Consider the following 114,866-nt stretch of genomic DNA (forward strand, 5'->3'; position numbering starts at 1 on the left):
ATTGGTCGCAGGTTCGAATCCTGCACGACCCACCAATGTAAAAAAGCGCCCTAAAGGCGCTTTTTTGCTATCTGCCCCGGTTGAAGATTCGACAAAATTGTCGGGAACAATTTTGAACAACGCGCAGCGTTGGCCCGCAGGGCGAGTCTCAGGATGAGACGAGTAACTCTGCAGCAGGTTCGGGTCGAACGTAGTGAGACAACGGAGCCGCTTGCGGCGACGGCCCGAAGGGCGAGCAAAGCGAGTCATCCTGCACGATCCACAAATGTAAAAACGGCGCTGGCGGCGCTTTTTTGCTTTCTGCTATTCCACAAAAATTCCCCACGACATTTTTTGTCCAATCAGCTATCTTGTTTAGTATATAAAACACCGGTGCGCTAATGACGTCACGCATTTGCGTTGTTCTGGTAATTAAGTTAAGCAAGCAAAACGAGTAAGCATGATGAGCGTAATGTTTGATCCTGAAACCGCAATCTATCCGTTCCCGCCCAAACCCACACCGCTAAACCTGCATGAGAAGCAGTTTTACCGCGAGAAAATCAAGCGCTTGCTCAAAGAGCGAGATGCGGTGATGGTTGCGCACTACTATACCGACCCGGAAATTCAGCAACTGGCGGAAGAGACGGGCGGTTGTATCTCTGATTCGCTGGAGATGGCGCGTTTTGGTGCCAGACATTCCGCCTCAACGCTGCTGGTAGCAGGCGTTCGTTTTATGGGGGAAACCGCCAAAATCCTCAGCCCGGAAAAAACCATCCTGATGCCGACATTGCATGCGGAATGCTCGCTTGATCTCGGCTGTCCGATCGAGGAGTTCAGCGCCTTTTGTGATGCGCACCCGGATCGTACCGTGGTGGTTTACGCCAACACCTCAGCGGCCGTGAAAGCGCGTGCCGACTGGGTTGTGACCTCAAGTATCGCGGTAGAGTTAATTGAGCATCTCGACAGCCTTGGCGAGAAAATTATCTGGGCTCCGGATCGCCATCTCGGTAACTATGTACAAAAACAGACCGGCGCGGATGTGCTGTGCTGGCAGGGCGCGTGCATCGTGCATGATGAATTCAAAACGCAAGCACTGACGCGCATGAAAGCACTCTATCCTGATGCTGCCATCCTCGTGCATCCTGAATCGCCGCAGGCAGTCGTGAATCTGGCCGATGCTGTCGGCTCAACCAGCCAGCTTATCGCAGCAGCAAAAACACTGCCAAATAAGCAGCTTATCGTCGCGACCGATCGCGGTATCTTTTATAAAATGCAGCAGGCCGTGCCGGAAAAAAAGTTGCTGGAAGCGCCTACCGCAGGTGAGGGGGCGACGTGTCGCAGCTGCGCGCACTGCCCGTGGATGGCGATGAACGGTCTGAAAGCGATCGCTGAAAGCCTGGAAAACGGTGGCGCGGAGCATGAAATCCACGTTGATGCCGCGCTGCGTGAAGGCGCGCTGCTGCCGCTTAACCGTATGCTCGATTTTGCGGCTACACTACGTTCTTAGTGAATAATCAATGCGTAGCAATACGCTGTGGGGAAAGAATGGATTTTTTTAGTACACAGAACATCCTGGTGCATATCCCGATTGGCACCGGTGGGTACGATCTTTCATGGATTGAAGCCACAGGCACACTGGCAGGCTTATTGTGCATCTGGCTCGCCAGCCTTGAGAAAATCAGCAATTACGCGTTTGGTTTGGTCAACGTGACGCTGTTTGCGATTATTTTCTTCCAGATCCAGCTGTATGCCAGCTTACTGTTGCAGCTGTTTTTCTTTGTCGCCAACATTTACGGCTGGTATGCCTGGTCGCGGCAAACCTCACAGAATGAAGCCGAATTGCAAATTCGCTGGCTGCCGTTACCCAAAGCGATGAGCTGGCTGGCGGTATGTGTGGTGGCGATTGGCTTGATGACCTTCTTTATCGATCCGGTCTTCGCCTTTCTGACGAAAATCGCCGTTGCCGTCATGCAAGCGTTGGGGCTGAACGTGGTCATGCCGCAATTACAGCCCGATGCGTTCCCGTTCTGGGACTCCAGCATGATGGTGCTCTCCATCGTGGCGATGATCCTGATGACGCGCAAATACGTTGAGAACTGGCTGCTGTGGGTGGTGATTAATGTGATAAGCGTGGTGATCTTTGCACTGCAGGGTGTCTGGGCGATGTCGCTGGAGTATCTGATCCTGACCTTTATCGCCCTTAACGGCAGCAGGATGTGGATTAACAGTGCGCGTGAGCGGGGTTCTCACGCGCTTTCGCATTAATGCGAGTGTGAATGGTGATGGTCAGGCTGCGTCTCGCCCAGATGGCAGTCTGGCCCGCTACAGGGCTGGTACTCCATCTGCACCGTCGCATGTTCAATCTCATAATGATGTGACAGAAAGTGGTGGATCTCGCCCAGTAGCTTGTCATGGTCGCGCGGAGGGATCACCTGCACATGCAACGTCATGAGCGGTTTTTCACCAACCAGCCAGACATGCACGTGGTGAACATCCCGCACCTCCGGGATAGCGCGTCGCAGATGGCGTTGCAACGCGCCAATATCCATCGAGCCCGGCGCGCCTTCCAGCAGCTCGTTAACGCTCTCTTTCATTAGCCGCCAGGCGCTGCGTAACACCAGCGCGGAAACCAGCACCGAGAGTATCGGGTCAATCGGCGTCCAGCCGGTGAATAAAATCACCAGTGCCGCAGCGATGGCACCGACAGAACCGAGTAAGTCACCCAGCACATGCAGTGCGGCGGCACGGACATTCAGGTTTTTCTCTTCGCTCCCCCGGTGCAGTAACCAGAACGCGAGCACATTGGCCACAAGCCCGGCAATCGCAATTACCATCATGGTTAAGCCTGCAACGGGCTGTGGATGGGTGAAACGCTGAATAGCTTCCCAGACAATCCACACGGTAATCAGTACCAGCGCCAGCGCATTGATGAATGCTGCAAGTGTAGTCAAACGCAGCCAGCCAAACGTACGGTGAGCGCTGGGGGGCTGGCGCGCAAAGTAAACCGCTAATAACGCAAAAAGCAGCGCGGCGGCGTCCGTCAGCATATGGCCGGCATCGGCAAGCAGCGCCAGAGAGCCGGAAATTAGGCCGCCGACCACTTCGATAACCATAAACACAGCGGTAACGATAAACGCCAGCAGCAGGCGCCGGGCGTTGGCATCAGCGGGAGTGTGCGAGTGTGAATGCGCCATGGGCGGGTTCTTCCTTGTAATTATTTTAACGCCTTACATCATTGCAGATTTTTCAGTTTGCGGGGGAGACTGGAGAGAAAAAAGTAAGGAGAGCCGAAGCTCTCCCTGATGATTAATGCACCGGATTTTACTGGGTTGTGCCGTCGGTTTTCTTATCGACGCTATGGTTGTTACCGCTTTCGGTTTCAACCTTTTTGTTCACATCCGGGCAGCGGCCATCTTTACACATGGTGTTTTTATGCACCTGATCTTTGCTCATATGCTGCTTGGAGTTGTGCTGAGTGGTCGAGTTGGTATTCATGCTACCGTTGTTGATCTGGCTGTTATCCACATTGTTTGGCGCAACATTCTGTTTTGCGTCCGGTGCCGGTTGACCAGCAGCTGCTGCGGCATTGGCATCGCCGTTACTGTCGCTGGAAGATGCTGCGTCGGCCGCGTAGGCTGCGCCACCTGCGAAAGTCAGCGTCGTCGTCAGTAAAAGAGTCGCTAATTTATTCATTTTCATCATGATGCTCCTGTTCCGGTCGTTTTACCGCCGCTGAGGCCGGTAAAAGCAGCGCGAACGAATTATCACGCTCAGTGGTTTAAGATGCCATTCTTGTGCAATATGGCAGCATGGAATAGCGATAAAACTAAAAATAAAAGTGTTAACAGTTAAAAAGTGTAGTGCTGATATCGCCACCCGCTACTTTTTAACGCGATTTGGCCCTATTCCAGGAATTATCCGGGTAAAGTGTAAAATCGCGTTTACACTTCGCCGCCGACGAGATAGATTGGAAAGATTGCATTCATCAAAAAAAGTATGGCCAGACTGGAACGAACATGAATTATCAGAACGACGATTTACGTATTAAAGAGATCAATGAGTTATTACCTCCTGTAGCACTCCTTGAAAAATTCCCCGCCACTGAAACCGCCGCCAATACGGTCTCGCATGCCCGCAAAGCGATTCATAAGATCCTGCGCGGTAATGATGATCGTCTGCTGGTGGTTATCGGTCCGTGTTCCATTCACGATCCTGCGGCGGCAAAAGAGTACGCTGCGCGTCTGCTGGCATTGCGTGAAGCGTTAAAAGACGATTTAGAAATCGTTATGCGCGTTTACTTTGAAAAACCGCGTACCACAGTGGGCTGGAAAGGGCTGATTAACGATCCGCACATGGATAACAGCTTCCAGATTAACGACGGATTGCGTATTGCGCGTAAGCTGCTGCTGGAAATCAATGACAGCGGTTTACCGGCAGCGGGGGAATTCCTCGATATGATCACCCCACAATACATGGCCGATCTGATGAGCTGGGGAGCGATTGGCGCGCGTACGACGGAATCTCAGGTGCATCGTGAGCTGGCTTCCGGCCTCTCATGCCCGGTGGGGTTCAAAAACGGCACCGATGGCACCATTAAAGTCGCTATTGACGCGATTAACGCCGCAGGTGCGCCGCACTGCTTCTTGTCCGTCACCAAATGGGGCCACTCCGCCATTGTGAACACCGCTGGTAACGGTGATTGCCACATCATCCTGCGCGGCGGTAAAGAGCCAAACTACAGCGCGAAGCATGTCGCAGAAGTAAAAGTCGGCCTGCAGAAAGCTGGCCTGGAGCCGCAGGTGATGATCGACTTCAGTCATGCTAACTCCAGCAAACAGTTCAAGAAACAGATGGAAGTGGGCGCGGATGTGTGCCAGCAGATCGCCGGGGGTGAAAAAGCCATTATCGGTGTGATGATTGAAAGCCATCTGGTGGAAGGCAACCAGAGCCTGGAGAGCGGTGAACCGCTGGTGTACGGTAAAAGCGTTACCGACGCCTGCATCGGTTGGGACGATACCGAAACGCTTTTACGCCAGCTCGCGGCGGCAGTAAAAGCACGACGCAGTTAACTGGTTGCACAAATAAAAAAGCGTGGAAAGTTCCACGCTTTTTTTATGGGCGAAAACTTACTTCGCTTTACCCTGGTTTGCTACCGCAGCAGCTTTCGCGGCGATCTCGTCCGCGTTACCCAGGTAGTAGTGTTTCAGCGGTTTGAAGTTTTCGTCGAACTCATAGACCAGCGGTACGCCAGTCGGGATGTTCAGCTCGAGGATCTCTTCTTCGCTCATGTTATCAAGGTATTTCACCAGCGCGCGCAGGGAGTTACCGTGAGCGGCGATGATCACGCGCTCCCCGCTTTTCAGGCGCGGCAGAATGGTGTCGTTCCAGTAAGGAATGACGCGATCGATGGTCAGCGCCAGGCTTTCAGTCTGCGGCAGCTCGGCATCGGTCAGTTTCGCGTAGCGCGGATCGTGGCCCGGGAAACGTTCGTCATCTTTGGTCAGCGCTGGCGGAGTGACAGCAAAGCCGCGACGCCACTGTTTAACCTGCTCGTCACCGTATTTTTCAGCGGTTTCAGCTTTGTTCAGACCCTGCAGCGCCCCGTAATGACGCTCGTTGAGTTTCCAGCTTTTCTCTACCGGCAACCACGCCTGATCCAGCTCGTCCAGCACGTTCCACAGCGTATGGATGGCACGTTTCAGCACAGAGGTATAAGCAAAATCGAAGGTGTAGCCTTCCTCTTTCAGCAGTTTGCCTGCCGCTTTTGCTTCGCCAACGCCTTTTTCGGACAGATCAACATCGTACCAACCGGTAAAGCGGTTTTCGTTGTTCCACTGGCTTTCGCCATGACGAACCAGAACCAGCTTAGTAACAGCCATACACTTACTCCTGTGAGCCTGATTGAATGATAACAATTCTCATTATATTGCCGTGAAGGTGCTCCCGGCAACGGTTACCCATAACCATAGCGAAAATAGCCGCTGAGTGTAAGGTGCTTGTGAATCAGGGGTTATGGTTTTGTCGATAAGTGGCGCATATTTCAGCAAAACGGGTAAAAAAAGCCCTCCATAAGGAGGGCGGGGGGATTTACTGCGCAATAAAGTGGTATTCCGTCAGGCTGACATAAACGTCGCCAGGCAGTAAGAAGCAGTCCGGCTGCGGGAAATCCGGGCGGTTCGGGCTGTCGGGCAAAAACTCGCTCTCCAGCGCCAGTCCTTGCCACGCGTTATAGGTTTTACCGCCGCGTGCTGGCGTTCCTTCCAGATAATTACCGGAATAGAACTGGAGCGCAGGCGCGCTGGTATACACCGTCATTTGCAGCTGTTTGTCCGCAGACCACAACTGCGCGGCGGGCTGACTGACGTCGCCTTTTGCCTGCAATAAAAACGCATGGTCGTAACCTTTCACCACGCGCTGATCGTCCTCAGCCAGAAAATCCTGCGCTACGGTTTTCGGGGTGCGGAAATCAAAACTGGTCCGCTCGACATCTTTCAACCCGTCCGTCGGAATGCCCATCTCATCCACCGGCAGGTAAGCATCCGCCAGCAGTTGCAACGTGTGGTTGCGAACATCCGACTGATCACCATCCAGGTTAAAATAAGCGTGGTTAGTCAGGTTGACCGGGCACGGTTTATCGGTAGTTGCACGATATTCAATGGCAAGTCGGTTATCGTCGCCGAGGCGGAAATGCGCGCGGGTATGAACGTTTCCGGGGAATCCCTGATCGCCATCCGCTGAATTCAGGACGAAGACCACTTCGTTATCATTCTGCCGCTCTATCAACCAGCGCCGTTTGTCGAACCCTTCCGGGCCGCCATGCAGCTGGTTTTCACCCTGGCTTGGCGTCAACGTATAGGTGTGGCCATCCAGCGTGAAACGGCTTTTGGCGATACGGTTGGCGTAACGGCCCACCGACGCGCCCAGATACGCCGTCTGTTGCAGGTAGTGTTCCGGCGTGGCGCAGCCCAGCAGCGCTTCACGCACGGAACCATCTTTTAACGGCACACGCGCGGATAACAGCGTCGCGCCCCAGTCCATCAATGTCACCACCATCCCGGCGCTATTGCGCAGGGTGATCAGGCGAAAGGGCAGCCCATCCGGGGCTGCTGCAGAAGCTTCGTTTAGCACTGTCCTGCTCCCTGTGAAGGTTTGCAAACATAGAAGGTTTCTTTGATACCGGTTTTAGCTTCGTACTGGCTTTCTACAGCTTGTTTCACCGCCGGTACCAGTGCTTCCGGCACCAGTGCGACGATGCAGCCACCGAAACCGCCGCCGGTCATGCGCACACCGCCCTGGTCACCGATTGTCGCTTTGACAATCTCGACCAGCATATCAATCTGCGGGACGGTAATTTCAAAATCATCACGCATAGACGCATGGGATTCAGCCATCAGCACGCCCATGCGTTGCAGATCGCCTTTCTCCAGCGCAGCCGCGGCTTCCACGGTACGGGTGTTTTCGGTCAGCACGTGGCGTACGCGTTTGGCGACCAGCGGATCCAGCTCATGCGCCACGGCATTGAACTGGTCGATGCTGACATCGCGCAGCGCTTTTTGCTGGAAGAAGCGCGCGCCAGTTTCACACTGCTCGCGGCGCGTGTTGTACTCACTGCCAACCAGGGTGCGTTTAAAGTTACTGTTGATGATGACGATCGCCACGCCTTCCGGCATCGATACCGCTTTGGTGCCCAGTGAGCGGCAATCGATCAGCAGCGCGCTGCCTTTTTTGCCCAGCGCCGAAATAAGCTGATCCATGATGCCGCAGTTACAGCCGACAAACTGGTTTTCCGCTTCCTGGCCATTGAGAGCAATTTGCGCACCGTCCAGCGGCAGATGATAAAGCTGCTGGAACACGGTTCCGACAGCCACTTCCAGCGAAGCAGAAGAGCTCAGGCCCGCGCCCTGCGGCACATTGCCGCTGATGACCAGATCCGCGCCGCCAAAACTGGCATCGCGTTTTTGCAGATGTTTCACCACGCCGCGCACGTAGTTCGACCACTGCTGGCTGTCGTGAGTCACAATTGGCGCATCCAGCGAGAACTCATCGCTCTGGTTGTCATAATCGGCAGCGATCACCCTAACGATGCGATCAGTACGCGGAGCGCAACTGATCACCGTCTGGTAATCAATGGCGCACGGCAGAACAAAACCGTCGTTATAGTCGGTGTGTTCGCCAATCAGGTTCACGCGACCAGGTGCCTGGATTGTGTGGGTGGCAGGGTAGCCGAATTTTTCAGCAAACAAGGATTGTGTGTTCTCTTTCAGACTCATTGTTATTCTCCGGATTCGCGAAAATGGATATCACTGACCGCGCGCAGGCGTTCGGCGGCTTGCTCTGCCGTCAGGTCACGCTGGGTTTCGGCAAGCATTTCATAGCCGACCATAAATTTACGCACCGTGGCGGAACGCAGCAGCGGCGGGTAGAAATGCGCGTGCAGTTGCCAGTGGTCATTCTCTTCGCCGTTAAACGGTGCGCCATGCCAGCCCATCGAGTAGGGGAACGAGCACTGGAACAGGTTGTCATAACGGCTGGTCAGTTTTTTCAATGCCAGCGCTAAATCACGGCGCTGTTCATCACTTAAATCGGTGATGCGCTGCACATGCGCTTTCGGCAGCAGCAAGGTTTCAAACGGCCACGCAGCCCAGTAGGGAACCACCGCCAGCCAGTGTTCTGTTTCCACCACGGTACGGCTGCCATCATTCAGCTCGCGCGTTGCGTAGTCCAGCAACATGGGGGACTGATACTGAGCGAAATAGTCGCGTTGCAGGCGATCTTCACGATCCACTTCATTTGGCAGGAAGCTGTTAGCCCAGACTTGCCCGTGCGGGTGCGGGTTGGAACAACCCATCGCCGCACCTTTGTTTTCAAACACCTGTACCCACGGGTACTGCTGACCCAGCTCAGCGGTTTGCTGTTGCCAGGTTTTTACAACTGATTCCAGTGCATCGACGCTCAGTTCAGGCAGCGTTTTGCTGTGATCCGGCGAGAAACAGATCACCCGGCTGGTGCCGCGCGCACTCTGGCTGCGCATCAGCGGATCGTCGCTCACCGGCGCGTCCGGCGTGTCGGTCATCAACGCGGCGAAGTCGTTGGTGAACACATAAGTGCTGGTGTAATCCGGATTTTTATCCCCGGTTACGCGGGTATTGCCCGGGCAGAGGAAACAGTCCGGATCGTGCGCCGGCAGGGTTTGTTTCGCAGGCGTCTCTTGCGCCCCTTGCCAGGGGCGTTTTGCGCGGTGCGGTGAAACCAGTATCCACTGGCCGGTCAGCGGGTTGTAACGGCGATGCGGGTGATCGACCGGATTAAATTGCGTCATTACCATTCCTTTAATCGGGATAGCCTTGCGGGTGGCGTGACTGCCAGCGCCAGGTATCTTCTGCCATTTCGTCAAGCGTACGGGTTACGCGCCAGTTCAGCTCTTTATCCGCTTTGCTGGCATCAGCCCAGTAGGCCGGGAGATCGCCATCGCGGCGCGGCGCGTAGTGCCAGGCCACCGGTTTGCCACAGGCTTTACTGAAGGCATTCACCACATCCAGCACGCTGCTGCCGACGCCCGCGCCGAGGTTATAGATATGCACACCTGGTTTACCGGCCAGTTGTTGCATGGCCGCGACATGACCGTCCGCCAGATCCATCACGTGGATGTAATCACGCACGCCGGTGCCGTCTGGTGTCGGATAATCACTGCCGAAAATCGCCAGCGAATCGCGGCGACCAACGGCAACCTGGGCAATATACGGCATCAGGTTGTTCGGGATGCCCTGCGGATCTTCGCCCATATCGCCTGACGGATGCGCGCCAACCGGGTTGAAGTAGCGCAGCAGCGCAATGCTCCACTCCGGCTGCGCTTTTTGCAGGTCGGTGAGGATCTGTTCCACCATCAGTTTGCTTTTGCCATAGGGGCTTTGCGGTGTGCCGGTTGGGAAGCTTTCCACATAAGGGATTTTCGGCTGGTCGCCGTAAACGGTGGCAGATGAGCTGAAAATGAAGTTTTTAACGTTCGCGGCGCGCATCGCGTTAATCAGGCGCAGCGTGCCGTTGACGTTGTTGTCGTAATACTCCAGCGGCTTCGCGACGGATTCGCCAACGGCTTTCAGTCCGGCGAAGTGGATCACCGCTTCAATGGCGTGATCGTGCAGGATCTCTGCCAGCAGCGCTTCATCGCGAATGTCGCCTTCGACGAACAGCGCGCTTTTTCCGCCAAAACGCTCGATCTCATTGAGCACGCTGCGCTTACTGTTACAGAGATTGTCGAGGATGATAACGTCGTGGCCGTTTTGCAGCAGTTGCACGCAGGTATGACTTCCAATGTAACCGCTACCACCTGTAACCAGAACTCGCATATTTCCCTCCATAAAGCATTTGATATGAACAAACCTTAGCATAACAGAGAGGTGAAAACTGTGACATGGGATAAATTAGTGGAATCGTTTACACTCAATTTTCTGCCAGCCGGTTTGTGGGGTAAACGCCAGAAAAACCCCGCAATAGCGGGGTTCGTCTGACGCAAGTAAAAAGTCTTAAAAATGCTGTCACTGCGGTGCAGCAACGCAGGCGGCATCAGCGAAAGCCGGATAACGCCTCGTGGAGGTTATAAGTCATCAGGGAGAGCCAGGCAATCAGCCCGAAGTACAAAAGCGTATATTCCAGACGTTTGCCAGGGGTCAGCGTGTCGAGATTCGGTTGATCATGGCGCCGCGCCCAGATTTGTGATGCCGCGAGAAAGCACACCAGCAGTAACAGCGGGCTTGGGTGAAGGTAAAAGAAACCCAGCAGTACGGGAATGCCCAGGTACCAGATCTTGCGCGAGATGGCGACCGTAATGCGCCCGCCATCCAGCGGCGGCACGGGGATCAGATTAAACAGATTAAGCACAAAACCTGAATAGGCTACCGCCATCAGTAGTGAACTGTGGACATACTCCGCCAGATAGTAACAACCGAGGGCGGCAAGCGAGCCGAGCAGCGGGCCGGCAATGCCGACCCAGGCTTCGGTTTCTGCATCTGGCAGCTCATCTTTCAACGCGATCCAGGCACCCACGAAGGGGATAAACATCGGTAATCCCGTCGCTAACCCGCGTTGACGCGCCGCCAGATAGTGCCCCAGCTCATGGCAAAACAGCAGCACCACAAGCCCCGTCGCATACGGCCAGCCGAAGGCGAGCGCGTAGGTGGCGATCGACAGCAGCATGGTGGCCCCGGAAAGGAAAAACTTCCCGAGGCTTGCCCCTTTAAGCAGCAGCAAGAGCATGCTCATGGTTTACTCGGCTTTTTTGCGAAACAGCATTTTTTTCACACCCATGCCGAATGCCGCCACGGCGATCAGGCCAAGTTTCCAGAACTTCAGCAACGTCACACCGATAAGTGCCAGTAGACCCAGTTTTTTCGCCGCCAGACCGCCAATCAGCGCCGCCAGCCCATATTCGGCAATCTTGTCGGTAGAGGCATTAAAGTCGCTGTATTTTTTGCCGTCATTAAAGGTCACGGCGTTGAGTAACGTCTTGGCGAGCGGTTTTTCTTGCTCAACGGTGCCGCGATCGGTCACCAGGTTTAACGACAGATAACCTTCCCGACCCAGCAGGTAGGTGTTGTAGTTAACACCCTGTTCTTTTTCCGGCACGTTGCTGCCAATATCGCGGATAGCCGCAGACCAAATCAGGCGATGAGTGGCCGCCTCGTAGGTGGGTTTTTCTACCCAACCCAATACTTCAATTGGCGGGATGCCTTTTTCGCTACGCTCTTTATTGCCCGCTTTGGTGCCTTCCTGCAAATTGCTCAGCAGTTCGTCGGCGTCCCAGTCTTTGGCATCGTCATCTTTGATATAACCGGCGTCGGCATATTCAATCGAAACAAAGCCGGAAATATCATTACTGAATACCAGACCATAAAAAGAGTTGTTATCAACATGGTTACCCAGTGCGCGCATAAATACTGCTGCCTGCTGCGAGGGAATATAAGCAAAACCTTCAGGCAGGTTCAGAATCGCCTGATTACCGAGATCAATTTTATGCGGGCCGTGAATACTGGCACGCTGCATATTTTCAACGGCTTGCTTTAATTGTGCGTCCTGCCCGGAAGCTGGTGTTTGCGCACTCTCATCGGCGAAAGCGACACTGCAGAAACCCAGTAACAGCGCCGCAGCCAGAGAAACGGCGCGGGTGATGCGGAGGAATTGATTCATCATAGTCCCGTAATTTTTTACCCGGCGTCCATCGACGGGCTTTTTTCTTGCCATAACAAAAACTGGCCGCTGACAATTTTATGTTGCCAACTGACCAGTCAGAGATCGTTATTATGTTGCTTATTTAAAACGGGGCTATTACATCATATCCGGCGAAATGGAACCATCCCCCTAATTATTGTGGTGTAAGTTGATAACGATATCCGTCACCTTCGGGCACAAATTCAAGCTTGTGGGTAATACAAGCGGGTGCGTCTCCGGCATGGTGCGAAACAAATAACAGTTGGGTTTCGCCTTCGCTAATTAATACATCAACAAAGCGGCGAATAAGCTGGCGGTTTAAAGGATCAAGACCTTGTAACGGTTCATCAAGAATGAGCAGCGTCGGGTGCTTGACCAGCGCACGCACAATCAACGCCAGCCGCTGCTGACCCCAGGAGAGGCTGCTAAACGGTGCGTCGGCGCTACGTGCATCGAAACCTAGAATATCCAGCCAGCGCTGTGCCAGTTTGTGTTGTTTGTCCGATACCGCCTGGTAAATACCAATCGAGTCGAAATAACCAGAGAGGATGACATTGCGCAAGTTGGTGCTGACGCGGTAATCCAGATGCAGGCTGCTGCTGACATAGCCAATATGCTTTTTGATATCCCAGATGGTTTCACCGCTGCCGCGGCGCCGGCCAAACAGCGTCAAATCGTTGCTGTAGCCCTGCGGATGATCGCCGGTTATCAGGCTGAGCAGCGTGGATTTGCCCGCACCGTTCGGGCCGACGATCTGCCAGTGCTCGCCAGGATTTACCGTCCATGAAAGGTGGTCGATGATTGGCCGGTCGTTATAAGAGACGACGCCATCGTTCAGCACGATAAGCGGCGCGTCTGCGTTCAATGTTTCACGTGCGGGCGGCGCATCCGGTTCTGGTAATGCAATACCGGATAATTTTTCGCTGTGGGCTAACTGGGCGATCAGCGCTTGTTGCAACAGGGCTGCTTTTTCTCCGGTCTTTGTAAGCGAGCAATCCACCAGAACCCCGGCGTGTTGCACAAAGTCAGGTATTTCATCAAAGCGGTTCAGCACCAGCACCAGCGTAAAGCCGTCGGCATTGAGGCGCGCGAGCAGCTCCGCCAGTTGCTGTCGTGAGTGAACGTCAAGCCCATCGAAAGGCTCATCAAGGATCAGTAAATCCGGTTCGGCCATCAGGGCCTGGCAAAGCAGCGTTTTACGGGTTTCGCCGGTCGAGAGGTATTTAAAGCGTCTCTCCAGCAGATGCGAGATGCCAAACTGCGCCGCCAGTTGCGCACAGCGCTGCGCGTCTTGCACCTCATCCTGAATAATCTCTGCGGTGGTACGCCCGGTATCCTCTTCATCGGGGCTGAGCATATCGGTGTTATTGCGCTGCCACTCGTCGATGACCAGCTTTTGCAACTGCTCGAAAGAGAGGCGGGTGAGGCGGGTAAACTGGCACTGGCGTTCACCTTTCAGTAAGGTCAGCTCCTCCGCCAGCGCGCGAGCCAGCGCTGACTTGCCGCTGCCATTCGCGCCGACAAAAGCCCAGCTTTCGCCAGCGCGTAGCGCTAAGTGTTCAATGTGCAGCGTGCGGGTGTCGCTAAGACGAAACGTACCTTGCGAAATTTGCAATGATGACATTATGTATCCCATTTTTTGCAGCGTAGAAACTCAGGGATACGTGCAATGGGCTAGCTTGTCAATGCGATTAGCATAACGTGGCGATAATCACGCGATCGGCATTAAAATATGCGGTCACTTCGCTCTGTTCCTGCAAATTATCCATCTCTTGCGTCGGCACGGTGGCGCACAGCACCTGACCATCTGGCAGCGTCATCAGCACCTCAGTTTGCTGCTCGCCGCGCTCAATATGGCTGATGCGCCCGGTAAGCTGGTTATCCGCCTGCGCGGCGCGTTTGGCATCCTGTGTGATGCTCACCCACGGCGCTTTTAGCAGCACCAGCACCTCTTTGCCTTCGTCGAGACCCAGGCGTTCGCCGCTTTGCGCGGTAATGGCGACTTTGAGACGGGTTTCGCCGTCCGCCAGCAGCACGTCGACATGTTGCTGTACGTGGTTGTGGTCGCGCGCTGTGATGGTGCCAAACCACTGATTGCGTGCGCTGGTCTGCAACGAGAAACGCGAAATCGCCGCCAGCAGGCTGTTTAACGGCAGGGCGTCATCATCACTTAACACGTCAAACGCTTTTTGCTGGATTTGCGCCAACAGATCGTAAAGCTGGATTAAGCGCTGCCCGTAACGCGTCACCACCGCACCGCCGCCGCCTTTACCGCCGGTCGCGCGGTCAACCAGCGTTTGTTCACTGAGTTGATTCATCTCATTAATGGCGTCCCAGGCGCTTTTATAACTGATGCCTGCGTTCTTCGCGCCCTGGCTGATAGAGCCGGTTTCAACAATCTGCTTGAGCAGGGAGATGCGGCGCGGATCGGCAAATAGGCGCTGCTGGAGTTTGAGTGTGAGAAGAATTTCAGCCTGCATTACGCAATGTCCTGGCAAAAGAACTATTGTGAAGGAAAACCGTCACTAAGCCTAGCCTGATGCGGGTGAATGCGCGTAAAGCTGCGAGGCGAATCGCACAAAAGGCGAGTGTTTTTCACCTAAATCAGGCTAGAATGCCCCGTTCACATTTTCTGGAGACGACTATGTTTGAGTTGTTGAAAAGCTTGGTGTTTGCCGTCGTCATGGTGCCTGTCGTGATGGCGATTATCCTGGGGCTTATTTATGGCCTGGGTGAAGTGTTTAACGTCTTTTCCGGCGTCGGTCGCCGCGACCAAAGCCGTCAGCAACGCTGATCCTCTCTTGCAAACGCCCGCTTTCGCGGGCGTTTATCTTTCAGATATTCAAGATCTCCTCACTTCCTGCCGATATATTTAAATAGGTTGCTAATTCTTGATGGGTATTACCTAACCGCCGGGAAACTCTGGTAATATCGTTATGTTTTTACGTATATAACGACACTCACAGGAGTTCCTAATGACACGTACAGGGTTACGCCTTTTTGCCGGGGTGACATTAACGCTCTCCGTTGCCGGGCAAGTTCTGGCGGATGAAGGTAAAATTACCGTTTTTGCTGCAGCATCACTGACCAACGCAATGCAGGATATCGCGGCGGCCTATAAAAAAGAGAAAAACGTTGAGGTGGTCTCCTCATTTGCTTCTTCTTCTACTCTGGCGCGCCAGATTGAAGCGGGGGCCCCGGTGGATCTGTTTATTTCTGCCGATCAGAAATGGATGGATTACGCGGTAGAGAAAAAATCTATCGATACCGCAACCCGCGCAACACTGCTCGGTAACAGCCTGGTGGTTGTGGCTCCCAAAAGCAGTGCGCAGGGCGATATCGTCATTAATGCTAAAACCGACTGGAACAGTCTGCTGAAAGGCGGACGTCTGGCCGTTGGCGACCCGGAACATGTTCCGGCGGGGATTTATGCCAAAGAAGCATTGACCAAACTGGGCGCATGGGAAACCCTGTCGCCGAAGCTGGCTCCGGCGGAAGACGTGCGCGGGGCGCTGGCGTTGGTGGAACGCAGCGAAGCGCCGCTTGGCATTGTCTACGGCTCTGACGCGGTTGCCAGTAAAGGGGTGAAAGTGGTCGGGACCTTCCCGGAAGATTCACACCAAAAAGTTGAGTACCCGCTGGCTATTATCGACGGCCATAAAAACGCGACGGTAACGGCGTTTTATGACTACCTGAAAGGCCCGCAGGCTTCTGAAATCTTTAAACGTTACGGATTTACAACGCACGAATGATATTGACGGATCCCGAATGGCAGGCGGTATTGCTGAGCCTGAAAGTCTCATCCCTGGCAGTCGTTTTCAGTTTGCCGTTTGGGATCTTCTTTGCCTGGCTGCTGGTGCGCTGCACGTTTCCTGGCAAAGCGCTGCTCGACAGTTTGCTGCATCTACCGCTGGTGCTGCCGCCGGTGGTGGTGGGGTATTTATTGCTGGTGGCGATGGGACGACGCGGTTTCATTGGTCAGTGGTTGTATGACTGGTTTGGCATCACCTTCGCCTTTAGCTGGCGTGGCGCGGTGTTGGCCGCCGCGGTGATGTCGTTCCCGCTGATGGTGCGCGCTATCCGTCTGGCACTGGAGAGCGTTGATACCAAACTGGAGCAGGCAGCCCGCACGTTAGGTGCCGGGCGCTGGCGCGTTTTTCTCACCATCACGTTACCGCTTACCTTGCCGGGGATTATCGTTGGCACGGTGCTGGCCTTTGCCCGTTCACTGGGTGAATTCGGCGCGACGATCACCTTCGTTTCCAATATTCCTGGCGAAACCCGCACCATTCCCTCTGCAATGTACACCTTGATTCAGACGCCCGGCGGTGAAGGCGCAGCGGCGCGGTTATGTATTATCTCGATCGTACTGGCACTGGTTTCGCTGTTGGTTTCCGAATGGCTGGCCCGCATTAGCCGCGAAAGGACAGGGAGGTAAGTCATGCTGGAACTCAATTTCACCCAGACGCTGGGTACGCATCGCTTACGCATTGCTGAAAAGCTGCCTGCCAGCGGCATCACCGCGATTTTTGGCGTTTCGGGTGCCGGGAAAACCTCGTTAATCAACGCGATTGGCGGCCTGACACATCCGCAGCAAGGGCGGATTGCGCTGAATAATCGCGTGCTGTTTGATACCGAAAGCAAGATTTGCCTGCCGCCGGAGAAGCGGCGTGTCGGCTATGTTTTCCAGGATGCGCGGCTGTTTCCCCATTACAAAGTGCGCGGCAACCTGCGTTACGGCATGGCTAAATCCATGGCTGGCCAGTTCGACAAGCTGGTGGCGTTACTCGGTATTGAACCGTTGCTGGATCGTTTACCCGGTGGGCTTTCCGGCGGCGAAAAGCAGCGGGTGGCGATTGGCCGCGCGCTGTTAACCGCGCCGGAACTGATGTTACTCGATGAACCGCTGGCGTCGCTGGATATTCCACGTAAGCGCGAGCTGCTGCCATACCTGCAACGACTGGCGCGCGAGATCAATATCCCGATGCTGTACGTCAGCCACTCCCTGGATGAAATCCTGCATCTGGCAGATAAAGTGATGGTGCTGGAGGCGGGAGAAGTAAAGGCCTTCGGCAGCCTGGAAGATGTCTGGGGCAGTCGCGTGATGAACCCGTGGTTACCGGCGGAGCAGCAAAGTAGCGTGTTGAAAGTGGTCGTGCTGGAGCACCATCCGCACTATGCGATGACGGCGCTGGCGCTCGGCGATCAGCATATTTGGGTTAATAAGGTCGACCTTCCGCTGCAAAGTGCGTTGCGGATCCGTATTCAGGCGACCGATGTTTCGCTGGTGCTGCAACCGCCAATGAATACCAGTATCCGTAATATTCTGCGTGCGAAAGTGGCGCAATGTTTTGATATCGACGGCCAGGTGGAAGTGCAACTGGAAGTGGGCAGCCGCACCCTGTGGGCGCGCATCAGTCCGTGGGCCAGAGACGAGCTGGCCGTGAAGCCTGGCCAGTGGTTATATGCGCAAATCAAAAGTGTGTCGATAACCGCGTGATCGGCGGGTTCGCCGCCTGCGATGCATTGTGGATTGTTATCCTCCCGCGCTTGTATTAGCCCCTGGGTAAGGGGCGTAATCTTTTCACCCGGCGAAGCTGAACGGGCGTTTACAGCAGTTCTTTGTAGATAAATTGCGCAATGCTGTCGACGGTGTTGTCGCCAATCACCACGTTAGCATGGGCTTTTACCGCGTCGTCGGCATTGCCCATCGCCACGCCAACACCGGCGGCTTCCAGCATGCTGATATCGTTATAGTTATCGCCAAACGCCACCACGTCCTTCATCGATAGCCCCTGTGACGCGACCCATTCGCTCAGACGTTTGCCTTTGCTGTTGCCCGCGCGGGCGATATCGACCTGATCATGCCATGACCATTCGCACTCCAGCCCCAGCGTTTGCTCCACGTGGTGGGCAAAATTTTTCAGTTTCTGCGTGTCGGTATCGGTGAGCGCGAATTTCCAGATAGCCTCAACCTCCTGTGCCGCTGTGCGCAGGGACGTCACTTGCCGGAAGACCGGGCGCTGCTCGGGCGGCAACTGTTGCGCCCAGGTGTTGGTGCGTTCAACATGACCGGTTGGCTTTTCATAGAGCATGGCGTTGTCGACGTACATCAGGCCGTGAACCGCGTGCTCATCAAGCAGCGTGATCAACTGCTGCGCCTGCGAAACCGGTAACGGATCGGCGCTTAACACTTTTTTTGCATGATAATCATACAAATAAGTGCCATTACAGCAAATTGCAGGTGTATCCGGCGCCAGTGCCTGATAAAAAGGGTGGATGGCAACATGATGCCGGCCTGTCACGATAATCAGTTGATGACCGGCGGCTTTTGCGCGAGCCAGCGCTTCAAGGGATGAGGGCAGAAGCGTTTTTTTCGGGGTCAGTAGCGTACCGTCTAAATCCAGTGCAATCACGCGCGAAGTCATATCGTATTCCGTGGTCGATGTTGAAATTCAAATGTCCGGGGATGGTACACCGGGTCACCGGCTGCGCAAAATCTCCGGGTAAAATTCAGCATCAACCAACAAAAGCAGCTATCCTGGTTACTTAATGCAAAAAAGAATTAGAGGAAAGGAGCGTTCATGAAACAAACCGTTTATACCGCCAGCCCGGAAAGCCAGCAGATCCACGTCTGGCGCCTGAACTCTGAAGGTAACCTGACGCTTGTCCAGGTGGTGGATGTGCCAGGCCAGGTGCAGCCGATGGTCGTCAGCCCGGATAAACGTTACCTCTATGTCGGGGTTCGCCCTGAATTTCGCGTTATCGCATATCGCATCGCGCCGGATGATGGCGCCCTGACTTTCGCGGCGGAATCTCCGCTGCCGGGCAGCCCGACGCATATTTCGACCGATCGCAGCGGGCGCTTCCTGTTCAGCGCATCCTACAACGCGGGCAGTGTGAGTGTTGTCCGTCTGGAGGATGGCCTGCCGACCGGAATTGTTGATGTCGTGGAAGGGCTGGAAGGGTGCCACTCGGCGAATATCTCCCCGGACAACCGCACCCTGTGGACACCGGCACTGAAACAGGATCGCATCTGCCTGTTTACGCTGGCCGATGACGGCAACCTGACGGCGCAGGATCCCGCTGAAGTCACCACTGTCGAGGGCGCCGGCCCGCGTCATATGGCGTTTCACCCGAACCAGCGTTTTGCCTACTGCGTTAATGAACTCAACAGTTCAGTGGATGTCTGGCAGCTCAGCGACGCGCACGGCAACATTGAGTGTGTGCAGACGCTGGATATGATGCCTGCGGATTTCAGCGACACGCGCTGGGCGGCGGATATTCACATCACGCCGGATGGTCGCCATCTTTATACCTGCGATCGTACCGCCAGCATTATTACCGTGTTCAGCGTTTCTGAAGATGGTAGCGTGCTGGCTATCGAAGGCTTCCAGCCAACGGAAACGCAGCCGCGCGGCTTCAATATTGATAATCGCGGTCAATACCTGATTGCCGCCGGGCAGAAATCGCACCACATTGCGGTGTACGAGATTGGTGGCGAGCAAGGGCTGCTGACCGAGAAATCCCGCTATGCCGTAGGCCAGGGGCCGATGTGGGTGGTGGTTAACGCCTTCTGATGCGGTATTTCGCGCATAAAAAAACCTCGCCGCGGCGAGGTTTTTTCTTATCAGGTGCGACTTATTTTTTCGGAATCGCCACAACCTGGCTGCCAACGCCGCGGTTGTTGAACTCCCACATGCGATTGAACTGCGGGTTGTTCAGCTCGCGCTGCACGTTGCCTTTATCGTCAACGGCTCCGGTGTTACCAGCATAGGCACGACCGGAAACGGCGGCATCGGCCCACGGTTTCGCCACGTTAAAGCCTTCGTTGATCACGCTATCGCGGATCACCACCTGGCCGTTGGTGTTGCCATCAACGTCCAGTGAACGGCCGAGCTGCGCAACACCGTTACCGGCGGCGTTAAAGCGGCTGTTCACGGCGAGGAAACCGTAATAAAGGTTAGACAGGGTGGCTGGTGCGAACACGTAACCTTCCTGCTGGGTGCGCGAGTTCACTACGCGGATGTCGGTGTTATCAAACACCACCGCGCCGCGACCGGCCACGATATCGACATCGCCTTCAAGATAGCTATTGGTCACCAGCGTGCGGGTCTGACGATCGGTACGCAGGGTGTTATCCACGCCGCTGTTGGTGACAAAGAAGGTGTTCTGGCGACCCAGAATATTGACGTTGTTGATCTGCACTTTATCGCCATCGCTGCGCAGCGCCACCGCCTGGTGGTTGCCCGCGTCAACGCTGTCACCCAGCGTATTTTCAATGGTCAGGTTTTGCAGTTGCAGGCCGTTATTCTGTGACCAGAAGACCGCAGAACACATTACGCCAACGGTGGCAGTGCGTTTGCTCTGGCAGTTATCGAACATATACCACGCCGGTTTGCCCGGCATGTATTTGCCCGACGGATTGACCAGACGACGCCAGCTGTTCGGGTCCATTTCGGCATCAATAGCCTGTTTGATTTTCACATCCAGCGCTTTCTCGCCGGTACCGTAAATGGTCACGCTGCCGGACGCGGCAGGCACATAAACCGTACCTTCATATTCACCCGGCATCACCGCGATGTACTGACGATCGCTGGCGTGCTTATTGATTGCCGCGTCTACCGCTGCCTGAATGGTAGTGTGCGTCACACCCGGCGTGCCGGCCGGGCCGACCACGAAGTTCGCTTTTTCCGGCAGACGGATTGAGACCGGTTTCCATGCCGCGCTGTCCGGCGTCATGGCGGTAAAATAGCGGTCCGCTACAAAGTTTTTCGCTTCACCTGCGCTGAGGATCGGGCGCGCGGCGGTGCCAGGCGCTTTCTGTTCAGACGGACGTTCCGCCGGCGGGGTTGAGCTACAGGCGGTCAGTGTCACGCCAAAAGCGAGCGCCAGCGCCAGACGGGAAACCGATGATGTGTTCAAGGGGAGCTCCAGACTATGCAAAAGTTGAAAGAGGACGTCAAAGCCTGCTTTTTTATACTAAGTTGAGCGAAACGGGAAGCCGATTTGTACAATCGGCTGTAAATCCCTTCTTTTTAGCTAAAAAGGGCGGTAATTGAGGCGCTGGATAGCGTATGGAAATGGACATTAAAACCGACCATCGCGCCGCTGGCGTTTTCATCGACCTCTATGCGCTCCACGTCCAGGGCATAGACGGTAAAGATATAACGGTGGGTTTCGCCTTTCGGCGGTGCTGCGCCGCCATAACCGGCTTTGCCAAAATCGGTGCGAGTCTGCACCGCGCCATCCGGTAATGCCGCCAGACCGGAACCCGCGCCTTGCGGCAGCACGCGTGTATCAGCGGGAAGATTCGCTACTACCCAGTGCCACCAGCCGGAACCTGTCGGCGCATCCGGGTCGTAGCAGGTCACGACAAAACTTTTGGTACCGGCAGGAACCTCATCCCACGCCAGATGCGGGGAGATATTGTCGCCATCGTAGCCCATACCGTTGAACACCTGGCGATGCGGCAGCTTTTCGCCGTCGCGTAAATCATGGCTGACCAACTTCATATGCACTCCTTCTGCGTTTCATGCGTGCCGGGAAGTGTAGCCGATCCCCGGCAAAATCTCAGGCAAAAAGCTCATCGCGCAGTACGGCGGCATTGACGGCGCGGGTCAAACGGGAGAGTTGCTCCGGGGTGATGATATAAGGCGGCATCAGGTAGATTAGCCGGCCAAACGGGCGCACCCACACGCCTTGTTCAACAAAGAAGCGTTGTAGCGCCGCCATATTGACTGGCGAACGGGTTTCCACCACGCCGATGGCCCCCAGCACGCGCACATCGGCAACATTAGCCGCTTCGCGCGCGGGTGCCAGCTCCGCGTTTAACTGCGCTTCAATTGCCGCCACCTGCGTTTGCCACGCGCCACTTTGCAAAATCCCGAGACTGGCGTTGGCGGCCGCGCAGGCCAGCGGGTTGCCCATAAATGTTGGCCCATGCATAAAGCAGCCCGCTTCGCCATTGCTGATGGTTTCGGCGACGTTGCGCGTGGTGAGCGTTGCCGAAAGCGTCATTGTGCCACCGGTCAGCGCTTTGCCAAGGCACATAATATCCGGGACGATCCCGGCATGTTCACAGGCAAACAGCTTGCCGGTGCGGCCAAAACCGGTGGCGATTTCATCGGCAATCAGCAAGATGCCTTCCCGATCGCACATCTTTCGGATGCGCCTCAGCCATTCCGGGTGATAGATGCGCATACCGCCCGCGCCCTGCACGACAGGCTCTAAAATCACCGCGGCAATGTCATGGCGGTGCGCCGCCATCAGGCGCGCGAAGGCCACCAAGTCGTGCTCGTCCCATTCTTCGTCAAAGCGGCTTTGCGGCGCGGGCGCAAACAGGTTTTCCGGCAAATAGCCTTTCCACAGGCTGTGCATGGAGTTATCCGGATCGCAGACCGACATCGCGCCAAACGTGTCGCCGTGATAACCGTTTCGGAAGGTAAGAAAACGCTGTCGCGGCTCGCCTTTCGCCTGCCAGTACTGCAGCGCCATCTTCATCGCCACTTCCACCGCCACGGAACCGGAGTCGGCCAGAAAAACGCACTCCAGCGGTTCTGGCGTCATCGCGACCAGCTTGCGACACAAGTCAATCGCCGGCTGGTGGGTGATGCCGCCAAACATCACATGCGATACCGCGTCGATTTGCGCTTTCATCGCCGCGTTAATCTCCGGATGCCCGTAGCCGTGGATTGCCGCCCACCAGGAGGACATGCCGTCTATCAAGTGTTCGCCGCTGCTGAGTATCAGCTCGCAACCCTGTGCGGACTGCACCGGGTAAACGGGCAGCGGAGAGGTCATGGAGGTGTAAGGATGCCAGATATGTCGCGCGTCAAAAGCGAGATCGTCCAGGGTCATAATCGACTTGTAAACCAAATTAAAAAGTTTTAGGTTTACAAGTCTACACCGAATAACGATTTAACAATATCTTTTGGAGACGCCCGATGGCTCACCACGCACGCTGGACAATGTCGCAAGTCACTGCGCTGTTTGAAAAACCCCTCCTTGAACTGCTGTTTGAAGCACAGCAGATCCATCGCCAACATTTCGATCCGCGCCAGGTTCAGGTCAGCACCTTGCTGTCGATTAAAACCGGTGCCTGCCCGGAAGATTGCAAATACTGCCCGCAGAGCGCGCGATATAAAACCGGGCTGGAGTCCGAGCGGTTAATGGAAGTTGAACAGGTGCTTGAGTCCGCCCGCCAGGCGAAACGCGCGGGATCGACGCGTTTTTGCATGGGGGCGGCGTGGAAAAACCCGCACGATCGCGATATGCCGTACCTCGAAAAAATGGTCGAAGGGGTAAAAGCGATGGGGCTGGAAGCCTGCATGACGCTGGGCACGCTTAATGAAAACCAGGCGCAGCGGCTGGCTTCTGCCGGGCTTGATTACTACAACCACAATCTTGATACTTCGCCGGAATTTTACGGCAACATCATCACCACGCGTACTTATCAGGAGCGCCTCGACACGCTCGATAAGGTACGCGACGCGGGGATCAAAGTTTGCTCCGGTGGCATCGTTGGTCTTGGTGAAACGGTCAACGATCGCGCCGGTCTGTTATTGCAACTGGCGAACCTGCCAACACCGCCGGAAAGCGTGCCGATCAATATGCTGGTCAAAGTAAAAGGGACGCCGCTGGCAGATAACGAGGACGTCGACGCCTTTGATTTTATTCGCACCATCGCGGTTGCGCGCATCATGATGCCGACTTCGCATGTGCGTCTTTCTGCCGGGCGCGAGCAGATGAACGAGCAAACTCAGGCGATGTGCTTTATGGCCGGGGCGAACTCCATTTTCTACGGCTGCAAACTGCTTACCACACCGAATCCGGAAGAGGATAAAGATCTGCAACTGTTCCGTAAGCTCGGCCTGAACCCGCAGCAGACGGCAGTGCTGAACGGCGACAACGAACAACAGCAGCAGCTTGAGCAACAGTTGTTACACGCCGATACCGACCAGTATTACAACGCGGCAGCTGTATGAGCTGGCAACAGCGTATTGACGCCGCACTGGATGAGCGCCGCGTAGCAGATGCGCTGCGCACACGGCGTGCCGTCTCGCAAGGCGCGGGACGCTGGCTCACGCTTGGCGAGCAGCGCTTTTGCAACTTCTCCAGTAATGATTATCTCGGTCTAAGCCAACATCCCGCCGTGATCCGCGCCTGGCAACAGGGCGCGGAACGTTATGGCGTGGGCAGCGGTGGCTCCGGGCATGTGAGTGGTTACACCACCGCGCACCAGGCGCTGGAGGAGGAACTGGCCGACTGGCTCGGTTACTCGCGCGCGTTGCTGTTTATCTCGGGTTTCGCTGCTAATCAGGCGGTCATTGCTGCGCTGACGGGCAAAGAGGACAGGATTGTCGCTGACAAATTAAGCCACGCATCGCTGCTGGAAGCCGCCAGCCACAGCCCGGCGCAACTGCGACGTTTTGCGCATAACGATGTCGGGCAACTGACCACACTGCTGGCAAAACCGCTTACCGCGCAGCAACTGGTGGTTACCGAGGGCGTATTCAGTATGGATGGCGACAGCGCACCGCTGGCGGCCATTGATAGTGCCGCGCGGGAAGCGCAGGCCTGGTTGATGGTGGATGATGCCCACGGCATTGGCGTGCTGGGCGAGCAGGGGCGCGGCAGTTGTCACCTGCAGGACATCAAGCCGCACGTGCTGGTGGTGACCTTCGGCAAAGGCTTTGGCGTCAGTGGTGCTGCGGTGTTATGCAGCGACACGGTGGCGGATTATCTGCTGCAATTTGCCCGTCATCTGATTTACAGCACCTCAATGCCCCCGGCGCAGGCCGTGGCGCTGGGTGCGGCATTGCAGGTTATTCGTAGCGACGACGGTAATGCGCGGCGTGAAAAGCTGGCGGCACTGATTGCCCATTTTCGCCACAGTGTGGCACACCAGACCGTGACGATGACCGATTCCACCAGCGCAATCCAGCCGCTGATTGTCGGTGAAAATAACCGCGCACTGCGACTGGCAGAACGCTTGCGTCAGCGCGGCTGTTGGGTGACTGCGATTCGACCGCCCACCGTACCGCCGGGCACGGCGCGTTTGCGCCTGACGCTGACTGCAGAGCACCAGTTCGACGATATCGACCGCTTGCTGGAGGCGTTGCATGACAGTGAATAAACAGGCGGTCGCCGCTGCTTTTGGTCGCGCGGCACAGAGTTATGCTCAGCACGACGAATTGCAGCGCCGGAGCGCCGGTTTGCTGTTATCTAAGTTGGGTACTCTCACGCCAGGTCAGGTGCTGGACGCCGGTTGTGGCCCGGGCGCAATGAGCCGCTACTGGCGCGGGCAGGGCGGCGAAGTAACGGCGTTGGATCTCTCAGCGAATATGCTCGATGAAGCGCGCCGTCAGCACAGCGCGCAACGCTATGTCAGGGGCGATATTGAAGCCATGCCGCTGGCGGATGCGCAATTTTCACTGGTCTGGAGCAACCTGGCGGTGCAGTGGTGCGATGATTTGCGCCAGGCTGTCGGGGAGTTGTATCGCGTCACCCAACCCGGCGGTTATGTTGCCTTTACGACACTGGTCGCGGCCTCACTGCCGGAGCTGAACGAAGCGTGGCGCGCGATTGATGACCATCCGCACGCCAACCGTTTCTTAACCTTGCCTGCCATCGGGCAGGCTTTGTGCGGCTGGCGTCTGCGCAGTGGCGTCGAAACGATAACCCTGCATTTTGACGATGCCACTGCGGCGCTGCGTTCGCTAAAAGGTATTGGCGCAACACATTTACATGCAGGCAGGCAGCAGGGGCTGACACGCGGCAAACTGCAACGTTTGCAGCTGGCCTGGCCGCAGCAGCAGGGCAAATATCCGCTGACATACCATCTTTTTTGGGGAGTGATCGTCCGTGATTGAACGCTATTTTGTGACCGGTACGGATACGGAAGTCGGGAAAACGGTCGCCAGCTGCGCACTGTTGCAAGCGGCGAATCTGCGAGGTTTACGCAGCGCGGGTTATAAACCGGTGGCCTCCGGGAGTGAGATGACCGTAGAGGGGCTGCGCAACAGTGATGCGCTGGCGCTGCAACACCACAGCAGCCTGCCGATGGCGTATAAGACCGTCAATCCGTATACCTTCGCAGAACCGACATCACCGCATATTGTGAGTGCCGATGTGGGTGAGCCCATTGATGCAAAGGTGATGTCCGCCGGGCTGCACGCGCTGGAAACACAGGCGGAGTGGCTATTGGTGGAGGGGGCAGGAGGCTGGTTTACGCCGCTTTCAGAGACGTTCACTTTCGCTGATTGGGTGGTGCAGGAACAGCTGCCGGTGATTCTGGTCGTTGGCGTAAAACTTGGCTGTATCAACCATGCCATGTTAACCGCGCAAGCGGTGCGCCAGGCGGGGTTACGGCTGGCGGGCTGGATTGCCAACGATGTGGTGCAGCCCGGCAAGCGGCACCCGGAGTACCTGGCAACGCTTCGGCGCGTGATGCAGGCTCCGCTGATTGGCGAAATTCCCTGGTTTGCCCACGCACCGGAAAAAGAAAAAACGGGGCATTATCTTGATCTCAGTGTCCTGACTCCGGTGTCATCCACTTTGAGAGCAGCGGATCATCAAGCAGTTTAACGTCGCCCTGCGCGACATTGCGCCCGCGGTGCAGCAGGCAGAAACGGTCGGCGACCCGGCGAATAAATGACAAGTGCTGTTCAGCCAGCAGAATGGTCATGCCAAACTCCTGGTTGAGCCGCACGATCAAATTGCCCAGTTTATGAATAAAAGCCTGCCCCAGACCGCGCGTCGGCTCATCGAGAATCAACAGCCGTGGGTGTGTCACCAGCGCCCGCGCCATCGCCAGCTGTTGTTGGTTATCCTCTGACAACTCCGCGCCACGTACCTGGCGCAACTCATACAGTTCAGGGAACAAATCGTAAATATCCCGCCGCACTGCGCTGCCCGGTTCACTGCCGGCGCGCATCGCAACATGCAGATTTTCCTCAATGGTGAGTTGCGAAAAAATCCGCCTGTCCTGCGGCACATAGCTGATGCCGATGGCGCTGCGGTGTTCGGCTTGCAAAGAGAGCAAGTCGCGCGGCGGTGCGCCCGCTTCCTGCCAAATCATGCTGCCACTTTCAATGGGTAAATAGCCGGTGATGCAATTCACCAGTGTCGTCTTGCCCATGCCTGGCAACCCAATAACTGATGTGCAGACCCCGGGGGATAGATCGAGGTCGACATTCCACAATGTATGCTGATTACCGTAATACTGATTTACTGCCCGTAAGCTCAACATTGTCCGCTCCTTGTTTCGGATCTGATGACCACGATGATTCTGCAAAAGGCTTGCCAGAACATAAAAAAGGCTTTTTTTTCGGATGCCGCTGAGAAAAGTGGCTTTTAAAACGTGAGGAGGGAAGAAGCCAGGTAAAAATTCTGCACTTTGCCAGTGCTTGTAGTGTTGAGTTGTGGTGCAGCAATCGCTGGATCTGTGAGAACGATCTCATGCGGATCCTGCGTTTCGTTTGCCGATAATTATCAAAAAGAAAAGATAAAAAATTTTTAGCGCCACCCGCCTGGGACAAAATGGGATTTGGCGGGAAGGCGAGGTATCCGGCCTGGCGGCAGTTATCCACTATTCCTGTGGATAACCTTGTGTATTAGAGTTAGAAAACATGCGGCAAGCGAGAGAGGACGCGGGCTGCGCCTGAATTGGTGTTAAACACGTCTTTTTGAAATTAATTTTAATAATCAATTTGTTATATAAAATCAATGCCTGTAAGAAAAGTGTCACTCGCTGCCACAAAACTTTCAAAGGCTCGCTTGACAAATGTTAAAAGAGGAAAAATTTTGGGGATAACCTGAAAGGGTTAGTGTTTTATCTTGTCCGCGCAGAAATTTGAGGGGAGAAGCGGTGCCCTAACGGGGAGTAGTACAGATTGCCTGTTTCGCTACTGTTTTTTCATCCAGTGTTTTTTATTGGCAAAAGTGAACAGGGTGAGTAAAATATGTTACCTGCCCGCTCATTCCTTCATCAGGTAGCCGTTCATGAGTAAACCGTTCAAACTGAATTCCGCTTTTCGTCCTTCCGGCGATCAGCCTGAAGCTATCCGCCGCCTCAAGGAAGGTCTGGAAGACGGCCTGGCGCACCAGACGCTGCTCGGGGTGACGGGTTCAGGGAAGACATTCACCGTCGCCAATGTGATTGCCGATCTCCAGCGCCCGACAATGGTGCTGGCACCGAACAAAACGCTGGCCGCACAGCTGTACGGTGAAATGAAAGAGTTCTTCCCGGATAACGCGGTGGAGTATTTCGTCTCTTACTACGATTACTACCAGCCGGAAGCGTATGTGCCAAGCTCTGACACTTTCATTGAGAAAGATGCCTCGGTGAACGAACATATCGAGCAAATGCGCTTGTCAGCGACGAAGGCGCTGCTGGAGCGTCGCGATGTGATTGTGGTGGCCTCTGTTTCCGCGATCTACGGTCTGGGCGATCCGGATCTCTACCTGAAAATGATGCTGCACCTGACGAAGGGCATGATCATCGATCAACGCGCGATCCTGCGCCGCCTGGCGGAGCTGCAATATACCCGCAACGATCAGGCGTTCCAGCGCGGCACTTTCCGCGTACGCGGCGAAGTTATTGATGTGTTCCCGGCGGAATCGGACGATCTGGCGCTGCGTATCGAATTATTCGATGAAGAGGTCGAGCGCCTGTCTCTGTTCGATCCGCTGACCGGCCATATTGAGTCGGGCATTCAACGCTTCACCATCTACCCGAAAACGCACTACGTGACGCCGCGCGAGCGGATCGTACAGGCGATGGAAGAGATCAAAGTTGAGCTGGCGGAACGCCGTAAGTCGCTGCTGGAAAATAATAAACTGCTGGAAGAGCAGCGGCTCAGCCAGCGTACGCAGTTCGACCTGGAGATGATGAACGAGCTGGGCTACTGCTCGGGGATTGAAAACTACTCGCGCTATCTTTCCGGACGCGGGCCGGGCGAGCCGCCGCCGACGCTGTTCGACTACCTGCCAGCCGATGGTCTGCTGGTTATCGACGAATCCCACGTGACCATTCCGCAGATTGGCGGGATGTATCGCGGCGACCGTGCGCGTAAAGAGACGCTGGTGGAGTATGGTTTCCGTCTGCCGTCGGCGCTGGATAACCGACCGTTAAAATTTGAAGAGTTTGAAGCGCTGGCACCGCAGTCGATTTATGTTTCGGCGACGCCGGGCAATTACGAGCTGGAGAAATCGGGCAGCGAAGTGATTGATCAGGTGGTGCGCCCGACCGGCCTGCTCGATCCGGTGATTGAAGTGCGCCCGGTGGCGACCCAGGTGGACGATTTGCTCTCTGAAATTCGCCAGCGCGCCGCGATTAACGAACGTGTTCTGGTGACGACGCTGACCAAACGTATGGCGGAAGACCTCACGGAATACCTGGAAGAGCATGGCGAGCGGGTGCGTTATCTGCACTCGGATATCGACACCGTTGAACGTATGGAGATTATCCGCGATTTGCGCCTTGGCGAGTTCGATGTGCTGGTCGGCATCAACTTGCTGCGTGAGGGGCTGGATATGCCGGAAGTCTCGCTGGTGGCGATTCTGGATGCCGATAAAGAGGGTTTCCTGCGTTCTGAACGTTCGCTTATCCAGACGATTGGCCGCGCTGCACGTAACATTAACGGTAAAGCGATTCTGTACGGCGACAAGATCACACCGTCGATGGCGAAAGCGATTGGTGAAACCGAGCGTCGTCGTGAGAAGCAGCAGAGCTATAACGAAGAGCATGGCATTACGCCGCAAGGCCTGAACAAGAAAGTGGTGGATATTCTTGCGCTTGGTGAAGGGCTGGCGAAGACGCGCGCGAAAGGGCGTGGTAAAACGCGCACACCAGCTCAGGTGGAAGCGGCTGAACTGGCGCTCACACCTAAAGCGCTGCAGCAGAAAATCCACGAGCTCGAAGGCCAGATGATGCAGCATGCGCAGAACCTGGAGTTCGAAGAGGCGGCGAAAGTACGCGACCAGTTGCACCAGCTGCGCGATCTGTTTATTGCCGCATCCTGAAATCAGCGCGGTGATATGACAGCACAAAATAACAAAAAAGAGAGCCTGTCCGGGCTCTCTTAATGTTGGCTTAACCTACGCCTGACACACTGCCCACCGGTATTCTGGAGGGCAATCTGATGCAGCAATTTAAGGTTCGTGAGTTTTTCGCTGTCGCTTTCGCGCTGGCGTTAGTGATTGGTTTTGCCCATCTGTGGGTGCTGACTTACTGATTTATGCCTGGCGGGTGCCCGGGAGAAATTTTACCCACGCCCGCACGCCAGATTGCGTCAGTCGGTTGTGCAAAAAGAACTGCGCGTCATGCAGTTGCGCGATACGCGACACAATGCTTAATCCCAGGCCTGCGCCGCCATAGCGGCTGTCCATACGCACGAAGGCTTTACTGAGCTCTCCGCTGCGACTTTCATCAATGCCCGGTCCTTCATCTTCCACCGCCAGTACCGGTGCGGCAGCGTTTTCAATACGCACGGTAATGACCGATCCCTTTGGGCTATAGCGGTGCGCGTTTTCCACCAGGTTTCTCACCAGTAGCCGCAGCAGCGTGGCGTCACCGGCGACCGCAATATCCCTTTCTGGCTCTGCAATTTCTAGTGTCTGTTCGCGCGCGGTCAGCATCTGTTCCAGTTCACTGCGAATGGGTTGCACCACATCCTGCAACAGCATCACCTGCTGGTAACTGCCCGCGGAGAAAGACTGCCCGACGCGCGCCAGCAGCAACAACTGGGCGATGTTTTCCGTCATTTGCTCAAGGCGTTGCACCAGCGGGTCGACGTTGATACCGCTGGTTTTCGCCATCAATTCCAGATGCAGACGTAACCCGGCCAGCGGCGTACGCAGCTCATGGGCAACATCGGCAGTAAACAACCGCTCTCTGTCGAGGGTTAGCGTCAGGCGGGAGACCAGCTCATTAATTGATGAGGTAACAGCTTCCACTTCGCTGACGCTATTGTTCAGCGTGATGGGTTGCAGGTTGTTCGGCGTGCGTTTATTCAGCTCTTCCTGCAGCTCAAGCAGCGGACGGGTAATGGCTTTCACCGCCTGCATACAGAGCAGCAACGCCAGCCCGATGATCAGCAGGCTTGGCACCAGCAAGCTGGCCACCGCTTCGCGGACTTCATGCTCGATATGTTTGCGGTTGTTGTGGTTATGAATGGCTGCCTGCACCAGCAGCTGGATTTGCTCTTCGCTTTCATGCCACAGCCAGAACACGCTGACCAACTGGCAAAACACCAGAATGCCACCAATGGTGAGTAACAAACGGCGGCGCATGCTCCAGCGCCTGAAATTGAAGAGCGCCATCAATCAGCTCCGTTCCTGCGATTGCACCAGCATATAACCAAACCCACGCACTGTGCGGATACGCGATTTGCCGATTTTGTCGCGCAAATTATGGATATGCACTTCCAGCGTGTTCGTCGACGGTTCGTTATCCCAGTTGTAAATATCGTTATAGAGGATCTCCCGGTGTACCGGGCTTTCGGCTTTCAGCATCAGGCGCGACAGCAGGGCGTACTCTTTCGGGGTCAGCTCCAGCAACTGCTCATCCAGCCACGCCTGGCGGCGGGTTACATTCAGCGTCAGATTACCGTGGCTGATTTCGTTATCGCCCTGGTTATTATGGCGGCGCAGCAGCGCGCGAATGCGCGCGTTCAGCTCGTCCAGCGCAAAGGGTTTGACCAGGTAGTCGTCTGCCCCGGTATCCAGCCCTGCCACGCGATCTTCAAGCGTATCGCGGGCGGTGAGGATCAATACCGGCAACGTATATTTTTCGCGGCGCAGCCGGGTGAGCAGATGCAAACCGTCTTCATCCGGCAGACCCAAATCGAGCACCAGCAGGCTGTAATGGCCGTTTGCCAGACACAGCGCAGCTTCATGCGCGGTAGAGACGCCATCGCAGGCGTACCCTTCGCTTTGCATCGCCAGAATCAACCCCTGCAACAGCAGAGCATCGTCCTCAACCACCAGAATCTTCATTTCAGCTGCCCCCGGCACGCGGTTAAAAGATCGTCTTCAGCACGGTACTCTTTCGTGCTGACACCCAGTATACCCAACATCGTCGGGAAGAGGTTGTCCTGTGAAACCGCCTTCTCCCGCGCATTTTTTTGCAGACACTGACTGTTCACGCCATAACGCGTTTGATACTCCTGCGACAGCCAAATCAGCAGCGGAACATGTTTTTGTGTTTCCGGTGCGATGGAGTACGGCAGGCCGTGCAAATAAACGCCATTTTCGCCAAGCGACTCACCGTGATCGGAGAGATAAACCAGGCTAGTGGTGAATTTATCCTGTTTCGATTGCAGCAATTTTATTGCTTTATCAACAATATAATCGACGTACAAAATGGTGTTGTCGTAGGTATTTATCAGCTGCTGCTGTGAGCAGGTCTGAATTTCATTGGTATCGCAGGTCGGCGTAAATTTACGGAACTGTGCCGGGTAGCGGTTGTAATATGTCGGCCCGTGGCTGCCGATGGTGTGTAATACAATCACCCCGTCACCCTGCAATTTATCGATATAACTGGCGAGATCGTGGAATAAGATCTCATCCTGGCATTCGCCTTTAATACAGTAATCCGGCAAGTTTAATTGCGTCATATCCTGATGCGGAACACGATCGCACGCGCCTTTACAGCCACCGTCGTTCTCATTCCACAGCACGTTAATTCCCGCACGTTGGATAATATCCAGCAACCCTTCCTGATGCGCCGCCAGTTGATCGTCATAATGCGCGCGCGTCATACCGGAGAACATGCACGGCACGGAGACGGCGGTCGCCGTCCCGCAGGAAGCCGTATTCGGGAAGTAAATAACATTATCCTGTTTTAACAACGGGTTGGTTTCACGCTCATAACCGCCGAGCGAAAAGTTCGCTGCACGCGAGGTTTCACCCAGCACCAGAATGGTGAGGTTTTTATGTGGACCGTGCTGCATTTCCGGGCGTTGACGCGCATCTTCGCCAATTCTCACCAGCGGCAGGTTGGCGGTGCGGTTATGGGAATACCAGGAAAGTGAGGCGGTAATTGAGTTTGACGGGCTGAGTGATTTCACCAGCTCTTTATTATTGCGAAACAGCGAGGCGTAATCTTTATAAAACAGCAGCGCCACCGCCACAATAACCAGCACAGAAATTACGATGCTGGCAACGCGCAACATTACGCTGCGTAACGCGGAGCGGGCCGGCTTTATTTTAATCCACCAGGCGATAGCTATCGCCAGAATGCCGGTCAGCAGCAGCGTCAGCACCAGTTTAGTCGACAGCAGGGCGAAACTTTCCGCCGGCGTGGTGTCGAGAATATTAGTGATCATCGAACGGTCGATAATAATGCCAAACGTCGAAATGAAATATTGCGCCGCCGAACTCACCAGCACAAAGAGTGAAATAACCAGTCGATCAAGACGCACAAACGACGCCAGAGACAACACAATATTAATGACGCTGAAAGCGACCAGCGGCATCGAGAGGAAAACCAGCCAGTTGTGCAATGAGTTCACCGGCAATAAAGTGAACGCCTGGTGATAAAACGCAATATTCAGGCCCAGCGCAATATAAGCGGCAAAGAGCAGAATAAAATGGAGGCGGCTTAAGGTTGGCCGACGAAGGTGAAGCATACGCATACTCGGATCCAGCAATGAAAGTAGCGCTATGCTGACAGCCGATTTTTAAGACAACCTTAAGAAATTAAGCAAAGCGCTGACGGGAGAAAAAATTCCCGCCGCCCGCGCCTTAACCCAGATGCTGCACCGCTTTTTCCAGCGCGACGCGCAGCAGGTGCCGGTCGTGGCGATAGGGAATATCGCTGGCTTCCAGCACTTCCTGAATAATTAACCGATCGCTTGCGGCTTGTGTGTCGACTTTTGGGCCAACAATGGCGGCATCGATAATTTTTTTGCCGACGTACTGCTCCATAATCGCCAGTTTGTCTGCCAGCGTCAGGCTGGCGGCGGCCGGGCTGAGTTCTTTACCGAGGTTGCCAATGTAAACGACCGGTGCGGGTGTACGGCGCAATGCTTGTGCCAGATCGTCCAGCAGCAGCAATGGCAGCAGGCTGGTGTAAAAGCTGCCTGGACCGATGATAATCAGATCCGCTTCTGCGATTGCCTGTACCGCTTCGCGAGTGGCATGCACCTTTGGAAACAGCATTAATTCCTGGATTGGTGCATGAAGCTGGTCAATGTTGACCTCGCCATAAACCTGATGCCCTTCGCTGTCGGTAGCCATCAAATCGACAGGTTGCTCAGACATCGGGATTAAAAATGCGTCCACTTTTAATAAATTGCGAATTAAATTGATCGCTTCCAGAGGCCGCACACTGAGGTGATCGAGCGCCTTTAACATTAAATTTCCGAGGTTATGCCCGGAAAGTTCGCCATTACCGCTAAAACGGTACTCAAACATCGCCGACGCCACGCTCGGTTCGGTAATGAGCTGGTTTAAACAATTACGCATATCACCCCAGGCTATGCCGCCTTCAGAGCGGCGAATACGCCCGGTTGAACCGCCGTTATCGGTGGTGGTGACAATGCCGGTAAGCCGCGATCCCAACGAGGCCAGCGAAGACATCACACGCCCGAGGCCATGTCCGCCGCCGAGGGCGACAACACGATCCAGGTCTGCAAGTGTGCGATTACGCATAATGGTTCCTTATGAAAATTTACCGCGCTACGTTAGCCTAAATACCACCAAAAGACGATGCCGCGCAGAGAGGAAAATGACACATATCAAAGCAAAAAGGCGATTTTCGCGTACTCTGTAGCGAAACTGCACGATCATGTCGCTATGTATGTGTATATATAGCGATGATCGTGATAGCGAAAGCCCGATGTTCGCGCTACTATCGCTTAAGCAATTTTAGCGTTACTGACAAAACATACACTCAAGCCTAAGCAACCTAACTCTCACGACATGGTGCTTTGGCCGTAGCAAACCGAACGGTTCTGCTGCCAGGGTGCAGGAAGAAATGACTGCATCTCCCGTTCCTGGAAAGGTGTACATGGCCTCACAACTTACCGATGCGTTCGCGCGTAAGTTCTATTACTTGCGTTTGTCGATCACCGATGTGTGCAATTTCCGTTGCACCTACTGTTTGCCCGACGGCTACAAGCCGAGCGGCGTCAACAATAATGGTTTCCTGAGCGTCGAAGAAATTCGCCGGGTTACGCGCGCGTTTAGCGCCATGGGCACAGAAAAAGTGCGCCTGACCGGCGGGGAGCCCTCCCTGCGCCGCGATTTCACTGACATCATCGCCGCCGTGCGCGAAAACAGCGCCATCCGCCAGGTAGCTGTCACTACCAATGGCTATCGCCTGGCGCGCGACGCTAACCAGTGGCGCGATGCCGGTCTTACCGCCATCAACGTCAGCGTCGACAGCCTCGATGCGCGTCAGTTTCACGCCATTACCGGGCAGGATAAGTTCCGCCAGGTGATGGACGGTATTGATGCCGCCTTCAGCGCCGGGTTTGCCAAAGTCAAAGTCAACACCGTGCTGATGCGTGACGTGAACCATCATCAGCTCGACACCTTTCTGGCGTGGATCAAATCGCGCCCCATCCAGCTACGCTTTATTGAATTGATGGAAACCGGCGAGGGCAGCGAGCTTTTCCGCAACCACCATATCTCCGGCATGGTGCTGCGCGATGAGCTACTTAAACGCGGCTGGATCCACCAGTTGCGCCAGCGCAGCGACGGTCCGGCGCAGGTTTTCTGCCACCCGGATTATGAGGGTGAAATCGGCCTTATCATGCCGTATGAGAAAGATTTCTGCGCCAGCTGTAACCGCCTGCGGGTCTCCTCGACCGGTAAACTGCATCTGTGCCTGTTTGGCGATGGCGGCGTGAATCTGCGCGATCTGCTACAAGACGATGCGCAGCAAGCGATGCTGGAACAGCGTATTGCGGTGGCGCTAACGCACAAAAAGCAGACGCACTTTCTGCATCAGGGCAATACAGGCATTACGCAAAACCTTTCATACATCGGCGGTTAAACCGCAAGGAGAATGACATGAGCCAGGTCAGCGCTGAGTTTATTCCGGTCAGGCTAGCTATTTTGACGGTCTCCAGCCGTCGCGGTGAAGAAGACGATACTTCCGGCCACTGGCTGCGCGACGCCGCGCATGAAGCCGGTCACCAACTGGTCGATAAAGCCATTGTCAAAGAGAACCGTTACGCCATTCGCGCCCAGGTTTCGGCGTGGATCGCAAGCGATGATGTGCAGGTTGTGTTGATCACCGGCGGCACCGGTTTAACGGAAGGCGACCAGGCACCGGAAGCGTTATTGCCGCTGTTCGATCGCGAAGTCGAAGGGTTTGGCGAAGTGTTCCGCATGCTCTCTTTTGAAGAGATTGGCACAGCGACGCTGCAATCCCGCGCGGTTGCCGGTATAGCGAATAAGACATTGATTTTTGCCATGCCCGGTTCGACCAAAGCCTGCCGCACCGCATGGGAAAATATTATTGCGCCGCAGCTGGATGCGCGCACGCGCCCGTGTAATTTCCATCCCCATCTTAAGAAATAAGTTATGTCACAACTGACCCATATTAACGCCGACGGCGAAGCGCACATGGTGGATGTCTCCGCCAAAGCGGAAACCGTGCGTGAAGCTCGCGCTGAAGCGTTTGTCACCATGTTGCCGCAAACGCTGGCGATGATCGTCGAGGGTAGCCACCATAAAGGTGATGTCTTTGCCACCGCGCGTATCGCCGGGATCCAGGCGGCGAAACGCACCTGGGAACTGATCCCACTGTGCCACCCGCTGTTGCTGAGCAAAGTCGAAGTGCTGTTGCAGGCGGAGCCGGAACATAACCGCGTACGTATCGAAACCGTGTGCCGTCTAAGCGGCAAAACGGGTGTAGAGATGGAAGCGTTGACCGCTGCTTCGGTGGCCGCGTTAACCATTTACGATATGTGTAAAGCGGTGCAGAAAGATATGGTGATTGGCCCGGTGCGCCTGCTGGCGAAAAGTGGCGGCAAATCGGGTGATTTCAGGGCGGATAGCAATGATTAAAGTCCTTTTTTTCGCGCAGGTGCGCGAGCTGGTCGGCTGCGACAGCACCACCATCGACACCGTTTTCCCTTCCGTTGAGGCGCTGCGCCAGCATCTGGCCGCGCAAGGCGATCGCTGGGCGCTGGCACTGGAAGAGGGAAAATTGCTGGCGGCGGTCAATCAGACGCTGGTCAGTTTTGACCATCCGTTGCAAAGCGGCGATGAAGTCGCTTTCTTCCCGCCGGTCACCGGAGGCTGAAATGAGCGAAACGCGAATTTGCGTCGATCATGCGACCTTCAGCGTCGGTGATGAGTACGCCTGGCTTGCGGCGCGTGATGAAGACGGCGCGGTAGTGACCTTTACCGGCAAAGTGCGCAATCACAACTTAGGCGACAGCGTCAGCGCGTTAACGCTGGAGCACTATCCGGGCATGACGGAAAAATCGCTGGCGGAGATCGTTGATGAAGCGCGTAACCGCTGGCCGCTCGGGCGCGTCACTGTGTATCACCGCGTGGGCGAATTGTGGCCGGGTGACGAAATTGTCTTTGTTGGCGTAGCCAGCGCGCACCGCAGCAGCGCGTTTGACGCCGGGCAATTTATTATGGATTACCTGAAAACCCGCGCGCCATTCTGGAAACGCGAGGCGACGCCGGAAAGCGATCGCTGGGTGGAAGCCCGCGACAGCGACCAGCAGGCGGCGAAACGTTGGTAATCCGTTGAGCAGGGATGTGTTAACCTTAAAAGGCTAACCCATCAATCTGGAGTGATTATGGACCGTTTCCCTCGTTCTGATTCTATTGTTCAGCACAGCCGTACCGGCTTACAAACGTATATGGCGCAGGTGTATGGCTGGATGACCTGCGGCTTGCTGCTGACGGCGTTTGTCGCCTGGTATGCCGCGCGCAGCGAAGCCATCATGTCGTTCGTGTTTTCCAGCCAGATAACCTTCTTCGGCCTGGTGATTGCGCAACTGGCGGTGGTCTTTGTGCTCTCCGGGCTGATTCATAAGCTGAGCGCCGGGCTGGCGACTACGCTGTTTATGCTCTATTCGGCGCTAACCGGGCTAACAATTTCCAGTATTTTGCTGGTCTACACTGCGCAATCTATCGCCGCGACCTTTGTTGTCACCGCCGGGATGTTTGGTGCGATGAGCCTGTATGGTTACACCACCAAACGCGATCTCAGCGGTCTTGGCAGCATGTTGTTTATGGGGCTGATTGGTATTCTGCTGGCCTCACTGGTCAACTTCTGGCTGAAGAGTGAAGCGCTGATGTGGGCGGTGACCTATATCGGGGTGGTGATTTTCGTTGGCCTGACCGCCTACGATACGCAGAAGCTGAAAAATATTGGTCAGCAAATCGATGTTCGCGACGCATCACAGCTGCGTAAATCCTCCATTCTCGGCGCGCTGACGCTGTACCTCGACTTCATCAACCTGTTCCTGATGCTGTTGCGTATTTTCGGCAACCGCCGTTAATATCCCGCTTCACGATCCCGGCATTAGCCGGGATTTTTTTGCCTGGCAGATAGCCACTATTCAGGGAGGAACCTGGTGAAACCCTTTGGCTGGATCCAGCCTGCACAGATCGCGCCTGCTGAGTTGATGGTCAATATTTGCTTATGGCTGGCGGCAGGGATGACGCTGAGTATCGCAACGGCCTGGCTGGTGCTGGATGTCATGGCGATCCGCACGTTTACCGAACACAGCGCAATCATTGTACTGCTGGTGATCCTCTGGTTTGTCACAGCCCTGGTACTCAACGTTCTTGTTGACCGCTTCAATACCTGGTCGGCGTTAGCCGGTCTGGCGCTGATGAGCATCCTATCGGGCTTGCTGCTCGCCAGCCTGTTTCCGCTCGGCGGTATTGTCGTGCACCTGGCGATTACCGGCGGGATGTATCTGCTTGGCGCGGCAATTGCCCACTTTGCAGGTTCATCCCTGCGCGGCAGCGGTTATTACTGGCTGATGGCACTGGCGGGTCTGTTGCTGGCGATAGCGGTAAACAGCCTGCATCACAGCGGTCTGCTGCTGTGGTTCGGTAGCATAATGGCGGTACTGTTCTTTAGCGCGGTAAGCGCCTACAAAAGCAAGTCCATTATTGTGAGCGCGCGTGAGTTCTACGCCCGCGAGTTTACCACCGTGCAGAGCAGTGCGATCCGTGGCGCACTGGCTATCTGGCTGGGGGTCATCACCGCCTTTTTCCGAACGCTGGAACTGCTGTTGTATCTCTTACCGGGTACCAGCTCGCGTTAAAACTTACTGCTGCGCCATCGCTTTTTCGTTTTTCGCCCGCAGCTTTTTCGCCCGGCTTTCAAGCAACAGGTAGCAAACCAGCGCCAGCAGCAGCGGCAGGAAATAGTAAAGCACGCGGTAGGCGAGCAGGGCGGCGATAATCATGCCTTGCGAAACGTGCTCGCTGGCGAGCAGGGCGATAAACACCGCTTCGAGCACGCCGATGCCCGCCGGAATATGCACAATCACACCCGCGATACTGCTCACCAGCAACACGCCAAGCACGAAGAAGAAATCGGCCTGCATGCCCATCAACAGCCAGATAATCGCCCCCATGGCTATCCAGTTGGCGCTGGAAATAACCAACTGCGCAACGGCAAATTTCCACGATGGCAGCACCAGCTTGTGGCCTTTAATTGTCAGATGACGGCGTTTGGCGAACGCGCAGCCCCACAGGTAGACCGCAATCACCAACAACAGCACTACGCCAACAATGCGCAGCGTCGTGTCGTCGATATACCAGTGCGCCGGGATCTGCACCACGCCGAAGGTAAAAATCACCCCGCCGAGCAAAATGTAGCCCAACCAGTTAGTGGTAATGCTTAGTGAGAAAATGCGGGTAATCGTGCTACCCGGCAGGCCAAGGCGTGAATACAGCCGGTAGCGCATACCGATGCCGCCCACCCATGTGCTGAGCGTCAGGTTAAAGGCATAACAGATAAACGACACCAGCATAACCTGGCGTTTTGCCAGCTTGTGCCCGCAATAAGCGCGGCCGAGCAAGTCATAGCAGCCGTATAGGAGGTAACTTACCAGCACCAGTGCGACGGCGCTCAGCAGCGCGGTACGGTTATAGTCGCGGATGACTTTCCAGACATCATCCCAGTTCACTTTTTGTGCATACAGCACCAGCAGCACCACAACAGCAATAAAAAACAGTACCGTGAGGATTCTTTTTGCCAGCCGCCAGCGCGGATGTGAGCGTGATGTCATGGTTTCACCCCTGAGTGCTGCGCTTCAGTCCGATCCTGGGTTTCGATTTCGGGCTGAACGGGCGGCTCCACCTCGGCCAGCCTTGGCGTGTGCGCAGGTAACCAGCCGACCATCGCCGGGAAGTGGCGTAAAAAGTGGAACACCACCACGCTTTTTCCGAGGTTCCACCACGTTCGTTTCGGTGCCATCGACTCATTTACCCGCACGCAGTCGTTATTAATCAGCCCCTGCAAATTGTCGCGCAGCGTCTGGTTAAACACGCGATCATGAATAATCAGATTGGCTTCAAGGTTGAGCGACAGGCTCAGCGGATCAAGATTGCTGGAGCCGATGGTTGCCCAGTGATCGTCCATCAGCGCCACTTTGCCATGCAGCGGGCGGCGGCGATATTCATACACCTGAACCCCGCCCTTCAGAAGATAGTTATAAAGCAGCTCCGCACCGACTTTCACAATCGGCATATCCGGTTCACCCTGCACAATCAGTTTTACGCTGACACCGCGCCGGGCGGCGCTGCGCATGGCGTGCAACAAACGGTAGCCGGGGAAAAAGTAAGCATTGGCGATGATCACTTCGCGGCGCGCATTCGCCAGCATTTTCAGGTAGTGGCGTTCAATGTCGTCGCGGTGATCATCGTTGTCGCGCCAGACAAACAGCGCCTGCGCTTCGCCGGGTTTGCGGTTCTCCTCCGGGCGATGGCGGCGCTTGCGCCACCAGCGTTTTACCGGCGCGTTATCCGGCAGATTCTCCAGTTCAAATTGCAAAATATCGAGCACCACCGGGCCTTCAACCCGCACGGCGTAATCCTGCTTTGCTTCCGGGCCGTAGCTGGTAACGTGCTCTGCCGAGTAGTTAATGCCGCCCACAAATGCCACCGTATTGTCGATTACCACGATCTTGCGGTGCATGCGGCGAAAGAGATTGGTACGCATGCCAAGCAGGCGCGGGCCGGGATCGTAGTAACGGAAAATTACCCCAGCCGAGGTCAACGCGCTGACAAACGGTTCGCTCAGGTCCGGCGAACCGTAGCCGTCCAGCAGCACTTCGATGCTGATCCCGCGCTGGGCGGCGCGTAGCAACACTTGCTGCAACTGACGTCCAACATCGTCTTCAAACCAGATAAAGGTTTCCAGAATAACGCGCTGTTTTGCATGATCGATGGCGTCAAACAGCGCGGGGTAATAGTTATCCCCGTTTTCCAGCAACTGAATGCGATTACCTTCCCGCCAGCTACATTTCATAGATGGATCTCCGCGCTCAGTGGGGCATGATCGGACAAATGACGCCAGTTACGCAGCGGCAACGCGGTCGGTGCGCTGGCGTTCGCGTTTTTCACATAAATACGATCGAGGCGCAGCAACGGCAGGCTTACCGGAAACGTGCGGGCAGGGCGGCCATGCGCGCGGGTGAAGATCTCCTCCAGCCCGGCCTGCGTTTTTAACGGGTGATTGGCTTTTTGCCGCCAGTCGTTAAAGTCGCCTGCGACCACCACCGGTTCGTTTTCCGGCAGTGAATTGACCCACTCCGCCAGCATCGTCAGTTGTGCCTGGCGGTGCGCTTCACGCAGCCCCAGGTGGACACAAATCACATGCAAAGCGTGACCGAGATCCGGCGGCACAATCCGGCAGTAGAGCAGGCCGCGTTTTTCGCTGCCGTCAACGGATACATCGCGGTTTTCATAGTGCTCAATCGGAAAACGGGAGAGCACTGCATTACCATGATGCCCTTCCGGGTAAACCGCATTGCGCCCGTAGGCGTAATCGCTCCACATGGTATCGGCAAGGAATTCGTAATGGGTGGTATCCGGCCAGTTTTCCACATGCAACGGGTGAACTTCATGCGCGCCCATCACCTCTTGCAGGCAGACGATATCAGCGCTAACGGTGCGCACCGCGTCGCGCAGCTCGGGCAAAATAAAGCGGCGGTTAAACGCGGTGAAGCCTTTATGGGTATTAATGGTGAGCACTTTCAATGAAAAATTTCGCGTGTGTTGGGTCATAACTCTCCTGCCAGCGTCACTCTCCTCGTGAAAATAAATTGTAGTCCCTGTCACAAAAAAGGGCGGGGTTACGGAATTTTCCGTAAATACGAGTACGCTTCATACAGATAAAAATCCTCCAGGAGAGAAACCATGAAGTGGCAACAACGTGTTCGTGTCGCGACTGGCCTGAGTTGCTGGCAGATTATGTTGCACGTACTGATTGTAACGCTGCTGGTGATGGGCTGGATGAGCGGCACGCTGGTGCGTGTTGGCTTAGGGCTGTGCGTGCTGTATGGCATTTCCGTGTTGCTGATGCTGTTTCTCCAGCGCCACCATGAAGCGCGCTGGCGCGAGTTCGGCGATGTGCTGGAGGAGCTGACCACCACCTGGTATTTTGGCGCGTCGCTGATTGTTATCTGGCTGCTCTCCCGCATATTGCAAAATAACTATTTGCTGGCGGTGGCCGGGCTGGCGATCCTCGCGGGACCGGCGGTGGTGTCGCTGCTCACCAAAGAGAGAAAACTTCCTGCTAAATCCTTCGGCCTGCATCAACGCGGCAGCGCAGCCAATCCTCACGATCACCGCTAATGCAGTAAAACAGACGGGCAAACAAACCTGCCCGTACGCAAGCCGAAAAACGAATCACATGATTTTGCGTCTGAACAGCGCATACGCCGCTGAACCGGTGGTCGCCGCAATCACCAGCAGCGGCCACAAACTCTGCCAGACAATCGTAAAGCTGGCGTCCTTCAGGTAAATCTGCTTGGTAATATCGGTAAAGTGGCGGATCGGATTCGCCCAGGTGAGATCCTGCAACCAGACTGGCATATTCTCCACCGGCGACACATAACCGGAGAGCAAAATCGCCGGCATCATAAAGACAAACACGCCAATAAATGCCTGCTGCTGGGTTGAACAGAGCGACGAGATCAGCAAGCCAAAACCCACCAGCGACAAGCCATATACCAGCATGGTGAAATAGAACAGCAGCAGCGAACCGGCGAAGGGGATTTTGTATGCCAGAATGCCCACGCCAAGCACAATCGTTGCCTGGAACGTGGCGACAATCAGCGCCGGCACCGCTTTACCGACAAAGATTTGCCACGTCGCCAGCGGTGAAACCAGCAGTTGATCGAGCGTGCCTTGTTCACGTTCACGCGCCACCGACAGCGAGGTGACAATCATCACACCGATGGTGGTAATCATCGCAATCAGCGACGGCACCACAAACCATTTGTAATCGAGATTTGGGTTATACCAGTTGCGCACGACCAGCTCGCTGTTGTTTGGCTTTTCCCGCCCGCTGAGCAGCTCCTGTTGATAATCTTTGACGATCTGCTGCAAATAATTGGCGGCGATTTGCGCGCTGTTCGAGTTACGCCCATCCAGAATCAACTGCATCGGCGCGGTAATGCCGCTGTCGAGATTGCGCGAGAAATCTGCAGGGAAGCGCACCAGCAACAGCGCTTTTTGCGTGTCGATGGTTGGGCGAATTTCTTGCGGGCTGTTCAGCAACAAAACGTGAGTAAAGGCTTTCGCTCGGGCAAAACGCTGGGTCAGTTCGACGGCGTGTTTGCCGTTATCTTCGTTGTAGATAGCGATCGTGGCGTTGGTCACTTCCAGCGTGGCGGCGAAAGGAAACAGCAGCACCTGAATCAGCACCGGCAGGATCAAAATGGCGCGGGTTTGCGGCTCGCGCAGCAGCGATTGCAACTCTTTGCGGATAAGCGTCAGTAAACGGTAAAACATGGCTTTTCCTTAATCCAGTCTGCGTTTGGTTTTCAGCCACGTCAGGCCAATAAACATCACCGCCGAGGCGACTAAAAACAGCACGTTCACTACCAGCACTATCGGGATATTGCCCGCCAGAAACAGGCTTTGCAGGGTGCTGACAAAATAACGAGCCGGAATAATGTACGTCACCACGCGAATAATGGCGGGCATGCTGTCTATCTGGAAAATAAAACCGGACAGCATAATCGACGGTAAAAACGCGGCGTTAAGCGCCACCTGCGCGGCGTTAAATTGATTGCGTGTGACGGTGGAAATCAACAGCCCCATGCCTAAGGTGCTCAGCAAAAACAGGCTGGTAATTAAAAAGAGGATCAGCAGCGAGCCGCGATACGGCACACCGAGAATAAACACCGACACCAGCATGCACAGCCCCATCGCCAGCATGCCAAGAAAGTAATAGGGAATGAGTTTGCACAGCAGCAGTTCCGCACGGGTGATCTCGGTGGAGAGCAGCGCTTCCATGGTGCCACGCTCCCATTCGCGCGCCACCACCAGCGAGGTGAGGATCGCGCCAATCACCGTCATGATAATGGTCACCGCACCAGGGATAATAAAATGCTGGCTGATAGCCGCCGGGTTAAACCAGTAGCGCGTCTGCACATCAATCAGCGGCTTAAACGTTTCCCCGTTATCTTCCGCGCGTTGCTGCTGCCAGAGTTGCCAGATGCCTTCGACATAACCCTGCACAAAGTTAGCGGTGTTCGGTTCGCTGCCATCGGTTATCACCTGAATCGGCGCGCTGTCGCCAGGGCGTGCCATTTGCGCGGCGAAGTTCACCGGGATCACCACCAGCCCGCGAATGCGCCCGGCCTGCATCATCTGTATCAACTGCTGGCGGTTATCGCTGATGGTGGCATCAATATAGGGCGAACCGGTCAGCGTATGGGTAAAATCGAGCGCCTCTTCGCTGTGCTGTTCAAGCAGTACGCCCACGCGCAATTTGCTGGAATCGAGGTTAATACCGTAACCGAAAATAAACAGCAGCAGCAGCGGGATCACCACCGCAATCAACCAGCTACTCGGGTCACGCACAATCTGGCGCGTCTCTTTCACGCATAACGCGCGCACGCGTCGCCAGGAGAGGACTTTAACGCTCATCGTGATGCTCCTTATCCCAGTTGTGGATAAGCGTTATAAACGCGTGCTCCATTGTTGGGTCCGGGTGATCCGCATCGGCGGTTTGCGCCTTCAGCGCATCCGGCGTGCCGCTGGCGATTAACTTCCCGCGATAGACCAGCCCAATGCGATCGCAATACTCCGCTTCATCCATAAAGTGGGTGGTCACCATCACGGTGACGCCTTTTTCCACCATGCTGTTGATATGCAGCCAGAACTCGCGCCGCGTCAGCGGATCGACGCCAGAGGTGGGCTCATCCAGAAACAGGATGTCCGGTTCATGCATCAGCGAGCAGGCCAGCGCCAGCCGCTGCTTAAAGCCGAGCGGCAGTTCGTCGGTGGCATGGCTGGCGATACTTTTCAGCCCGAAAGCCTCGCTCATGCGGTCGATTTTGTCGTTCTGCGCCCGCCCGCGCAGGCCGTAGACGCCTGAAAAGAAGCGCAGGTTTTGTTCCACCGTCAGGTTGCCGTAAAGGGAGAACTTCTGCGCCATATACCCCAGGTGCTGGCGCGCTTTGCCGGAGCTGACTTTCAGATCCATATTCAGCACCAGCGCCTGGCCATCAGTCGGCACCAGTAAACCGCACATCATTTTGAAGGTGGTGGATTTCCCCGCCCCGTTCGGGCCGAGCAGGCCAAAAATCTCTCCGCGTTTGACGGCGAAATTGACATTATCGGTCGCGGCGAAATCACCAAACTTTTTGGTCAGCGATTTGGCTTCAATCACCGTCTCTTGCGCGCTGCCTTCCACCGTATGCAGAATCGCCCCCAGCGGTGATTCGGAGGTGCCCGCACCGCCAAGCAGGTCGATAAAGGCATCTTCAAAGCGCGGCGCCGTCTCCTCGATTTGCAGGGGAGGCATATTTTCTGCCTGCTGCAACGTCTGCGCTTGCGCCCCTTTTTTCAGGATCATGCGCACAGAGCGGCCCTGAATCATGCCGTCGCTGACCTGCGGCTGCTTAAGAATGCGGCGCAGCAAGCGCCGGTTATTTTCCTCGGTGCTGGTGACGAGGAAACTGCGCCCGGCCATGGTTTTTGTCAGCGCTTTCGGCTCGCCCTGATACAGCAGTTCGCCTTCGTTCATCAACAGCACATCGCGGCACTGCTCGGCTTCATCAAGATACGACGTGCTCCAGAGGATCAGCATGCCGTCGCCGGCCAGTTCATGCACCATCTGCCACAGTTCGCGACGGGAAATGGGATCAACACCGACGCCCGGCTCATCCAGCAACAGCACTTTCGGTTCACCCACCAGTGTGCAGGCCAGCCCCAGCTTCTGTTTCATTCCGCCGGAGAGTTTCCCGGCCAGTCGCCCGGTAAACGGGCCGAGGGCGGTGAACTCCAGCAGCCGCGCAAACGTCTGGCGGCGCTGCTCGCCGGTAACGCTGCGCAAATCGGCATACAGATTGAGGTTTTCCATGACCGTTAAATCTTCATACAGGCCAAACTTCTGCGGCATATAGCCGAGCATGGCATGCAGTTCGCTGTCATTGGCTATAGGATCGAGACCCATCACCTGTGCGCTGCCTTCATCCGGGCGCATCAACCCGGCGAGCATGCGCATCAACGTGGTTTTTCCGGCGCCATCCGGCCCGACAAGGCCGGTGACATATCCCGCTTTGATCTCACAATCCAGTCGCGCGACGGCGGGTTTTTCCATTCCGGCAAAGCGCTTAACCAGGCCGTGCAGGTGGATAGCCGCATCACTCATGGCGCGCCTCGCCGCTAAAGCGCAGCGTAACGGGCATCCCCTGGCGCAGGCTGTCATCGGCATCGGTCACAATAATGCGCAGGCGATAGACCAGATCGGTACGCAAATCCGGGGTTTCGACGGTTTTTGGCGTAAATTCGGCGGTGGGTGAAACAAAGCCAATTTTGCCGTGATAAGGCTTATCCGGGCGGCCATCGGTATACAGCAAAATTTCTTGCCCCGGCTGCGCCTGGTGCAAATTGCGTTCACCCACATAGGCGCGAACCCATACCGGGCGCGTCAGAGAAAGGGTTAATACGGTGCTTCCGGCGTTGAGCATGCTGCCGGGTTCGACGGCGCGCGTCAGCACTGTGCCGTTACTTGGCGCGATAAGCGTGGTGTCATGCAGATCCAGTTGCGCCTGCGCCAGCGCGGCTTCGGCCTGCTCAAGGCTGGCTTTCGCCTGGGCGATTTCCTGCGGGCGATTACCGGCGCGGTACTGGCTCAGTTTATCTTGTGCCGATTTCAGCGTTGCCTGGGCCTGATCCCGTGACGAGCGGGCATTTTCCAGATCGTTTGCCGAAATCGCCCGGCTTTTCATCAGCCCCTGCTGGCGCTGAAAGAAGTTCTGCGTGTAATCATACGCCGCTTGTGCCTGACGCACGGCGGCGACAGCCTGGGCTATCTCTTCATCGCGGTAACCGGCGGTCGCCAGCGAGTATTTTGCCTGTGCTGTTGCGACATTGGCCTGTGCCTGCAACAGCGCGTTTTCGTAGGGCGCTTTGTCTATTTCGCCAAGCGTTTGCCCGGCGCTTATCGCATCCCCTTCATCCACGTTCAGCGCAGAGAGTCGCCCGCCAACGCGGAAACTTAAATTCACCGTGCGGATGTCGACATTCCCGTACAGGGTGAGCGTGCGGTCTTGCTTGCTTTGATACCACATCCAGCCGCCGCCGAGCGCGGTCAGTACCACCACAACTATCACTACCACGACGATGGGTTTTTTCATCACGTTGAACTCCTGTTCGTTAATCCTTGCAAGATAAGATCGATATGACAGGTGATGACCTGATAAATCTGTGTCGCTTTCTCTTCATCAAACTGCGTCCATCCTGCGCGCAGCAAAATGGTTTCCCGCCCGAGGCGAAAGGCGAGGATCTGGCCGATAAGCGCATGGGTATGAATAATGGTTTGCGTATCTTTAGCGTCGCGCCCGGTGTAGGCGGCGAGCAGCGCCGTAAAGTGGCTGTGCAGCGGCGCAATCACTTGGTCATGCACCAACTGGTAAGCGCGCGTCGGCGAGAGCTGCTCGCGGGAGATAAATTTGCTCAGATTGAGCGTCTCGTCATGGGTGAGCAGCACAATCATGTTTTTACAGGCGCGGTGGATCAGCTCGCGAATGGCAGCTTTATCCGGCGTGGGCTGGGCGAACAACTCTTCGGCGGCTTGTACATGCGGGCGAAAATTGTCGCTGATAAAATCGGCAATCCACTGCGCGCAGGCGAGATATAAATCCTCTTTTGAGCCAAAATAGTAAGTGATCGCGGCGATATTCTGCCCGGCTTGTGCGGCGATATCCCGCGTGGTGGCATGTAAGCCATATTCACCAAACTGTGCCAGCGCGGCGGCAATCAGCTGGTTTCGGGCTTGTTCACCCCGGCTGGTGGTCGGTGTTGTATGCATGGTAGTGATGAGAGTTAATCAATCGATTGATTAACTTTATGGCTAAATTTTAGGCTTGTCCAGTTAGCGGTGCGTTAATATCGCGCATTCCGCTCCCGGAGGGATATTTTATGCGTGTGATCACAAAAGCTGATACACTCCGCCCCTTCATGACATTGTGGTTTTTGTCATCAGCCAAATTATTATCTCCTCGAAAACTACACCTGTTCACAGGTCGGGGCGGTGTGGAGTTGTTATGTCTTTTGATGCCCTTGGCCTGAACCCGGAAATCCTGCGCGCTGTTGCCGAGCAGGGTTATCTTCAGCCGACCCCTATTCAGCAGCAGGCTATCCCGGCGGTGCTGCAAGGCCGCGATCTGATGGCGAGCGCCCAGACCGGCACCGGTAAAACTGCCGGTTTTACGCTGCCGCTGTTGCAACGCCTGATTCAAAACGAGCCGCACGCCAAAGGCCGTCGCCCGATCCGTGCGCTGATCTTAACGCCCACCCGTGAGCTGGCGGCGCAGGTGGGTGAAAATGTTCAGGAGTACAGCAAATACCTGAATATCCGCTCGATGGTGGTATTCGGCGGCGTGAGCATTAACCCGCAGATGATGAAGCTGCGCGGCGGCGTGGATATCCTGGTGGCGACACCGGGGCGTCTGCTGGATCTGGAACACCAGAACGCACTGAAACTCGATAGCGTGGAAATCCTGGTGCTGGACGAAGCCGACCGCATGCTGGATATGGGCTTTATCCACGATATTCGCCGCGTGCTGGCAAAACTGCCGCCGAAGCGTCAGAACCTGCTGTTCTCCGCGACCTTCTCCGATGAGATCAAACAGCTGGCAGAAAAGCTGCTGCGTAATCCGCTGGAGATCGAAGTAGCGCGGCGCAACACCGCCTCTGAGCAGGTGACGCAGCATGTGCATTTCGTCGATAAAAAACGCAAACGGGAACTGCTGTCGCAGATGATTGGCGAGGGCAACTGGCAGCAGGTGCTGGTCTTCACCCGTACGAAACACGGCGCTAACCACCTGGCGGAGCAGCTTAATAAAGACGGCATCACCAGTGCGGCGATCCACGGCAATAAGAGCCAGGGCGCGCGTACACGTGCGCTGGCAGATTTCAAATCTGGCGACATTCGTGTGCTGGTGGCGACCGACATCGCGGCGCGTGGGCTCGATATCGAAGAGTTGCCGCATGTGGTGAACTACGAACTGCCGAACGTGCCGGAAGATTACGTGCACCGTATTGGCCGTACCGGCCGTGCAGCGGCGACCGGCGAAGCGCTGTCGCTGGTCTGCGTTGACGAACATAAACTGCTGCGCGATATCGAACGCCTGCTGAAAAAAGAGATCCCGCGCATTGCCCTTGACGGTTATGAGCCGGATCCGTCGATCAAAGCCGAGCCGATCCAGAATGGTCGCGGCCAGGGTGGCGGTCGTCAGGGCAGTGGTCGCGGGCAGGGCGGCGGTGGCCGTGGTCAGTCTGCACCGCGCCGCAGTGAAGGTGAAGGACAAGGTCAGAAACCGCGTTCACCGCGCCGCGCCGAAGGTGGCGCTGCGAAGCAAGAGGGTGGACGCCGTGGTGAAGTGAGTGCGAAACCAGCGGGCGGACGCCGTCTTGATGGCGGCGCTGCGAAACCAACCGGTGGACGCCGTCTTGATGGCGGCGCGGCGCCGGCGGGCAACCCGTCTCGCCGTCGTCGCCCGCGTAAGCCTTCTGCCGCCGAGTAATTAGCGGTTAAAACGCGCCAGCCAGTTCTGGCGCGTCTCTCTGGCCCGCTGTGCAATGCTCGCCTGCAGGTCGGAATTAAAACCGTGATACGCCCCCGGCCAGACATTCAGCTCCACCTCGACTCTCGCACGTATTAACCGCTGCGCGTATGCCATATCTTCATCAAGAAACAGATCCAGCGTGCCAACGCCAATCCATGTTGGCGGTAGCCCGGCAAGGTTATCGGCGCGCGCCGGAGCGGCATACGGTGATACGTCAACACTTCCGGGTTCACAGCCAAGCAGCGCATGCCAGCCAAACGCATTGTTTTCCCGCGTCCAGATAAATTCGCCCGTCACCGGGTTTTGCTCCGTCCCGACCACCGTACGATCATCGAGCATCGGGAACATCAGGTTCTGAAACGCCAGTGTCGGTCCACCGCGATCGCGCGCCAGCAGCGCCAGAGCGGCGGCAACCCCCGCGCCTGCGCTGTCGCCCATCAGACCGATATTGTTAGCATCAATGCCTAATTGCGCCGCGTTTTCCACCATCCACACCAGTGCGGCATAGCTGTCATTAAGCGAACCGGGGAAGCGGGTTTCCGGCGATAAGCGGTAATCGACAGAGACCACCACGCAGTCATGGTGCGCGGCTGTCGGGCGGGTGAGCGACAAAGATTGTTCGGGGCTGCCAAACAGATGACCGCCGCCGTGCAGATGCAAAATCCCCATCCGGTTGGCGCGACGTGTCGTTGGGGCGATCACGCGTACACGCACGGCGGGTACACCGCTGGCACCCGCAATATGCTGTTCGTGCATCACCAGCGCCAGCCCATCATCAAGATGCATGGCTTGCAGCGCGGCTTGCTGGCGCTGCTCGCGTAGGGCGGGAAGTGCGTCGGCGTTCAGCGTGGAAGGTGTCCAGGATTGCAGAGCGGGGCGAAGCTCGGGGTCAACCAGATGCCATGTACTCATACGTAAACCTTTATCGTCAACAGGCCAAAATAAGAGAAGCGCCGCAGCGCTTCCCGGTTTTAACCTTACAGCACTTCGCCATTGCTGGCGATAACCTGTTGATACCAGCCAAAACTCTTCTTCTTACTGCGCGTGAGCGTACCGTGGCCGTCGTTGTCTTTATCGACATAGATAAAGCCGTAGCGTTTTTTCATCTCACCCGTCCCGGCGCTGACAATGTCAATTGGCCCCCACCACGTGTAGCCCATAATGTCGCAGCCATCTTCAATCGCTTGCGCCATGGCTTCGATATGGCGACGGCCATAATCGATGCGGGCGTCATCGTTAATTTGCCCGCTGGCGTCCGGTTCGTCCACGCCGCCATAACCGTTTTCAACAATAAACAGCGGCTTACGGTAGCGATCTGCCAGTTCATTACAGACGATGCGAAAACCCTGCGGGTCAATGGGCCAGCCCCATTCGGTTTTCTCCAGATACGGGTTGTCCAGCCCGGCCGTGCCACCGGTATCAATGCGGAACTGACCGCCTGCCTGGTGCAGCACGCTGCGGTAGTAGCTAAAGCCGAGGTAGTCCGAAGGGTAATCTGCCAGCAGTTGCAGATCGCCCCCGGCAATCTCCAGCTTGACGCCCAGTTCGCGGAACAGACGCGGCGCATACGCCGGGTATTGCCCGAACATCATCACATCCGAGAAGAACAGCGAACGGCGGCGCAACTGCATGGTCGAGAAGATGTCTTGCGGGTTGCTGGTTGCCGGGTAGACGGTGCTCAGCGACAACATGCAGCCGATTTTCGCCTCAGGGATAATCTCGTGGCACAACTTGTTGGCCAGCGCGTTAGCGACAAACTGGTGATGATTGGCCTGCCAGATCGCCTGCGCACCGGCATCGGCATCCACTGCGCCGGTGGCGAACGGCATGCGGTTCATGTTGTTCAGTTCGTTGAAGGTCATCCAGTATTTGACCTTGCCTTTGTAGCGGCGAAATACCGTTTCGCAGTAGCGGCTAAAAAAGTCAATCAACTGGCGATTCTTCCAGCCGCCATACTCCTGATACAGCGTCAGCGGCGTTTCGTAGTGCGAGAGCGTGATAACCGGCTCAATGCCATACTTTCGCAGCTCATCGAACAGCGAATCATAAAACGCTAAACCGGCTTCGTTAGGCGTGGTTTCATCGCCGCGCGGGAAAATGCGCGACCAGGCAATCGAGGTGCGAAAACATTTAAAACCCATCTCGGCGAACAGCGCCACGTCCTCTTTGTAGCGGTGATAAAAGTCCACTGCTTCGTGGCTGGCATAGTAAAGGTTGGGGTCAATCACCGCATCGTGTTTGCCGGAGGCGATACCGCCGCGTACCACATCGGCGATGGACGGCCCTTTGCCATCTTCATTCCACGCACCTTCCGCCTGGTTGGCGGCAATCGCGCCGCCCCATAAGAAATCTTTCGGAAAAACAGACATATCTACTCCTTAATCGGCTAAGTCTTCGCCGTTCGAGGCGATCAGTTTTTTATACCAGTGGTAACTTTTCTTCAGCGAACGCGCCTGCGTGCCGTTGCCCATATCGTCCTGGTCGACATAGATAAAGCCGTAGCGTTTGGAGATCTGCGCGGTACCCGCGCTAACTACATCAATTGGCCCCCACCAGGTGTAGCCGAACAGATCCACACCATCGGCGATGGCCTCTTTCATCTGCTCAACGTGCTGGCGCAGATAATCGATGCGGTAATCGTCATCGATGGAACCATCCGGGTTAACAGTGTCCACCGCGCCAAGGCCGTTTTCGGCAATAAACAGCGGCTTCTGGTAGCGGTCATAGAGCTGATTGAGCGCCAGGCGCAGCCCTTTCGGGTCGATTTGCCAGCCCCACTGGCTGGTAGGGAGATGCGGGTTGCGGATGCCGCCGGTTATCATGTTGCCTTCCGCGCCTTCCAGTTTTTCCGGGTGCGCGCTGACGGTGCTCGACATGTAGTAACTAAAGGAGACGAAATCCACCGGGTGCTGGCGCAGGATCTCATCATCGCCGACCACTTTTTGCAGCGTTACGCCTTTTTCGGCCAGCATGCGGTCGGTGTAGGCGGGGTAATAACCGTGCGCCTGCACATCGCTGAAGAACAGCGACACGCGCTGCATCTCTTCGCAGGCTTGCAAATCGTCCGGATGGCAGGTGTGCGGGTAGAGCATCTGGTAGCTGATCATGCAGCCGACCTGCGAGCCGGGAATAATGTTATGGCAGGCTTTGGTCGCAAGGGCACTGGCGACAAACTGATGATGCGCGCCCTGGTATTTATCCTGCTCCAGATGCGGGTTGTCCTCCTCGATCACGCCCACGCTGACATACGGGTGATGTTTCACGCAGTTGATCTCGTTAAAGGTCATCCAGTATTTCACTTTCTTGCGATAGCGGGTGAATACCGTGGTGGCGAAACGCACATAGAAATCCACCAGATGGCGGTTCGGCCAGCCGCCGTAATCAGTCACCAGCGCCAGCGGCATTTCATAGTGCGAGAGGGAAACAATCGGCTCGATACCGTGCGCCAGCAGCGTGTCGAACACCTCATCGTAAAATTTCAGCCCCGCTTCGTTCGGCGTGGTTTCATCGCCGCGCGGGAAGATGCGCGTCCAGGCGATCGACATGCGGAAGCATTTGAAACCCATGCCGGCGAACAGCGCGATATCTTCTTTAAAACGGTGGTAAAAGTCGTTGCCTTTGCGCTTCGGATAATATTTTTGGCTGTGCGGATCCTGCGCTTCCCGTATCTGCGCGTGGGTCATTCCCAGCCACTGATCGAGCCAGCGCTCACGCGGCGTGCTGCTATCAAAGGTGTAAACATCCGAGACGGAAAGCCCTTTGCCGCCTACATTCCACGCGCCTTCCAGTTGGTTGGCGGCGGTTGCGCCACCCCATAAAAACCCTTCCGGAAATGCTTTTGAAAATGCCATGCCTCTGCTCCTTATGCCGCGCTTGCGGTCAGTGTGAGAAATGCGTCCCGGCTGGCGACATCGCCATTCACTTTCACCGGGCTGATATCGCCGTATTGTTCGCTGTTAGTGACCACCACAATCACGCTGGGATCAATGCCTGCGGCCTGCAATGCGGCCAGATCGAAGCTCACCAGCAAATCACCGACCTCCACGTTTTGCCCGGCAGTTATATGGCTGGTGAAGTGTTTGCCGCCGAGTTTCACGGTGTCGATGCCGATATGAATCAGGATCTCTGCCCCGGTATCGCTTTGCAGCGCCAGCGCGTGATGCGTTTCAAACAGGGATTCCACCGTGCCGTTGACCGGAGAACGCAGCTCGCCGCTGGTGGGATAAATGGCGATCCCTTTGCCGAAAATTTCATCGGCAAATACTGGATCGCTCAGGGTATTAAGCGGTTTCAGTTCTCCGCTGACCGGCGCGAAGAGTTTCTCTTCGCTGCGCGCAACCGGCATCGGGCTGACACCTGCCACCACGTTCTCTTCAAAACCAAGCACCACGGTGACAATAGCCGCACAGACAAAAGAGATAGCGATGCTGACCAGTGCCCACATAAACGTCGGGCCAACCAGCGCCGGCAGACCGGGCAAACCGCTTAGCGCGAAGGCATAAGTTTTGACGCCCATCGCCATTGCGAAGCCGCCGCCGCAGGCACCACCAATAAGCGCGGCGGCAAACGGGCGTTTGTAGCGAATGTTGATGCCGTACATTGCCGGTTCGGTAATGCCCATCACGGCGCTGAAACTGGTACTTAACGCCAGTGATTTCAATTTCTTGTCGCGGGCGCGCAGGAACACGCCAAATGCCGCGCCTGCCTGACCGAGGTTGGCGACATAGAAAAGAATTTTGAACGGGTCAAAGCCCATGGTGCTGATGTTGTTGATCATGATGGGCACCAGCACGTAGTGCATACCGGTGATGATGATCATCGACAGCGTGCCGCCGACCACCACGCCTGCCACGATCCCGGCGTTTTCCACCAGCCAGATAATGCCGCTGGAGAGCGCGTTCCCGGCGAAAATCCCCAGCGGGCCGATGGCAATCAAGGTGATGGGCGTGACGATAACCAGGCTTAACAACGGCACGAACATGGTTTTCAGCACGCCGGGCATGATGCGATCTATTAGCTTTTCCACCCGACTAAGCAGCCAGACGGCGAGCAGGATCGGGATCACCGTGGAGGCGTAGTTCACCGTTGGCACCGGCAGGCTCATAAAATGGACCGGCGCGCCAGATTTAAACAGTGTCTGAATCGCCGGGTGGAAGAGGGCGGCAGCCAGCGCAACGGCCACGTAAGGATTCGCGCCAAATTTACCTGCCGCGCTGAAGGCCAGCGCCAGCGGCATGAAGTAGAACACGCCATCGCTGATGGCGAGCAGGATTTGGTATGTCTGATTACTGGTTTCCAGCCAGTGCATCGCCACCATCAGTGCCAGCACACCTTTCAGGATACCGGCCCCGGCAATCGCCGGAATGATCGGCGAAAAGATACTGGATAACCCTTCGAGCACCATCGACACCGGGTTGCGGCGTTTTCCGGATTGCGCTGCGCTGGTGGCGGAGACCCCCGGTAATTTCGCCAGCAAGGCATCGCACAGCGGTGCGACGTCATTACCAATGATGAGTTGATACTGATCGCCGGAAATGTTTACACCAATCACACCTTCCAGCGCTTCCAGCGCGGCACGATCGGCTTTGTCGTTATCTTTCAGTAAGAAACGCAAACGGGTGATGCAGTGAAACAGTGACAGAATATTGCCCTTGCCGCCGATCTTGTTGATTATCTGCCGCGCGGTATCCTGATAGTTCATGGTCATTCCTCCAGACTGACACCTGCGTGGCAGGTGCCATAACAATTACCGGTTACCCACCGGCGCTTTGTTCCTCTGGGGTTTGCCTGATTTAACAGTAACAAGCCTGGAAAGAATTTATACTTCGGGTCGCAGGCGCGACGTTGTTACCTTACGACTCTATCCGCTGCACCACATTTTCGATGTGCACGGTCAGGTAGAGTTTTTCCGAATTGCTCATCGTGTGGTGATAATTTTTGCCAACAAATTCGTTAATCGCGTCAACGCATTTCAGGGTGGTTTGATAACGACGCTGCACCATGGCGAATAACTCTTCGTCGTCATTATTTAACACCACACCATCAATCACCCGTTGGGCGAAAAACTTTAAATGAGTAATGAAACGCTGGTAATTCAGGCTGTGCTCGTCGAGCGGCAGGGTGAAAAAGTATTTAACGATATTCTGTAGCTGATAAATAAGCCGTGTGATTTTTGTGGTTTTACCCATCGTATCGTTCAGCCCGGCATTCACAATATGCAGCGCAATACTACAGGCTTCACTGTCGGGTAATAGTGTGCCGGTACGCGCGACAATCATACCGAGAGCCTGGCGGCCAATAGCGTACTCTTCGGTATAGAAATGGCGCACTTCCCACTCTAACGGATTGGGTAAAACTTCATTTTTTTCCGTGCGTTGTAGCGCAAAGTGCAAGTGATCGGCCAGCGTAACGTACAAACCTTCACTTAATTTATGTGCAAGCGTAGATCGCGCCAGCGCAACAATATCGGCGGTGAGTTGCACTATTTCCACCGGCACTTCACTGACCAGATCTTTAAAACGTGCGGAGACTTGTGAGTCCTGCAAATGGAATATTTTTTCGATGGCTTGCGCATCGACGCGCGCACCGCTTTGGGTATTAAACCCTAAGCCGCGCCCGGTCAGAATAACCTCAAGGCCATGCTCATCAATGGCGCTGACAACGTTATTATTTAATATTTGTTTGACCAGCATCGCCAACTCCTGCAAACAAAAACGGGCAAAACGTAAATACAGCAGCGAGCGGATGTCGCCCTCATTCTCTGCATTTAGGTTTTGCCCGATATTCGGTAACAAGCGTAATGCAGGTAAAAACTAGCATTGCCTGAATAAATGATCAACGCGGCCTGAACGGCAATGGTGAATGGATCTGCCAATTTGTGATCGGCGTTGTGAAAAATATCCTGTATCAGAATGATGACGCACAGGATATGCGGGCGCGCTTCCGGCATGGCAAAAAGGGTTACCCTACGGGCGCTAAAAATGCCACAATAGTGGCTGTTTATACAGTATTTCAGGTTTCCTCATGGCTCTTACCGCCGCGCTAAAAGCGCAGATTGCCGCCTGGTATAAGGCGTTGCAACAACAGATCCCGGACTTTATTCCCCGCGCGCCGCAGCGGCAGATGATTGCTGACGTGGCGAAAACGCTGGCGGGGGATGAAGGGCGTCATCTGGCAATCGAAGCGCCAACCGGCGTGGGGAAAACGCTCTCTTATTTAATTCCGGGCATCGCCATCGCGCGTGAAGAGCAAAAAACGCTGGTAGTCAGCACCGCGAACGTAGCGTTGCAGGATCAGATTTTCAGTAAAGATCTGCCGCTGCTGCGCAAAATTATCCCGGATTTACGCTTTACCGCCGCGTTTGGCCGTGGGCGCTATGTCTGCCCGCGTAACCTGGCGGCGCTGGCAAGCAGCGAGCCGAATCAGCAGGATCTGCTGGCTTTTCTGGACGATGAACTGACGCCGGGTAACCAGGAGGAGCAGAAACGTTGCGCGGCGCTGAAAGCGGATCTCGACAGCTACAAGTGGGATGGCCTGCGCGATCACACTGACAAGGCGATTAACGATGATCTGTGGCGACGGCTCAGCACTGATAAAGCCAGTTGTCTGAACCGTAATTGCCACTACTACCGCGAATGTCCCTTTTTTGTCGCGCGCCGCGAAATCCAGGAAGCGGAAGTGGTGGTCGCCAACCATGCGCTGGTGATGGCGGCAATGGAGAGCGAGGCGGTGCTGCCGGAGCCAAAAAATCTGCTGCTGGTGCTCGATGAAGGCCACCATTTGCCGGACGTGGCGCGTGATGCGCTGGAGATGACGGCGGAAATCACCGCGCCCTGGTATCAGCTTCAGCTCGATCTGTTCACCAAACTGGTGGCGACCTGCCTTGAGCAGTTTCGCCCGAAAACGCTGCCGCCGCTGGCGACACCGGAGCGGCTCAACGCCCATTGCGAGGAGCTTTACGCGCTTATCGCGTCGCTTAACAACATTCTTAACCTTTATCTTCCGGCGGGTCAGGAAGCGGAATATCGCTTCGCGATGGGTGAGCTGCCCAATGAAGTGATGGAGATTTGCCAGCGGCTGGCAAAATTGACGGAGATGCTGCGCGGGCTGGCAGAACTGTTCCTGAATGATTTAAGCGAGAAGACGGGCAGCCACGACATTGTGCGTTTGCACCGGGTTATTTTGCAGATGAACCGCGCGCTGGGCATGTTCGAAAGCCAGAGCAAACTCTGGCGGCTGGCCTCTATGGCACAAGCGTCCGGTGCGCCGGTGACCAAATGGGCGACTCGCGAGGCGCGTGACGGGCAGTTGCATCTGCTGTTCCACTGCGTGGGGATCCGCGTGAGCGATCAGCTGGAAAAGCTGCTCTGGCGCAGCGTTCCGCACATCGTGGTGACCTCGGCGACGCTACGTTCGCTGAACAGTTTTAATCGTCTGCAAGAGATGAGCGGTTTAAAAGAGAAAGCTGGGGATCGTTTCGTCACCCTTGATTCGCCGTTCAACCATGTTGAGCAGGGAAAAATTGTTATTCCGCAGATGCGCTACGAGCCGCTGATGGAAAACGAAGAGCAGCACATTGCGGAAATGGCCACCTGGTTTCGCGAACAGGTTGAGAGTAAAGCGCATCCAGGGATGCTGGTGCTGTTCGCCAGCCAGCGCGCGATGCAGCTGTTTTTAACCTATGTCGCGGACTTGCGTTTATTGCTGCTGGTGCAGGGCGATCAGCCGCGATATCGACTGGTGGAACTGCACCGTAAACGTATCGATAATGGCGAGCGCAGTGTGCTGGTGGGGTTGCAGTCATTCGCCGAAGGGTTGGATCTCAAAGGTGATTACCTGACGCAGGTTCACATCCATAAAATTGCCTTTCCGCCTATCGACAGCCCGGTGGTGATCACCGAAGGCGAGTGGCTGAAAAGCCTGAACCGCTATCCTTTTGAAGTGCAGAGCCTGCCCAGCGCGTCGTTTAACCTTATTCAGCAAGTGGGGCGGCTTATTCGTAGCCACAGTTGCCGTGGCGAAGTGGTGATTTACGATAAACGGCTGCTGACCAAAAACTACGGTAAACGGCTGCTCGACGCGCTACCTGTGTTTCCTATTTCACAACCGGCAATGCCGGACGTTATAGTGAAGAAACCTGTGAAAAAAGCAGAACAGAAGCGTCGCAAACGCCGTTAACGATGTGAGCCCGCAAGGAGTCGCTATGGATTACCGCAAAATCATTAAAGAAATTGGTCGTGGGAAAAACCACGCCCGCGATCTGGATTTCGATACCGCTCGTGGCCTGTACTCGCAGATGCTGAAGGGGGAAGTGCCGGATCTGGAGATGGGCGGCATTTTGATTGCCCTGCGTATCAAAGGGGAAGGGGAAGCGGAAATGCTCGGCTTTTACGAGGCGATGCAGCAGCACACTCTGAAACTGACGCCGCCGGTCGCGAAGCCGATGCCGATTGTGATCCCCAGCTATAACGGCGCGCGCAAGCAGGCGAACCTGACGCCACTGCTGGCCATTTTGCTCAACAAACTCGGTTTTCCGGTTGTGGTCCATGGCGTTACTGAAGATCCGACGCGCGTGGTGACGGAGAGCATTTTCAAACTGCTGGGAATTGATGCCACGCTGCACGCCGGCCAGGCGCAGGCGAAGTTGGAGGGACATCACCCGGTCTATATTCCTGTGAGCGCACTCTGCCCACCGCTGGAAAAACAGCTGGCGATGCGCTGGCGGATGGGCGTGCGCAACAGCGCGCATACGCTGGCGAAGCTGGCAACGCCGTTTGAAAAAGACGCCGCGCTGCGTTTGTCCAGCGTTTCGCATCCGGAGTACATCACGCGGGTGGGGAAATTCTTTGCCGATATTGGCGGACGCGGCTTGCTGATGCATGGCACGGAAGGGGAAGTTTATGCCAACCCGCAACGGTGCCCGCAAATCAACCTGATTGATGCGCAGGGAGAGCGCGTGCTTTATGCGCGTGACGATGCTGCACCAGCGGCAAGTGACGGAGCAGCGAAAGACGCGGAAAGTACTGCGCGCTGGACAGAACGCTGCCTCGCGGGAAGTGAAGCGGTGCCGGAGTCGCTCAAAATTCAGATCGCCTGCTGTCTGGTGGCGACGGGTGAAGTGGCGACGCTGGAAGAGGGTCTGGCGCGGGTTGCGCAAAGTTTCTAACGAAAAAAAGCCCGTCACATTTCTGGACGGGCAAAACAGGGTAACAACAGGGTTAATGAGGGTGGAGCACCCAGGCAGAGGGTTAATTTGCCGGGGGTAAAACGCGTGTTTCGGTTATTTGTAGATAACCGCGGTGCCGCTCAGTTTGTTATTGCCTGTCGCGGACGTGATGCTGTAGCCCGTTGCGCCAGCGGCTTGTGCTTTCTCGGCCAGTTTGGCTTCCAGTCCGTCCAGCGTGGTCGCGCCTTCAGCGGAAACAACACCGATTTTATTCAGATTATCTGCCTGGGCAGCGGTGACTGATTGTGCCGCGAAAGCAGCGAAAGAGAGGGTAGACAGCGCGATAGCAGCAACAGCATATTTGATGGTTTTCATCGTTAATTTCTCGCAGGTTATTCTGTATGGGGGACAATGTTCCGTCGATGTGATGAGTATCACGGTTTTTGGCGGGAGATAAAATCGAAGAGAATTGACGGCCTTGTTCTAAAAAATTGAATAAACCCTAAGTTATTGAATTTAATTATATTTAAGGATGAAAATAATGCAATTTGCCGCCGCTCGGGCTGGCATCCATTTTTGCGGCACATTTTGCTACGTTCAGGGCGGGGTTTTGTGGATGTAAAGGCAACCGCTTGCGCTGGTTACAGGCGTCAGGAAAGGTCAACGTAGCTGGCTGTCTTTCGAACCTCTGCGATTATATCCTGCAAATGTAGAGTTATGTAAATCTTTCTCCTGCTGGCAGGTAATGCATAAGCGTACGCCGGGAATCGCTTTACGCCGGGCTTCCGGGATCGGTTCTCCGCACTCTTCGCAAGCCTTTAAACTTTCGCCGGAAGGTAAACCGCTGCGCGCTCGCGCTACCGCATCGTCAATGGTGCTGTCGATTTGCTGCTGCACTGCGCCATCATTTGCCCAACCTGAAGCCATAATGTGATCTCCTGAGCCAAAACCATAATTATAGCAAACTGCCCGGCGGCGCTGATGTTGGGCCGGGCGAACGGTAAAATTGTTGCCCTGCGAAGGGGGCTAGCGGTTGTCCGGGCGCGTCAAATCGAAACGCTGCGCTTCGCTAATGCCGTAATAGGCTGAAGGGCCGCCTGCGCGTAACACCGGCTGCGCTTTTGCCGTCTGGTAGATGCCGTTTTCCAGCAACGTCTCATCAATATGCACGGCAACCACTTCACCGAGCACCAGCCAGCTATCGACCGGCGTCCCGTCTGCGGCGGTCAGTTGAATACACTGCGAGAGGCGGCATTCGAAGTTGACCGGGCTTTCCGCGACGCGGGGCGTCTTGATGATTCGGCTGGCGACGGGAGTCAGGCCTGTGCGAGCAAACTCATCTTCGCCGTGCGGCAAAGAGGCGGATGTTTCATTCATCGGCACCGCCAGCGCACGCGTTGTCAGATTCCAGACAAACTCTTTGGTTTCGCTAATATTGCGCACACTGTCTTTCCAGCCGCTGCTGGCAAAGCCGATAATCGGCGGGCGATAATTGAAGCAGTTAAAAAAGCTGTAAGGGGCGAGATTCCGTCGACCCTGCCCATCCAGCGAGGCGATCCAGCCGATGGGGCGCGGGCCAATAATGGCATTTAGTGGATCATGGGGTAGACCATGACCTTTTGCAGGTTCATAAAAATACATAGCGCTTTCCGGTCGTTAAAAACAGATTCTTCAGCCTCACTTATTTACCCGACCATCGTCAACGGGTATCTTACGCCGCTGCTAACAGGAGAATGCCATGAATGCCCAAAAGCCGGGTCTGCACCCGCGTAACCGCCATCACAGCCGCTACGATCTCGACGCGCTGTGCGCCGTGAACCCGTCACTGCGCGCGTTTCTTACCACGAACCCGAATGGTGAGACGACCATCAATTTTGCCGAGCCGCAGGCAGTTAAAGCCCTGAACAAAGCGTTGCTGGCGCAATTCTATGGCGTGCGCGAGTGGGATATCCCGGACGGCTTTCTCTGCCCGCCAGTACCGGGGCGTGCGGATTACGTTCACCATCTGGCGGATGTGCTGGCGGAAAGCAACGACGGCAGCGTGCCGACGCAGGCCAGTGTGCTGGATATCGGCACTGGTGCAAACTGCATTTATCCGCTGATTGGTGCGCATGAGTATGGCTGGCGTTTTACCGGCAGCGAAGTTAACGATCAGGCCTTTGCCAGCGCACAGGCGATCATCAACGCCAACCCTGGGTTGAGCCGCGCGGTGCGGTTGCGTCGCCAAAAAGATCCGGCGTCGATTCTCACCGGCATTATTCATAAAAATGAGCAGTACGATGCGGTGCTCTGCAACCCGCCGTTTCACGACTCCGCGCAAAGCGCGCAGGCCGGAAGCGAGCGTAAGCGTCGCAACCTCGGGCAATCAGCCAGCGACGCCGCTAACTTTGGTGGTCAGCAACAGGAGTTGTGGTGCGAGGGCGGCGAAGTGGCTTTTATCAGCAAGATGATTGCTGAAAGCCAACAGTTTGCGCGCCAGGTGTTGTGGTTTACCTCGCTGGTGTCTCGCGGTGATAACCTGCCCGACCTTTATCGCGCGTTGACCCAGGCCGGCGCCGTGAAAGTGATGAAAAAAGAGATGGCGCAGGGCCAGAAGCAGAGCCGTTTTATCGCCTGGACGTTTCTCGATGAGGCCCAGCGTAAACGCTGGGCGCAGTCGCGTTTTAAAGGGTAGGTTCTGTCGGCGGTGGCGGGCTGGCGGGCGGCGCTGGCTGTGTTGCGCTTTCCGCTGCCGGTAACATCTGGTATGTCTGCACCGGCGGGCGCACGCCCGCGCGGTCGAAGTGCTTTTTCACCATCGTGTCGAGGGCGAAACGCACCGTCCACTGTTTCAGCGGCAGGGTAGTGCAGGTGACGCGAAGCGTGAAGGCCGTGTTGGTAAGCCCAACCAGCCCGGCGAACGATGGTTCGCCAATAATCAAGCCGCGGATCTCCTCCTGCTCCATCAGTTCCGCCACAGCATCTTTTAACGCCTGATTCGCTTTATCGGTATCCTCCTGGCGATTCACGTCATAATTCGCCACCACCGAGCCAATGCCGCGCACAAAGTTGGCGAAAGTGGTTATCGAGGACCACGGAATGATGTGGTACGCGCCGGTATCTTGACGTACGCCAACGGAGCGAATCGACATCCGTTCCACGGTGCCGGTTAGCGGGCCGATAGTGACCAAATCCCCGGTGTTCATGCCGTTTTCAAACTGGATGAAAATGCCGGTAATAATATCTTTCACCAGCGTTTGCGAACCAAATGAGATAGCCAGCCCGAGCGCCCCGGCCCCGGCCAGCAATGGTGCGATGTTGACGCCAATTTCCGACAGCACAATCATCACCGTTATGGTACTTATCACTACTGCCAGCGCATTGCGAAACAGCGTCAGCAGTGTGCGGGTGCGCGCGCTTGGCAACGGGCGACCGTGAATATCCGACGCCAGCCGGTTTTCAATAATACTGGCGAGCAGCGTCCAGCCCACGGCGGAGAAGAAGAGGATTAAGGCAATACGGATCAGAATATCGACGGTTTTCTCACCGGCGCCGTAATTCAGCCAGTGCCAGACATCAAACAGCCCCCAGGCGTTCAGCAGCAGCATGATGGTTGCGCAGACCACCAGAATCCGTGCGGCTTTTAACGACGCGGAGAGCCAGCCATTGAGCCGCTTTTGCAGTTCGGGATAGTTGCGCTGTACCGGTGGCGACAGAGTGATGGTTTTATTCAACCAGCGCGACAATACACCAGAAAGAAACGCGGCAATGCTCAGGATCGCCAGGCTATTGACCGTGGCGCCCATCATAAATTTCAGGCTGTTGCCGGGATCGAACAGCGAAAAGAAGAACAACACAATAAAGTAAGCGCTGGCGAGCCAGTGCCAGATCAACGCAAAAGCGCGGATAAACAAGCTAAAAAAGGCCAGCGAGTGATCCGCCAGGACAATCAAGTTGTGCTGAATTTGTCGCTTATTATGAAAAATAAGGTACAGCGCCCATACGGTAATGCAGAGCATGATCATCACATTCGCCAGTGCGCCAAACTGCACGTTGACCTGATTGGAAATAATTGGCACTGCAACCAGCAAACCGTAGCCAATCAGGCTGCTCAGCGCACTCAGGCGCAGATGCCAGTAGCGGGCGGTTTCGTCGGTAATACGAAATGGGCGCAGATCGGCAATACGCGGGCAGAAAACCAGCCGCAAAATTGCTTTAAAAAACTCAATCAGCGCAAAGGCATTCAGAAACAGGCTTTGTTGAAAGGCGATGGTGCTGTTATCTGCGTTAAGGTTGGCGCTAAGTAACTGACCGACAAAGATCGTCAACGCCAGCAGCATCAGGTCAATAATAAACGCGCCGATAATCATTGAAGGCAGTTGCAACCAGTTACTGCGGTCGCGGTTTTTACGCCGTCCCCAGGCGCCCATTTTGCGATACAGCGGCAATACCGCTAAGCGAACAAGAAACCAGAAAGCAAAAACCAGCGCAGCCAATAGCAGAAAATGGCTGGCGGCGTTGCTGAAGGTCTGCGGGTTAAAAGCTTTGTGAGGCGAACCGGTGATATTGCGATACAGCTGAGCAAAACGAGATGCCAGTGCGTCGCCATAATGTTCGCTAACCTCGGTCACGTTTTCCAGTACCGTTTTTTGCTCTTTCACCTCCGGCGGGGTGAGTTCCGGCACGGGCTCCTGTGCTGGCGCGGCGGCAACTTTACGTAGCTGATCAATCAGTTCCTTGCGCGACTCATCGTTTTCCAGCACGTCCGCAAGTGCGGCATAAGCGGCCTTTTTCTGCTCGACGTTAGGCTCACTCGTTTGTGTCGCAGGCGCAGGCGTGGTTGTCGCAGAGGTAATGCCGGGTATCGTCGCCGCCTGTAACGGCGCGCACCACAACCCAATCAATAGCAGGATCCACGGCATGTGCTCCTCCGGTGAGAAAGTCCAGCAAAATGATAAGTATAGATGCCGTAGCGCAGCCGCGATGAATTGAGAAGAATCTGGGGGGGTGCCCCTCCGCAAGGAGGGGCGGGGTAAATCAGGAGACGTGTTGCAGGAATTCCTGCAGGCGCTGACTCGGCGGATTTTCGATCAGCTGCTGAGGGTTGCCATCTTCGGCAATGCGGCCTTTATCGATGAAAATCAGGCGTGATGCCACTTTCTCGGCGAAGCCGATTTCGTGGGTCACGATCACCATAGTCATGCCTTCTTCGGCCAGGTCCTGCATCACTTTCAACACTTCATGGCGCAGTTCCGGGTCGAGTGCAGAGGTTGGCTCATCAAACAGCATCATTTTCGGTTTGACTGCCAGCGCGCGGGCAATCGCCACACGCTGCTGCTGACCACCGGAAAGCTCAGACGGATAGTGATGACCTCGCTCGGCGAGACCAACTTTCGCCAGCAGATCTTTCGCCAGCTTTTCCGCGTCCTCTTTCTTTGCACCACGCACACGCAGCGGGCCAAACATGACGTTTTCCAGCGCGGTCAGGTGCGGGAACAGATAAAACTGCTGGAACACCATACCTGCTTCCTGACGAATCAGGCGCTCGTCCACTTTCGGATCGTTAACTTTCAGACCGTCGACAATCAGATCGCCGCTGGTGATCTCTTCCAGCTTGTTAATGCAGCGCAGCAGCGTCGATTTCCCGGAGCCGGACGGCCCGATAATCACCACCACTTCGCCCTGGGAAATGTTCAGGTCGATATTGTGCAGCACCTGGGTTTGACCGAAGTGCTTGGAAACGTTTTTAAATTCAATCACAGGATTTTCATCCTTTTTTCAAGACGGCGGAGCACGATGTTCAGCGCCTGGGTAATGATCAGATAAATCACCCCGACGGCGGTCCAGATTTCCAGTGCACGGAAGTTACCGGCAATGATTTCCTGGCCCTGACGGGTTAATTCGGCTGCGCCGATAACAATAAACAGCGACGTATCTTTGATGCTGATGATCAGCTGGTTACCCAGCGGCGGCAGCATGCGACGCAGCGCCAGCGGCATGATCACATGGCGGATAGTTTCAACGCGGGAAAGCCCCAGCGCCTGGCCCGCTTCGCTGAACCCTTTATGGATGGACAGCACGGAGCCGCGGGTTATTTCGGCGATATAAGCCCCGGAGTTGATCATGATGGTGATCACCGCGGCGCTGAAAGTGTCGATACGAATATCGGGGAAGGCCATCGGCAAGGCGAAGTAAATGTACATCACCTGAACGACAATTGGCGTACCGCGAATAACTTCGATGAATACCAGTGCGATGTGGTTAGAAATCCAGCCGCCATAGGTACGGGCTAAACCGGCCAGCAGGCCGATAACGATACCGCCAGCCAGACCAAGGATCGAGATCCATAAGGTCATTTTGGCCCCGTCAAGCAAAAGCGGAATGGCGGGCCAGATGGCGCTCCAGTCAAACTGCATGATGTGTTCCTGTATACCGTGGTTTTAACAAAAAGCATCGGAGGCGAAAGCCGCCTCCGAGATGTAACGCTTTATTTTTTAATAATTATTTAGGTTCGGTGCCGAACCATTTTTTGTAGATTTCGTTGTAAGTACCGTTGTCGTGCAGCGTTTTCAGCGCACCGTTCACTTTCTCGCGCAGTTCATCGCTGCCTTTCGGGAAGGCGATACCGTACTGCTGCGCTTCCAGAGAGTCGCCGACAGCTTTGAACTTGCCGTTGCCAGCGGTTTTGATGAAGTAAAGGATGTTCGGCGTGTCGTGCAGTACTGCGTCAGCGCGACCAGTGCCCAGCTCCATATACGCGTTATCGATGTTCGGGAATTGGCGCAGATCTTTGGTTTTGATGTTCGCTTTTGCGTAGTCAACAGAACCGGTGCCGCTCTTCACTGCCAGCACTTTACCATCAAGATCTTTCACACTTTTCACGTCGTTGTTGTTGGCTTTCACCATCACCAGCAGGCCGCTTTTGTAATAGCCGTCAGAGAAATCGATAGCTTTTTTACGCTCTTCAGTAATGGTGATACCTGCCAGCGCCAGATCGATATTTTTGGTTTGCAGCGCAGGGATGATGCCGCTGAAGTCCATCGGCTTCAGTTCGTAATCCAGTTTCAGTTCTTTGGCGATTGCTGCCCACAGATCCACGTCGAAACCAACATATTGGTTACCTTGTTTGAATTCGAAAGGAACGAACGCAGTGTCGGTGGCGACAACCAGTTTTTTGTCGGCAGCCTGAGAAGAAACGGCAAAAGCGAGAGCGAGTGCAGCCAGGGAAAATTTCAATACAGACTTCATAGTTTTTCCTTTTGTATCCGGGGAACGAACCCCTGCGAGAATGAACGCAGTATGAAAAAATCATGCCAGGTTTACAACCTATTGTTTTGTAAAGGCGAACCTTTAGCCGGTTGCACAATAAGTGTAGCAACAATAGCCGCATGCACCATTTTGAGTCACTACTTTGGTGCATTCCGGCGACATGGCCTGTTTTGCTTTTTTTTAGCGCAGTTCGTGGGGTAAAAACAATCACTTATTAACAATTTTGTGATGGGATAATTACGAAGTGGTAACTTTGTGCGTGGGGAGGGGAGAAAAGGCGCACTGTAATAGTGCAAAACCCTGCGCGGGATGCGCAGGGCGTATAGGCAAAACTTATGGATTACTCAATGTTGGACTCAATGAACCACAAGAATTGATCCAGGTCGCGGGAAGCGGCGGTAAAGATATCAGCGGTATCTTCGTCTTTCGCTTCGCCAATCGCTTTACGTACATCGTTGGCGACCACCGCGTAACGATCGGCCAGTTCTTTGAGGTGATCCTGGACGCTATGAATATCCAGCGGATAGCTTTTCAGCGCGGTTTTGCTGTTAATCACCTGCGTGGTGCCGAGTGCGACACCGCCCAGCTGTACGGCGCGTTCTGCCATGGTATCAAGGTGGGTTACCAGTGCGGTACGGAAGCCATCCAGCATTTCATGTACGGCAATGAAGTTAGCACCGCGCATATTCCAGTGGGCCTGTTTAGTGATCAGAGACAGGTCAATAAACTGGATCACCTGGCGATTCAGCAGCTCGATGGTCGCTTTTTTATCGCTATCCGATACATCGTTACGGGTATAAAGCAGATTAGACGCTTTCGTTTTAACCAGTTTAGCGGTACTCATAATCTCATATCCTCTTGATGTTTGTGTCCCAGGAAATTACCGAAACTAAGTATAGCACCAGATTTTTGCTGCCAGTCTTGGCTGTACCTATCAGTTCGATAGCGAATATAAAATATAGGAAAGGATTTCAGGATAACGCAACTAATCAAATGAAATGTAAGATAATTCTAATGACTTATTATTTCTAGAATGCGAATGATTCTATTTAATGCAGGATGCTGGGAAAAGTAAGAAATAATGTCTCGTATGTTGGGAGAATATTTGGCATAAGAAGCATCTCATGCCAAATAATAGTTATTTAGCCGATATCAATTTCTTTGACTGTCGCTTCCCGACGCAGCGTGAGTGTCGAGCCCATCGACGCGATAATAATCGCCGCCAACGCCAGCGCTTGCTGGAATGTGAGCGTTTCACCGAGGAAGATCATGCCGGAAATTGCCGCCATCGCGGGTTCCATACTCATCAAAGTGCCGAATGTGCGAGTCGGTAAGCGCGTCAGGGCGATCATCTCTAGCGAGTAAGGCAGGGCGGTGGATAAAATTGCCACCGCGATCCCCAGCGGCAGAACAGACCAGTGCCACAGCACTTCGCCCGCCTGGAACGCGCCAAGCGGCACAAAAACTACCGCCGCAATTAATGAACCCAACGCTACTGTTGCCGGGCCATGCTCTTCCCCGGCGCGCTGCCCGGAAAGGATATAGATTGCCCAGCACGCGCCAGCACCAAGGGCAAACGCCGCGCCAGTGAGATCAACATGTGAGACATTTTCTCCCAGCGGCAGCAGATACCAGAGGCCAAGTACCGCGAGGATCACCCAGATGAAATCCACCGGGCGGCGTGAGGCGAAAAGCGCCACCGCCAGCGGGCCGGTAAATTCCAGCGCCACCGCAACGCCGAGCGGTATCGTCTGGATCGATAAATAGAACATATAGTTCATGGCGCCGAGCGACAGGCCATAAAACAGCAGTGGCAGGCGTTGTTCACGGGTAAAATGTAAACGCCAGGGCTTGAACACTACGACCAAAATAAGGGTGCCAAGTGCGAGACGCAGCGCGGTGACGCCGGGTGCGCCAACAATCGGAAACAGTGATTTCGCCAGCGACGCGCCTCCCTGAATGGACATCATCGCGACAAGCAATATTAATACCGGCAACCACACCGGCAATTTACGAGACTGCGCAGGCATCCTTTCTCCCGTCAATTTCTGTCAAATAAAGTAAAAGAGGCAGTCTACTTGAATTACCCCCGGCTGGTTGAGCGTTTGTTGAAAAAAAGTAACTGAAAAATCCGTAGAATAGCGCCACTCTGATGGTTAATTAACCTATCCAATTAAGAATTATCTGGATGAATGTGCCATTAAATGCGCAGCATAATGGTGCGTTGTGTGGGAAAACTGCTTTTTTTTGAAAGGGTTGGTCAGTAGCGGAAACTTTCTGTTACATCAAATGGCGCTTTAGACCCCAATTCCCGCAAAGAGTTTCTTAACTAATTTTGATATATTTAAATGCGTAGGACGTAGGATTTACTTGAAGCACATTTGAGGTGGATTATGAAAAAAATTGCATGTCTTTCAGCACTGGCCGCACTTCTGGCGGTTTCTGCAGGTTCCGCAGTAGCAGCAACTTCAACCGTAACTGGCGGTTACGCTCAGAGCGACGCTCAGGGTATTGCTAACAAAACTAACGGTTTCAACCTGAAATATCGCTACGAGCAGGACAACAACCCGCTGGGTGTTATCGGTTCCTTTACTTACACTGAAAAAGATCGCACCGAAAGCAGCGTTTATAACAAAGCGCAGTACTACGGCATCACCGCAGGCCCGGCTTACCGCATCAACGACTGGGCGAGCATCTACGGTGTTGTGGGTGTAGGTTACGGTAAATTCCAGCAGACTGTAGACACCGCTAAAGTGTCTGACACCAGCGACTACGGTTTCTCTTACGGTGCTGGTCTGCAGTTCAACCCGATGGAAAACGTTGCTCTGGACTTCTCCTATGAGCAGAGCCGTATCCGTAGCGTAGACGTTGGCACCTGGATTGCCGGCGTTGGTTACCGCTTCTAATCGCTTCGGCGATAATAAAAAATCCGCCCACTGGGCGGATTTTTTTTGCCTGCAATCTGCTTCAGAAATTACCGCTTACTGCGCGTATCGAAGAGATCCGTGCCGAGATGGTTGTAGTCAACTTTCTGTAACTTAAAGTTGGTAATGTACGCTGGCCCGGCTTTTTGCTCGGACATAAAACGGTAAGGATTTTTAATCTGCTCTGCGCTAATCCCGGTCCACTGCGAAAAGAAGCTCAAAAAGTCGTTCGCTGAACGGCGCGCTTTAATTACCCGATGTTTGGTATCGTCGCTGGAAAGCACCATAAACGGCACCTGGAAGTCCTGTTGAAAAGTATCGGCATGCGCCAGGTACTGCACGTCTTTTCCGCGTTCTTTAATCGCCAGCCCGTGATCCGAGAAGTAAACCATCGAGAAACTTTCGCCGGTATTGGCCAGCTGCGAATACATTTTTCCAAGGAAATCATCGGTCTGCGTGATGGAGTAGAGGTAGCAGGAAGTCTCTTTTGACTGCACAAACTCGTTGTATTTGCCGCCGGTGCGATCGCAGGCCTGCGGGTGCGAGCCCATCAAATGCAATACAATCAGCTGCGGCTGGGTGCGTTTTGTGCTCAGCACCTGGTTGGTGAGTTTTAATAGATCCTCGTCTCGCGTATTTTTATCTGCTTCGAAGTCACCACGTTTCAAAAACTGCACTTCATCGGCACGCTTAGCGATACTGGCGATGGCCGTGTCGTATTCGCCAATCTGTCCCTGATTAGAAAACCACCACGTCTGGAAACCGGCACGGTTAGCCAGCGTAACAAAATTATCCTGATACTGCGGTTTGTCTCCCTCCACGCGGTTTAACGTCAGGCCAAGGGATTTTTGTGTTGAACCGCTCGCGGAAATGTAATCCGTAAACAGCGTGCCGTTTACCTGGCTGGCAAACGGGGTATTGTTCCAGTGGCCGCCAAAGGCGCCCAGCGCGTCACGACGTGCACTTTCGCCAATCACCACTACGTAAGTATGGTATTTCGGTTTCACCGCCAGCACAGTCCAGGTGTCTTTCACACTGGCGAGCGCGGCCATATTTTTCTGTTCTTCTTTGACGATATAGTAGTTAAACGCCACGTCGCGCACGAAACGAAGCACCGGAACACCGGTATCAATGATCCTGAATTCGTAACCTTTGAAGTGGTTTTGCACCGGGCCAATAAAATAGGAAGCGATGCACACAATCGTGCCCAGCGTGTCCCATTTCAGCCATGGCGTTGAACGCACGATAATCCGCCGGCGCAGCGAAATAACGCCCAGCGCAAAAATGAATACGCCAATAGCGTAGTGATACCACGGGAAGATCGTCAGAATTTCCGTCGACTCTTCCATATTGGTCGACAGCAGCGCCAGCAGCGTGTTGAAGTTCGGCGCGCCGTATGCCCGGCCAAAAGGGAAATAACAGGCGGCAACCAGCGAGATAATCCCGAGAACGGTTTTTTGCGCGCGAGGCGCATGACGCCAGAGAACCAGCAGGGCGCAGGTTAAAAGCACCGCATACATCACGCTAAATTCATAACCCAGAGCGAAGTTAATCAACATCGATTGTAAAAAGTAGAAACCCGTCCACGGGTTGAGCGTCTGGCTGCGAAAGGCAACGGATTCTTTAAGGATTAGGCTCATAGATTACTGTCATGAAAACGCCATGTGCTCACCCTGGCGTTAAGGGTCAAAACCTGCCGGACAGTGCGTGTGAAGAGGGGAGGGGGTCCGCATCTGCGAGCCGCAATTTGTGCAGGGCAGCGCAAAGATAGAGCGAGGCGCGTCGAAGGTCAACAGGGGCTAAGCGGTTGTTTTGAGAGAACGATTGCAAATCCAGCAAAAATACGCTGATTTTTAGACGAATTGGCCAGTATGACGGGGGATTGTGACAGAAAAATGAAGCGGCGTACCGCGACGCCGCATTAGTGAGAAGATTTGTCGGAGTCCTGCTGAGGTTTGCCGGTAATGATATCGGACAACATATTCAGCAGCATTAAACGGACTTTAAAGGGAGAGTGACTAAACACGCGCATACACCTCTTGAACTCATTCATCGTTACCTCCTGCCATTTTCAGGCCCTTCGTTCCATGAAGGGTGAACGCATTACATACAGATATAGCACAGGCTATGTTCTATAGCTATGGCTAAGACGTTAATTTTTTGTGCTGATTCACGGATGGTTTACAATGGCGCTTCTCTTATATGATGCTGCACAGGTGTCACACCTTCAGAGGAAGCACAATGAACCGTCGCGCAGGTAAGCAAACAATAAAAAAAGTGACGCTGGTAAATGTAGAAGAGCACGTTGAAGGCTTTCGTCAGGTGCGTGAAGCGCATCGTCGCGAGCTGATTGATGACTATGTTGAACTGATTTCGGATTTGATCCGCGAAGTGGGCGAAGCCCGCCAGGTGGATATGGCTGCCCGCCTTGGCGTTTCACAACCGACGGTTGCGAAAATGTTAAAAAGACTGGCGACAGTCGGCTTAATTGAACAGATCCCCTGGCGCGGCGTTTTTTTGACTGCGGAAGGTGAGAGGCTGGCGCAGGAGAGCCGCGAGCGGCACCAAATCGTTGAAAGCTTCCTGCTGGTGCTGGGCGTGAGCCCGGAGATTGCGCGCCGCGACGCCGAAGGTATGGAACATCACGTTAGCCAGGAGACGCTCGACTGTTTCCGTCGCTTCACTCTGCAACACGAGCAACCGCCTGAATGACTATGCCCCTCATGCGCGCCCTGGCGCGCGATCGTTTCCTGCATCTGTTACTGCTTATTGGTATTGCACTGTGCTTTTTTGTCCCGTTTGCGCCCAAAACCTGGCCGGGTGCGATTGACTGGCACACCATTATTACCCTCAGCGGGTTGATGCTGCTGACCAAAGGCGTTGAGCTTAGCGGTTATTTTGATGTGATTGGGCGGCGTATGGTGCGCCGTTTTCATCATCAGCGCCGGCTGGCGATGTTTATGGTGCTGGCGGCGGCGCTCCTCTCCACATTTCTCACCAATGATGTGGCGCTGTTTATTGTGGTGCCGCTGACCATCACGCTGAAGAAACTGTGCGAAATCCCGGTTAACCGGCTGATCATTTTTGAAGCGCTGGCGGTCAATGCCGGATCGTTATTAACGCCTATAGGAAACCCACAAAATATTCTTATATGGGGACGCTCTGGTCTCTCTTTCCCGGCGTTCATCTGGCAGATGGCGCCGCTGGCGCTGGCAATGATGGTCACGCTGTTGGTGGTGTGCTGGTTCTGTTTTCCGAAAAAAGCGCTTAACTACCACAGCGGCGTACAAACGCCGGACTGGCAACCGCGTCTGGTGTGGAGCTGCCTCGGTTTCTACCTAATCTTTATTACCGCGCTGGAGCTGAAACAGGAGCTGTGGGGGCTGGCAGTTGTCGCCATCGGGTTCTTGCTACTGGCGCGCCGGGTAGTGCTGAGCGTGGACTGGACGCTGTTGCTGGTTTTTATCGCCATGTTTATTGATGTCCACCTGCTGATTCAGTTGCCTGCGCTGCACTCGGTGTTGAACAGCACCAGCCAGTTGTCACCTTCAGGTTTGTGGTTGACGGCCATTGGCCTGTCGCAATTTATCAGTAACGTGCCTGCGACCATTTTGCTGCTCAATTATGTGCCGCCGGATACGCTGCTGGCATGGGCGGTGAACGTTGGCGGCTTTGGTTTGCTGCCCGGTTCGCTGGCCAATCTTATCGCGCTGCGTATGGCAAACGATCGCCGCATCTGGTGGCGCTTTCATCTTTATTCCATGCCGATGCTGCTGTGGGCGGCGCTGGTGGGATACGGATTACTCTTATTCAGATAGTGCTGATTTGTCAGTTTATCCTGGCAAATGTATAGCAACCGCCTAACTTTAGTTAACGGCGCATCCCTGGCGCCGTTACCTGACAGGACTGTTGCGAAACTATGGCAGAAAACACAACGCATCCTGACGATGTTCAGGACGATAACAACCAAAATCCACGTAAACGCCCCGGAAAGAAGCCACTGATTATCCTCGCCATTGTTGTCGGCGTGATGGTGATTGTTGCGCTGGTGTGGTGGTTTTTAACCCGTAATGAAGAGACCACCGACGACGCCTTTACCGATGGCGACGCGGTGACGATTGCGCCAAAGGTGGCAGGTTATGTCACTGAGTTGCGGGTGAAAGATAATCAGCGCGTCAAGAAAGGGGATTTGCTGGTCACTATTGACCCGCGCGATGCCACCGCGCAGCGCGATCAGGCGCAAGCGCAACTGGGGCTGGCGACCGCCCAGCTTCACCAGGCGCAGGCGCAACTGGACTTATCAAAAGTGCAATATCCCGCACAGCGGGACGAAGCGCGCGCGCAAGTGCTGAAAGCAAAAGCCGATCTGGCGAACGCCGAAGCCGCTTACCGTCGCCAGCGCGGTGTCGATCCACGTGCAACCACACAGCAAAATATCGATAGCGCTAATGCCCAGTTGCGTAGTGCGCAGGCACAGCTTGCCAGCGCGCAGGCACAGCTGGAAGTCGCCAACCAGGTGCAGTTGCAAATCCGTCAGCAGGAAACCAATGTTGAAGCGCGCCAGCAGCAAGTGGCGCAGGCAAAAGCGCAGCTGGAAACCGCGAATCTGAATTTATCCTGGACGGAAGTGCGTGCGCCTTTCGATGGCTTTATCACCAAACGCAATGTGCAAAACGGTACGTTAGTGCAGGCGGGCACCGCGTTGTTTTCACTGGTCTCACCGGATGTGTGGGTAGTGGCGAACTTTAAAGAGTCGCAGCTTGAGCGTATGCGTCCGGGGAATAAAGTCAGCGTCAAAGTGGATGCGTGGCCGGATCTGGAGCTGGAAGGGCATATCGACAGTATCCAGCAGGGTAGTGGGTCGAAGTTCGCCGCGTTTCCTTCAGAAAATGCGACCGGCAACTTTGTCAAAATCGTCCAGCGCGTACCGGTGAAAATCGTTATCGATAAAGGTCTGGACCCCAACAAACCGTTGCCGTTAGGCCTTTCCGTTGAACCGAAGGTGACGCTGGAATGACGGATCACAGCCACGAGAACTGGAAACCCGCCAGTAACCCGTGGGCGGTGGCGTGGGTCGTCACCCTTGCGGTGTTTATGGAGATCCTCGATACCACGATTGTTAACGTGGCGCTGCCGCACGTCGCCGGATCGCTCTCTGCCAGTTATGACGAATCAACATGGGTGCTGACCAGCTACCTGGTGGCGAACGGTATCGTTCTGCCGATCTCCGCTTTTCTCAGCCGTACCTTCGGGCGCAAGCAGTTTTTCCTGATCTGCATTGTGATGTTTACCGTCTGTTCATTTCTGTGCGGCATCGCCACCGAGCTTTGGCAAATTATTCTGTTTCGTATTTTGCAGGGCTTTTTTGGCGGCGGTTTGCAGCCCACGCAGCAATCGGTGTTGCTGGATTACTTCAAACCGGAAGATCGCGGCAAAGCCTTTGGTTTGTCCTCTATCGCCATTATTGTCGCCCCGGTGCTGGGGCCAACGCTGGGCGGCTGGATAACCGATAACTACTCCTGGCGCTGGGTCTTTTTTATCAATATTCCGGTGGGGATTGTTACGGTGCTGGCGATTTACCAGTTGCTGGAAGATCCGCCCTGGGAGCGCAAATCGAAGCAGAAATTGTCTATCGACTGGCCGGGCATTGGCCTGATTGCGCTGGGGCTGGGCTGTCTGCAAGTGATGCTCGATCGCGGTGAAGATGAAGACTGGTTCAACTCCGATTTCACCCGCATTTTCGCCGTCCTCACTGCGATTGGTATTGTCGGGGCTATTTACTGGCTGCTGTATGCCAAAAAGCCGGTGGTCGACTTGCGTTGCATGGCGGATAAAAACTTTACGGTTTCCAGCTTGCTGATGGCTGGCATGGCGATGATCCTCTACGGCAGCTCGGTGGTGATCCCACAACTGGCGCAGCAGGATCTGGGCTATACCGCCACCTGGTCCGGGCTGGTGCTGTCGCCCGGCGCGGTGTTGATTGTGCTGACCATTCCGCTGGTGCTGAAACTGATGCCGGTGGTGCAGACCCGCTGGATCATCGCCTTCGGCTTTTTCTGCCTGGCGGCCTCATTCTGGTGGTCGCGCACGCTGGCCCCGGATATCGACTTTGAAACGCTGATGCTGTTTCGCAGTGCGCAGTCGATTGGGCTGGGTTTCCTGTTTGTACCGTTGACGACCATCGCCTTTATCTCGATCCCGCGCCAGCTAAATGCCGATGCGGCGGCGCTGTTTACCATGTTCCGTAACGTGGCGGGATCGGTTGGTATTTCGCTGTCAACGGCGGCGATCACCGAGCGCTCACAGGCACATATGTCGCACTTATCAGAGCATACCTCTCCCTTCAATGAACAATTCCAACTGGCGCTGCGTGAATCCGCCGAGGCGATCCGTAATTTCACCAGCCTGGTCGGCGATCCGCTGACCAGTGCTACCGGGCAGATGTACAAAGCGATGATCGCCCAGTCGCGTTTTCTGGCCTATATCGACGTTTTCACCGTGCTCAGCCTGGTGGCGATGTTGCTGATCCCCTTTTGTTTATTGCTTTCGCCGATCAAAAGCGAAGGTAGCGCAGGAGCACATTAATATGACGTGGTGTCGTTTTCCCGTAACCCTGTTATCGCTGTGGCTTGCAGGCTGTGCTGTCGGGCCGGATTACCAGGCGCCCAAACCGCAAACCCCTGCGCGCTGGAACGATCCGGGTGATAAAGCGGTTAAATCGCAGGCTTCTTCGCAGGCGGTGAATCCGCGCTGGTGGACAACCTTCCAGTCGCCGCAGTTGAACAGTCTGATTGAGCGGGCGATTAAAGATAATCTTTCGCTCCAGCAAACCGTCCTGCGCATTGCCGGTGCGCGCGAGCAGATTAACCAGGCGGGCGGCGCGTTTCTGCCAGCGGTTAACGGTTCGCTGAAAGCGACTCGCCAGCAGCTGGGTATTGAAGGCGAGCTGAAATCCCATAACGTCGAAGGCCAGTTGCAGGACGCCGACCCGGCGATCAGCGGAGCCCTCGGGGCACTTACCCAACCGGTGAATCTCTATCAGGGCAGTTTTGACGCCCAGTGGGAGCTGGATCTGTGGGGCAAAGTGCGACGCCAGGTAGAAGCGGCGTCCGCGCAGCAGCAGCAGGCAATTGAACAACGTAACGATGCGCTGGTGTCGCTGGAAGCCGAAGTGGCGCGCGCGTGGTTGCAACTGCGCGGTGCGCAGAACATCATCAGCACACTGAAAACACAAATCGACAGCGCGCAGCAGACATTTACGCTGACCGAAAACCGACAAAAAGGCGGCCTTTCACCTCAACTGGATGTGGAAAATGCCCGCGCGCAGGTCGGCAATCTGGAAGCGCAACTCCCGCAATATGAAGCGCAGGAGCGCCAGGCGATGAACGCGTTAGCGATCCTGCTCGGTAAACCGCCTGGTGCGCTGGATAGCGAATTGCGCAATGCGCAACCATTACCCGCGCTGCCGGGCATTGTGCCCACCGGAATTCCCTCGACGCTGGCGCGTCGTCGTCCGGACGTACGCGAAGCGGAGGCCAGCCTGCATGCAGCGACGGCACAGATTGGCGTTTCGGTTGCGCAGTTGTTCCCCAGCTTGTCATTGAGCGGCCAGTTTGGTCTGCGCAACAGCGAAACCAACTGGCTTACCGACTGGAGCAGCCATTTTTATAGCTTCGGCCCGCAGATTTCGATTCCCATTTTCCAGGGCGGGCGGCTGGTATCGAGCGTCAAGCTGGCGCGCGCAGAGCAGGGCGCGGCGGTGCTGAACTACCGCCAGACGGTGCTCAGCGCACTGGGTGATGTGGAAAATGCGCTGGTCAGTTACCGTGCCGATCAACAGCGGGAAGCGGGGCTGGATAAAACGCTCAGTGCACTGCAAAACGCCTTCTCACTTGCCACCGACAGCTATCGTCAGGGAATTGCCAGCTTTATCGATGTGCTGGATGCCCAGCGCCAGCTGGCGCAGGCCAGCCAGCAGCGTGAGCAGGCGCGGGTGCAAAGTAGCCTCGATCTGGTGGCGTTGTATAAAGCGCTCGGCGGCGGTTGGGAACCGTATCAGAATGTACAACTCCCTGATTACAAAGTGTTCGGTGATGCGCCGCGCGGATAATCAGAGAATTGGGCAAGAAACAGGCAGGATCCTCACATTCGCCGCCGCAGAGGATTGCGTATAACTGTCTGCGTCAACTAAACAGATGAGGAGACGCCATCATGCGCTACAAAAAACTGGGCAATACCGGACTGTTTGTTTCTGAACTGTGCCTCGGCACCATGACATTTGGCGGTGACGACAGCGAGAGCATGTGGAGCAAAATCGGCCAGTTGCAACAGGCGCAAGCCGAGCAACTGGTCGGCAGCGCGCTGGATGCCGGCATTAACTTTATCGATACCGCGAACGTCTATTCCGACGGGCGTTCGGAGGAGATCACCGGCCAGGCGCTAAAAAACCTGAAAGTGCCGCGAGAAAACGTCATCGTCGCCACCAAAGTGTTTGGCGAAACCGGCACCGCCGGGGTGAACTCGCGCGGCAGTTCGCGCTATCACATCATGAATAGCGTGAAAGAGAGCCTCAAGCGCATGCAACTGGATCATATTGATCTCTACCAGTTACACGGCTTTGACCCGGCCACACCCATTGAGGAGACGCTTTACGCGCTGGATAACCTCGTTCAGCACGGGCATGTGCGCTATATCGGCGTCTCTAACTGGGCGGCGTGGCAAATCGCCAAAGCGCTGGGAATTTCGGAGCGCCTTGGGCTGGCGCGCTTTGCCTCGCTACAGGCTTACTACACCATCGCTGGTCGCGATCTGGAACGTGAACTGGTGCCGATGATGCAGAGCGAAGGCGTGGGGCTGATGGTCTGGAGCCCGCTGGCGGGTGGCTTGCTGAGCGGTAAATATGGCCGCGACGGTCAGGCGGAAGCCGGTGGACGCCGCCTGGCGTTTGATTTCCCGCCGGTGAATAAAGACCGCGCCTTTGATTGCGTGGACGTTATGCGCACCATTGCCGATAGCAAAGGAGTTTCTGTGGCGCAAATCGCGCTGGCCTGGCTGCTGCATCAACCGGTGGTCAGCAGCGTGATTATTGGCGCGAAACGCGCGGAACAACTGGACGATAACATTGCGGCAACGGCGATCCGCCTCAGCGATGACGAACTGCAACAACTGGATGCGGTGAGCGCACTGCCGCGTGAGTATCCCGGCTGGATGTTTGAGCGGCAGGGAGAATATCGCCGTAACCAGTTAAAACAACAGTAATTATCCTTCTTCTCAAACGCGACGCTCACCCCGTCGCGTTTTTCTTTTCTTTCGAATAGCGTCACAAAATCACATCGTCCCTTTTGCCCATTTTTTCGCCGTTATCTATATGACTAGTCATATCTTAAAAATGACTAGTCATGGAGAAGCGAGATGAGCAAAACGTTACCGAACGGTTTTTTATGGGGTAACTCCGTATCCAGCATGCAGACCGAAGGTGCGTGGAACGAGGGCGGGAAAGGGATGTCGGTCTACGATATTCGCGAAGCCAGCGAATTTGCCTCTGACTGGAAAGTCGCCACTGATTCCTACCACCGCTATGAGGAAGATTTCGACCTGATGCAGGATCTGGGCATGAACTGCTACCGCTTCCAGATTTCCTGGAGCCGGGTTTGCCCGCAGGGCGATGGCGAGTTCAACGACGAGGGCATCGCCTTTTATGACCGCTTTATCGACGATCTGCTGGCGCGCGGCATTGAGCCGATGATCTGCCTGTACCACTTTGATATGCCGCTGGCGTTGGCCGAGCAGTACAACGGTTTTGCCGACCGGCGCGTGCAGGACGCTTTTGTGCGCTACGGGAAAAAGATGATCGACTGCTTTGGCAGCCGGGTGAAGTACTGGCTGACGTTTAACGAGCAGAATATTTACCACATGCCAGGCGCGTTTCAGGTTGGTGGCTATCTGCAAGGCGAGAAAACCCTGCGCGAGCTTTATCAGATTCAGCACCATGTGATGATGGCGCATGTGCTACTGACCCATTATCTGCACGCTACCCAGCCCGGAAAATTAATGGGCGGCATGCTGGCGCACCAGTTGGTTTATCCGGCGACCTGCAAACCACGCGATGTGTTTTGCGCCATGCAATATGACGAATTCCTCAATCAGAACTTGCTGCGAGTCTATGCCGGGCAGGGTTACAGCCCGGAAGTACTGGCGGTGGTGGAAAGGGAAGGTTTCCACGATATCTACCGCGATGAAGATTTGGCGGAAATCGCGCGGGTCAAAAACGACTTTATGGCGTTTAGCTACTACGCCAGCAAAACCCTCGATAGCGATGCCATTGCGCCGGGAACACCGGTCAATTATTTCCTGCAACAGGGCGATAAAGCGAACCCGTATCTCGACGCGACCGAATGGGGCTGGCAAATCGATCCGCTCGGTTTCCGCGCCATTATCACCCGCTATTACAACGACTGGCGCTTGCCAGTGTTCCCGATTGAAAACGGTATCGGCGTGATTGAAGAGTGGGACGGCGTTAACCGGATCGAGGACGATTACCGCATTGCTTATCACCGCGACCATATCCAGGCGATGCAGGACGCCATCTTTGAGGACGGCGCACAGGTGTTGGGCTACCTCGGCTGGGGTTTGATCGACATTCTCAGTTCCCAGGGCGATATGCGTAAGCGCTACGGCGTGGTGTACGTCAACCGCGAAAACCACGACCTGAAAGATTTAAAACGCGTACCGAAAAAGAGCTATCGCTGGCTGCAACAGCTGATTCGCAGCAACGGCCGCGACATGTAAGCAACGTTTGAGAGGGTAGCCGCAATGTCTGACAGCAACATCACGCCGAAAATGCAGTCATTCGTCGATAAATTTGTCGAGTTTTCCGCCCGGCTGGCAAACCAGGTGCATCTGCGATCGCTGCGTGACGCATTTGCGGCGGTGATGCCGATTTTTATCCTCGCCGGGCTGGCGGTATTGATTAATAACGTTGTTTTCCCCTGGGTGCTGGAAGGGGAGACGCTGGCGCGCTTTAAAGTCTGGGGCGAGGCGGTGATCAACGGCACGCTGAATATCGCCGCGTTATTAATTGCGCCAATGACCGCCTGGTCGCTGGCGCGCAATAAGAACTTTGACAACCCGGTGTCGGCGGTGGTCATTGCGATCTCCAGCTTCATCATCATGATGCCAATGCAGCTGGATGTAGTGCCCGTTGGCGGGAAAGCAACGGTGAGCGTGACGCAGATGCTGGCATTCACCAACATTGGCACGACGGGGATTTTCGCCGGGGTGATCATTGGTTTGCTCTCCACGGAGCTGTTTATCCGCGTTGCCAGCGTGAAGAAATTCGCTATTTCGCTCGGGGAAAATGTGCCCTCGGCAGTGGGGCAATCTTTCTCCTCGCTGATCCCTGCAATCATTACCTTATCGCTGTTCGCCATTGTCGCGGCGCTGCTGGCGAACCTGTTGCATACGGATTTGATCCACCTTATCACCACGCTTATCCAGCAGCCGCTGCGGCAGATTAATACCAGTTTACCGGGCACGTTGTTTATCTATAGCTTTGGTAACTTTCTGTTTACGCTCGGTATTCACCAGACGGTGGTCAACGGCGTGATCCTTGAACCACTGCTGTTGATTAACACCAACGAGAACATGCTGGCATTTGCCAACGGGCAGCCAATTCCGCATATCATCAACAGCATTTTTGTGCCCACGTTCGGCATGATTGGCGGCACCGGCAGTACCCTTTCGCTACTGATCGCCATTTTTATCTTCGCGAAGCAGCAATCGGCGAAGCAGGTAGCACGGCTCGCCATCTCGCCCGGCTTATTCAATATTAACGAACCGGTGATTTTCGGTCTGCCCATCGTCTTTAACCTGCCGCTGATGATCCCGTTTGTGCTGCTTCCGGCCCTGGGGATCTGGTTTGCCTGGCTTTGTACTACGCTCGGTTGGATCTCGCGCTGTGTGGTGATGATCCCGTGGACTACGCCGCCGATTTTAAGCGCCTGGCTGGCTACCGCAGGCGACTGGCGGGCGGTGGTGGTTCAGTTGATAATCATCATCTTTGGTGTATTCTTCTACCTGCCTTTCCTCAAAATAGCCGAGAGAGTGGCCTTAAGAAACAATGGGATAGATTAAAAAGAAGGAAGGCTATGGCGGCAAAATACATCACTATCGCGCGGGAAATTAAGCGGCGCATTCTCAGCCGGCAGTACGCCGCCAGCGCGCCGTTGCCGGATCAGTTCGCGCTGGCAGCGGAGTTTGCCACCAGCCGGATGACCATTCAGCAGGCGATGCGCCAGCTGATTGTTGAAGGGCTGGTTTATACCCGTCAGGGCCAGGGCACCTTTATCCGCAAGAATTTCCTGCAATTGTCGCGCTGGGATCTGCCCGGCAGCGACTATTTCGGTGCGACCAAGACCTGGGAAAACGTCGGCGAAGTGACCAGTAAAATCATCCGCTTCGAGTTGCGTTTCCCCACGGAAAAGGAGCAGGCCTCGCTGCTGGTGGGGCCGGATGACCCGGTGTATGACTTTATTCGCCTGCGTTTGCTGGAAGGTGAACCGATGTCGCTTGAGTTTACGCTGATGCCGGTGAATCTGGTGCCGGGGTTAAACCGCGGGCATCTGGAAAGCTCGGTATTTCGCTATGTGCAGGACGATCTGGCGCTGAAGATTATGGGTTCATACCGCATTGTGCGCGCCTTAAAACCCTGGGCGGAGGATAAGCAGTATCTGAATTGCGAAGAGACCGATCCGGTGCTGGAAGTGGAGCAGGTGATTTATCTGGAGGATGGCACGCCGCTGGAATATGCCCATTGTCATTACCGTTACGATCACGGTGGCATTATTGTGGTGAATCACGGGTAAAAAAAGCGGAGCCATTGCTCCGCTTTTTTATGCTAACAACCGCAATCAGTTCAGACGAACCGGCATACCTGAACGGTTCTGCAACGCCTGATCGACAACATTGGAATCAACATCAGACTGGTTGGTTACGGTCTGTACCGCTTTGGTCAGCGCAATCGGCACAATCTCACCGCCGGTGAACTGAGCTTCTGTGGTGGACAGCGGGTTGTGAACTTCGATGTAGCGGCTGCCATCCGGTTCGGTGGTCGCTTTTACCGGCTCATCAATAAACTGTACGCGCGTACCGACCGGCACGTTTTCGAACAGGAATTTGATGTCATCGTTACGCAGACGCACGCAGCCGTGGCTCACGCGCAGGCCGATACCGAAGTTAGCGTTGGTGCCGTGAATGGCGTACAGGCGACCAATATAGAGCGCGTACAGACCCATCGGGTTATCCGGGCCTGCCGGCACAACCGGCGGCAGCGGCTGACCCATAGCTGCGTATTCCGCGTGCATTTTCGCCGTCGGCGTCCAGGTCGGACCGGCTTTTTTACGTTCTACTTTGGTGGTCCAGGCAATCGGGGTGTCTTTACCCAACTGGCCGATACCGATTGGCAGCACGATCACCGTGTTGGTGCCTTTCGGATAGTAGTAGAGGCGCATTTCCGCACTGTTGATCACGATCCCTTCGTGAACCGTATCCGGCAGGATCAGCTGCTGTGGAACGTTCATCACAGTGCCGCCTTTCGGCAGGTAGGCATCAATGCCCGGGTTTGCTTCCAGCATGTTGGACAGACCCATTTGATATTCAGCCGCAAAATATTCCAGCGGCTGGTTATTGCCTTCCGGAATAGTGACGACCTGGTTCTGACCGATCAGACGACTGCCATCAGTCGGCAGCGGATATGTAACAGCAGACGCGCTTTTGCAAAATCCCACGACAGCAAACGCCGCCGCTAAAAGGGTGGTTAATTTCATGTTCATCTTATGCAAGACTTATTGCCACACAGGCCGTTGGGTTGAGAATGCAGGAAGCGCATTATATGTGCATTCCACCGTCCAGGGAATTCAGATGTGTACGAAATCACACTTTTTTCCCTTTGCTTGCAGTTTAGTGCCCTGACACCAGGCAGGAATCTAATTCGGAATTGTGGCATAATAGGGTGTTTGTCACATATTTCAGGATACCTCTGTGTTAGTCACCAGCAACGTCACCATGCAATTCGGCAGCAAGCCGCTGTTCGAAAATATCTCCGTCAAATTTGGCGGCGGCAACCGTTACGGCCTGATCGGGGCTAACGGGAGTGGTAAATCCACCTTTATGAAAATCCTCGGCGGCGATTTAGAGCCGACGCTGGGTAACGTCTCTCTCGATCCGAATGAGCGTATCGGTAAGCTGCGCCAGGATCAGTTCGCTTTTGAAGAGTTCAGCGTGCTCGACACGGTGATCATGGGCCATGCGGAACTGTGGGAAGTGAAACAGGAACGCGACCGTATTTATGGCCTCACAGAAATGAGCGAAGAGGACGGCTACAAAGTGGCCGACCTCGAAGTGCAGTATGGCGAAATGGACGGTTACTCGGCGGAAGCGCGCGCGGGCGAACTGCTGCTCGGCGTCGGCATTCCGGTTGAACAGCACTACGGCCCGATGAGCGAAATCGCCCCCGGCTGGAAACTGCGTGTGTTACTGGCGCAAGCGCTGTTTGCCAACCCGGACATTCTGCTGCTCGATGAACCGACCAACAACCTGGACATCGACACCATTCGTTGGCTGGAGCAGGTGCTGAACGAACGTGACAGCACCATGATTATCATTTCGCACGACCGCCACTTCCTTAACATGGTTTGTACGCACATGGCGGATCTCGACTACGGCGAGCTGCGTGTTTATCCGGGCAACTACGACGAATACATGACGGCGGCGACGCAGGCGCGCGAACGTCTGCTGGCGGATAACGCCAAGAAAAAAGCGCAGATCGCTGACCTGCAATCGTTCGTCAGCCGCTTTAGCGCAAACGCCTCTAAATCTCGCCAGGCGACCTCCCGCGCACGTCAGATCGACAAAATTAAGCTGGAAGAGGTTAAGGCTTCCAGTCGTCAGAACCCGTTTATCCGCTTCGAACAGGACAAGAAATTGTTCCGCAACGCGCTGGAAGTGGAAGCCCTTACTAAAGGGTTTGATGAAGGCCCGTTGTTTAAAAACTTCAACATGCTGCTGGAAGTGGGCGAGAAGATCGCCATCCTGGGTGCGAATGGCGTGGGTAAATCCACCATGCTGAAAACGCTGGTGGGCGAGCTTGCGCCTGATAACGGCACGGTGAAATGGTCTGAAAACGCGCAGATTGGTTACTACGCGCAGGATCACGCCGAAGATTTCGATAACGATCTGACCGTCTTCGACTGGATGAGCCAGTGGAAACAGGAAGGCGATGACGAACAAGCAGTGCGCAGTATCCTTGGTCGCCTGCTGTTCAGCCAGGACGATATCAAGAAACCGGCGAAAGTGCTCTCCGGTGGTGAAAAAGGTCGCATGTTGTTCGGCAAGCTGATGATGCAAAAACCGAACATCCTCGTTATGGACGAACCGACCAACCACCTGGATATGGAATCCATCGAATCGCTGAACATGGCGCTGGAGATGTATCAGGGCACGCTGATCTTCGTTTCCCACGACCGTGAATTTGTCAGCTCGCTGGCAACCCGCGTAATTGAGATTACGCCGCAGCGCGTGGTGGATTTCTCAGGGAATTATGAGGATTATTTGCGCAGTAAAGGTATCGAATAAATTTACCGTCGTCTTTCACGCGACAGGTGCGTTGGCTGTACCTTCGTACCTTGGTCACTTACTTGTGTCAGCTCCCGGGGCTACTCAGGTTTGCCGCCTTCCTGTCGCGCGAAATACTTAGGTAAATGCTTTACCGTCCTCTTGCAGGCAACAGATGTGTTGCTTGCACCTTCGTACCCCGGCCACTGACTTGTGTAAGCTCCCGGGGCTACGCAGATTTGTCGCCTTCGTGTCGCGCGAAATACNTCGCGCGAAATACTTAGGTAAATGCTTTACCGTCCTCTTGCAGGCAACAGATGTGTTGGCTGCACCTTCGTACCCCGGTCACTTACTTGTGTAAGCTCCCGGGGCTACTCAGGTTTGCCGCCTTCCTGTCGCGCGAAATACTTAGGTAAATGCTTTACCGTCCTCTTGCAGGCAACAGATGTGTTGGCTGCACCTTCGTACCCCGGCCACTGACTTGTGTAAGCTCCCGGGGCTACGCAGATTTGTCGCCTTCGTGTCGCGCGAAATACTCAGGTAAATCATTTACCGTCCTCCCCACGTCACAGGTGTGTTGGCTGCACTTTCGTCCCCCGAACACCTACTTGTGTAAGCTCCCGGGGTTACTCAGGTTTACCGCGTTCCTGTTGCGTGAAATGGCCCGGTAAATAAGAGAAGCAAGCCCGGTAAGCACATGGCTGCCGGGCTTTTCACATTAAGCAAAGGTCCACTCGCTGGCCGCAACGCCATTAATTAACAACTGGCGTTTTTCACCTGCAGGCAGCGCCACTTTCAGTGCTTGCCACGCCGGGCGATAGTCGCCGCGTGCGTGGATCTGCAAATCAATGGTGCTGCCCGAGCAAACCATTTCCCACTCCAGCCAGAGCGCATTGCCCTCTTTATAACCCCACGACTCACCATCGTCCTCAAACAGCAGGCCGCTTGAACGCCCGGTACCTTTTACCGGGAATAGATGCAACTCACGCGTGGTATCCGCGTTGGTATCCACATGCCTGATGCGATCGCTGAGTGGCAGACCGGCACCGGCACGTACCAGCAGCGGCAGCGTTTCCAGCGGCGCATCCAGCGTCACCCACTGGCCAGGCGAATACCAGCAACCGGAGTAAAATTCGTACCAGCCGGTGTCGTTGGCAGGCAGCCAGACGCGGCGCTCGCGCTGGCCGGGTTCGACGACGCTTGCCACCAGAAGATCGCGGCCGAGCAGGAAGTCGTCGCACTCTTCGAACGTCTGCTCGTCATGTTCGTGATCGAGGAATGTCGGGCGCAGCATCGGTTCGTCGTCGGCATGCGCCTGCCACAGCAGCGTATAGAGATAGGGCAGCAGGCGGTAGCGTAACTCAATCGCGCTGCGAATCGACGGTGTGATCGCCGGGTACATCCACGGCTCATTCACCGTGTGATCATCATTCCACGAATGGATGGTGAAACGCGGATGCATCACCCCGTTTTGCACCCAACGCACAAACAGCTCTGCATCCGGTTTATCGCCGGAAAAACCGCCGACATCGTGACCAACGTTATACAGGCCAGACAAACTCATGCCCACGCCCATGCGGATGTTGTAGCGCAATGTGTCCCAGTTGGTGCGGTTATCGCCGCTCCAGGTCTGCACATAACGCTGCATCCCGGCGCAGCCGGAACGGGAAATCAGGTATGGGCGCTTTTGCGGAGCAAACCGCTGCTGCGCTTCCATTGAGGCGCGCATCATTAGCAACGGCATCACCGGGCGAATATGCTTGATGGCTATTTCCTGGCCAAAACCGTGGCAGCGGGCTTCGCCGTCCCAGACCTCAAATTCGTTGTTATCGTTCCAGGTCGAATCGATGCCCATCTCCAGCAATTGGGTGGACACGCCTTCCTGCCACCAGGCGACAGTCTGCGGGTTGGTAAAGTCGAGGTGTGAGCCTTCGTCATCCCAGAAACTGGAGCGTTCCGGCGCATCGGTTTCTGAATCGCGAATAAACAGACCGCGCTCCGCCACTTCGCGATAACGCGGATGATCCTGCAACAGACAGGGTTTGATATTTGCCGCCAGTTTCAGGCCCGCATCGTGAAACGCCTGACTCATCACTTTCGGCTGCGGCACTTTGTCGTAGTTCCAGTTAAAGACGTAGCGCTTGCCGTTAATCGAGGTGTAGCCGGATGAGAGCTGGAACGAATCGCACGGAATGGCGTGTTCTTCGCACAGACGAATAAAGTTCATCAGCTGGTTTTGCGCATCCGGCGCATCGGTGTAATGCATGGTTGAACCGCTATAACCGAGGCTCCATTTCGGGCCGAACAGCGTTTTCCCGGTGAGGCGCACAAACGCTTTGGTGACATCCAGCGCACGCGCGCCGGTAAAAATGTAGTAATCAATATCGCCCGCTTCCGCTTGCCAGCGGCGATAAGCGGTGTGGTAGTTATCGATCTCGTTACCCAAATCCAGCCAGCAACTACTGAGGTTGTCATAAAACAGCCCGTAGCTGATATCGTCGCGGTGGGAGAGGGTAAACGGAATATGTTTATACAGCGGATCGGTGCTGACGGCGTTATAGCCCATCGCATCAAGGTTGCGCATTTCGTAGCGCTGGCCGGTACGTTGCAAATTACCCGCTTTCTCGCCGAGGCCGTAGAAACGCTCCTCTTTTTTACGGCTGAGATAGTGCGCCACGCCGTCGCCATGGGCGTTAACCAGATACGCGCTGGTCGGGCGATCGCTCGCCAGCCATTGCCACTCACCCGCGTCGTTGCGGTAGTGCCACTCCAGCCACAGCGGCTGATGCACGGTGACGCGCAGTTTTGCGCTCTCAATAGTTAATGTCTCTTGCTGTTGCGCCAGCGACCATTGCGGCAGGCTAAAACCCGACAGATCGTCGCGCGAGCGGCCTTCCCATGGCACATCATCTTTCGGCGCAATGCTCCAGGTTCTGTCCAGCGCCAGCTTGCCTTTACGCTTGAGCAGCACGCGGAATAAGTTCTCTTCCAGCACATACAGACACAAGGTGTGTTGTCCGTCCACCAACAGCTCAACGTGATGAGCTGCCTGTTTTTGTAACGTCCAGTTCTTCAGGGTTTTCATATCAGACATCCACAATCAGGCGCGTTTTGCGCGTCGTTCAGCAATAAATGCCACCAGGAAACAAGCGCCAATCAGGTCAAAGAAACCCATGGCAATAAACAACGGGTTGAAACCAATTTTGTCGGCGGTAACGCCAATCAGCAGTGAGAAGAGGAAGCTGGCTATCCACGCCGCTGAACCGCGCATGCCGTTCACCGTCGCCATCTGGCCTTTATCGAAGGACTCCACCACCAGTGCGCTCAACATGCAGGAGATGATCTGGTGGCCAAAACCGCCAATCGAAATCAGCACAATAGTGAGGTACGGATCGCGGGTGATGGCGACAGCGGCGAGTGAAATCATCAAAAATGCGCCGGTCACCGAGCTGGCAACCACCGAATTCACGCGGGTGCAGCCAAACCAGCGGGTATAGAGTTTGGTCAGGTAACCGCTGGCGACGCTGCCGAGATCGGCGGCGAGGAACGGCAGCCAGGCGAACATGGCTATCTGTTTCAGATCCATACCGTGTTCTTTTGCCAGATAGAGCGGCACCCAGAAGCTCAGCACCGCCCAGGCCGGTTCTGCCATAAATGCCGGGATGGCGATACCGTAAAAGCGTTTGTTTTTCGAGACGGTTTTCAGGGCGGTAAAGAAGGGCAGTTTGACCGCTGGTGGTTCATTATCCTGCTGAATAAATGCCAGCTCGTCTTTACTGAGGTTCGGGTGTTTTTCCGGGTTGTGGTAAAACGCCCACCACAAAATCACCCACAGCAGCGCCAGCACACCGGTAAACATAAACGCGCCCTGCCAGCCAAATGAGGCATGAGCGAAGTAGATGATCGGCGGAGCCAGCATGGCGCCAATCGAAAAACCCACGCCTGCCCAACCGGCAGCCACCGGGCGTTCTGATTTCGGGAACCACTCGCCGATGGTTTTGGCGTTCGCCGGTGTAGCCGCTGCTTCCGATGCGCCCATGGTGAAACGCAAAATCGCCAGATGGATCCAACTGCCTGCGCCGGCGTGGAAAATACAGGCCAGCGCCCAGATGATGGCGCACACCATAAAGCCGACTTTCAGGCCAATCACGTCAATCAGCCAGCCACACAGCGGCTGGAAAATGGTGTAAGCCAGCTGAAACGCGCCGACAATCCACGAATATTGTTCAGTGGTGATGCCGAGGCTGGTTTTTAATTCCGGTGCCAGAATCCCCAGCGAGTTACGGGTGATGTAGTTCACCGTCACGCCGAATAAGAACAGCACTAATACCCACCAGCGTAAGTTTTTCACTATCCTGCGGCTTTTGCTGGCCGCCATTTCATTGTTGATCCCCTGGCTCATTCTTTTCTCCGCATATCTTCTTGTAGGGAAGTCGGGGCAAACTCTTGCGGAGTTGTTATACCGCACAGGTTTGCGTGATGATTTATCTGCGTTTTTTTGGTTATTGTTCCTACAACTAGTATGGAAGTTGTATGACACATTTACGTTAGGCGAGAAAAATCGGCAGCTAAAGTGGATTTTGTGCAAGGATTCTCATCAATCAGCGACGATATGCGGCAAACTTATATTGTTGCCATGAATATCAGGCTTTTCGATTCATGAAAATTTTCCCATTTCGGAAACGGAGCAAGATCACAGAATGGATAAAAAGCTCAAAATCAACGAAATTGCCCTGCGCACTAACCTGTCGACCAGCACGGTTTCCCGTGTGCTGGCAGGCAAAGCCAATACCAGTGAAAAAGCCAGAGCGGCGGTGCTGGCCTGCGCGCGTGAGCTGGGGGTGATGGAGGGAATTGCCGCCGGGCGGCTGCTGCTGAATAACCTGATTGTTTTCGCACCGCAGCGGGCCTTTGATGAGCGCTCCGATATCTTCTATTACCGTGTGATCCAGAGCATTAACAAAGCGTTGGCACCCCATGAAGTGCGGCTGCGCTACTGCGCGCTGGAAGAGCTGGACAGCGACGCCAATGAATTTCTCGCGCGCATGAACGCAGCGGAAACCCAGGCGGCGATCCTGCTGGGCATTGATGATCCGCATATTCATGACCTGGCGGCCGATATGGGTAAACCCTGCGTGTTAATCAACTGCCGCGACGGGCGCATGCGTTTGCCTTCCATCGCGCCGGATCACCGCACGATTGGCGAGTTTGCTGCCAATTATCTGTTTGATATGGGTCACCGCGAGGTGGTGAATGTAATGTGTTTGCGTCGCTATACCATGGATTTACGCCTGGCGGGGATCAAAGAGGCCTGGCAGCGGCGCAATCTGCGTTTTCAAAGTAAGCGGGATCTGATCACCGTTCCCAGTTTTAGTGCCAAAGAAGCGGGGATGCGGGTAGGGGAGTGGCTTGATGATCCGGCGCATAAATCACCGCCTACCGCGTTTCTCGTCGGTGGCGATTTTATGGCGGAAGGCACGGTTCATGCGCTCCAGCAGCGTGGGCTGCGCGTGCCGCAGGATGTGTCGGTAATGAGCATTGACGCCTTTAACCTGGCGGCGATCCAGGATGTGCCGCTCACCGCAGTGCATGTCCCGCGTGATGAATTGGGTGTAGAGGCGGTACACCTGCTGCAACAGCGCTTGATCCGCCCGCAGGCCACCACCGGTTCGCTGTTACTCAACGGCACGCTTGCGGTGCGCGAATCGGTACGGCGGATACGTCCGGGACAACAACGTACCGCCGTGGAGCGTGAAGGGTTGTACGATGCCTAAACATCCATACCCAGCGCGCGCTTGCCGTGAATATTCAGGTCGTCCAGCGTAAAGCGGCCTGACCAGTCGCTTTCGTAGTTCTCACGCGGGAAATCGCCCGGCGAAGCACCTTGCTCAAGCGCCACCTTCACTTTACGCGCATACGCGAGGTTTTTCGCGCACAGCGGCGCGGCAGGAATGTACATCACATTGCCCCAGCCTTGCTGGTTTTCCACCGGCGCAACCGAGTGGATCACATCGCAGTGCCACCACACGGAATCCCCGGCTTCCAGCGCCGGAATGCTGCTCAGGGCTTCCATCAGCAGCGGATGCCACTTCTCCGAAACCGGTAATACCCGCCCTGGCGCTACGCCGCACAGTTCATCTTCCGGTACATCATCAAGCAGCGGGCGCAGCAGAATATACGCCATCGCTTCCGGGATCGGCACCACGTGCAGCAACCCCTGGCCGGGGATCAGGTCCGACAACGCCGTCCAGCCCTGGAAGGTGCGGAACACCGAACATTTGGTGGTGTTATCCACCGTGTACTCTTCCACCTCGGTACGGTGCGCTGCATTCCACGGGTCATATTCCTCAAATTTGCCGTTAAACACATTGGCAAATACTCGCTGGTAAGCGGGCAACAGCCAGCGCTCCAGCGCGCCGGAATCCGTATGCGCGCCGAGGCCTTTCGAGGTGGTTCCCGGCGGACGGCGGCGAATACGATCCGGGTAGATAACGCTCACATCCGGGTCGAACCACTGCTGACCTTCACTCTCGAAGCGCCACAGGCGGTTGAGAAAGGATTGCACGGCGGCCATTTCGTTACTCTGGCGCGCCTGCATCTGCGCCTGCGACCAGTAAATGGGGTAGATCTCCGGGCGCGAGGCTTCCAGCGTGCCGAAGAAGCTATCACCAGGCCCTTTGTACACCTCATCAAAATGGTTTTGGTCGAGGTAATCCAGCATTGAGCGATCCCAGCCCAACGCCTGCTCACGCGGGAAATGCCCCTTAATGACCGCACAACCGCGCCGCTTGATCAGCGCCCGCTGCGCCTCGCTGACCTTGCCTTGCGCAATGTCGCTGTAGGCGAGTTGTGGCCACACGGATTTGCCTTGAGCTTTAAGGGCATTGATATCGGCTACGCGGGCGGCAATCTGCTCACTCAGGCGGTTAAATACCTGCTGTACATCGCCGATCTGCGCGCGCAGTTGCTGTTTCATCTGACGGATCGATGCTTTGTGATCGGTGGGCAGCGTTTCACTGGTAAAAGCCATGTTGAACCTCGCATTCTTTCATTCGAAAGTTATTTGACTTGCAAGTGATAAAATAAGTTAAAAATAAGTTAATGCAAGTTTAAAAACTTGATGCGGAACACAAAGCGGAAAAGTAGCAACAAGAACGGCCGGAGCGGGCGCTCCGGCGAGGGATCAGCGATTGAATGGTGCGGTGTTATCAAGCACGGCCTGAATTACCTTCAGCGCGCCCTGGTGGTTATTATCATCGGTCTGATGACGGGCAATGGCTTTAATGGCGTCGCTGGCGTTGCCCATGGCGAACGAGAAATCGGTCATGCGCAGCATTTCCGCGTCGTTACCGCTGTCACCAATGGTGACGCACTGTTGCGGTGAGATGCCCCAGCGTTTAAGCAGGCGCGTAATGCCGTTGGCTTTATGCAGACCCGGGATTATCAAATCGACAAAACCAAAGCCGCTGGTGACCGGCTTCATGATGCCGTCAAGCGAGACATGCAGAGCGTCGATCAGTTGCGGGATATCGCTGTCCGGCAAGTTCAACGAAAACTTGAACAAGGTATCGTCAATGTGCTGAAAATCGCGCACTGGCTTTAAACGGTAATAGTGTTTCGACATCAGATCGACGAACTCTGCCGGGGCGTTTTCGCTGACGTAAGCGCTTTCCAGGCCACAGGCAACAAAGTTGAGGCTGCTGTCTTTTAACAGCTCGCCCATCACTACTTGGGCTTCGTGGCGGGTCAGCTCACCGTGGAACAACTGTTGACCGTGCTCATACACCAGCGCGCCGTTTTCCGCGACGAACGAAATGGTCTCTTTCAGCTCCGGGAAGAAGGAGATCAGCTGGTAATACTGGTTGCCGCTGGCGACAACGAACTCAATATTCCGCTGACGAAGCTGCTCGAATTGCGCCATAAATCGTGTGCGATCGTACTGCTTGGCGTCATCAAGGAAGGTTCCGTCCATATCGGTAACGATAACTTTGACGGTCATACATAGAACTCCTGAATGTAACTGCGACGAGAAACATTCTAGAGATAATGTGAGGGGAAGCACAAATTTTATTTCATTCGAAAGTTTAACCGTCGTCTTTCGAACCGCAGGTGCGTTGGCTGCGGCGGCGCACCCCGGTCACTTACTGATGTAAGCTCCCGGGGATTTACCGCCTTGCCGCCTTCCTGCAATCCGAAATCCATAGGTTAAACATCAGATAGTAACGGACAAAAGGCGGCTGTTAGTTAATAACGAATAACGGTCATCCGGTCGCTACCCTATAAGGTATGTTCAGTTCGGGCGATAATGTCGTCCTGCGCATCTGGCGACAGGGCGGTGAAGAACGCGGAATAGCCGGCGACGCGCACCACCAAATCGCGATACTGATCCGGATGTTTCTTCGCCTCCAGCAGCGTTTCGCGCGACACAATGTTGTACTGAATATGCCAGCCTTTATGTACCTCAAAGAATGTGCGTAGCAGCACCATCAATTTTTGCTTATCGCTCTCATTTTCCAGTGTTGACGGATTCAGTTTCTGGTTCAGCAACACGCCGCCGAGAATCGCCTCCACCGGCAATTTACCCACGGAACTTATCACCGCCGTCGGCCCCAGATGATCGGTGCCGGACGCCGGGCTTGCGCCCTCCGCCAGCGGCGTATGCGCTTTGCGACCATCCGGTGTCGCCATGGTTGCCGCGCCAAACGGCACGTTCGCGGAAATAGACGAGGTTCCGGCGTAGTAATTACCGCCGATCGGGCCGCGACCGTAACGCGGGTTGTGATACTGCTTCAGCTCATCAATGTAGGTTTGATAGGCACGCACCAGCAGCGTATCCACGCTGTCATCATCGTTGCCGTATTTCGGCGCGCTGTTGACCAGTCGCTGGCGTAACTGTTCCTGCGTCAGTCCGTCGAAATCTTCTGCCAGTGCCTGCGCCAGTTGTTGTTGCCCGATAACACCCTGGTCAAAGACCAGCTTTTTCACCGCCGCGAGGCTGTTACCCAGGTTGGCAATCCCCACCTGCAAACCGGACACCCAGTCATACTTCGCGCCGCCTTGTTTAATGCTTTTCGCCCGTTCAATGCAGTCATCGACCAGCGCGGAGCAGAGAATATCCGGCACGTTCTCTTCCAGCATGGTGTCGACCACGTACTCAATCTCAATCGATTTACGGGTGTAATAACGAATCTGCCGATCCCAGGCGTGCATGACCTCATCGAACGCATTGAAATTACCCGCCGACAACGCCTGGGTTTGCGGCAGAAAGATTTTGCCGCTGGTGGCATCGCGACCACCTTCCAGCGCTGCCAGCATCACGCGGGCAAAATTGATAAAACTCATGCCGGTGCAGCGGTAGCCCCATTTGCCGCCAACGGCGGTTTCGATGCAGCCAATGGCCGCGTAATCGTAGGCGTCCGCGGGTTCGACCCCGAGTTTGATAAATTCCGGAATAACAATTTCATCGTTATTGAACGCGGGCATGCCGAAGCCGCAGCGGATCACCTGCACGCAGGCGTCGAGGAAGTCGTTGCTCATGCCGGCGTGGTAGCGCACGCTCAGGTTCGGCTGGGTGGAACGCAGGCGTCCGCAGGATTCCAGAATCGCGTAAGAGAGCGGGTTAACCGCGTCGCGCGCTTCACCGTTATGCCACTGCTGGCCGCCGATGGTGACGTTCTGATACAGCGGGCTGCCCGCCGAGGCTTTTGAATGGGAGCCGGAGCGAATTTTGTTCACTTCCAGCAGTTTTAGCCAGCAACTGTGCAGTAACTCAATGGCCTGTTCGCGGGGCAGCGACTGTTGCAATTCAACATCGCGGCGATAGTACGGATACAGATACTGATCCATGCGCCCGAAAGAGACCGAATGCCCGTTGGATTCAATTTGCAAAATCAGCTGGATAAAGTAGCAGAGCTGCAACGCCTGCCAGAAGGTGCGCGGCGGTTCGTGGGCGATAATCAGGCAGTTTTCCGCCATCGCCAGCAACTCATCGCGGCGGTTTTGCCGCGTCTCTTCCCCGGCCATCTGGCGCGCCAGATCGGCAAAACGTTCGATATGCAGACTGACGGCTTCCAGCACGATATCAATCGCTTTTAAGAACTGCTCACCGTGCAGATCGTCGAGCACCGTCAGGTTGATGCGCGTCCGGCGCTCATCCACTTTGTGGCGCAGCCCGTCGAGACCGAGATCCAGCAGCAGCGGGAAGTTCACCGCCAGGTGCGCGTCGCCAGAGGTCATATTGCCTTCGGCTTTAATAATGCCGGTTTCCAGCAGCGCTTTTTGTTCGTCAGTAAACATGCCGTAGCAGCGATCCTGCACCGTCTGGCCGCGCCACCACGGGCAAATCTCATGCAGCACGCGTTTGTTCTCTTCGCTAACCGCAAAGCCAGCGCCGGGGCGGTCGGCGAGCTCATCGATCTCTTTTTCGATCCATGAAACGGTGTATTCCGGGAAGATCGGCGCGGCGCGCACTTCGCTGGCCTGATTACCGATAATCAGTTCGTCATGTTTGATCCAGATAGTGCGCTCGGCCAGGTGATGCGCCAGCGCCAGCGCGCGGCGTACCGGCAGCGGTTTGTCCAAATTTTGCTGGTAAACCTGCGTGTAATGCCGGGCGCGCTCGGTGCAAACCGGTGGCTTCACAATGTGCACCAGCGCGGTTTTATGCGCATTGATTCGGTCAGTTAGCATGTTGAGTTGCAGCGTGGTCATGGTTCTATCCTCGTAATGTCGCCGTCAGCCCTTTGCGCTGGGCACAATCCTGCGCAAATGCCAGCAGTTGCGGGGCGTCGAGCGGCTTCTCTGGGGCGGTGTAGGGTTCGCCGAGCAGGTGATACTTGTTCATGCCCAGCGTGTGGTAAGGCAAAAAATGAATATCGCTGACCTTCAGCTCATCGGCAGCGAAGGCAGTAATGGCGCGTATGGCGTCTTTATCGGCATTAAATCCGGGGATCAGCGGCACGCGGATGGTGAGTTTTTTCCCCACCTGCGCCAGCCGTTTCAGGTTATCCAGCACGCGTTTTGCCGAGCCGCCGGTCCACTGGCGAAAGGCGGCGTTATCGACATGTTTTAAATCCGCGAGAAACAGATCCACAAAGGGCAGAGTCGGTTCAATATAGCGCCACGGCACATGCAGGCAGGTTTCCACTGCGGTATGAATGCCGTGCTGATGGCTGCTCTGGAGCAGTTGCTGCGCCAGTTGCGGGTTCATAAACGGCTCGCCGCCGGAAAGGGTGATGCCACCGCCGCTGCGGTCATAAAAGGGCTTATCGCGCAAAACGGTAGCCATAATATCGCGCACATCGGGCGTTTCACCGCAGACACTCAGCGCCTGCGTCGGGCAACAATCGGTGAGCGCATCAAGCTGCGTATCATCAAGTTTTTCGCGGTGGATAAGCAAACCGTTCACCGCACGTTCAATCACCTTTGGCGCGGCATGCTGGCATAACTCACACCCGGCAAGGCACAGACGGTTGTCAAACAGCAGATCCCGCGTGCGGCTGCGGCTCTCCGGGTTCTGGCACCAGCGGCAACTTAGCGAGCAGCCTTTCAGGAACACAACGGTACGAATACCTGGGCCGTCGTGAGTGGAATAGCGCTGGATGTTGAAGATCATAACTTATCCCCATGTATTTCATATGGAGATTAGATTACTTTCGAATGAAAGTTGCTGTGACGGAAATCGACCTTTTATCGCGATGCCGGATGACGTTGCGCCATCCGGAAAAAGAGGCGGGAGATTAATGTCCGCAGACGTCGCAGTCAGGATTGCGCAGTAGTTTCATTTCGCGGAACTGGCAGGTCATCGCATCATACATGACGATTTTTCCCGCCGCCGGCGTACCGTAATGCGCCAGCACTTTGATGGCTTCCATCGCCTGCAACGAACCAATCACCCCGACCAGCGGTGCCATGACACCTGCTTCAACACAGGTCAGCGCGTTATCGCCAAACAGACGGCTCAGGCAGCGATAGCACGGGTCGTTTTCGCCCCAGGTAAAGACGCTGATCTGGCCTTCCATGCGAATGGCCGCACCGGAAACCAGCGGCACGCGATGCTGAAAACAGCCTGCGTTGAGCTGATTGCGAATGGCGACGTTATCGGTGCAATCCAGCACCAGGTCATGTGCGGCAATCTGTGTGAGCAGCGCCGTGTCATCAAGCAGGGCGTTGATGGCGGTGTAATGCACATTCGGGTTGATGCGCAGTAACGATTCGCGCGCCGAGTCCACTTTTGCTACGCCGATATCCGCGTCGCTATGCAGCGTCTGGCGTTGCAGGTTAGAGAGCGCCACCGTATCAAAATCGAGCAGCGTCATATGCCCGACACCCGCCGCCGCCAGATATTGCGCAGCGGCGCAGCCGAGGCCGCCGAGCCCGACCACCAGCACGCGAGCGGCTTTTAACCGCTCCTGGCCGTCGAAATCAAAACCGCGCAGAATAATCTGCCGATTATAGCGCATCATCTCCGCGTCGCTGAGTTCTTCAGCCATCTTTAGCCTCCGAAGAGATGGTTAAACATCTCGACATCCACCCATTCACCGGCTTCGACATTGCCACGTTCGCGCTCCAGCACCACAAAGCAGTTACCCTGGCTAAAGGAGCTGAAAATATGTGAACCCTGGTGCCCGGTGCTGCGCACTTCCAGCGTGCCATCGTCGCCACGGCTTAACACCCCGCGCTGGAAATCGAGACGCCCCGGCGACTTTTTCAGGCGCTCCACCGCACGTGCGCGAAAACGCAGCGGCTGCGTATCGGCGGTGTTACCGGCAAGCTTCGCCAGCAGCGGCTGAACCAGCTGATAAAAGGTGAGCGTCGCGGAAACCGGGTTACCCGGCAGGCCGCAGAACCAGCTATTTTTGAGCTTACCGAAGGCGAACGGTTTACCCGGCTTGATCGCCAGTTTCCAGAACGCAATTTCACCCAGTTCATCGAGAATAGTTTTGGTGTAGTCGGCTTCGCCCACAGATACGCCGCCGGAGCTCAGCACCACATCTGCCTGACTGTCGGCAGCAATAAAGGTGTCGCGCAGTTTTTGCGGATCATCCGGCACGATGCCAAGGTTAATCACCTCATAACCGAGCTGGCTCAGCATCAGGTGAACGGATAGGCGGTTGGTATCGTAGATTTGCCCGTCTGCCAGCGGCTGGCCTGGCAGTTGCAGTTCGTCGCCGGTGGAAAACAGCGCCACGCGCACTTTGCGCAACACACTGACATCGGCAATGCCCAGCGAGGCAATAACCGGCAGCTCGGCGGCGGTCAGTTTTGTACCCGCCGTAAAAACGCTGGCACCTTGTCGAATATCTTCCCCCGCGCGGCGGATGTTCTGATTGGCCCGTACTTCGGCGGTAAAACGTATACCGGCATCGGTCTGTTCTGTCTGTTCCTGCATTACTACCGCGTCGCATCCGGCGGGGATCGGCGCACCGGTCATAATGCGTATGCACGTGCCGGCAGGCCACTCGCCGTCGAAGGGCTGCCCGGCAAACGCTTTACCCGCCACCGGCAGGGCGTTACCGCTTTGTACCTCCGCCAGCCGCACGGCGTAGCCGTCCATCGCTGAGTTATCAAAACCCGGTACGTTCAGCGGAGAGATAATATCTTGCGCCACCACGCGGCCAAAGCAGGCCACCAGCGGCAGAGTTTCGCTTTCAGTCAGCGGTGAAATGCGTGACAGCATCTGTGACAGGGCCGTATCGAGCGAGATCAGGCCGTTTGATGATTCCATAATTAATATCCAGTCAACGCGATGAAGCGGCCATTATGGCAGAAAAGAGAAGGCCTCAACATGTCTTACGCCTACCCCGTTGTAATGACATTGCTTTACATCGTTGTAACGACTTTCTATATTCAGAAATCCCTCCAGGCGCAGAGAAATCCAGGCGGCACAAATGGTTAAAGCGGTAATCGCAATACACGGCGGTGCGGGTGCTATCGGCCGTGCGCAGATGAGCCCGGAAAAAGAGCAACGTTACGTACACGTGCTTTCGTCCATTATCGAAACCGGGCAGCGCATGCTGGAATCGGGCGTAAGCGCGCTGGATGTGGTAACGGAAGCGGTGCGGCTGCTGGAGGAGTGTCCCTTATTTAACGCCGGTATCGGCGCGGTATTTACCCGCGATGAAACCCATGAGCTGGATGCCTGCGTGATGGACGGCAACACACTACAAGCGGGCGCGGTGGCGGGCGTCAGCCGCTTGCGCAATCCGGTACTGGCGGCGCGTCTGGTGATGGAGCACAGCCCGCACGTTTTCATGATTGGCGAAGGGGCGGAAAAGTTTGCCTTTTCCCACGGTATGGAGGCGGTATCGCCGAGCCTGTTTTCCACCCCGGAACGTTTTGCACAACTGATGGAAGCGCGGGACGCCGGGCACACCGTGCTGGATCACGGCTCCGCGCCGCTTGATGAGAGCAAAAAATTTGGCACCGTGGGGGCGGTGGCGCTGGATAAGCAGGGCAACCTGGCGGCTGCGACATCGACCGGCGGCATGACCAATAAATTACCGGGCCGCGTGGGCGACAGCCCATTACCCGGTGCAGGCTGCTATGCCAATAACGCCAACGTAGCGGTCTCCTGCACCGGCACCGGTGAAGTATTTATCCGCGCGCTGGCCGCTTACGACATCGCTGCGCTCATGGAGTACGGTGGTTTGAGTTTGCAGGAAGCCAGCGACGCGGTGGTGATGGAAAAACTCCCGGCGCTGGGCGGCAGCGGTGGGCTAATTGCGGTTGATCGCGAAGGTAACGTGGCGTTGCCGTTCAACAGTGAAGGGATGTATCGCGCGTGGGGTTACGCGGGCGATGCGCCAAGCGTGGGCATTTATCGTGAATAATGCGAGTGGAGTTGAGCGGATGGAAACCGATGCGAACGTGGTGCTGGATGTCAGTAATCTGAACGTCGCTTTCAGCCATGACAAGCAACTCGTCCCGGCGGTTCGCCATCTCTCCTTTTCCCTCAAACGCGGCGAAACGCTGGCGATTGTCGGCGAATCCGGCTCAGGTAAATCGGTTACCGCGCTCGCGTTGCTGCGCCTGATTGAGCAAGCGGGCGGCGAAGTAAGCTGCGATCACATGCGCCTGACCCGGCGTAACCGGCAGAATGTGGAACTCACCCGGCTGAGCGCATCGCAAATGCGCAGCGTGCGCGGCGCGGATATCGCGATGATTTTTCAGGAGCCGATGACCTCGCTCAACCCGGTGTTTCCGGTGGGCGAGCAGATCGCCGAGTCGATTCGCCTGCACCAAAAACTGGGGCGCGAAGATGCCATGATTGAAGCACGGCGCATGCTCGATCTGGTGCGTATCCCGGAATCTCAGTCGATTTTATCCAGCTTTCCACATCAGCTTTCCGGCGGCATGCGCCAGCGTGTGATGATTGCCATGGCGCTCTCCTGTCGCCCGGCGGTGCTGATTGCCGACGAACCGACCACCGCGCTGGATGTCACGATCCAGGCGCAGATCCTGCAACTCATCGCCGTGCTGCAAAAAGAGATGTCGATGGGGGTGATTTTCATCACGCACGATATGGGCGTGGTCGCCGATGTTGCCGACCGCGTGCTGGTGATGAACCAGGGCGAAGCGGTGGAAACCGGCAGCGTTGAGCAGATTTTCAATCATCCGCAGCATCCGTATACCAAAGCGCTGCTGGCGGCGGTGCCCAAACTGGGGGCGATGAACGGCAGCACGTTGCCGCGCCGCTTTCCGCTGATTTCGCCGAAAAACCCGGCGCATCAGGAAGCGGAAATCGAGCAGGATACGGTGGTGCCGGGCGAGCCGATTTTGCAGGTGCGCGATCTGGTGGCGCGCTTCCCGTTGCGCAGCGGTATTCTTAATCGCGTCACCAAAGAGGTGCACGCTGTGGAAGGGGTGAGCTTTGATCTCTGGCCGGGCGAAACGCTGTCGCTGGTGGGCGAATCCGGCAGCGGTAAATCCACCACCGGGCGCGCGCTGCTACGGCTGGTGGAGCACCAGAGCGGTTCCATCACCTTTAACGGTGAGCGCATTGATACGCTGCCGGATAGCAAGATGAAACGCATCCGTCGCGATATTCAGTTTATTTTTCAGGACCCTTACGCCTCGCTGGATCCGCGTCAGACCGTTGGCGATTCGATTATTGAACCGCTGCGGGTGCACAATTTATTAGGGGCAGAAGAGGGGCGGCAGCGCGTGGAGTGGCTGCTGGAGCGCGTCGGCCTCAAGCCGGAACACGCCTGGCGCTACCCGCATGAGTTTTCCGGCGGGCAGCGTCAGCGCATTTGCATCGCCCGGGCCCTGGCGCTCAACCCGCGCGTGGTGGTGGCGGACGAATCTGTTTCGGCGCTGGATGTCTCGATCCGCGCGCAAATCATCAATTTACTGCTCGATTTGCAGCGTGAGATGGGCATTGGGTTTCTGTTTATCTCGCATGATATGGCGGTGGTGGAACGCATCAGCCACCGCGTCGCGGTGATGTACCTTGGGCAAATTGTTGAGATCGGCCCACGGCAGGCGGTGTTTGAAAACCCGCAGCATCCGTATACACGTAAGTTAATGTCGGCGGTGCCGGTTGCCGACCCTGCGCACCATCACGCGCAGCGTGTGTTGTTGTCTGATGACATGCCCAGCAATATCCGCAAGCGCGGCGAGTCAATGCAACGCGTGCAGTTGCAGAACGTGGGGCCGGGGCATTTTGTCGCCCGTTCGACGCCCGGCAGCACGCAATCCCGTTTTTAACTGAGCACTGGCAGGGTTCTTCAGGAGAGCAACATGACACAATTCATTTCACGGCACTGGCGGGGACTCGCCAGCGTGATGTTCGCGCTGACCGCCATCCCGGCCTTTGCGGCGAAAGATGTGGTTGTCGCAGTGGGATCCAATTTCACGACCCTCGACCCGTATGATGCCAACGACACGCTATCGCAGGCGGTGGCGAAATCGTTCTATCAGGGGCTGTTTGGCCTTGATAAAGATATGCAGTTGGAAAACGTGCTGGCAGAGAGCTACAGCGTTTCCGCTGACGGCATGGTTTATACCGTCAACTTGCGCCACGGGGTAAAGTTCCAGGATGGTACTGACTTTGACGCCGCAGCGGTAAAAGCCAACCTCGACCGTGCCAGTAATCCGCGTAACAGCCTGAAGCGCTATAACCTGTATAAAAATATCGCGAAAACCGATGTGGCGGATGCCTACACGGTAAAAATTACCCTTAAGCAGCCTTTTTCCGCGTTTATTAATATTCTCGCGCACCCGGCAACCGCCATGATTTCTCCGGCGGCGCTGCAAAAATATGGCAATGACATTGGTTTTCACCCGGTCGGCACCGGCCCGTATGAACTGGAAGCGTGGAACCAGACGGACTATGTGAAAGTGAAGAGATTCGCCGGGTACTGGCAGCAAGGTTTACCGAAGCTGGACTCGATTACCTGGCGGCCGGTGGTGGACAACAACACCCGCGCGGCGATGCTGCAAACCGGCGAAGCGCAGTTTGCGTTCCCCATTCCATACGAGCAGGCGGAAGTGCTGAAAAGAAACAGCAAGCTGGAGCTGGTCGCCAGCCCGTCGATTATGCAGCGTTACATCAGCATGAATGTCACGCAAAAACCGTTCGATAACCCGAAAGTGCGTGAGGCGATCAACTACGCCATTAACCGCCCGGCACTGGTGAAAGTGGCGTTCGCCGGTTTCGCGACACCCGCAACGGGCGTTGTACCGCCAACCATTGCCTATTCACAGGCCTATCAACCCTGGCCGTACGATCCGGCAAAAGCCCGCGAGTTGCTAAAAGAAGCCGGTTATCCGCAGGGGTTCAGCACTACCTTATGGTCGTCGCATAACCACAGCACTGCGCAGAAAGTATTACAGTTTACCCAGCAGCAACTGGCGCAGGTGGGTATTAAAGTGCAGGTGACGGCGATGGACGCCGGGCAGCGCGCAGCGGAAGTGGAAGCCAAAGGGCAGGAACAGAGCGGCGTGCGCATGTTCTACACCGGCTGGTCGGCCTCGACCGGCGAAGCAGACTGGGCGCTGTCGCCGCTGTTCGCCTCATGGAACTGGCCGCCAACGCAGTTCAACACCGCGTTTTACAGCAACCCGCAAGTGGATAAAGACCTCGCCGAGGCGTTAAAAACCACGGATGCCGCAGAGAAAGAGCAGTTGTACAAACAGGCGCAGGATCTCATCTGGCAGGAGTCGCCGTGGGTGCCGCTGGTGGTGGAAAAGCTGGTTTCAGCGCATAACAAGAAGCTCACCGGTTTCTACATTATGCCCGATACCGGCTTCAGTTTTGATAACGCGGATTTGGTGAAATAACTCACTCCACCTCGCAGCGCAAAAGGAGGCGTGAGGGAACGCACAATGCAAAATTATATTATTAAACGCTTGCTGGGCCTGATCCCGACGCTACTGATTGTGGCGGTGCTGGTGTTTCTGTTTGTCCACTTGCTGCCGGGCGATCCGGCGCGGTTGATTGCCGGACCGGAAGCCGACGCGCAGGTCATCGAGCTGGTGCGCCGCCAGCTTGGGCTGGATCAGCCTCTGTGGCGGCAGTTCTGGCACTACATTGGCAACGTGCTGCAGGGCGATTTTGGTATATCGATGGCTTCGCGCCGCCCGGTGGTGGATGAAATCGCCAGCCGCTTTATGCCAACGCTGCTGCTGACCATTACCAGCATGTGCTGGGCGATGCTGTTTGGCCTTGGCGCGGGGATTGCCGCCGCCGTGTGGCGCAACCGCTGGCCGGATCATCTGGGGATGGCGCTGGCGGTAACGGGCATGTCATTTCCGGCGTTTGCGCTCGGCATGTTGCTGATGCAGATCTTCTCGGTTGAACTCGGCTGGCTGCCGACGGTCGGTGCTGACAGCTGGCTACACTATATTTTGCCGTCGTTAACGCTCGGTGCGGCAGTGGCGGCGGTGATGGCGCGTTTTACCCGCGCCTCATTCGTGGAAGTGCTCAACGAGGACTACATGCGCACCGCGCGCGCCAAAGGCGTGAGCGAGCGGTGGGTCATTCTCAAACATGGTCTGCGCAACGCGCTGATCCCGGTGGTCACCATGATGGGGCTGCAATTTGGCTTTTTGCTCGGCGGCTCCATTGTGGTGGAGAAAGTCTTCAACTGGCCTGGGTTGGGTCGTTTGCTGGTGGACTCGGTGGAGATGCGCGATTACCCGGTGATTCAGGCTGAGGTGCTGCTCTTCTCGCTGGAGTTTATTCTTATCAACTTAGTGGTGGATGTGCTCTACGCCGCCCTTAATCCCGCGATCAGGTACAAGTAAGGATGCGATTATTAAACTGGCGTCGACAGGCGGTTTTAAACGCCATGCCCGTAGTCAAACCGGGGCATGTGCGCACGCCGTGGCATGAATTCTGGCGGCGTTTTTGCCGCCAACCGCTGGCGATGGCCGCCGGGATTTTTGTGCTGCTGCTGATCCTGCTGGCGATTATCGCCCCATGGGTAGCCCCGTTCGATGCGGAAAACTATTTTGACTACGACCGGCTTAATGAAGGGCCGTCGCTGGTGCACTGGTTCGGCGTTGATTCGCTGGGACGCGACATCTTAAGCCGTGTGCTGGTCGGCGCGCAGATTTCGCTCGCGGCGGGTCTCTTTGCGGTGCTCATTGGCGCGACTATCGGCACGGTGCTGGGGTTGCTGGCGGGTTACTACGAAGGCTGGTGGGATCGCCTGATTATGCGCATCTGTGATGTGCTGTTTGCGTTCCCCGGCATTCTGCTGGCGATTGCGGTGGTGGCGGTGATGGGCAGCGGCATGGCAAACGTGATCATCGCCGTGGCGGTGTTCTCTGTGCCGGCGTTTGCCCGCCTGGTGCGCGGCAACACGCTGGTGCTCAAGCAACAAACCTTTATCGAATCCGCGCGCAGCATCGGGGCCAGCGATGCGGTGATCCTGTTTCACCATATTCTGCCGGGTACGGTGTCATCGATTGTGGTCTATTTCACCATGCGCATTGGCACGTCGATTATCTCAGCCGCCAGCCTCTCGTTTCTCGGTATGGGCGCACAGCCGCCAACGCCGGAGTGGGGAGCGATGCTCAATGAAGCGCGTGCGGATATGGTGATTGCGCCGCATGTGGCGCTGTTCCCTTCGCTGGCGATTTTTCTGACGGTGTTGGCGTTTAACCTGCTGGGTGATGGCCTGCGCGACGCGCTGGATCCGAAGATTAAGGGGTAAGAAATTCCCTCTCCTGCATGAGGAGAGGGAGGAAAGGTTTAAACGCGGGAACCCCACAGATCGTATTCGTCGGCGTTTTCCACTTTCACGCGGATAATGTCGCCCGGTTTAACGCCGGTTTCGCCATTCAGGTACACCGCGCCGTCGATTTCCGGGGCGTCTGCCATGCTGCGGCCAATCGCGCCTTCTTCGTCCACTTCATCGATGATCACCAGAATTTCGCGACTGATTTTTTCCTGCAAGCGCTCGGCGGAGATCTGTTGTTGCAACTGCATAAAGCGGTTCCAGCGCTCCTCTTTCACCTCTTCCGGCACCTGATCCGCCAGTTCGTTGGCGGTTGCGCCTTCTACCGGGCTGTATTTAAAGCAGCCGACGCGATCCAGGCGCGCTTCTTTGAGGAAATCGAGCAACATCTGGAAATCTTCTTCCGTTTCGCCAGGGAAACCGACGATAAAGGTGGAACGCAGGGTCAGTTGCGGGCAGATTTCACGCCACTGCTTAATGCGCGCCAGTTGCCTGTCGACCGCGCCGGGGCGCTTCATCAGCTTGAGAATGCGCGGGCTGGCGTGTTGCAGCGGGATATCCAGATACGGCAGGATTTTGCCTTCCGCCATCAGCGGAATGACATCATCAACGTGCGGATACGGGTAAACGTAGTGCAGACGCGTCCAGACACCGAGTTTCGCCAGTTGCTCGCACAGGCCAACCATGCTGGTTTTCACCGGTTCGCCGTTGTGAAAGCCCATGCGGTGCTTTACATCCACGCCATAAGCAGAAGTATCCTGCGAGATCACCAGCAGCTCTTTCACGCCCGCATCGACCAGACGTTTGGCTTCGGATAACACGTCGCCAATCGGGCGGCTCACCAGATCGCCGCGCATCGACGGGATAATGCAGAACGTGCAGCGGTGGTTACAGCCTTCGGAAATTTTCAGGTAAGCGTAGTGACGCGGCGTCAGTTTGACGCCCTGTTCCGGCACCAGGCTCAGGAACGGATTGTGCTTTGGTTTCGGCACATAGTGGTGAACATGTTCCAGCACCTGCTCATAGCTGTGCGGCCCGGTTATCTCCAGCACTTTCGGGTGCACTTCGCGGATCTGATCCTCTTTTGCGCCCAGGCAGCCGGTCACAATCACCTTGCCGTTTTCATTCAGCGCTTCGCCGATGGCTTCCAGCGACTCTTGCACCGCGCTGTCGATAAAGCCGCAGGTGTTGACGATAACCATGTCGGCGTTGTCATAGCTTGGCACCACGTCATAGCCTTCGGTGCGCAGCTCGGTGAGAATACGTTCGGAATCCACCAGGTTTTTCGGGCAGCCCAGCGAGACAAAGCCGATTTTCGGCTGCAGGTTCACATTGCTCATAGTTCAAAAAGTAATCAGTTATAGGATCTTAGGGCAGGGATTGTACAGGGCTCTTGCCTGGATTTATAGGGTAATTAAGCGGGAGCGCGGGGAATTCTGAACAGCAACATTCGGCTTATGGGCGGGAAAGGTGTAGCTGATGCGGCTACGCGGGCTGAAACCCCATCAACGGATCCTGTGTTACCGCGTCGGGATTTGCGAGCACGCTTTCAGTAATATCAATCTATTCATTAAGTTAGCTGTAATCCCTTGTTGCTTGTAGTGTTACGCTTTATGTGTGCCCTGCACCTGCAAAATCAGGCGTCGGGATTAGCCTCCTCGCAACCGTGTAGTAACACGTAGTGTCACGCGTCCGCTCATAGCGCTTTTGACCCTATAAAAGCTATGTTGACAGCCTGGCGTGCTGATGGTTGTATTGTACAACTATCTACTCCTCTCTGAGATAACAACGTGGCTGCTGACCAACTGATCAACAATATTCGTAGCGCATCAAGGCGGATGGTGCGTGAGCTGGGCTTTATGAACAGCACGCTTGCAGCGACGGATTATTCCCCTTCCGCAGTGCATACTTTGCTGGAAGTGGAAAAGCAGGGGGCGATGACGGCTGCGCAACTGGTGCAGATGCTGGGGCTGGAGAAATCAAGCGTCAGCCGTATGCTGAGCCGGCTTATCGCCGCCGGTGAATTGCAGGACGTTCCCTCGGCTGAGGATGCGCGCTATAAAACGTTGCAGTTGACTGCGCAGGGTAAAGCGAGCGTCGCGCGCATTAACAGCTACGGCGCAATGCGGGTGCGCGAGGCGCTGCAACATCTGACTTCTGCCGAACAGGAGGCGGTGGCTCGCGGCTTGTCGGCCTATGCCACAGCGCTTGAAGCTTGCCGCCAGGGTGCGCCACGTCCTGCCCGTGAGAAGCCAGAAATCGTCACCGGTTATCTGCCGGGAATGATTGGCCGAATCAGCGAAATGCACGCCAGCTACTATTCGCAACATTATGGTTTCGGCTATTTTTTTGAAAGCAAAGTGGCTGCGGGCCTGGCCGAATTCGCCGGGCGTCTGGAGAGTGCGCGCAATAATATCTGGCTCGCGGTACATCAGGGTAAAATCGTCGGTTCGGTTGCCATTGATGGGGAAGATTTAGGCAATAACGAGGCGCATCTGCGCTGGTTCATCCTTGACGATGAATGCCGTGGCACCGGCATTGGGCGGCAGTTGCTAGCCAAAGCGATGCAGTTTTGCGATGAACAACAGTTTTCCGCCGTGCAGCTCTGGACATTCAGCGGGCTGAACGCCGCACGTACACTTTATGAATCTTTCGGCTTCACGCTGAACAAGGAGTGGCAGGGCGAACAGTGGGGAAGCTCAATGCTGGAACAGCAATTTACCCGCAGCGGGGAAATAGCGCAGCGTTAAGTCCGTTGCGCTATTAGCGGTTAGTCGCTAATAGCGCCTTGTATGTCCCGAGAAGGCAGGCTTTTATCCGCTATGCCTGGACTTTATTTTCCCGTTTTTTCGGCGATCTTTTTATCGATATAGCTTTTGAGGATCTGCTGCTGCGCCGCCACGACATCACTTGATGACGCCGCTTGCAGCAGCCCGGCGAGCGTTTCATTGTCTGGCCCCTCCGTTACCGTAATTTTTAGGGTATATGGCGTTACTTTTGCCAGCTCAATGGTTTTGCCGTGCGTAATCACCGCTGTTTGATTGTAATAGCGGCCAACCTCTACTTTATCGAATTCCATCGTGACATCATTACCGCCGAAATCTATTGCCACGGTTAACCCGTGATGATTATTAATGCCGTATGGCCGCAGTTGTTTGGGGTAAAAAAGAGAATACGGAACAAACGATAATCGATCTTCGCTACGCTGTATTTTAATTTGCATGGCAAAGCCGAGGTCGCTGGTTAATTGTCCGGCCAAAAGTGGGGTGTTGTAATATTGATAGGGTAATCCGGGTGTTGTTAGGTTATTTTTCCCTGCGCCGCCGAATTGACCATAAACCAGCGTTAAACATTGCGCGTTAGAAATGAGCGTGGTTTCATTCGGATAAATATAGACATTTAACGGATAGGGTTTCGCCATATTACTGCCAACTTTTGATATTAGCGAAAACCCATATTTAAGGGTTTCACTGAGGATCGGCGTAGCCACCGCAAATAATAGCGCCGAGGTAAAATTCACATTTCCCTCAGCCGGACAGGGCGCTGGGGATATAAAGGCGCGCATTTCTTCAATCCCACCTTCTTTTATTGCCTGCGGGTTATAACTGACATTACTTGCATGCTCGCTGGTACATCCTGCCAGGAGGGTACTGATGAATAAGAACGTTCTTTTTCCAGACATCGGGGTTACCTATTAAAAGGGCAGTTTTGATTTCGGTACAGCGTAAGTAGTCAGTAATTTTTCTGAGTCTAATTTGCACATCTCTTTACTGAGGAGTTGTTTTGATGAAATGCAAATGAGCAGATGAAACGAGGGTATCGCTCGCATGGTAACGATCCAGAATATGGAGGTATTGCTGAATTATCAGACGCAGCGGCGCAAAGTTTTCTCATACGAAAGTATGATTTTTATTTCCAGGTAAGAAGCCTGTTGCCGTTATCAGGCGAGACCGCAGCAACGGCCATTTTGGTTGCAATCAATAATGATTCGCATTAACTTTGTTGCTGTTAGTTTCTTGTACCAGGGAAGGATAATGCTCACGTGTTCATTTAAAAATGGCTCTACATTTTTGCGGTTAAGTTCGTTTAACGCAGGCGCTTCTCCTACTTTTAGCGCAGTGATGCGCCAGTTGGCGGTTTTCCTGCTATTGCTATACGCGGCTAACGGTTATGCCCGCCCGGATATGACGCCGTTGGGGCCGAACATCGCCGACAAAGGCTCTGCGTTTTACCATTTCACTGTCAACACCTTTGATTCCGCCGACGGCAAGCGTCACTACAAAGTGTGGACTGCCATCCCGAATAAAAAACCGCCCGCCAGTGGTTACCCGGTGCTCTATCTGCTGGACGGCAACGCGGTAATGGACCGCTTATCCGATGACCTGTTGCAAAAACTGTCGCTGCGCGATCCGCCCGTGCTGGTGGCGATTGGCTATCAGACCGATCTGCCGTTTGATTTAACCGCCAGAGCGTATGATTACACGCCCCCAACGCAAAGTAGCCCGCAAAATTTGCGCGGCAGAGCCGGTGGTGGTAGCGCGGTTTTCCGTGCGTTACTGGAGCGCACCATTGCGCCACAGGCTGAAAAAGATCTCGCTATCGACCCGCAAAAGCGGGCGCTGTGGGGTCACTCTTACGGGGGATTGTTCGTGCTGGAGAGCTTTTTATCGTCCGACTTTTTTCACACATTTTACTCGGCCGTGCCTTCGTTGGATCGTCATAACGCTGCGCTGCTCAACGCACTTGAGCAGGTCAATGAAGCGCAGGGCAGCCAGAAATCACTGTGGTTTATGGAAGGCGATGGCGACAGAAATGCGCGGGACGAAAACGCCACGTCAGACGTGTTAAACGCACTAAGCCAGACGGTTTCACACCTGCGTAGCAGAGGGATACCGGCGACTTACCGGCTTTACCCAGGTCTCACGCATGGCGCGATGTTTGACGCCTCGATGCACCTGGCGCTGTTAGATGTTTCCGGCGAGACACTTACCGAAGCACAGTAAAAGAGGCCGCGAATGCGGCCTTCTGCGGCTTAGCTCAACGCATAAATCGCGGCGAAAATAGTAGCGGGAATGCACCAGTCTTTGGTGAACTCTTCAAGCGCTTCCAGGTTCTCTTTGAAATGCGCCAGCATGATATCAATGGCCTGCGCTTCGTCCTCTGCCTGGGTTTCAAACGGCATTTTGCGAAAGCCTTCAGCTTTAAGCTGGCGTACTTCTTCAGCGGACAGGGCTTTTTTCTCATAGACATTCACGGCAATGTCACTGGAGTAGAACACATAGGTTTTCATGACATCTTCCTTGTAAATGAAACGGTTGGGGCAATTGAGTTATCGGCATCAGGCTACGTTGATTTACCCCTGCACGATGTAAATTATTACTATGCGCTTCGCTTGCGCGGCAAAAAAGCCCCTGGTTTTCGTCTTTTCTCGCGCTCACCGGCGCACAAAATTCATGCTAATTTGAACGTTTTCCGCACGTGATAAGGGCAGATCTATGGCAAGTTTCGACGTTCAGGAATGGCGTAAAGAGGATTACCTGGTAACAACCGACGCCGAAAAGCAGGATATTTCTGCTATCCACCGTTATCTGACGCGATCGACATGGGCGGTGGGGATTGACCGGGAAACGGTGGCGATCTCTGTGCAAAATAGCCTTAATTTCGGCCTTTTTCATGGTGATGAGCAGATAGGTTTTGCCCGGTTAGTCACCGATTACGCCACCTTCGCGTATCTGTGTGATGTGTATGTGCTGGAAGCGTACCAGGGGCAAAAACTGGGGAAATGGTTGATCACCTGCTGCCATGCGCACCCGGTTTTTGAAAAACTGCGCCGGATTGTTCTCTTTACTTCCACTGCGCCCTGGCTGTACGCGCAGGCGGGTTATGTGCCAATCAACCGGCCCGATTATACGTGGACGATTGCCCGCCCGGATATCTACAAGAGCAGGAACAACCCGACTGAAAAGTAACGGGCTTGCACCATCGCGGTAAAAGTGGGCGATGCAGTTAGCGCCGCGTTGCCATTGCTATGCCGTTCCCGCGCTGGTAAAACCGTCCGGTTCACCAACACCGGAAAGGGAAAAACGATGCGCACGGCAATCATTAAGATTCTGGCGGGGCTGCTGTATGTGGTGCTCGCCTTTTTTATTAGCGCTGTCATCAAGCCGGTTAACCAGTTCTGGGAATGGTCATCGGGCTGGTTATTTGATCTGCTCTGGCGGCATCAGCTGATTACCGATACTTACGAATGGGGAATGGATCCGCCGAGCACCATTATGCTGGTGATAATTGTGCTGGTGATCGCCTGGCTTTTAGCCCGCAGTGTCAACGTACTGCGGGCTAAAATCAGGCGCTAAAGCCGCGTTTACCAACCGTATTCGGAATAGGGTTGCCCGCCAGTGATCTGCGCAATCGCCTGTTTGACATAGCCAATCGTGTTTTCAGGTAAATCGTCAATGGCGTGCCAGCATAAATCGCCATGTTTCTCCGGCTCGGCGATAAACGGTTCGCCCTGCCAGCGTGTGCAACTGAAAAAGTGCCCCATCCACGAGCGATTCTCGGTCCAGACGTGCAGCGTATGCGCCAGGTGAAGATCATCCGGCGCGATAATAACGCCTGTCTCTTCGTTGGCTTCCCGCGCCGCTGCTGCCCCCAGCGTTTCGTGCTGTTCCAGCCCGCCGGCGGGTAAGCTATAGCAACCGTCCATCCAGCCTGTTCCGGTGCGCTTAAGCATGCAAATCTGGTTCTCTTTTCTCAGCAAAACAAATACCGCAATCGATAAGTTATAGCGTTCTCGCTTCATTTGATTCCCACTATTTTTCCCATTCCGTGACGCACTCCTGCGGCAGCCAACCCTTTTCCCCGTCCGCTTTCTGCGCGTAATACCAGCCGTTGAGGGCGTGAATCAGCGTAAGCGAGTCTCCCGCATACACGGTCAGTTCATGCGCGCAGTAGTCGTCAAGCGCACTTCCTTCGTACGCGCTGAGTGGTGCGAAAAGTTGCTGCGGCGCCCAGCCGCTTTTCCCCGACGCTAACGTCACCCACACCCAGCCACGCCACTGCAAATCACAGTGGCTTATCAGCACGCGCTCGCCTTTGCCGACTGCAATCGGATCGGGATACGCCGAAGTGTAATTACGGGTAACTTTCGCCTGGGGTAGCACCGCTTTACACCATGCCATTATTGCCGTGGCGCAAAAATGCCGGGCGCTGGTTTAATCGTTCAAACCACGCGTCGATAGCGGGAACGGGCGGGTGGTCAAACGGCGTCATTTTCCAGCGGTTGACCGACAGCCCCAGTACCACATCCGCCAGCGTAAAAGTGTCGCCTGCGGCAAATGCTCCGGTGCGCTGCAACTGCTGTTCCAGAATACCAATGCAGTGATTCCACTCTTTGATGCCTGCTTCGATGGCTTTCGGGTCGTTAAACGCCGGGTTTTTGCGCGCCAGCGCCGGGAAAACATAACGCCAGGCGTTGTTGAACTCGGTGGCCTGCCAGTCCATCCAGTGTTCGACATTGGCACAGGCTTGCGGCTCACCGGGGAGCAAATCCTCACGCCCGGCTTTACGCACCAGATAACGGCAAATCGAGTTGGACTCCCATAGTACAAAGCCGTCATCAATCAGGACCGGCACCATCGCGTTAGGGTTCATGGCGCGGAATTCTTCCGTTTCCGTGGAGGCAAAACCGCTGCCGTAATCTTCCTGCACATAATCCAGCCCGGCTTCTTCGCAGGTCCAGAGCACTTTGCGCACATTTATCGACGTCGTTTTACCAAGAATTTTAAGCATGTTGCAGGTGTCCATTCGTGTAATTAATCGTTTAAAAACAATACACCAGACAAATGCGTTCTGACCACTGGCAGATGAGTTACAACTCGCAGCAGCGCTTCGCGGTTGCTCATCGCGTTAGCGATGCCAAACACTCCGGATAAAGCGCAATGTATGGCACACGTAAGTGTGGGAACCTCGCTCCAGTAAAGTGGTGTATGTATTCAGGCTCTGCTGGCGACGGGTAAGATTGAGCGAGTGAGTTGATTCATTTGGGGAATTTATGAATTGCGGGGTGCGCACAGCATGACAACTTACCGTGAATGGCGGTAACTGCTCACTTTACGTGAAATGTAAAGGTCCGGCAGACAAAATTAAATATTGACCAGACGCATGCTTTTGTTCAAAAAGCGACCATACTATGATCCTACACTGGCTGACAAGGGGGGAAGATATATGACCGTTGATGAACTTGCGCGTCGTCTGCTGACGAAGTTGATTGCTGCCCGAAGTGACCTTGCGG

At 55.3% G+C, this 114,866-nt stretch carries 108 protein-coding genes, 1 other RNA gene and 1 riboswitch (1 of these 110 running past the window's edge); of the genes, 49 read left to right on the plus strand and 60 right to left on the minus strand.

All coding sequences use genetic code 11. From position 1 onward, the window contains the following. Positions 1–129: 129 nt before the first annotated feature. The 3 genes from ACFX4U_RS05740 to pnuC all read left to right on the plus strand — a co-directional run bounded on the left by ACFX4U_RS05740 (position 130) and on the right by pnuC (position 2,244). Positions 130–265, plus strand: a non-coding RNA gene (locus ACFX4U_RS05740) — RtT sRNA. Positions 266–442: 177 nt separating this feature from the next. Continuing rightward, a complete protein-coding gene (gene nadA, locus ACFX4U_RS05745; protein ID WP_313510471.1) occupies positions 443–1,486 on the plus strand; it encodes a quinolinate synthase NadA in 1,044 nt (347 codons plus the stop codon). A 38-nt stretch (positions 1,487–1,524) separates the two neighbouring features. Then, positions 1,525–2,244 (plus strand): nicotinamide riboside transporter PnuC, encoded by a 720-nt coding sequence (pnuC, locus tag ACFX4U_RS05750; RefSeq protein WP_305736717.1) that lies wholly within the window; start codon positions 1,525–1,527, stop codon positions 2,242–2,244. On the opposite strand, the gene zitB is transcribed toward pnuC, so the two are convergent. Both zitB and ACFX4U_RS05760 read right to left on the minus strand, forming a co-directional pair. Continuing rightward, positions 2,241–3,173, minus strand: coding sequence for a CDF family zinc transporter ZitB (gene zitB / locus ACFX4U_RS05755; RefSeq protein WP_313510445.1), 933 nt, complete (start codon positions 3,171–3,173; stop codon positions 2,241–2,243). The genes pnuC and zitB overlap by 4 nt on opposite strands. 127 nt (positions 3,174–3,300) lie before the next feature. Continuing rightward, positions 3,301–3,678: a protein YbgS gene (locus ACFX4U_RS05760; protein ID WP_305737631.1), complete on the minus strand. Its 378-nt coding sequence runs from the start codon at positions 3,676–3,678 to the stop codon at positions 3,301–3,303. A gap of 317 nt (positions 3,679–3,995) precedes the next feature. On the opposite strand from ACFX4U_RS05760, the gene aroG reads away from it, so the two are divergent. Further along, the gene (gene aroG, locus ACFX4U_RS05765) at positions 3,996–5,048 is read left to right on the plus strand and encodes a 3-deoxy-7-phosphoheptulonate synthase AroG (protein ID WP_305736715.1); all 1,053 of its coding nucleotides are present in this window, start codon (positions 3,996–3,998) and stop codon (positions 5,046–5,048) included. Positions 5,049–5,105: 57 nt separating this feature from the next. Here aroG and gpmA read toward each other — a convergent pair whose 3' ends face one another. The 9 genes from gpmA to modE all read right to left on the minus strand — a co-directional run bounded on the left by gpmA (position 5,106) and on the right by modE (position 14,663). Continuing rightward, on the minus strand, positions 5,106–5,858 hold the full coding sequence (gpmA, locus tag ACFX4U_RS05770; RefSeq protein WP_017455962.1) for a 2,3-diphosphoglycerate-dependent phosphoglycerate mutase: 753 nt from the start codon (positions 5,856–5,858) through the stop codon (positions 5,106–5,108). A 208-nt stretch (positions 5,859–6,066) separates the two neighbouring features. Continuing rightward, entirely contained in the window at positions 6,067–7,107 is a 1,041-nt protein-coding gene (gene galM, locus ACFX4U_RS05775) for a galactose-1-epimerase (RefSeq protein WP_305736714.1), read from the minus strand. Further along, the gene (galK, locus tag ACFX4U_RS05780; protein WP_313510452.1) at positions 7,101–8,249 is read right to left on the minus strand and encodes a galactokinase; all 1,149 of its coding nucleotides are present in this window, start codon (positions 8,247–8,249) and stop codon (positions 7,101–7,103) included. The genes galM and galK overlap by 7 nt, the downstream gene beginning before the upstream one ends. A 2-nt stretch (positions 8,250–8,251) precedes the next feature. Beyond that, complete coding sequence (galT, locus tag ACFX4U_RS05785; RefSeq protein WP_313510454.1) at positions 8,252–9,298, minus strand: galactose-1-phosphate uridylyltransferase; 1,047 nt, start codon at positions 9,296–9,298, stop codon at positions 8,252–8,254. 10 nt (positions 9,299–9,308) lie between these two features. After that, positions 9,309–10,325, minus strand: coding sequence for a UDP-glucose 4-epimerase GalE (gene galE / locus ACFX4U_RS05790; protein WP_017455966.1), 1,017 nt, complete (start codon positions 10,323–10,325; stop codon positions 9,309–9,311). A gap of 217 nt (positions 10,326–10,542) precedes the next feature. Next, positions 10,543–11,238 (minus strand): site-2 protease family protein, encoded by a 696-nt coding sequence (locus ACFX4U_RS05795; protein ID WP_313510458.1) that lies wholly within the window; start codon positions 11,236–11,238, stop codon positions 10,543–10,545. A gap of 3 nt (positions 11,239–11,241) precedes the next feature. After that, entirely contained in the window at positions 11,242–12,162 is a 921-nt protein-coding gene (locus ACFX4U_RS05800; RefSeq protein WP_380218667.1) for a DUF2167 domain-containing protein, read from the minus strand. Positions 12,163–12,337: 175 nt separating this feature from the next. Then, the gene (gene modF, locus ACFX4U_RS05805) at positions 12,338–13,807 is read right to left on the minus strand and encodes a molybdate ABC transporter ATP-binding protein ModF (protein WP_313510461.1); all 1,470 of its coding nucleotides are present in this window, start codon (positions 13,805–13,807) and stop codon (positions 12,338–12,340) included. Positions 13,808–13,874: 67 nt separating this feature from the next. Further along, on the minus strand, positions 13,875–14,663 hold the full coding sequence (gene modE, locus ACFX4U_RS05810; RefSeq protein WP_200551623.1) for a molybdenum-dependent transcriptional regulator: 789 nt from the start codon (positions 14,661–14,663) through the stop codon (positions 13,875–13,877). 164 nt (positions 14,664–14,827) lie between these two features. Here modE and ACFX4U_RS05815 point away from each other — a divergent pair, with 164 nt between their 5' ends. The 4 genes from ACFX4U_RS05815 to modC all read left to right on the plus strand — a co-directional run bounded on the left by ACFX4U_RS05815 (position 14,828) and on the right by modC (position 17,683). Then, complete coding sequence (locus tag ACFX4U_RS05815; RefSeq protein WP_017455971.1) at positions 14,828–14,977, plus strand: AcrZ family multidrug efflux pump-associated protein; 150 nt, start codon at positions 14,828–14,830, stop codon at positions 14,975–14,977. A gap of 181 nt (positions 14,978–15,158) precedes the next feature. Then, complete coding sequence (gene modA, locus ACFX4U_RS05820) at positions 15,159–15,935, plus strand: molybdate ABC transporter substrate-binding protein (protein WP_313510464.1); 777 nt, start codon at positions 15,159–15,161, stop codon at positions 15,933–15,935. Then, complete coding sequence (modB, locus tag ACFX4U_RS05825; RefSeq protein WP_017455973.1) at positions 15,932–16,621, plus strand: molybdate ABC transporter permease subunit; 690 nt, start codon at positions 15,932–15,934, stop codon at positions 16,619–16,621. Before modA ends, modB begins: the two co-directional genes overlap by 4 nt. A 3-nt stretch (positions 16,622–16,624) precedes the next feature. Beyond that, positions 16,625–17,683: a molybdenum ABC transporter ATP-binding protein ModC gene (gene modC, locus ACFX4U_RS05830; RefSeq protein WP_175272660.1), complete on the plus strand. Its 1,059-nt coding sequence runs from the start codon at positions 16,625–16,627 to the stop codon at positions 17,681–17,683. 109 nt (positions 17,684–17,792) lie between these two features. On the opposite strand, the gene ACFX4U_RS05835 is transcribed toward modC, so the two are convergent. Further along, positions 17,793–18,611 carry a pyridoxal phosphatase gene (locus ACFX4U_RS05835; protein WP_313510469.1) on the minus strand — a complete coding sequence of 273 codons (819 nt, stop codon included), beginning with the start codon at positions 18,609–18,611 and terminating at the stop codon, positions 17,793–17,795. A 156-nt stretch (positions 18,612–18,767) separates the two neighbouring features. Here ACFX4U_RS05835 and pgl point away from each other — a divergent pair, with 156 nt between their 5' ends. Next, positions 18,768–19,763, plus strand: coding sequence for a 6-phosphogluconolactonase (pgl, locus tag ACFX4U_RS05840; RefSeq protein WP_305736706.1), 996 nt, complete (start codon positions 18,768–18,770; stop codon positions 19,761–19,763). Between the two features lie 61 nt (positions 19,764–19,824). Here pgl and ACFX4U_RS05845 read toward each other — a convergent pair whose 3' ends face one another. From ACFX4U_RS05845 to bioA, 3 genes are all read right to left on the minus strand, one after another. Continuing rightward, entirely contained in the window at positions 19,825–21,108 is a 1,284-nt protein-coding gene (locus ACFX4U_RS05845; RefSeq protein ID WP_313510473.1) for a putative acyl-CoA thioester hydrolase, read from the minus strand. Between the two features lie 113 nt (positions 21,109–21,221). Next, positions 21,222–21,698 carry a kinase inhibitor gene (locus tag ACFX4U_RS05850; RefSeq protein WP_045514006.1) on the minus strand — a complete coding sequence of 159 codons (477 nt, stop codon included), beginning with the start codon at positions 21,696–21,698 and terminating at the stop codon, positions 21,222–21,224. Positions 21,699–21,756: 58 nt separating this feature from the next. Beyond that, positions 21,757–23,043 carry an adenosylmethionine--8-amino-7-oxononanoate transaminase gene (bioA, locus tag ACFX4U_RS05855; protein WP_313508848.1) on the minus strand — a complete coding sequence of 429 codons (1,287 nt, stop codon included), beginning with the start codon at positions 23,041–23,043 and terminating at the stop codon, positions 21,757–21,759. 86 nt (positions 23,044–23,129) lie between these two features. Here bioA and bioB point away from each other — a divergent pair, with 86 nt between their 5' ends. Genes bioB through bioD form a run of 4 tightly spaced genes read left to right on the plus strand, consistent with a single transcriptional unit; the run spans position 23,130 to position 26,772 of the window. Continuing rightward, positions 23,130–24,170 (plus strand): biotin synthase BioB, encoded by a 1,041-nt coding sequence (gene bioB / locus ACFX4U_RS05860; RefSeq protein WP_017455980.1) that lies wholly within the window; start codon positions 23,130–23,132, stop codon positions 24,168–24,170. Then, entirely contained in the window at positions 24,167–25,321 is a 1,155-nt protein-coding gene (gene bioF / locus ACFX4U_RS05865) for an 8-amino-7-oxononanoate synthase (protein ID WP_313508843.1), read from the plus strand. The genes bioB and bioF overlap by 4 nt, the downstream gene beginning before the upstream one ends. Continuing rightward, on the plus strand, positions 25,308–26,057 hold the full coding sequence (gene bioC / locus ACFX4U_RS05870) for a malonyl-ACP O-methyltransferase BioC (protein WP_313508841.1): 750 nt from the start codon (positions 25,308–25,310) through the stop codon (positions 26,055–26,057). The genes bioF and bioC overlap by 14 nt, the downstream gene beginning before the upstream one ends. Then, positions 26,050–26,772 (plus strand): dethiobiotin synthase, encoded by a 723-nt coding sequence (bioD, locus tag ACFX4U_RS05875; protein WP_313508839.1) that lies wholly within the window; start codon positions 26,050–26,052, stop codon positions 26,770–26,772. Before bioC ends, bioD begins: the two co-directional genes overlap by 8 nt. Here bioD and ACFX4U_RS05880 read toward each other — a convergent pair. Beyond that, entirely contained in the window at positions 26,714–27,436 is a 723-nt protein-coding gene (locus tag ACFX4U_RS05880) for an ABC transporter ATP-binding protein (RefSeq protein ID WP_044489598.1), read from the minus strand. The genes bioD and ACFX4U_RS05880 overlap by 59 nt on opposite strands. Next, positions 27,399–27,776: a hypothetical protein gene (locus ACFX4U_RS05885; protein WP_313508834.1), complete on the minus strand. Its 378-nt coding sequence runs from the start codon at positions 27,774–27,776 to the stop codon at positions 27,399–27,401. The genes ACFX4U_RS05880 and ACFX4U_RS05885 overlap by 38 nt, the downstream gene beginning before the upstream one ends. A gap of 412 nt (positions 27,777–28,188) precedes the next feature. On the opposite strand from ACFX4U_RS05885, the gene uvrB reads away from it, so the two are divergent. Then, positions 28,189–30,210, plus strand: coding sequence for an excinuclease ABC subunit UvrB (gene uvrB / locus ACFX4U_RS05890; RefSeq protein WP_313508832.1), 2,022 nt, complete (start codon positions 28,189–28,191; stop codon positions 30,208–30,210). 213 nt (positions 30,211–30,423) lie between these two features. Here uvrB and pmrB read toward each other — a convergent pair whose 3' ends face one another. The 4 genes from pmrB to yvcK all read right to left on the minus strand — a co-directional run bounded on the left by pmrB (position 30,424) and on the right by yvcK (position 34,842). Next, entirely contained in the window at positions 30,424–31,509 is a 1,086-nt protein-coding gene (pmrB, locus tag ACFX4U_RS05895; RefSeq protein ID WP_305736697.1) for a two-component system sensor histidine kinase PmrB, read from the minus strand. 3 nt (positions 31,510–31,512) lie between these two features. After that, positions 31,513–32,184: a two-component system response regulator PmrA gene (gene pmrA / locus ACFX4U_RS05900; protein ID WP_313508828.1), complete on the minus strand. Its 672-nt coding sequence runs from the start codon at positions 32,182–32,184 to the stop codon at positions 31,513–31,515. Beyond that, positions 32,181–33,824 (minus strand): phosphoethanolamine transferase EptA, encoded by a 1,644-nt coding sequence (gene eptA, locus ACFX4U_RS05905; protein ID WP_313508826.1) that lies wholly within the window; start codon positions 33,822–33,824, stop codon positions 32,181–32,183. Before eptA ends, pmrA begins: the two co-directional genes overlap by 4 nt. A 109-nt stretch (positions 33,825–33,933) precedes the next feature. Then, a complete protein-coding gene (gene yvcK / locus ACFX4U_RS05910; protein ID WP_305736695.1) occupies positions 33,934–34,842 on the minus strand; it encodes a uridine diphosphate-N-acetylglucosamine-binding protein YvcK in 909 nt (302 codons plus the stop codon). 226 nt (positions 34,843–35,068) lie between these two features. Continuing rightward, positions 35,069–35,213: riboswitch (molybdenum cofactor riboswitch) on the plus strand. Between yvcK and moaA the strand changes: the two genes are divergently transcribed. The 7 genes from moaA to ACFX4U_RS05945 all read left to right on the plus strand — a co-directional run bounded on the left by moaA (position 35,201) and on the right by ACFX4U_RS05945 (position 39,443). Further along, a complete protein-coding gene (gene moaA / locus ACFX4U_RS05915; protein ID WP_305736694.1) occupies positions 35,201–36,190 on the plus strand; it encodes a GTP 3',8-cyclase MoaA in 990 nt (329 codons plus the stop codon). Its footprint overlaps the riboswitch before it by 13 nt. A gap of 17 nt (positions 36,191–36,207) precedes the next feature. Further along, on the plus strand, positions 36,208–36,720 hold the full coding sequence (gene moaB, locus ACFX4U_RS05920) for a molybdenum cofactor biosynthesis protein B (protein ID WP_313508822.1): 513 nt from the start codon (positions 36,208–36,210) through the stop codon (positions 36,718–36,720). Positions 36,721–36,723: 3 nt separating this feature from the next. Next, positions 36,724–37,209 carry a cyclic pyranopterin monophosphate synthase MoaC gene (gene moaC, locus ACFX4U_RS05925; RefSeq protein WP_313508820.1) on the plus strand — a complete coding sequence of 162 codons (486 nt, stop codon included), beginning with the start codon at positions 36,724–36,726 and terminating at the stop codon, positions 37,207–37,209. Beyond that, positions 37,202–37,447 carry a molybdopterin synthase sulfur carrier subunit gene (gene moaD / locus ACFX4U_RS05930; protein WP_313508818.1) on the plus strand — a complete coding sequence of 82 codons (246 nt, stop codon included), beginning with the start codon at positions 37,202–37,204 and terminating at the stop codon, positions 37,445–37,447. The genes moaC and moaD overlap by 8 nt, the downstream gene beginning before the upstream one ends. 1 nt (position 37,448) lies before the next feature. After that, positions 37,449–37,901, plus strand: a complete 453-nt coding sequence (gene moaE, locus ACFX4U_RS05935; RefSeq protein WP_313508816.1) for a molybdopterin synthase catalytic subunit MoaE — start codon at positions 37,449–37,451, stop codon at positions 37,899–37,901. Between the two features lie 57 nt (positions 37,902–37,958). Continuing rightward, the gene (locus ACFX4U_RS05940; protein ID WP_017455996.1) at positions 37,959–38,666 is read left to right on the plus strand and encodes a Bax inhibitor-1/YccA family protein; all 708 of its coding nucleotides are present in this window, start codon (positions 37,959–37,961) and stop codon (positions 38,664–38,666) included. Positions 38,667–38,741: 75 nt separating this feature from the next. Then, positions 38,742–39,443: a Bax inhibitor-1 family protein gene (locus tag ACFX4U_RS05945; RefSeq protein WP_313508814.1), complete on the plus strand. Its 702-nt coding sequence runs from the start codon at positions 38,742–38,744 to the stop codon at positions 39,441–39,443. Positions 39,444–39,446: 3 nt separating this feature from the next. On the opposite strand, the gene ACFX4U_RS05950 is transcribed toward ACFX4U_RS05945, so the two are convergent. From ACFX4U_RS05950 to ACFX4U_RS05960, 3 genes are read right to left on the minus strand one after another with little or no spacing between them, the layout of a single operon-like run. Further along, positions 39,447–40,415, minus strand: a complete 969-nt coding sequence (locus ACFX4U_RS05950; RefSeq protein WP_313508811.1) for a lysylphosphatidylglycerol synthase domain-containing protein — start codon at positions 40,413–40,415, stop codon at positions 39,447–39,449. After that, positions 40,412–41,656, minus strand: coding sequence for a cardiolipin synthase ClsB (clsB, locus tag ACFX4U_RS05955; RefSeq protein WP_313508808.1), 1,245 nt, complete (start codon positions 41,654–41,656; stop codon positions 40,412–40,414). Before clsB ends, ACFX4U_RS05950 begins: the two co-directional genes overlap by 4 nt. Then, the gene (locus ACFX4U_RS05960; protein WP_313508805.1) at positions 41,653–42,414 is read right to left on the minus strand and encodes an endonuclease/exonuclease/phosphatase family protein; all 762 of its coding nucleotides are present in this window, start codon (positions 42,412–42,414) and stop codon (positions 41,653–41,655) included. The genes clsB and ACFX4U_RS05960 overlap by 4 nt, the downstream gene beginning before the upstream one ends. A gap of 132 nt (positions 42,415–42,546) precedes the next feature. On the opposite strand from ACFX4U_RS05960, the gene ACFX4U_RS05965 reads away from it, so the two are divergent. Further along, positions 42,547–42,984 (plus strand): YbhQ family protein, encoded by a 438-nt coding sequence (locus tag ACFX4U_RS05965; RefSeq protein ID WP_313508802.1) that lies wholly within the window; start codon positions 42,547–42,549, stop codon positions 42,982–42,984. A 54-nt stretch (positions 42,985–43,038) separates the two neighbouring features. On the opposite strand, the gene ACFX4U_RS05970 is transcribed toward ACFX4U_RS05965, so the two are convergent. Genes ACFX4U_RS05970 through cecR form a run of 5 tightly spaced genes read right to left on the minus strand, consistent with a single transcriptional unit; the run spans position 43,039 to position 48,679 of the window. Next, positions 43,039–44,145, minus strand: coding sequence for an ABC transporter permease (locus ACFX4U_RS05970; RefSeq protein ID WP_097400668.1), 1,107 nt, complete (start codon positions 44,143–44,145; stop codon positions 43,039–43,041). A gap of 9 nt (positions 44,146–44,154) precedes the next feature. Continuing rightward, entirely contained in the window at positions 44,155–45,288 is a 1,134-nt protein-coding gene (locus ACFX4U_RS05975; protein WP_305736686.1) for an ABC transporter permease, read from the minus strand. Continuing rightward, entirely contained in the window at positions 45,278–47,017 is a 1,740-nt protein-coding gene (locus tag ACFX4U_RS05980; RefSeq protein ID WP_313508793.1) for an ATP-binding cassette domain-containing protein, read from the minus strand. The genes ACFX4U_RS05975 and ACFX4U_RS05980 overlap by 11 nt, the downstream gene beginning before the upstream one ends. Further along, complete coding sequence (gene hlyD / locus ACFX4U_RS05985) at positions 47,010–48,005, minus strand: secretion protein HlyD (protein ID WP_380218668.1); 996 nt, start codon at positions 48,003–48,005, stop codon at positions 47,010–47,012. Before hlyD ends, ACFX4U_RS05980 begins: the two co-directional genes overlap by 8 nt. Then, positions 48,005–48,679, minus strand: coding sequence for a transcriptional regulator CecR (cecR, locus tag ACFX4U_RS05990; RefSeq protein ID WP_020457113.1), 675 nt, complete (start codon positions 48,677–48,679; stop codon positions 48,005–48,007). Before cecR ends, hlyD begins: the two co-directional genes overlap by 1 nt. A 235-nt stretch (positions 48,680–48,914) precedes the next feature. On the opposite strand from cecR, the gene rhlE reads away from it, so the two are divergent. Further along, a complete protein-coding gene (gene rhlE / locus ACFX4U_RS05995) occupies positions 48,915–50,396 on the plus strand; it encodes an ATP-dependent RNA helicase RhlE (RefSeq protein ID WP_313508790.1) in 1,482 nt (493 codons plus the stop codon). Here the strand turns inward: rhlE and ACFX4U_RS06000 are convergent, their stop codons facing one another. From ACFX4U_RS06000 to licT, 5 genes are all read right to left on the minus strand, one after another. After that, the gene (locus tag ACFX4U_RS06000; RefSeq protein WP_313508788.1) at positions 50,397–51,350 is read right to left on the minus strand and encodes an alpha/beta hydrolase; all 954 of its coding nucleotides are present in this window, start codon (positions 51,348–51,350) and stop codon (positions 50,397–50,399) included. A 65-nt stretch (positions 51,351–51,415) separates the two neighbouring features. After that, entirely contained in the window at positions 51,416–52,807 is a 1,392-nt protein-coding gene (locus tag ACFX4U_RS06005) for a family 1 glycosylhydrolase (RefSeq protein ID WP_313508785.1), read from the minus strand. Positions 52,808–52,816: 9 nt separating this feature from the next. Further along, on the minus strand, positions 52,817–54,289 hold the full coding sequence (locus ACFX4U_RS06010; RefSeq protein ID WP_349350600.1) for a 6-phospho-beta-glucosidase: 1,473 nt from the start codon (positions 54,287–54,289) through the stop codon (positions 52,817–52,819). An 11-nt stretch (positions 54,290–54,300) separates the two neighbouring features. Then, complete coding sequence (locus ACFX4U_RS06015; RefSeq protein ID WP_313508781.1) at positions 54,301–56,139, minus strand: beta-glucoside-specific PTS transporter subunit IIABC; 1,839 nt, start codon at positions 56,137–56,139, stop codon at positions 54,301–54,303. 151 nt (positions 56,140–56,290) lie between these two features. Continuing rightward, positions 56,291–57,130 carry a BglG family transcription antiterminator LicT gene (gene licT, locus ACFX4U_RS06020; protein WP_313508778.1) on the minus strand — a complete coding sequence of 280 codons (840 nt, stop codon included), beginning with the start codon at positions 57,128–57,130 and terminating at the stop codon, positions 56,291–56,293. Between the two features lie 331 nt (positions 57,131–57,461). Here licT and dinG point away from each other — a divergent pair, with 331 nt between their 5' ends. Then, complete coding sequence (gene dinG / locus ACFX4U_RS06025) at positions 57,462–59,615, plus strand: ATP-dependent DNA helicase DinG (RefSeq protein ID WP_313508775.1); 2,154 nt, start codon at positions 57,462–57,464, stop codon at positions 59,613–59,615. Between the two features lie 25 nt (positions 59,616–59,640). Further along, positions 59,641–60,603 (plus strand): DNA-binding protein YbiB, encoded by a 963-nt coding sequence (ybiB, locus tag ACFX4U_RS06030; RefSeq protein ID WP_313508772.1) that lies wholly within the window; start codon positions 59,641–59,643, stop codon positions 60,601–60,603. A 114-nt stretch (positions 60,604–60,717) separates the two neighbouring features. Here ybiB and ybiJ read toward each other — a convergent pair whose 3' ends face one another. From ybiJ to ACFX4U_RS06045, 3 genes are all read right to left on the minus strand, one after another. Beyond that, positions 60,718–60,978, minus strand: coding sequence for a DUF1471 family protein YbiJ (ybiJ, locus tag ACFX4U_RS06035; RefSeq protein ID WP_305736676.1), 261 nt, complete (start codon positions 60,976–60,978; stop codon positions 60,718–60,720). 285 nt (positions 60,979–61,263) lie between these two features. Then, the gene (locus ACFX4U_RS06040) at positions 61,264–61,530 is read right to left on the minus strand and encodes a DksA/TraR family C4-type zinc finger protein (RefSeq protein ID WP_313508768.1); all 267 of its coding nucleotides are present in this window, start codon (positions 61,528–61,530) and stop codon (positions 61,264–61,266) included. A 99-nt stretch (positions 61,531–61,629) separates the two neighbouring features. Further along, positions 61,630–62,244, minus strand: a complete 615-nt coding sequence (locus ACFX4U_RS06045) for a flavin reductase family protein (RefSeq protein ID WP_313508766.1) — start codon at positions 62,242–62,244, stop codon at positions 61,630–61,632. Between the two features lie 97 nt (positions 62,245–62,341). Here ACFX4U_RS06045 and rlmF point away from each other — a divergent pair, with 97 nt between their 5' ends. Next, positions 62,342–63,277, plus strand: coding sequence for a 23S rRNA (adenine(1618)-N(6))-methyltransferase RlmF (gene rlmF, locus ACFX4U_RS06050; protein ID WP_313508764.1), 936 nt, complete (start codon positions 62,342–62,344; stop codon positions 63,275–63,277). Here the strand turns inward: rlmF and ybiO are convergent. The 6 genes from ybiO to rhtA all read right to left on the minus strand — a co-directional run bounded on the left by ybiO (position 63,267) and on the right by rhtA (position 69,881). Next, positions 63,267–65,504, minus strand: coding sequence for a mechanosensitive channel protein (gene ybiO / locus ACFX4U_RS06055; protein ID WP_313508762.1), 2,238 nt, complete (start codon positions 65,502–65,504; stop codon positions 63,267–63,269). The genes rlmF and ybiO overlap by 11 nt on opposite strands. 115 nt (positions 65,505–65,619) lie before the next feature. Beyond that, positions 65,620–66,342 (minus strand): glutamine ABC transporter ATP-binding protein GlnQ, encoded by a 723-nt coding sequence (gene glnQ, locus ACFX4U_RS06060; RefSeq protein WP_305736672.1) that lies wholly within the window; start codon positions 66,340–66,342, stop codon positions 65,620–65,622. Next, positions 66,339–66,998 (minus strand): glutamine ABC transporter permease GlnP, encoded by a 660-nt coding sequence (gene glnP, locus ACFX4U_RS06065; RefSeq protein WP_017456022.1) that lies wholly within the window; start codon positions 66,996–66,998, stop codon positions 66,339–66,341. Before glnP ends, glnQ begins: the two co-directional genes overlap by 4 nt. A gap of 85 nt (positions 66,999–67,083) precedes the next feature. Beyond that, positions 67,084–67,830 (minus strand): glutamine ABC transporter substrate-binding protein GlnH, encoded by a 747-nt coding sequence (glnH, locus tag ACFX4U_RS06070; protein ID WP_017456023.1) that lies wholly within the window; start codon positions 67,828–67,830, stop codon positions 67,084–67,086. A gap of 361 nt (positions 67,831–68,191) precedes the next feature. Beyond that, positions 68,192–68,695: a DNA starvation/stationary phase protection protein Dps gene (dps, locus tag ACFX4U_RS06075; protein ID WP_230352042.1), complete on the minus strand. Its 504-nt coding sequence runs from the start codon at positions 68,693–68,695 to the stop codon at positions 68,192–68,194. 298 nt (positions 68,696–68,993) lie between these two features. Beyond that, a complete protein-coding gene (rhtA, locus tag ACFX4U_RS06080) occupies positions 68,994–69,881 on the minus strand; it encodes a threonine/homoserine exporter RhtA (RefSeq protein WP_313508755.1) in 888 nt (295 codons plus the stop codon). 363 nt (positions 69,882–70,244) lie between these two features. On the opposite strand from rhtA, the gene ompX reads away from it, so the two are divergent. Further along, positions 70,245–70,757, plus strand: coding sequence for an outer membrane protein OmpX (gene ompX / locus ACFX4U_RS06085; protein WP_017456026.1), 513 nt, complete (start codon positions 70,245–70,247; stop codon positions 70,755–70,757). A 68-nt stretch (positions 70,758–70,825) separates the two neighbouring features. Here the strand turns inward: ompX and ACFX4U_RS06090 are convergent, their stop codons facing one another. Both ACFX4U_RS06090 and mntS read right to left on the minus strand, forming a co-directional pair. Continuing rightward, on the minus strand, positions 70,826–72,415 hold the full coding sequence (locus ACFX4U_RS06090; protein ID WP_313508751.1) for a phosphoethanolamine transferase: 1,590 nt from the start codon (positions 72,413–72,415) through the stop codon (positions 70,826–70,828). Between the two features lie 281 nt (positions 72,416–72,696). Then, complete coding sequence (gene mntS, locus ACFX4U_RS06095) at positions 72,697–72,828, minus strand: manganase accumulation protein MntS (RefSeq protein ID WP_017456028.1); 132 nt, start codon at positions 72,826–72,828, stop codon at positions 72,697–72,699. 188 nt (positions 72,829–73,016) lie between these two features. Between mntS and mntR the strand changes: the two genes are divergently transcribed. From mntR to ACFX4U_RS06140, 9 genes are all read left to right on the plus strand, one after another. Further along, complete coding sequence (mntR, locus tag ACFX4U_RS06100; protein WP_175272631.1) at positions 73,017–73,487, plus strand: manganese-binding transcriptional regulator MntR; 471 nt, start codon at positions 73,017–73,019, stop codon at positions 73,485–73,487. After that, positions 73,484–74,593, plus strand: coding sequence for an anion transporter (locus tag ACFX4U_RS06105; RefSeq protein WP_313508747.1), 1,110 nt, complete (start codon positions 73,484–73,486; stop codon positions 74,591–74,593). The genes mntR and ACFX4U_RS06105 overlap by 4 nt, the downstream gene beginning before the upstream one ends. 101 nt (positions 74,594–74,694) lie before the next feature. Then, positions 74,695–75,792: an HlyD family secretion protein gene (locus tag ACFX4U_RS06110; protein WP_313508744.1), complete on the plus strand. Its 1,098-nt coding sequence runs from the start codon at positions 74,695–74,697 to the stop codon at positions 75,790–75,792. Next, positions 75,789–77,360 carry a DHA2 family efflux MFS transporter permease subunit gene (locus ACFX4U_RS06115; protein WP_313508741.1) on the plus strand — a complete coding sequence of 524 codons (1,572 nt, stop codon included), beginning with the start codon at positions 75,789–75,791 and terminating at the stop codon, positions 77,358–77,360. Before ACFX4U_RS06110 ends, ACFX4U_RS06115 begins: the two co-directional genes overlap by 4 nt. Position 77,361: 1 nt before the next feature. Then, positions 77,362–78,885 carry an efflux transporter outer membrane subunit gene (locus ACFX4U_RS06120; protein ID WP_313508738.1) on the plus strand — a complete coding sequence of 508 codons (1,524 nt, stop codon included), beginning with the start codon at positions 77,362–77,364 and terminating at the stop codon, positions 78,883–78,885. Between the two features lie 101 nt (positions 78,886–78,986). Then, on the plus strand, positions 78,987–80,033 hold the full coding sequence (locus ACFX4U_RS06125; protein ID WP_313511220.1) for an aldo/keto reductase: 1,047 nt from the start codon (positions 78,987–78,989) through the stop codon (positions 80,031–80,033). 153 nt (positions 80,034–80,186) lie between these two features. Continuing rightward, on the plus strand, positions 80,187–81,563 hold the full coding sequence (locus ACFX4U_RS06130) for a glycoside hydrolase family 1 protein (RefSeq protein ID WP_313511221.1): 1,377 nt from the start codon (positions 80,187–80,189) through the stop codon (positions 81,561–81,563). 24 nt (positions 81,564–81,587) lie between these two features. Then, positions 81,588–82,907, plus strand: coding sequence for a PTS sugar transporter subunit IIC (locus ACFX4U_RS06135; RefSeq protein ID WP_269231394.1), 1,320 nt, complete (start codon positions 81,588–81,590; stop codon positions 82,905–82,907). 14 nt (positions 82,908–82,921) lie between these two features. Next, positions 82,922–83,638, plus strand: a complete 717-nt coding sequence (locus tag ACFX4U_RS06140; RefSeq protein WP_313511222.1) for a GntR family transcriptional regulator — start codon at positions 82,922–82,924, stop codon at positions 83,636–83,638. A 45-nt stretch (positions 83,639–83,683) separates the two neighbouring features. Here the strand turns inward: ACFX4U_RS06140 and ldtB are convergent, their stop codons facing one another. After that, positions 83,684–84,604, minus strand: coding sequence for a L,D-transpeptidase (gene ldtB, locus ACFX4U_RS06145; protein WP_313511223.1), 921 nt, complete (start codon positions 84,602–84,604; stop codon positions 83,684–83,686). 208 nt (positions 84,605–84,812) lie between these two features. On the opposite strand from ldtB, the gene ACFX4U_RS06150 reads away from it, so the two are divergent. Further along, positions 84,813–86,405 carry an ABC-F family ATPase gene (locus ACFX4U_RS06150; protein WP_349350599.1) on the plus strand — a complete coding sequence of 531 codons (1,593 nt, stop codon included), beginning with the start codon at positions 84,813–84,815 and terminating at the stop codon, positions 86,403–86,405. Between the two features lie 697 nt (positions 86,406–87,102). Here ACFX4U_RS06150 and ACFX4U_RS06155 read toward each other — a convergent pair. After that, positions 87,103–89,469 (minus strand): glycoside hydrolase family 31 protein, encoded by a 2,367-nt coding sequence (locus ACFX4U_RS06155; RefSeq protein ID WP_349350598.1) that lies wholly within the window; start codon positions 89,467–89,469, stop codon positions 87,103–87,105. Between the two features lie 15 nt (positions 89,470–89,484). Further along, positions 89,485–90,786, minus strand: coding sequence for an MFS transporter (locus ACFX4U_RS06160; protein WP_313508175.1), 1,302 nt, complete (start codon positions 90,784–90,786; stop codon positions 89,485–89,487). A gap of 298 nt (positions 90,787–91,084) precedes the next feature. Here ACFX4U_RS06160 and ACFX4U_RS06165 point away from each other — a divergent pair, with 298 nt between their 5' ends. Then, positions 91,085–92,158 carry a LacI family DNA-binding transcriptional regulator gene (locus tag ACFX4U_RS06165; protein ID WP_305736657.1) on the plus strand — a complete coding sequence of 358 codons (1,074 nt, stop codon included), beginning with the start codon at positions 91,085–91,087 and terminating at the stop codon, positions 92,156–92,158. On the opposite strand, the gene ACFX4U_RS06170 is transcribed toward ACFX4U_RS06165, so the two are convergent. The 6 genes from ACFX4U_RS06170 to moeA all read right to left on the minus strand — a co-directional run bounded on the left by ACFX4U_RS06170 (position 92,155) and on the right by moeA (position 100,110). Then, a complete protein-coding gene (locus ACFX4U_RS06170; protein ID WP_313508176.1) occupies positions 92,155–93,414 on the minus strand; it encodes a DUF1479 domain-containing protein in 1,260 nt (419 codons plus the stop codon). The two genes, ACFX4U_RS06165 and ACFX4U_RS06170, sit on opposite strands and share 4 nt — an antisense overlap. Before the next feature lie 153 nt (positions 93,415–93,567). After that, positions 93,568–94,383 carry a Cof-type HAD-IIB family hydrolase gene (locus tag ACFX4U_RS06175; RefSeq protein ID WP_313508177.1) on the minus strand — a complete coding sequence of 272 codons (816 nt, stop codon included), beginning with the start codon at positions 94,381–94,383 and terminating at the stop codon, positions 93,568–93,570. A gap of 278 nt (positions 94,384–94,661) precedes the next feature. Further along, entirely contained in the window at positions 94,662–97,094 is a 2,433-nt protein-coding gene (locus ACFX4U_RS06180) for a formate C-acetyltransferase/glycerol dehydratase family glycyl radical enzyme (protein WP_313508178.1), read from the minus strand. Positions 97,095–97,098: 4 nt separating this feature from the next. After that, complete coding sequence (locus ACFX4U_RS06185; protein WP_313508179.1) at positions 97,099–97,998, minus strand: glycyl-radical enzyme activating protein; 900 nt, start codon at positions 97,996–97,998, stop codon at positions 97,099–97,101. A 124-nt stretch (positions 97,999–98,122) separates the two neighbouring features. After that, the gene (gene moeB / locus ACFX4U_RS06190) at positions 98,123–98,875 is read right to left on the minus strand and encodes a molybdopterin-synthase adenylyltransferase MoeB (protein ID WP_305736652.1); all 753 of its coding nucleotides are present in this window, start codon (positions 98,873–98,875) and stop codon (positions 98,123–98,125) included. 2 nt (positions 98,876–98,877) lie between these two features. After that, positions 98,878–100,110, minus strand: a complete 1,233-nt coding sequence (gene moeA, locus ACFX4U_RS06195; RefSeq protein ID WP_313508180.1) for a molybdopterin molybdotransferase MoeA — start codon at positions 100,108–100,110, stop codon at positions 98,878–98,880. Positions 100,111–100,273: 163 nt separating this feature from the next. Between moeA and iaaA the strand changes: the two genes are divergently transcribed. Genes iaaA through gsiD form a run of 5 tightly spaced genes read left to right on the plus strand, consistent with a single transcriptional unit; the run spans position 100,274 to position 106,549 of the window. Further along, entirely contained in the window at positions 100,274–101,215 is a 942-nt protein-coding gene (iaaA, locus tag ACFX4U_RS06200; RefSeq protein WP_200551685.1) for a beta-aspartyl-peptidase, read from the plus strand. 19 nt (positions 101,216–101,234) lie between these two features. Next, positions 101,235–103,094 (plus strand): glutathione ABC transporter ATP-binding protein GsiA, encoded by a 1,860-nt coding sequence (gene gsiA, locus ACFX4U_RS06205; RefSeq protein WP_313508181.1) that lies wholly within the window; start codon positions 101,235–101,237, stop codon positions 103,092–103,094. A 33-nt stretch (positions 103,095–103,127) separates the two neighbouring features. Further along, positions 103,128–104,669, plus strand: coding sequence for a glutathione ABC transporter substrate-binding protein GsiB (gene gsiB, locus ACFX4U_RS06210; protein WP_313508182.1), 1,542 nt, complete (start codon positions 103,128–103,130; stop codon positions 104,667–104,669). A 45-nt stretch (positions 104,670–104,714) separates the two neighbouring features. Further along, a complete protein-coding gene (gene gsiC / locus ACFX4U_RS06215) occupies positions 104,715–105,635 on the plus strand; it encodes a glutathione ABC transporter permease GsiC (RefSeq protein WP_313508183.1) in 921 nt (306 codons plus the stop codon). A gap of 2 nt (positions 105,636–105,637) precedes the next feature. Beyond that, positions 105,638–106,549, plus strand: a complete 912-nt coding sequence (gsiD, locus tag ACFX4U_RS06220; RefSeq protein ID WP_313508184.1) for a glutathione ABC transporter permease GsiD — start codon at positions 105,638–105,640, stop codon at positions 106,547–106,549. A gap of 38 nt (positions 106,550–106,587) precedes the next feature. Here gsiD and rimO read toward each other — a convergent pair whose 3' ends face one another. Beyond that, positions 106,588–107,913, minus strand: a complete 1,326-nt coding sequence (rimO, locus tag ACFX4U_RS06225) for a 30S ribosomal protein S12 methylthiotransferase RimO (RefSeq protein WP_313508185.1) — start codon at positions 107,911–107,913, stop codon at positions 106,588–106,590. Between the two features lie 498 nt (positions 107,914–108,411). Here rimO and ACFX4U_RS06230 point away from each other — a divergent pair, with 498 nt between their 5' ends. Next, a complete protein-coding gene (locus tag ACFX4U_RS06230; protein ID WP_313508234.1) occupies positions 108,412–109,323 on the plus strand; it encodes a helix-turn-helix domain-containing GNAT family N-acetyltransferase in 912 nt (303 codons plus the stop codon). A gap of 83 nt (positions 109,324–109,406) precedes the next feature. Here the strand turns inward: ACFX4U_RS06230 and ACFX4U_RS06235 are convergent, their stop codons facing one another. Continuing rightward, positions 109,407–110,255: a hypothetical protein gene (locus ACFX4U_RS06235; RefSeq protein ID WP_313508186.1), complete on the minus strand. Its 849-nt coding sequence runs from the start codon at positions 110,253–110,255 to the stop codon at positions 109,407–109,409. Between the two features lie 123 nt (positions 110,256–110,378). Between ACFX4U_RS06235 and ACFX4U_RS06240 the strand changes: the two genes are divergently transcribed. Next, positions 110,379–110,570, plus strand: coding sequence for a hypothetical protein (locus ACFX4U_RS06240; protein ID WP_313508187.1), 192 nt, complete (start codon positions 110,379–110,381; stop codon positions 110,568–110,570). Between the two features lie 37 nt (positions 110,571–110,607). Next, positions 110,608–111,576, plus strand: a complete 969-nt coding sequence (locus tag ACFX4U_RS06245; RefSeq protein ID WP_313508188.1) for an alpha/beta hydrolase-fold protein — start codon at positions 110,608–110,610, stop codon at positions 111,574–111,576. Between the two features lie 29 nt (positions 111,577–111,605). Here the strand turns inward: ACFX4U_RS06245 and ACFX4U_RS06250 are convergent, their stop codons facing one another. Then, on the minus strand, positions 111,606–111,863 hold the full coding sequence (locus ACFX4U_RS06250; RefSeq protein ID WP_017456059.1) for a hypothetical protein: 258 nt from the start codon (positions 111,861–111,863) through the stop codon (positions 111,606–111,608). Between the two features lie 205 nt (positions 111,864–112,068). On the opposite strand from ACFX4U_RS06250, the gene ACFX4U_RS06255 reads away from it, so the two are divergent. Together ACFX4U_RS06255 and ACFX4U_RS06260 are read left to right on the plus strand one after the other, a co-directional pair. Next, positions 112,069–112,542 carry a GNAT family N-acetyltransferase gene (locus ACFX4U_RS06255; protein ID WP_313508189.1) on the plus strand — a complete coding sequence of 158 codons (474 nt, stop codon included), beginning with the start codon at positions 112,069–112,071 and terminating at the stop codon, positions 112,540–112,542. A gap of 117 nt (positions 112,543–112,659) precedes the next feature. After that, the gene (locus ACFX4U_RS06260) at positions 112,660–112,929 is read left to right on the plus strand and encodes a hypothetical protein (protein ID WP_313508190.1); all 270 of its coding nucleotides are present in this window, start codon (positions 112,660–112,662) and stop codon (positions 112,927–112,929) included. An 8-nt stretch (positions 112,930–112,937) separates the two neighbouring features. Here ACFX4U_RS06260 and ACFX4U_RS06265 read toward each other — a convergent pair whose 3' ends face one another. The 3 genes from ACFX4U_RS06265 to ACFX4U_RS06275 are packed head-to-tail and all read right to left on the minus strand — an operon-like array spanning position 112,938 to position 114,364. Then, positions 112,938–113,375, minus strand: a complete 438-nt coding sequence (locus ACFX4U_RS06265; protein ID WP_305736640.1) for an NUDIX domain-containing protein — start codon at positions 113,373–113,375, stop codon at positions 112,938–112,940. Between the two features lie 10 nt (positions 113,376–113,385). Next, the gene (locus ACFX4U_RS06270) at positions 113,386–113,754 is read right to left on the minus strand and encodes an SH3 domain-containing protein (RefSeq protein WP_313508191.1); all 369 of its coding nucleotides are present in this window, start codon (positions 113,752–113,754) and stop codon (positions 113,386–113,388) included. After that, on the minus strand, positions 113,741–114,364 hold the full coding sequence (locus ACFX4U_RS06275; RefSeq protein ID WP_305736638.1) for a glutathione S-transferase family protein: 624 nt from the start codon (positions 114,362–114,364) through the stop codon (positions 113,741–113,743). Before ACFX4U_RS06275 ends, ACFX4U_RS06270 begins: the two co-directional genes overlap by 14 nt. A gap of 435 nt (positions 114,365–114,799) precedes the next feature. Between ACFX4U_RS06275 and ACFX4U_RS06280 the strand changes: the two genes are divergently transcribed. Beyond that, on the plus strand, positions 114,800–114,866 hold the start of the coding sequence (locus tag ACFX4U_RS06280) for a biofilm formation regulator BssR (RefSeq protein WP_017456065.1). Its footprint extends 317 nt past the window's final position; the window shows 67 of its 384 coding nt (coding positions 1–67); the start codon lies at positions 114,800–114,802; its stop codon lies off the right edge, out of view.

The sequence above is a fragment of the Kosakonia sp. YIM B13588 genome, from assembly GCF_042788165.1.
Classification (GTDB): Bacteria; Pseudomonadota; Gammaproteobacteria; order Enterobacterales; family Enterobacteriaceae; genus Kosakonia; species Kosakonia sacchari.

Coding starts and splice junctions, on each gene's coding strand:
- nadA (WP_313510471.1), top strand. CDS start 443: ATGAGCGTAATGTTTGATCCTGAAACCGCAATCTATCCGTTCCCGCCC.
- pnuC (WP_305736717.1), top strand. CDS start 1,525: ATGGATTTTTTTAGTACACAGAACATCCTGGTGCATATCCCGATTGGC.
- zitB (WP_313510445.1), bottom strand. CDS start 3,173: ATGGCGCATTCACACTCGCACACTCCCGCTGATGCCAACGCCCGGCGC.
- ACFX4U_RS05760 (WP_305737631.1), bottom strand. CDS start 3,678: ATGAAAATGAATAAATTAGCGACTCTTTTACTGACGACGACGCTGACT.
- aroG (WP_305736715.1), top strand. CDS start 3,996: ATGAATTATCAGAACGACGATTTACGTATTAAAGAGATCAATGAGTTA.
- gpmA (WP_017455962.1), bottom strand. CDS start 5,858: ATGGCTGTTACTAAGCTGGTTCTGGTTCGTCATGGCGAAAGCCAGTGG.
- galK (WP_313510452.1), bottom strand. CDS start 8,249: ATGAGTCTGAAAGAGAACACACAATCCTTGTTTGCTGAAAAATTCGGC.
- galT (WP_313510454.1), bottom strand. CDS start 9,298: ATGACGCAATTTAATCCGGTCGATCACCCGCATCGCCGTTACAACCCG.
- galE (WP_017455966.1), bottom strand. CDS start 10,325: ATGCGAGTTCTGGTTACAGGTGGTAGCGGTTACATTGGAAGTCATACC.
- ACFX4U_RS05795 (WP_313510458.1), bottom strand. CDS start 11,238: ATGAGCATGCTCTTGCTGCTGCTTAAAGGGGCAAGCCTCGGGAAGTTT.
- ACFX4U_RS05800 (WP_380218667.1), bottom strand. CDS start 12,162: ATGAATCAATTCCTCCGCATCACCCGCGCCGTTTCTCTGGCTGCGGCG.
- modF (WP_313510461.1), bottom strand. CDS start 13,807: ATGTCATCATTGCAAATTTCGCAAGGTACGTTTCGTCTTAGCGACACC.
- modE (WP_200551623.1), bottom strand. CDS start 14,663: ATGCAGGCTGAAATTCTTCTCACACTCAAACTCCAGCAGCGCCTATTT.
- ACFX4U_RS05815 (WP_017455971.1), top strand. CDS start 14,828: ATGTTTGAGTTGTTGAAAAGCTTGGTGTTTGCCGTCGTCATGGTGCCT.
- modA (WP_313510464.1), top strand. CDS start 15,159: ATGACACGTACAGGGTTACGCCTTTTTGCCGGGGTGACATTAACGCTC.
- modB (WP_017455973.1), top strand. CDS start 15,932: ATGATATTGACGGATCCCGAATGGCAGGCGGTATTGCTGAGCCTGAAA.
- modC (WP_175272660.1), top strand. CDS start 16,625: ATGCTGGAACTCAATTTCACCCAGACGCTGGGTACGCATCGCTTACGC.
- ACFX4U_RS05835 (WP_313510469.1), bottom strand. CDS start 18,611: ATGACTTCGCGCGTGATTGCACTGGATTTAGACGGTACGCTACTGACC.
- pgl (WP_305736706.1), top strand. CDS start 18,768: ATGAAACAAACCGTTTATACCGCCAGCCCGGAAAGCCAGCAGATCCAC.
- ACFX4U_RS05850 (WP_045514006.1), bottom strand. CDS start 21,698: ATGAAGTTGGTCAGCCATGATTTACGCGACGGCGAAAAGCTGCCGCAT.
- bioA (WP_313508848.1), bottom strand. CDS start 23,043: ATGACCCTGGACGATCTCGCTTTTGACGCGCGACATATCTGGCATCCT.
- bioB (WP_017455980.1), top strand. CDS start 23,130: ATGGCTCACCACGCACGCTGGACAATGTCGCAAGTCACTGCGCTGTTT.
- bioF (WP_313508843.1), top strand. CDS start 24,167: ATGAGCTGGCAACAGCGTATTGACGCCGCACTGGATGAGCGCCGCGTA.
- bioC (WP_313508841.1), top strand. CDS start 25,308: ATGACAGTGAATAAACAGGCGGTCGCCGCTGCTTTTGGTCGCGCGGCA.
- ACFX4U_RS05880 (WP_044489598.1), bottom strand. CDS start 27,436: ATGTTGAGCTTACGGGCAGTAAATCAGTATTACGGTAATCAGCATACA.
- uvrB (WP_313508832.1), top strand. CDS start 28,189: ATGAGTAAACCGTTCAAACTGAATTCCGCTTTTCGTCCTTCCGGCGAT.
- pmrB (WP_305736697.1), bottom strand. CDS start 31,509: ATGGCGCTCTTCAATTTCAGGCGCTGGAGCATGCGCCGCCGTTTGTTA.
- pmrA (WP_313508828.1), bottom strand. CDS start 32,184: ATGAAGATTCTGGTGGTTGAGGACGATGCTCTGCTGTTGCAGGGGTTG.
- eptA (WP_313508826.1), bottom strand. CDS start 33,824: ATGCGTATGCTTCACCTTCGTCGGCCAACCTTAAGCCGCCTCCATTTT.
- yvcK (WP_305736695.1), bottom strand. CDS start 34,842: ATGCGTAATCGCACACTTGCAGACCTGGATCGTGTTGTCGCCCTCGGC.
- moaA (WP_305736694.1), top strand. CDS start 35,201: ATGGCCTCACAACTTACCGATGCGTTCGCGCGTAAGTTCTATTACTTG.
- moaB (WP_313508822.1), top strand. CDS start 36,208: ATGAGCCAGGTCAGCGCTGAGTTTATTCCGGTCAGGCTAGCTATTTTG.
- moaC (WP_313508820.1), top strand. CDS start 36,724: ATGTCACAACTGACCCATATTAACGCCGACGGCGAAGCGCACATGGTG.
- moaD (WP_313508818.1), top strand. CDS start 37,202: ATGATTAAAGTCCTTTTTTTCGCGCAGGTGCGCGAGCTGGTCGGCTGC.
- moaE (WP_313508816.1), top strand. CDS start 37,449: ATGAGCGAAACGCGAATTTGCGTCGATCATGCGACCTTCAGCGTCGGT.
- ACFX4U_RS05940 (WP_017455996.1), top strand. CDS start 37,959: ATGGACCGTTTCCCTCGTTCTGATTCTATTGTTCAGCACAGCCGTACC.
- ACFX4U_RS05950 (WP_313508811.1), bottom strand. CDS start 40,415: ATGACATCACGCTCACATCCGCGCTGGCGGCTGGCAAAAAGAATCCTC.
- clsB (WP_313508808.1), bottom strand. CDS start 41,656: ATGAAATGTAGCTGGCGGGAAGGTAATCGCATTCAGTTGCTGGAAAAC.
- ACFX4U_RS05960 (WP_313508805.1), bottom strand. CDS start 42,414: ATGACCCAACACACGCGAAATTTTTCATTGAAAGTGCTCACCATTAAT.
- ACFX4U_RS05965 (WP_313508802.1), top strand. CDS start 42,547: ATGAAGTGGCAACAACGTGTTCGTGTCGCGACTGGCCTGAGTTGCTGG.
- ACFX4U_RS05970 (WP_097400668.1), bottom strand. CDS start 44,145: ATGTTTTACCGTTTACTGACGCTTATCCGCAAAGAGTTGCAATCGCTG.
- ACFX4U_RS05975 (WP_305736686.1), bottom strand. CDS start 45,288: ATGAGCGTTAAAGTCCTCTCCTGGCGACGCGTGCGCGCGTTATGCGTG.
- ACFX4U_RS05980 (WP_313508793.1), bottom strand. CDS start 47,017: ATGAGTGATGCGGCTATCCACCTGCACGGCCTGGTTAAGCGCTTTGCC.
- hlyD (WP_380218668.1), bottom strand. CDS start 48,005: ATGAAAAAACCCATCGTCGTGGTAGTGATAGTTGTGGTGGTACTGACC.
- cecR (WP_020457113.1), bottom strand. CDS start 48,679: ATGCATACAACACCGACCACCAGCCGGGGTGAACAAGCCCGAAACCAG.
- rhlE (WP_313508790.1), top strand. CDS start 48,915: ATGTCTTTTGATGCCCTTGGCCTGAACCCGGAAATCCTGCGCGCTGTT.
- ACFX4U_RS06000 (WP_313508788.1), bottom strand. CDS start 51,350: ATGAGTACATGGCATCTGGTTGACCCCGAGCTTCGCCCCGCTCTGCAA.
- ACFX4U_RS06005 (WP_313508785.1), bottom strand. CDS start 52,807: ATGTCTGTTTTTCCGAAAGATTTCTTATGGGGCGGCGCGATTGCCGCC.
- ACFX4U_RS06010 (WP_349350600.1), bottom strand. CDS start 54,289: ATGGCATTTTCAAAAGCATTTCCGGAAGGGTTTTTATGGGGTGGCGCA.
- ACFX4U_RS06015 (WP_313508781.1), bottom strand. CDS start 56,139: ATGAACTATCAGGATACCGCGCGGCAGATAATCAACAAGATCGGCGGC.
- licT (WP_313508778.1), bottom strand. CDS start 57,130: ATGCTGGTCAAACAAATATTAAATAATAACGTTGTCAGCGCCATTGAT.
- dinG (WP_313508775.1), top strand. CDS start 57,462: ATGGCTCTTACCGCCGCGCTAAAAGCGCAGATTGCCGCCTGGTATAAG.
- ybiB (WP_313508772.1), top strand. CDS start 59,641: ATGGATTACCGCAAAATCATTAAAGAAATTGGTCGTGGGAAAAACCAC.
- ybiJ (WP_305736676.1), bottom strand. CDS start 60,978: ATGAAAACCATCAAATATGCTGTTGCTGCTATCGCGCTGTCTACCCTC.
- ACFX4U_RS06040 (WP_313508768.1), bottom strand. CDS start 61,530: ATGGCTTCAGGTTGGGCAAATGATGGCGCAGTGCAGCAGCAAATCGAC.
- ACFX4U_RS06045 (WP_313508766.1), bottom strand. CDS start 62,244: ATGTATTTTTATGAACCTGCAAAAGGTCATGGTCTACCCCATGATCCA.
- rlmF (WP_313508764.1), top strand. CDS start 62,342: ATGAATGCCCAAAAGCCGGGTCTGCACCCGCGTAACCGCCATCACAGC.
- ybiO (WP_313508762.1), bottom strand. CDS start 65,504: ATGCCGTGGATCCTGCTATTGATTGGGTTGTGGTGCGCGCCGTTACAG.
- glnP (WP_017456022.1), bottom strand. CDS start 66,998: ATGCAGTTTGACTGGAGCGCCATCTGGCCCGCCATTCCGCTTTTGCTT.
- glnH (WP_017456023.1), bottom strand. CDS start 67,830: ATGAAGTCTGTATTGAAATTTTCCCTGGCTGCACTCGCTCTCGCTTTT.
- dps (WP_230352042.1), bottom strand. CDS start 68,695: ATGAGTACCGCTAAACTGGTTAAAACGAAAGCGTCTAATCTGCTTTAT.
- rhtA (WP_313508755.1), bottom strand. CDS start 69,881: ATGCCTGCGCAGTCTCGTAAATTGCCGGTGTGGTTGCCGGTATTAATA.
- ompX (WP_017456026.1), top strand. CDS start 70,245: ATGAAAAAAATTGCATGTCTTTCAGCACTGGCCGCACTTCTGGCGGTT.
- ACFX4U_RS06090 (WP_313508751.1), bottom strand. CDS start 72,415: ATGAGCCTAATCCTTAAAGAATCCGTTGCCTTTCGCAGCCAGACGCTC.
- mntS (WP_017456028.1), bottom strand. CDS start 72,828: ATGAATGAGTTCAAGAGGTGTATGCGCGTGTTTAGTCACTCTCCCTTT.
- mntR (WP_175272631.1), top strand. CDS start 73,017: ATGAACCGTCGCGCAGGTAAGCAAACAATAAAAAAAGTGACGCTGGTA.
- ACFX4U_RS06105 (WP_313508747.1), top strand. CDS start 73,484: ATGACTATGCCCCTCATGCGCGCCCTGGCGCGCGATCGTTTCCTGCAT.
- ACFX4U_RS06110 (WP_313508744.1), top strand. CDS start 74,695: ATGGCAGAAAACACAACGCATCCTGACGATGTTCAGGACGATAACAAC.
- ACFX4U_RS06115 (WP_313508741.1), top strand. CDS start 75,789: ATGACGGATCACAGCCACGAGAACTGGAAACCCGCCAGTAACCCGTGG.
- ACFX4U_RS06120 (WP_313508738.1), top strand. CDS start 77,362: ATGACGTGGTGTCGTTTTCCCGTAACCCTGTTATCGCTGTGGCTTGCA.
- ACFX4U_RS06125 (WP_313511220.1), top strand. CDS start 78,987: ATGCGCTACAAAAAACTGGGCAATACCGGACTGTTTGTTTCTGAACTG.
- ACFX4U_RS06130 (WP_313511221.1), top strand. CDS start 80,187: ATGAGCAAAACGTTACCGAACGGTTTTTTATGGGGTAACTCCGTATCC.
- ACFX4U_RS06135 (WP_269231394.1), top strand. CDS start 81,588: ATGTCTGACAGCAACATCACGCCGAAAATGCAGTCATTCGTCGATAAA.
- ACFX4U_RS06140 (WP_313511222.1), top strand. CDS start 82,922: ATGGCGGCAAAATACATCACTATCGCGCGGGAAATTAAGCGGCGCATT.
- ldtB (WP_313511223.1), bottom strand. CDS start 84,604: ATGAACATGAAATTAACCACCCTTTTAGCGGCGGCGTTTGCTGTCGTG.
- ACFX4U_RS06155 (WP_349350598.1), bottom strand. CDS start 89,469: ATGAAAACCCTGAAGAACTGGACGTTACAAAAACAGGCAGCTCATCAC.
- ACFX4U_RS06160 (WP_313508175.1), bottom strand. CDS start 90,786: ATGAGCCAGGGGATCAACAATGAAATGGCGGCCAGCAAAAGCCGCAGG.
- ACFX4U_RS06165 (WP_305736657.1), top strand. CDS start 91,085: ATGGATAAAAAGCTCAAAATCAACGAAATTGCCCTGCGCACTAACCTG.
- ACFX4U_RS06170 (WP_313508176.1), bottom strand. CDS start 93,414: ATGGCTTTTACCAGTGAAACGCTGCCCACCGATCACAAAGCATCGATC.
- ACFX4U_RS06175 (WP_313508177.1), bottom strand. CDS start 94,383: ATGACCGTCAAAGTTATCGTTACCGATATGGACGGAACCTTCCTTGAT.
- ACFX4U_RS06180 (WP_313508178.1), bottom strand. CDS start 97,094: ATGACCACGCTGCAACTCAACATGCTAACTGACCGAATCAATGCGCAT.
- ACFX4U_RS06185 (WP_313508179.1), bottom strand. CDS start 97,998: ATGATCTTCAACATCCAGCGCTATTCCACTCACGACGGCCCAGGTATT.
- moeB (WP_305736652.1), bottom strand. CDS start 98,875: ATGGCTGAAGAACTCAGCGACGCGGAGATGATGCGCTATAATCGGCAG.
- moeA (WP_313508180.1), bottom strand. CDS start 100,110: ATGGAATCATCAAACGGCCTGATCTCGCTCGATACGGCCCTGTCACAG.
- iaaA (WP_200551685.1), top strand. CDS start 100,274: ATGGTTAAAGCGGTAATCGCAATACACGGCGGTGCGGGTGCTATCGGC.
- gsiA (WP_313508181.1), top strand. CDS start 101,235: ATGGAAACCGATGCGAACGTGGTGCTGGATGTCAGTAATCTGAACGTC.
- gsiB (WP_313508182.1), top strand. CDS start 103,128: ATGACACAATTCATTTCACGGCACTGGCGGGGACTCGCCAGCGTGATG.
- gsiC (WP_313508183.1), top strand. CDS start 104,715: ATGCAAAATTATATTATTAAACGCTTGCTGGGCCTGATCCCGACGCTA.
- gsiD (WP_313508184.1), top strand. CDS start 105,638: ATGCGATTATTAAACTGGCGTCGACAGGCGGTTTTAAACGCCATGCCC.
- rimO (WP_313508185.1), bottom strand. CDS start 107,913: ATGAGCAATGTGAACCTGCAGCCGAAAATCGGCTTTGTCTCGCTGGGC.
- ACFX4U_RS06230 (WP_313508234.1), top strand. CDS start 108,412: ATGGTGCGTGAGCTGGGCTTTATGAACAGCACGCTTGCAGCGACGGAT.
- ACFX4U_RS06235 (WP_313508186.1), bottom strand. CDS start 110,255: ATGTCTGGAAAAAGAACGTTCTTATTCATCAGTACCCTCCTGGCAGGA.
- ACFX4U_RS06240 (WP_313508187.1), top strand. CDS start 110,379: ATGAAACGAGGGTATCGCTCGCATGGTAACGATCCAGAATATGGAGGT.
- ACFX4U_RS06245 (WP_313508188.1), top strand. CDS start 110,608: ATGCTCACGTGTTCATTTAAAAATGGCTCTACATTTTTGCGGTTAAGT.
- ACFX4U_RS06250 (WP_017456059.1), bottom strand. CDS start 111,863: ATGAAAACCTATGTGTTCTACTCCAGTGACATTGCCGTGAATGTCTAT.
- ACFX4U_RS06255 (WP_313508189.1), top strand. CDS start 112,069: ATGGCAAGTTTCGACGTTCAGGAATGGCGTAAAGAGGATTACCTGGTA.
- ACFX4U_RS06260 (WP_313508190.1), top strand. CDS start 112,660: ATGCGCACGGCAATCATTAAGATTCTGGCGGGGCTGCTGTATGTGGTG.
- ACFX4U_RS06265 (WP_305736640.1), bottom strand. CDS start 113,375: ATGAAGCGAGAACGCTATAACTTATCGATTGCGGTATTTGTTTTGCTG.
- ACFX4U_RS06270 (WP_313508191.1), bottom strand. CDS start 113,754: ATGGCATGGTGTAAAGCGGTGCTACCCCAGGCGAAAGTTACCCGTAAT.
- ACFX4U_RS06275 (WP_305736638.1), bottom strand. CDS start 114,364: ATGCTTAAAATTCTTGGTAAAACGACGTCGATAAATGTGCGCAAAGTG.